Here is a 93,575-nt window from a genome sequence, read left to right on the forward strand (position 1 = left end):
GGCCTCGGCGGCGAGGCAAAACAGTTCGATACTGCCCAATTGCAAGTCATCAAAGTGGCGTTTCATAAGGGAGGGCACCGAGTCTCAACAGACATTTCATCCCGGTGTTTACTACATGAAACGGCGCCGCCGGTATACACCGACGGCGCCGTTTTCTTATTGCAGGGACAACAGGGAATCAATGCCCCGCGCTCTGACCGCCATCGACGTGCAGAATCTCACCGGTGACGAAATTCGCGCTGTCCAGATAGAGGATCGCCTGCACGATGTCGTCAATCTCACCCATATGGCCAACCGGGTGCAGGCTGCCGAGCGCTGCGTGAGTCTCCACGCCATGCATTGGCGTCTTGATGATGCCCGGCGACACGGCGTTGACCCGAATGCCGCGCTTGGCGTACTCGATGGCCAGCGATTTGGTTGCCGCGTTGATGCCGCCCTTGGTCAGCGAGGCCAGCACCGAAGGTACGCCGTCGATGGCATGATCCACCAGGCTGGTGGTCACGCTGACGATGTGGCCGCTGCTGTGCTTCTCCATCTCGGTAATCGCCAGTTGCGAGATGTGGAAGAAGCCGCTCATGTTGGTGGCCACAACCTGGGCGTAATCTGCCTGGCTGTACTCGGTGAATGGCTTCGCGACAAAGATCCCCGCGTTGTTGACCAGCGTGTCGATCCGCCCGAAGCGGGCGACGGCTTCGCGAATGACGCGCTCGGCAGTCGCAGGATCAGCGATGTCGCCAGCCACGGTCAGAATGTCCGGGTCGGTAGAAGGCTGGATTGACCGGGAGGTCGCGACCACCTGATAGCCGCGCTCACGAAAGCCTTTGACCAGACCTGCGCCAATACCTTGAGAGGCGCCGGTAACCACTACCACTTTGTTGGACGTGCTCATGATGAATCCTCATGTAATCGAAATGAATTGAGTGAACGGATTTTCAACGGTCAGACGTGAGCGCCAACCTGCGCCGCCTGACGTAATGCTTGCTGGTAATCAGCGACCGATTGCGATCCGGACAGGATGTGTCGGTCATTGATAACCATCGCCGGTACCGACTGGATGCCGCGCTGCTGATAGAACGCTTCGAGTTCGCGGACTTCACGACTGAACTCTGCAGAGGCCAGTACGGCTTCTGCACGCTCACTGTCGAGCCCCGCGTCCTTGGCCAGATTCACCAGCGTCTGGCGGTCATCCGGGTTTTTTCCATCGGTGAAGTAAGCCCGCAACAAGAGCTTTTTCAGTGCGCGCTGGCGCCCTTGTGTCGAGGCCCAAAACAGCAAGCGATGGGCATCGAACGTGTTGTAAAAATGACTGCGCTTTTCCAGGTCGAAGTGAAAGCCAATCTCCTCACCGCGTTGAATGATCATCGCGTTGCGCTGCGCCACTTGCTCAGCGCTGCGACCGTACTTGCGCATCATGTGCTCGATAGCGTGTTCGCCAGCCGCCGGCATCTCCGGATTAAGTTCGAACGGCTTGTAGGTCAGTTCAACCTCGACTTCACCCGCCAGACTTTCGATCGCTTGCTCAAGTGCGGTAACGCCGAGCGCGCACCATGGGCAGACGACATCCGAGACAACATCGATTTTCACCACGCGACTCATGATGAGGCGTCCGACAACTGTTTGCGGTACTCCGTGGTCGTCATGCCGGCGTAACCCCAGTTATCCGTGTCGACTTCCTCGATGACGATGTGCGTCAGTTTGGGATCCTTGTGGAGCACCCGTTCCATCGTTTCCGTGATCTCCTTGATCACCTGGGCTTTCTGCTCCCGAGTGACGCCGTCACGGGTGATGCGTACGCTGATGAAAGGCATTTGAGTATCTCCAGTGGTCAGCCTGTCGGATTGATGGGCTGCTGTTGGAGAGAACTTTAGGAAGTTGCAGGAGGTTGATAAATGGGGTTTCAGGTACATCATTTGTGATGTGGTGTATCAAATGTCCAGAGCACAGGACCGGCTTTTGGATCCTGCCCGGCGATAAATCGACGAACTTGGAAGTGCGCAAGAAGTTGCGCACTTTTCGATGTTTATTTCATTGACCGGCCCGTTCTTGCCCAGTGGGTTGAAGACAATCTGCAAGCTCGATGATGTTCTTGTTCACCCCAGAATTTACGGCGACCAAGGAGCCTTGCAAACGTCAAGGTGGATGCAGAGGTCGCATCGTGTAACCTTGGCGCCGGGATAGAGAGGGATATCATTTATGGAACAAGGAGCGGTGTCACCCCTTATGGACGACAAGCAATCACCTGTGCTGATCCAGGTTTACATGGCCGATGATGGTGGCGCTGTCCGTGAGGAACTGCTCGCGCGTCAGATTGATCAGCACACCTACGAATTACTCTCTTCACCTGGCCTGGCGCAAAACCTGGCGAGGGGGGATATCGTCTCGATCAAGGATAGAAATGCACCTGCCGAGGTGCTGAAGCGAGGCGGTAATTTCTGTATTCAAATCTACGCCGATTACATTTCCCCGGACGCGATCACTGCGCTTGAAGATGATGTTGTCCGCGAGTTGGATGGAACACTGGATGGCGTCTGCGAGGGAAGTTTGTCGCTGGCTGTTCCTGCGAAAAATGGCATGGAGAGAATCAACGGTTTTTTTGACAGGTTCCGTGAGCAAACCGGGATTCAGTGGTATTACGCCAACATCTATAAAAACCTCGACGACGATAGTGACGAGACGCTGTTGTACTGGTGGCTGTTGCCGACCCCTGCACAAGCTTATGTGAAGGCTGAGTCGTTTGTTGACGCTATTGATCGGCGTGATACTGCAACGCTCAAGCGGGATTTCGCAATATCGAACGCTTTGGCGGATGAAATCTACGCGTCAATCGATGAGTATTTTGGTCCGGGCACAACAGTATCCATAGCCCCTGAAGAGACAGCCTTCGATACAAGCGGGCGAGACCGACCTTTCATCGATGCTTATGAAACCAATAGCAAGACGTTAGGCATGGAATGCATCCTTTGGGCTAATGGCGCTCCCGGCGAGGCGATTCTCCATCTTGAGATTTCACAACGAGAGGGGGAGTTAGTGGTGTATTACAAATACATCGGGTCTTGATCCAAACCACCATCTCAAGCTGAAATTACAGGTGATCTCGCCGATTTGCTTGGAGCGGTGTTTGCAGGGCAATCAACCAGAATTTCGAGGTCATGATGTTCTGGACGTATTCTGACCAGGTTGATTGGGGGCTTTAATGAGTTATTACGTGCTTTCGCAATTGGAGGACGTTGGCTGTCCCGTCGGGATTTTGCATGGCGACCTTTTTGACAAATTTTATCCAGACACAAAAGATGTGAAATTCGGTTTTTTTCCATGGTATGCAGAAAGGGCAAAGGCCGGCCCGCGCACGCCTTTTCCGCAGGGGATGGTTCTTATTTCCAGGGATGAATACTACGATTTTGATATCAGAAGTATTTCGCGTTTTTTCTACGTGGTCAGTGATGCGTTTCTGGCGGTCTGTCGCAAGACGAACGTCAATATTATCGACAGCGTCAGGATTGAAGTGCTGTCAGAGGCTGGGAAGCGTATTTCAGAAAAAAATTATAATGCCGTGTTGTTTGATGAGCTGGACGTTCGAACGAACTGCGATCCGGCATCAACATTTGTCGAAGAAAACGGCCGGCCGATCAGGTTCAAAAAGCTGGTACTTCCAACTGAGTGGACTCTGGACCTGTTCAAGTACCGCAGACTGATTTCCGGTAGCGATAGTCTGGTCTGTTTTCAGGCGTTCAAGGAGTTGGCAGAAAGCTTTAAAGGTATTGGGTTTACCCCATTGGACGAGGTTCTATGGTCTGGGATAAGGCGAATTTAAGAAGGTTTCTGGTGACATCCTTTTAATAGTCAGGTCAGGATGGATACGGGGCGATATGGAATACTACGTGCTCTCTCAAAAGGAAGAGTCTGACTGCCCGCGTGGCTTATTGAACGCGAATTTATACGATAAGTTCTATCCCGATACGGAAGGCGTGGAATTTGGCTTCTTTCCTTGGTATGCGGAGAAAATAAACTACACATTTCATACCCCGTATCCGGAAGGAATGGTGCTGATATCGAAGGACCGGTTCTATGATTTCGATATCCGCAATGTTTCGCGTTTTTATATAGTCAGTGACGATTTTTTGTCAGTTTGCGCGGAGCTTGATGTCGCAATCGCGGATCGCGTGGCAATCGATGTGGTATCAACCAAGGGAGAGCCTGTATCCGTCAAAGCCTACAATGCGGTCCTTTTTGAAGAGCTTGATGCTCGCTCTGATACAGGGTTGGGCTCGACATTTGTTGAAGAAGACGGGTTGATTTTCAGATTCAAAAAGTTAGTGTTGCCTGAGGTGTTCAAGCATGACTTGTTCAAGTTCAAAGGAATGATTTCCGGTAGTAATACGTTGATTTGTTCCAACGCTTTCAAAGCACGGGCGGCAGGGCTTAAAGGCATTGAGTTTATACCGTTGGAAAGCGTGCTCTGGTCGGCTGTCAAGCCAATTTGAAATAGGGACCTAATGATGCAAAAAGCTGATTGTGCAACTCCGGACGAATCGCACCAGCAGGTGTGTACCAGGTATGGGCTGACGCCACACCCTCCCGAGGAGGTGGTTGCCATTGCATTGAATACTCTCCACAAGTCGCCGATTTACGGATCGAGAGTCCAATTGCCTGAGGGTGGCACGGTCAGTTGGTTCATTCACTGCGGTGAGCACTCGCCAGCCAGCGGCTTCTATCAAACGCTGCACACCAGCCATTTGGTCGATGAATTACCGCAAGTGCTGAAGTATCTTTTTCTGCCCGCAGGTTCCAGGTTCATTATCGACAGAGAAGGTTACGAAGACGTTTGGATGGTGGGAGTGGAATCCTCTTCGGACTGAAATGTCGAGCGTCTTGACGCCAGTGAAAGCTTCCCTTTGAGCACGGATATGACTGATATTTTTCACAAGATTATTTTCAAGTTAACGCCTGACGAAGATGATTACCCTCCCTTTTCGGTTGAATCGGTATGGGGCATCTACCGAGGGAAGGACGTTTACGAAATAGACAACACACCTTATTACGTTCATGGCGTCAGTAAAGGTGATCGTGTGCAAGTACAACTGGATGGCGAGGAGCGGATAGCTGCCCGTGTGGTGAGTCAAGGCGGGCGCTCGACAATCAGGGTTTTCGCGAGTGATCCGGGCGAGAAAGCAAAGATAATCACCCGGTTGCAAGAATATGGTGCGTTCTGTTTATCAACTCGCGGTCTATCGTTGTTTGCTGTGGATATTCCCGCAAGCTGTGATTTTTCCATGATCGACAGTTATCTGTCGTCGATTGCTGATGGCGAAAATATCGCCTATGAAGACGCGTGTCTGCAGCACTACCCGATAGAGCCATCTCGCGTACTGGAGTGCTCGTCGTTGGCTTCCATACCCTGCCTGTTACATTGAACATAAGGATGTAAATGGAGAAGGTATTTTTCAAGTTATTGGTCGAAGATGACTATCCACCGGTTTCAAGCGAGAGCCTGTGGGCTGAGAGATTGGACTCGGGCTCATTTATCGTGAAGAACATTCCTTTTTACACACGGGAAGTTTGTCTTGATGACGAGATTTCGGTAAGCCCCGTGGTGAACGCTGAGTACCATTTTGAGAAAGTCATAAAAAATACCGGCAACAGTACCCTTCGTATCATTTTTTTCGAGGCGGGTGAGCCATGGATTTCCAGTGTTTTGGAAGATCTGGTTGCTAGAGGCTGCGCATGGGAAGGTATGAGCAAAAAGTTCTTCTCCATCAACGTTCCTGCCGACGTTTCCCTTGACGATGTGCTGAGTGTATTGGCCGAGAAAGAAGCAAAGGGATGGCTGGATTATGAGTCTGGAATGCTTCGCCAATAAAAACTCCTTTTGAGCCTTATCAACGATGAAGAAATTCAACACGTTCACCGTACACGGAACCGCCGTTGGCAGTGAGAACAGCATCCGCCTTGATGAAATTTCGATCCTTGCTGACCCCGAAACCATCAGGGCGCTTGGCGCTTTTCTAATCCGCGCCGCCGATGAGATGGCAGTTGAGGGCGTGGAGCATGTACATCTTCAAGACCTCGTAGAGAACTTCAGTCATGAAGACCACGTAGACGTGATTGTCCTTAACGGCGATCTCATAAAAAGCGCCTAGGTCCAGACGTTGCAGTGAGTAAGGTATGCGCGTCGATGACGTTTTTATTTCCACCATTGAATGCGACTTTCAGAATAGTGACCGCTTCGCCACGCTGGCGGCAAAAATGGTCACGCATACTTTTGAATATTTCAGTCTGCAAGCCATGAAGGGTGCTCAGAAACAGGGAAGAGCCCGAGTGCATTGAATCGCTTGATATCGACCTTGGCACGAACGCTCTGAGCAGTGCCTGCCTCTATCCGGCACAAGCCAACATTTCGGCGATCCATTGAACTTGCCGGGCAACGTCTTGCACCTTTGCCTCGGGCAAAGCCTGCTGCGCCCGGGCGAACTGGGCCAGTGTCTTCTGCTTTTCATGCAGCCGGCGTTGCCACTTGGTCAGGAATTGCGGACTGCGCACCTGCATTTGCAGCGGGCCGAAGTACAGTTCTTGATCGGTGTAGACCACTGACTCTGCACGTTCAGCGACGATGATTTCGTAGTCGAAACGGTTTTCATGCAACAGTTCCTCGTGGAGGATGCGGTAGCCATTGTCCATCAGCCATTGGCGCAGTGGCTGCTCACCGCCGTTGGGTTGCAGAATCAGACGTTCTTCGCCGCTCAAACGCGATTTGCCGCCGTCGAGAATGTCGCGGATCGTCTCGCCGCCCATGCCGCAGATACTGATGGCGGTGATCCTGTCACCAGGCTCGATCGCCGCCAGACCATTGGCCAGACGCACGGTGATGCGTTGCTGCAGATCGTTGTCGCGCACCGTGCGTTGGGCCGAATGAAAGGGCGTCAACGCCACCTCACCGGCCACGGCCGCTGCAATCACCCCGCGACGCATCAGCGCCACCGGCAGATAGCCGTGATCCGAGCCGATATCGGCCAGCCTTGCGCCGGTCGGCACATGCGCTGCCACGCGCTCCAGGCGCATGGACAAAGTCTGTTCGTTCAACGGCAACCCCTGTTCATTACAAGTTTGCGGCAGCAATGACCGCAAAAGGGGTGCGACTTTGTCGAGCAACGCGGTGCCTGTCAAATTCCGGCGACAGGGATCACGGCGCGAACCTTCAGTCGGCGAGCGTCGCGTTGTCGATCACGAAGCGATATTTCACGTCGCCCTTGAGCATGCGCTCGTAGGATTCGTTGATCTGATCAGCACGGATCAGTTCGATGTCGGAGACGATGCCGTGTTCGGCACAGAAATCCAGCATCTCCTGGGTTTCCGGGATCCCGCCGATCATCGAGCCGGCAATGGTGCGGCGTTTCATGATCAGGTTGAACACGTTCGGCGAGGGATGCGGCGAGGCGGGCGCCCCCACCAGTGTCAACGCACCATCGCGCTTGAGCAGCACCAGAAACGCATCGAGATCGTGTGGCGCTGCGACGGTGTTGAGAATGAAGTCAAAACTCTTGGCATGCGCCGCCATCTCTTCGACATTGTGTGACACGACGACCTCATCGGCACCCAGTTGTCTGGCCGCATCGCGTTTCGATTCGGAAGTGGTGAACGCCACGACATGCGCGCCCATGGCATGGGCCAGTTTGATGCCCATGTGGCCGAGGCCACCGATGCCGACCACGCCGACTTTCTTGCCCGGCCCGGCATGCCACTGACGCAGCGGAGAGTAAGTGGTGATTCCGGCGCACAACAGTGGCGCGACGGCTGCCAGTTGCGCCTCGGGATGCCGAATGCGCAGCACGTAGCGTTCATGCACGACAATGTTTTGCGAGTAGCCACCGAGCGTCCAGCCGGGTGCGTCTGGCGTCGGGAAGTTGTAGGTGCCGATCATGCCGTCGCAGTAGTTTTCCAGTCCGGTTTCGCAGTCATCGCAGTGTTTGCAGCTGTCGACGATGCAGCCGACGCCGACCAGATCACCGACTTTGAAATCCGCGACATGCGCGCCAACGGCTGAGACGCGCCCGACAATTTCATGGCCCGGCACGCAGGGGAATTGTGTGCCGGCCCATTCCGCACGCACCTGATGCAAGTCTGAATGGCAGATGCCACAGAAGGCGATATCGATTTGCACGTCATGGGCGGCCGGCGCGCGGCGCTTGATCTGCATCGGCTCAAGGGGTTTGTCGCCAGCGTGGGCACCGTAGGCTTGTACGAGCATGGGAGCGTCCTCAATGGGGTTATCGAACGCACATCTTTGCCTTTTTGCCCGGCATTGAAATAGTGCATTCCTGTGCAATGCTTGCCTGATCCTGCAAGGCCTTGTGACGTTGTGCAGACAGACGATCGAAGTGTTTGCAGGTAATCTGCCGGTTCGCTGACTAAAACAAAAACAGGAGCCATTGATGCAACCGATCCGTCTCGGTCTGGTGGGCTACGGCAAGATTGCCCAGGATCAACATGTCCCGGCGATTCTCGCCAATCCCGCATTCCAGTTGCTGTCTGTCGCCACGCAAGGCAAGCCCTGCGCCGGTGTCGAGAATTTCCCGTCGCTGAGCGAATTGCTCGCAAACGGCCCGCAGGTCGACGCGATCGCCTTCTGCACGCCGCCGCAAGGACGATTTGCGTTGGTGCAGGAAGCGCTGGCCGCCGGCAAACACGTGCTGGTGGAAAAACCGCCCTGTGCGACGTTGGGTGAGGCAATGGCACTGGTCAGTCTGGCCGAGCAGCACGGCGTCAGTGCATTGTTCGCCTGGCACTCGCGCTATGCGCCCGGCATTGCCGCCGCCCGCGACTGGCTCGCCACCCGCACCCTGCAAAGTGTGCACATCGACTGGAAGGAAGACGTGCGCAAGTGGCATCCCGGCCAGACCTGGATCTGGCAACCGGGCGGTCTGGGCGTTTTCGATCCGGGCATCAACGCCTTGTCGATCGTCACGCACCTGCTGGCGCTGCCGTTGTTTGTCGAGTCCGCCGAACTGCGCGTACCCGAAAACTGCCAGTCACCGATTGCCGCTTCGATCAAAATGTCTGACGCACGCCACCTCGACGTGCGCGCCGAATTCGACTTCGACCATGGTCATGACGAACTCTGGAGCATCGAAATTCGCTGCGCCGAAGGTGTGTTGCGACTGGATAACGGCGGGGCGCTATTGAGCATCGACGGTGCGCGCCAGACAGTTTCGGAAGAGGGCGAGTACGCGGCGGTGTATCGGCATTTTCAGCAGTTGATTGGCGACAAGGCCAGTGATCTGGATCTGCAGCCGTTGCGATTGGTGGCGGACAGTTTCTTTGTCGGGAGTCGGGTGTTGGTGGAGGCGTTTTACGACGCCATTTGAGATCTGACGCCGTCTCATTGTGGTTGTCCCCTTAGCCAAAGTTCAGCAAAAACCTGTGGGAGCTGGCTTGCCAGCGATGGCGGTGGGTCATTCAACAACGATGTTGGCTGGCCCGACGCTTTCGCGGGCAAGCCCGCTCCCACAGTGATTGTGGCTGTACCCTTCGCCCAAGTTCACCGCGAGAACCTGTGGGAGCTGGCTTGCCAGCGATGGCGGAGGGTCATTCAACAACGATGTTGTCTGGCCAGACGCTTTCGCGAGCAGGCTCGCTCCCACGATTTTGCTTAGAAACGGTCAAGCGCGTAAGGCTCGATTGCCGGCAAATCCCCCATTCGTTTTTCTACCGTCGGCAACACCATCCGCGCAACCATCTCCGCCGTCACCGCCGCCTGCGTCAGCCCCAGATGCTGATGCCCAAACGCAAGCAATACCTTGCCCCCGCACGCTTGATCAATCACCGGCAACGAATCCGGTAGCGATGGCCGAAACCCCATCCACGGCGTCGCCGCCTCAGCGCTCAGATCCTTGCGGAACAATCCCTGAGTCAACCGATGCAACTGCCACGCGCGTTCCATGCTCGGTGGCCGTTCCAGCCCGGCGAACTCGACCGTACCCGCCAGGCGCAAGCCTTCAGACATCGGCGTCATGATGAACTTGCGCTCCAGCGAGGTGACCGGGAAGGGCAGGCGGTTATGTTCCTGCGGCAACATCAAGTGATAACCGCGCTCGGTGTCCAACGGGACTTTCTTGCCGGTGAGTGCGGTGGTGAGTTTTGCCGAGTGCGCTCCGCAGGCGATCAAGACGCGGCTCGCGGTCAAACCACCGGTTCCGGTGATCAGCGAAACACCGTGCTCGCGCACATAACCGCCCTGAACCTGTTGCCTCACAAAACTCACGCCGCTGGCCTTGGCTGCTTCGACCAACTCGCAGACCACGCGATATGGATCGAGAAAATGGCCGGTGCGCGGAAAGAACAAACCGCCCTGAATCTGATCGCTAAATTGCGCTGCGGATTCCCGTACCGCGCCAGCCGGCCAGAAATCGACCGGCACTTGCTGCTGGCGCAAGCGAACCTGGAGCGCATCGATGGCCTGCCGCGATTCCGGGCGCTCGAAGATCAGCAACGATCCATCGACCTTGAGCAGGTCAGGACGTTGAATATCCCCCAGCAAACGATGCCAGGCATCCAGACTGCTTTCATTCAGCGCCCGCAAACCCGCCACGGTTTTCTGAAAGGGCTCCGCCCGCAGGTTCAGCAACAGCCGCGTAAACCAGGGCAGGGCGCGGGGCATGTATCTCCAGTCCAGGCGCAGCGGGCCCATCGGGTCCATCAGCATTGCCGGCAAGCGCTTGAGGATCGACAGGTCGGCAATCGGAAACACCTGCTCGGTCGCCAGATGCCCGGCGTTGCCGAACGATGCGCCGTGCCCCGGTTCCTGCTGATCGATGACCACCACACGCTGGCCTTGGCGGGCAAGACGCAGTGCGCAGGCGACGCCGATGATGCCGGCGCCGACCACGGCGATGTCGTGCGAGACGTTATTCGGGCTGGTCATGCGCTTCCCTTTGCCCATCGAGCAGGCGACGCAATTGCAGGGGATTGGCCTGTTTCAGTGCCGAGGGCAACAAGCTGTCGGGGAAATCCTGATAGCACACCGGACGCAAGAATCGGTGGATCGCTGCTGTGCCAACAGATGTCGACCGCGCGTCGGATGTGGCCGGGAACGGCCCGCCATGTACCATCGCATCAGACACTTCGACACCGGTGGGCCAACCGTTGACCAGCAACCGACCGGCCTTGCGCTCCAGCGCTGGCAGCAGCGCGCGGGCCTGCTCGAGGTCTTCGTCGTCCAGGTGCAATGTGGCAGTCAGTTGGCCTTCCAGATGTTCGATCACTTGACGCATCTCCTCGTCATCGCTGCATTGCACAATCAACGACGCCGCGCCAAAAACTTCGGCCTGGAGGTTCTGATCGGCGAGAAAATCGCTGGCTTGGGTGACGAACAGGTGGGCCTGGCACTGATTGGGTTGCGTGCTCATCTGACCCACAGCCGAAATTTGCGCATGGGGGTTCTCGGCCAAGGCATTCACGCCAGCCTCATAGGCATTGAAGATGCCCGGCGTCAGCATCGTCTGCGCGGGGCTTTGTTGGAGCCGTTCGGCAGCGGCGGCGACAAATTTGTCCAGCGCGGGCCCCTTATGCGCAATCACCAGACCAGGATTGGTACAGAACTGCCCGGCACCCACAGTCAGTGAAGTGACGAAGCCCTGCGCCAATGCTTGCACGCGATTGCGTAATGCCGCGGGAAACAGCAACACCGGATTGATCGAACTCATTTCCGCATACACCGGAATCGGCTCGGGCCTTGCCTGTGCCGCTTGGCACAGCGCCAGACCACCGCTGCGAGAACCGGTAAAACCCACGGCTTTGATGCGTGGATCGGTGACCAGCGCGATACCCACTTCGCGGCCGGAACCGTACAACAACGAAAACACCCCCTCCGGCAGACCGCAGGCTTGCACCGCTCGCGCCACTGCGCGGCCGACCAGTTCACTGGTGCCGGGATGCGCGCCATGGGCCTTGACGATCACCGGGCACCCGGCCGCCAGCGCCGACGCCGTGTCGCCACCCGCCACCGAGAACGCCAAGGGGAAATTGCTCGCGCCAAACACCGCCACCGGCCCCAACGGCACTTGGCGTTGACGCAGGTCCGAGCGCGGCATCCGCTGCCGCTGCAGTTGCGCTGTATCAACGCGCACATCCAGCCATTCACCGGCCCGTATTGTGCGGGCAAACAGTCGCAGTTGCTGACACGTGCGGCCACGTTCGCCAACCAAACGGGCGCTCGGCAGGCCGGTTTCGGCCATGGCACGGTCAATCAGCTCATCGCCAAGGGCTTCGATTTCCACGGCAATGCGTTGCAGAAATTCAGATCGGGCATCCAGCGTCGTTTCGCGATAGCGGTCCAGCGCTGCCCAGGCCAGCGCGCAGGCCCGCTCGACATGTTCGGCCGAACCGCCGGCATAGGCCGGCTCCAGCGTCATCCCCGTGGCCGGGTTGATCCCCCGAACGGCTTCGCGATTGCCTGCAACAGTGTGCTGTCCGATCAGCATGTGGCCCGTCAGAGTCATGGTTTATTCCTGATGAGAAAAGATTGCCCGCCGCTACAGTCGGCGGGCACGAAAACGCAGCGAGGGATCAGGCGAAGTTCTGCTCCGCCGACCAGTTCTCGTACCAGTGACGGAACAGCGCGTACTGGTTCTCTGCATAGCGGCGTTGTGAGTCGCTCAACGCATCGGTTTCGTTGAAATGCAGGGTGTATTCCTTGTCACCGTTGAGCACCATCAGGTGCTTGTAATACAGCACCAGATCGCAGCCTTCGTCGAACGAGGACAGCACCGCCAGCGCCGATTCCAGTTCCCGCGCCTGACGCCGTGCCTTGGCATCGCCCTTGGCCGCTTGCTTGCTCAGGGCGACCAGTTGCAACACTTCGCGAGGCAGGGCGTTACCGATCCCGGTGATCGCACCGGTGGCGTTGCAGTTGACGAAGCCGTGCACCACTTGCGTGTCGACGCCGACCATCAGGGTTACGTCGTCATCCTTGGAGGTGATGTTTTCGGCGGCGTAACGCAGGTCGGCGCCGCCACCAAACTCCTTGAAGCCGATCAGGTTCGGGTACTCGCGGCGCAGCTCGAAAAACAGATCGGCGCGGGTGGCGAAGCCGTAGTAAGGGCTGTTGTAGATCACCGCCGGCAACTCGGGCGCGGCCTGCAGAATCGCGGCGAAGTGGGCTTTTTGCGCGACGGCCGAAGCACCACGGGACAGCACGCGGGGAATAACCATCAAACCCTGCGCGCCGACTTTCGCCGCGTGGGCCGCATGGGAAACCGCTTCGCGGGTGTTCACCGCACCGGTCCCGACAATCGTCGCAATCCCCGCCGCCACCAGCCGCGCCACGCCTTCCTGACGCTCGGCTTCGGTGAGCAACGGCCAGTCGCCCATGGACCCGCAATACACCACGGCGCTCATGCCGATATCGATCAGCTCGCGCCCCTTGGCCACCAGCGCGTCGAAGTCCGGTTTGCGCTGGGCGGTGCACGGGGTCATCAGGGCTGGCATGCAGCCGGTGAAGATGTTGTCGCTCATTGTTTTAACTCCTTGGCACATCGTTCAAATAAGGGTGGAAAGTCGGCGCGGCAGCTCAGATGCCCCACGCGAACGGATCTGTTTCATCGATCAGCAATGTGCTGTCGGCGGTCATGAAGGCGCGGCCGGTGATGTAGGGGCGGATGCGTTCGCCCTCCCATTCGAAGCGGCCTTCGAACTGGCTGCCGGTGATGCTTGCCTGTACCCAGCGCGCGCCGGGCTGCAGCTTGTCGTCGGCCGCGAGGCAGGCGAGTTTGGCGCTGGTGCCGGTGCCACACGGCGAGCGGTCGTAGGCTTTGCCGGGGCACATGACGAAGTTGCGGCTGTCGGCGCTGCTGTCGCCAGCGAAGAGTTCAATGTGGTCGATGACCGCACCGTCCTCGCCGTAAATGCCTTGATCTTCGAGGGCCTTGAGCATCGCCCAGGTGTACGCCGTGAGGTGCTCGACGTTGTCCATCGTCAGGGTCTGGCCATGCTCGGACACAAGGAAAAACCAGTTGCCGCCATAAGCGATATCGCCGAACACCCGGCCGAATCCCGGCACATCCACCGGTACCTGTTTGCGGTAGCGATAAGACGCCACGTTGCCCAGCGTCACGGTGCTGTCTTCATGCAGCGTCGCGCTGACCGGGCCGACCGGTGTGTCGATCTTGTGCACGCCTGGGGCGATCTGGCCCAAGTGCTGTAACGAATTGATCAGGCCGATGGTGCCGTGGCCGCACATGCCGAGGTAACCGGCGTTGTTGAAGAAAATCACCCCGCACGTGGCGTCAGCCGACACCGGTTCGCAGTACAGCGCGCCGACCAGCACGTCGTTGCCGCGTGGTTCCAGCAGGCAGGCGCGGCGCCATGCATCATGCTGATCGCGCAGGGCATCGCGCTTTTCAGCCATGGTGCTGCCGGGCAGATCGGGAAAACCCTTCATCACCAGACGTGTGGGTTCGCCGCCGGTGTGGGAATCGATGACGTGTACTCGTTTCATGGACGTCTCTCGTTTGAAGATTTCAGTAAGCGCCGGCAGGGCGCGCGTTCACGGTGGAGGCGGGGGCGGCGACTTCGCTTTCTTCATCGTCATCCTCAAGGCGCAGCAGATGTGCCGGTACGCCGGTCGCGGCGCCCCAGTAATAGATGCCCGTCGCACAAGCAGCGACGACGAGGGTGTCGAACGGGTGGGCGAGGATGCCGAGGCCGCCGAAGGTGCCGAGTTTCGACAGCACGATCGTCACCGCGTAGAAGGCGATCAGCCAGGCCGAGGAGCGCACTTGGCGAGCCAGATTCAGGTGCGCAGTCGGCACAAAACGACCGCACAGCAGGTAGACGACAAACATCAGGATTTGCAGGCCGAGCAGCCACGACACGGTGCTCCAGCCCGACCAGTAGACGATCAGTGCAGCGATGATGAACGACACCGGTCCGAGCACGCCCATGCACTTGACCCGGAACGGCCGCGGCATGTCCGGCGCATTACGGCGCAACGCAGCCACCGACACTGGCGCCACGGCGTAGCTCAACACCAGTGCGGCGGAAACCACGTTGATCAACGCTTCCCACGACGGGAAGGGCAGGGTCCAGAACACCGACAGCGCAAACGTCAGCCACAGCGCCGGACGCGGGATGCCGGACTTCTCATCGATGTGGGTGAACACCTTGAAGAATGTGCCGGTCTGCGCCCAGCCGTAGATCACCCGAGGCGTGGCGTTCATGTAGATGTTGCCGCAGCCGCTTGGTGAGATCACCGCGTCGGCGACCACCAGATACGCCAACCAACCCACACCGAGCGCCAGTGCGATGTCGCGATACGGCAGGGCAAATTCCTTGCTCACACCGGCCCAGCCGTTGGCGAGCATTTCGGTCGGGATGCCACCGAGAAAAGCCATTTGCAGCAGCACATAAATCAGGGTCGAGAGCAGCACCGAGAGGATCAGCGCGATGGGAATCGTGCGCTGTGGATTCTTCACTTCGCTGGCCACCGAGATGATCGGCGTCAGGCCCAGATACGCGAAGATGATCCCGCCCGCCGAGACCGCCATCTCCACACCCGACAAGCCGAACGGCGCGAAGCCCTGGACGTGGAAGTTTTCCGGTTTGAAGAACGTGAACAGCACACCGATCACCAGCAACGGCACGATGAACTTGAAAATGCTCACCAGATTATTGGCTTTGGCGAAGGTCTTCACGCTGCGGTAGTTGAGCACGAAGAACAGGCAGAGCAGGCCGAACTGCACCAGCCAGCCGAGCAGTGTCGGATCACCGGTGCCGGTCTTGGTCAGCCCGGGAAACCACGCCGCGGCGTATTGGCGCGAGGCAACCACTTCGATCGCCACCAGACTGGAAAACGCGATCAGGGTGATGAAGCCCATCAGGTAACCGAGCAACGGCCCGTGGGAGTAAACCGGGTAGCGCACCACGCCGCCGGCACGTGGCAGCGCGGCGCCCAGTTCGCAGTAGACGATGCCCAGTAGCAACACGGCGAAACCGCCCAGCAACCAGGAAAATATCCCCGCCGGCCCGGCGATGGCGGACACGTGACTGGCCGCGAACAACCAGCCGGAGCCGAAGATCGCCCCGAGCCCGATAAACGTGAGATCGATCAGTGAAAGCTGTTTTTTGAACTTGCCTTGGCCTGACATGGCATCGCCTTCTTGTGAGTTATTGGATAGGCAGTTGTGTCACTGGGACGGCCAGACTTTGAACTCATCGGCAGCGTGGCGATTGATGTTTTGCGGCGGGATCAATGACGAATTCAGCACAATTGCGCTGACGGATTGCGGCGCTCGACAGGGTCGTGGTGTTGCTGCAATCTGCACGCAAACGGCGCATGGGCTATCCACGAACAGGGGAGAGAATCCTTGATGCACAACGCGTTTTCGATTCTTTGCCAGGGTGGCGACGGCAACCGTCCGCAGACCCTCGAAGAGCTGGTGGCCAGCGCTGCGCTGCTGTTGCCGATGCTCGATGTGATCCCCAACGCGGTGATTTTCATCAAGGATGTGCAGGCCCGGTATGTCCTGGCCAACCGCACACTGGTGCAGCGTTGCGGCTTGAAAGACTTGCGCCCGCTGCTCGGCAAAACCAGCGCGCAGGTGTTCCCGGCGCAACTGGGGCCGGGCTACACCGAGCAGGATCGCAAAGTGCTGGAGGAGGGGTTTGTGCTGGAGGATCAGCTCGAACTGCATCTTTATGGCAGTCGCGAACCCGGTTGGTGCCTGACCCACAAACAACCGCTGTACAACCGCGACGGGCAGATCATCGGTTTGGCTGGTATCTCCGTGGATGTGCAGTCAGCCAGCGAAACCCATCCGGCCTTCCAGCGACTGGCGGCGGTCGACGAACACATTCGCAACCATTTCAACCGCCGCGTCACGCTGGGCGAACTGACGCGCATCGCGGGTATTTCCGTCGCGCAACTGGAGCGCTACTGCAAACGGGTGTTCCACCTGACGCCCCGGCAAATGATCCAGAAAGTCCGCCTGGAACATGCCCATCGGCTACTGCACACAGACCTGCCGATCACCGACGTTGCGCTGCAATGCGGCTACACCGACCACAGCGCCTTCACCCGCCAGTTCAAGGCCTCGACCGGGTTTACACCTCGGCAGTATCGTCAGGCTACATCCCTGTAGGAACTGCTGGAGGCTGCGGTCTTTTGATCTTGATCTCCAAAATCAAAAGATCGCAGCCTTCGGCAGTTCCTACACCGGCATCTGCATTAAATACACAACTGAATATGCCCTCCTGGCACATCTAAACGAGCTCCGGTGGAAGCCAGCAACACGGGGATGTGTGATCGAGCCTTGCGATTTCATGCTTCACATCCATCATGGGTCGCCTGTCACCGGGAGACTCAATGCTCTATCTAATCGAGGGCTCTGCCTTGTACAAAAATGGGAAGTTTTCTTTCTCCGTCAATATAGACTTCAAGATAAATTTCTCCAGGAGAGACTCTTCTGAACACACCTGCCGGAACATGAAGCCAAACGTTTCCTGGAGTCGCGCTACCTGTCCACGAGCCGGTCGAATTACTCCCGGGACCGGATCGGAAACTCGTAGGGCCAAGGTGATAACCCATGTTATTACTATTAATGCCAATTGTTGCGGGCGTGTTCAAGCCGTTGGTAAACCACATTATTCCGGCACCGTAGATGGTGCGCCAATTTTCCCCGGTATACACGACGTATACCTGCGAGGACGGTTTGTTGCCATAGAGAGCCTTGGCGGTAAAGCTGTGAGCGCCCATGGACAGACCTGTGAGTGGAAATGTCCAGACGCCGGTCGATGGATTGGCGGTGGCTTCTCCCTTCTTGGTCGTGCCGTCGAGGATTTCGACTTTCTGGCCTTTGGCGGCAGCACCCGTCAGGGTTACAGCTGTCTCGATTGTCGTACCATTTTTGGGGATTTCTTTGCCGCTTGGGTTGCCCTTGATCGACGTCAGTGTCGGTGCAGTGGCGGCGGTAACGGTCAGCGTTCTGGCGGCGGATTCCGCACCCGCGCCATACAAAGCCTTGGCTTTGAAACTGTGCGCGGCCACGTTCAAGCCAGTGACGGCCAAGGTCCAGGCACCGGTCGATGCATTGGCGGTGACTTGGCCCTTGAATGTTTCGCCGTCGAACACGTTGATTTTCTGACCCTTGGCGGCGGCGCCGCTCAGGGTCACGGCCGTTTCGATGGTCAAACCGGCGTTGGGGATTTCAACCCCGCTCGGGCTGCCCTTGACCGAGGTCAGTGTCGGTGCAGTGGCGGCGGTAACGGTCAGCGTTCTGGCGGCGGATTCCGCACCCGCGCCATACAAAGCCTTGGCTTTGAAACTGTGCGCGGCCACGTTCAAGCCAGTGACGGCCAAGGTCCAGGCACCGGTCGATGCATTGGCGGTGACTTGGCCCTTGAATGTTTCGCCGTCGAACACGTTGATTTTCTGACCCTTGGCGGCGGCGCCGCTCAGGGTCACGGCCGTTTCGATGGTCAAACCGGCGTTGGGGATTTCAACCCCGCTCGGGCTGCCCTTGACCGACGTCAGCGTGGGGGCAGTGGCGGCGGTAACGGTCAGTGACCTGACGGCCGATTCCGCACCCGCGCCATACAAGGCTTTGGCTTTGAAACTGTGCGCTGCAACGTTCAGGCCGGTGACGGTCAAGGTCCAGATGCCGGATGTTGCATTGGCAGTGGCTTGACCCTTGGTGGTCGAGCCATCGAAGATTTCGACTTTCTGACCTTTTGCTGCGACCCCGCTCAGGGTCACGGCCGTTTCGATGGTCAAGCCGCCGTTAGGAATTTCAACCCCGCTCGGGCTGCCCTTGACCGACGTCAGCGTGGGGGCAGTGGCGGCGGTAACGGTCAGTGTCCTGACGGCCGATTCCGCACCCGCGCCATACAAGGCTTTGGCTTTGAAACTGTGCGCTGCAACGTTCAGGCCGGTGACGGTCAAGGTCCAGATGCCGGATGTTGCATCGGCAGTGGCTTGACCCTTGGGGGTCGAGCCATCGAAGATTTCGACTTTCTGACCTTTTGCTGCGACCCCGCTCAGGGTCACGGCCGTTTCAATGGTCGAGCCGCCGTTGGGAATTTCAATCCCGCTTGGACTGCCTTTGACCGACGTCAGTGTCGGTGCAGTGGCGGCGGTAACGGTCAGTGTCCTGACGGCCGATTCCGCACCCGCGCCATACAAGGCCTTGGCTTTGAAACTGTGCGCCGCAACGTTCAGGCCGGTGACGGTCAAGGTCCAGATGCCGGATGTTGCATTGGCAGTGGCTTGACCCTTGGTGGTCGAGCCATCGAAGATTTCGACTTTCTGACCTTTTGCTGCGACCCCGCTCAGGGTCACGGCCGTTTCAATGGTCGAGCCGCCGTTGGGAATTTCAATCCCGCTTGGACTGCCTTTGACCGACGTCAGCGTGGGGGCAGTGGCGGCGGTAACGGTCAGTGTCCTGACGGCCGATTCCGCACCCGCGCCATACAAGGCCTTGGCTTTGAAACTGTGCGCTGCAACGTTCAGGCCGGTGACGGTCAAGGTCCAGATGCCGGATGTTGCATCGGCAGTGGCTTGACCCTTGGTGGTCGAGCCATCGAAGATTTCGACTTTCTGACCTTTTGCTGCGACCCCGCTCAGGGTCACGGCCGTTTCAATGGTCAAGCCGCCATTGGGAATTTCAATCCCGCTTGGACTGCCTTTGACCGACGTCAGCGTGGGGGCAGTGGCGGCGGTAACGGTCAGTGTCCTGACGGCCGATTCCGCACCCGCGCCATACAAGGCCTTGGCTTTGAAACTGTGCGCTGCAACGTTCAGGCCGGTGACGGTCAAGGTCCAGATGCCGGATGTTGCATCGGCAGTGGCTTGACCCTTGGTGGTCGAGCCATCGAAGATTTCGACTTTCTGACCTTTGGCGGCGACGCCGCTCAGGGTCACGGCGGTTTCGATGGTCAAGCCGCCATTGGGAATTTCAATCCCGCTTGGACTGCCTTTGACCGACGTCAGTGTCGGTGCAGTGGCGGCGGTAACGGTCAGTGTCCTGACGTCGGACTCCACGCCTGAACCGTACAGTGCCTTGGCGGTGAAACTGTGCAACGCAACGCTCAGACCTGTAACCGGTAAAGTCCAGACGCCCGTCGTCAAGTCTGCCGTCGGCTCGCCCAGCGGCGTGTCGTTGTCCAGCACCCGGACTTTCAGACCCTTGCTCGCAGTGCCTGTCAGCGTCACGCGGGTCTCCACCGTGACGCCTTTATCGGGAATTTCTTCGCCTTTGGAGTCGGTGACCGAAGTGATCGTCGGGCTCACCACTTCGCCGATCAGCAAATCAAGCGTCGCTGAATACTCATATTTCTGTGTGGCTGCTCGCCAAAGCGCATAGCGAACTTTCACATAGCCCCCGATGTTGCCCGTGACGAACTGCGCGTCCACCCTGAACCGCACCGGCTTACCTTCAGTGACTGTCGTGATGGGCAACCAGTCGCTGGTGCTGCCCAGCGGATCGGGCGCACGCCAGTAGTAGGTCAGGATGTCTTTCCTGAGGGTCCTGGCCTGGTCGATCAAGACATGCACGCTGTCCAGGACACCGGACGGATCGAGTACGTCCGGTGGGTCAGCCTCCTCGACTTTCGGCACCGGCAGTGTGGCGTGCAGGTGGGCCACGTTGACCAGCAGCCGCTCTGACTCGATGACGCCGTAGAGCGCGACCTTATCGTTGGACACCCGGTATGAAAGGTCGAGACGGCCCTGATCCAGCACCCGGATGTGCTCATTGGTTACATAAAGCGTCACCAGTCCCTGCCTGGCTTCGTTGTCGCTGACAGTATGTTGCGCTTCGTGCCGATAAGATTGGCCGCCGGCGCGTGTCCCTGCCCATATCAGATTGATCAGGTCGCCATTGGCGATGTCCGGGTAGCGAACATCCACGGTGGCCTGGGCCTCGTCCGGCTCAAGCGTGTCGCCAAACAGTTCGCGAATGATCGGCTCGGGCAGCATCGAAACGTCACCGATCACCTCGGCAAAGGCGCGTTTTGATGACAGGGGAGGGGCGCCATTTTTTTTCGTCAGCACATACGAAGCATCGCCCAACCCCATGGCAATGGCTCTGATCTGCGCATAAGGCACCTTAAACTCCAGAATGCTTGGAATGCTGACAACCGGTTTGGACTCGGTATGAACCAAAGGCTTGCCGTTCAGGGGCGTGCCAATCCAGGACATCGTCACGGTGTCACCAAGCTCGAAGTCCGCGGACTCGAGCTTGACCTGGACGGTGATGTCCAGTTTGTTCAGATCCTTGATGGTGATGACGCCGTTGATCGCCTCTTTGATGATGGGCATTCCCAGACGCCAGGCACCGGCTTCTACCCGCACACGGGCGCTTTGTGAATGGCGGACGGTCCAGTTCCACACCTCGTCATGAATGTCGTAGCGCAACACCAGCGCGTCGTTGTCGCCACCGGCCAGAATCGCGGCCTGATCGGCAATGATCACGATTGGCGTCTTGTGATCCACCTCGTCCTGCGTCACGGTGTGGGGCGCAAGAGCGGTGCTGCCCCATTTCACCAGCACCGTGTCGCGCACTGCCATGTCCGGGTAGAAAGGCACGGTCACGGGCACGCCTTTTTTGGCCCACTCGGCATCAATGCCCTGTTGCACGACCTCTGGGGGCAGAGTGACCGGAAACAGTTTGCCATGGCCGTCAGGATCATTCGGGTGATCATCTCGCCCGCCGGGACGGGTGAGCTTGACCAGCAAACGCTGTGATACAGCAGGGTCATCCGGCGCGGTGCCACCGAAACGGGTCAACTGGTAATGACACTCCTCAGCCCAGCCCGGTCGGGCGATCGCTACAGGCAGGTAAAAGAACAGCGGAAAGTCGACTTCATCGGCCTCTACTTCTTTGGTGAAAACAGATTGTTTGTCCCAGTAGATAACGTGTTTATCTCCCTCGTGCATGCCTATGTACGCAGGGATCACACACAGTATGCCGGCATCGCTGTCTTCGACCACTTTGAGATTGATACCGCCATCACCGTCCTGGATGGGATCCACCATCCCCGGAATAACAAGCGGGCGCAGCGCCAGTGTTGCGTTATCGAAATCAATATCGGGGAATAGAAAGGGGCTTTTGGAAGACATCTCGGAACTCCTGTTGTGCGCGATGCCAACAACTGCAGGCATGAAAGGGTTCGTTTGATTGGGCGCTAATAGAGGCGGATTGGCTACTGTCAGATCTGACAGGTGCGCGGGGTTTTCCGATGAACGGTATTAGTCATCAATTGAGGCCAGTATGGCGTGCGAGCGATGTCGGGGATTTATTGGTTGAAGGTAATCAACGGACAGTCGTCAAGTCGCTTTCCTGCGGATGAAGGAGAACGCGAGCAATTGGGAATCTGTACGAGTCAAAACCTATGGCGAATGAGTGGAGGCGGGTGTAAAGAGCAGGGTGGTCAACTGTAACTCTTGGAGAATGGCCACAAATTCTTGTGGGATTGGACTTGTTCACGAAGGCGATATATCAATCAACATTGAAGTTTCCTGACACGTTGCTTTCGCGAGAAACCCGCCCGCAGTTCGACCGTATTCCTTTGCTAAAATTTAGAATAAGTCGTTAGGCTTGGACATCTTTCCGGCATATACCAAAAATTAAAAAGTGGGCTTGCATTGGGTCCGATATGAAATTAGCTATCTCTATGGGTGTATTCAATAGTCTGTTTAATGAGCTGATTTTGAAAAAGCATCCCGACAAAACTCCTATCGTTCATATTAAACGGAGTTTCACGTTCCTGGGAAAGTGTTACCCCCGTCCAATAGCCTCTCATGTTAATTGCTGTTCAGCGAAGGAACGCCAGTTTAAGTAAGCAATCCCCATCCGCCGCCTTTCGCGGGACGACGAGTGGGGGTGGAATAAAGTTTTTTCGTACAACCGCGTTAGGTGCTACTTTCCTAAAACCGGGAGCAAAGCAATGCCATGGAAATTATTGGCCTCATCTAGCCCGCTTTCAACGACCCATTGGTTGGTTTGTGGGAAATTATAGAGTCCATTTGTTTCGCGGTTCCCTGCCGATGACGCGACATACTCGCCCCACCACCAGAGTCGTTCGTACTCGGAGGATGAGCGTACGTATTTAATGTTTAACAAGTCGATGTGTGAGGAGAAGTCGCGGACGGGTATAGGTATACCTCCCACTGTTTGAGTCCATGCTAGATATTTGGGGTAGGTTAAGTACTTATTTTCGGATGATATGTATCGGCGTACGTTGCGAGTCGTGACGTCGAACTGCTTGGTTTGGCCGACAGCGTCTTGTACGGTGATGGTGGCTGTGCCATTGCTTTCACTTCTGACGGTGCCGTCCGAATCAACTGAGGCAATGAGCGGCTTGGAAGATACATAGGTGTAAGGTCGGACCCCGCCTTGCGCGCCACGGTTGGATGAGGTTCCGGCGGGGTCGTTACCAGAGAGTGCCCAGTTCAGGCCGAGCCTGCGATCGAGATATTGAACCCGTCGAGGGTAAGCGGTGACGTGTCCACGGTGAGTGGGGTGGTTACGGTCAATGTCCGGGCGGCGGAACTCTCCCCTAGAGCGTACAGCGCCTTGGCGGTAAAGCTGTGCTCCGTCAGGCTCAGGCCGGTCACCTCAAGTTCCCATCTGCCATTACTGGCACCCACCTCCGCGATGCCTTTGGGTGTCGTGCCATCAAAGATCTCGACTTTCAGACGCGGTGTGCCGCCGCCGGTCAATTTGACGGTGGTATCGGGCGTGGTGCCTTTATCGGGGATCTCCACGCCTTTGGAGTCTTTCACCGAGGTGATGCTTGGTTTGATGGCATTGGAAAGTGTGACGACTCTGCCTAGCGATACCTGCCCCGTACCGTACAGCGCCTTGGCAGTGAGCGTGCGAGTACCAATGGCGGTCAGTGTGATTTCGCAGGTCCAGATGCCAGCGTCATTGGCGGTGTATTTACCTTTTGAAGCCCCATTGTCGAACACCTCGACTTCCTGAAGCGGTGCTGCGGTGCCGGTCAGTTTGATCTTGGGATCGACCGTGCCGCCGTAATTCGGAATGTCTTCATCCTTGGAGTCTTGCACCGTGCTGATCACCGGTTTCACATCCTGCACGGTTTTGACGTTGTAAACGCGCGACGGGAAGGTCACTGCTTTGGCTTCATCGGGGCTGCCGTCGAAAGTGACCTTGAACTCGATTTTCAGTGTCGAGTTGTCCTTGAGACCGCGCAACTCGGCCACCGGTGTCGCCGGGTAAGGCCCTACAATCACGCCATCACCGCGTAACGTTTCCCCCTCATAAGTCGTCTTTTTGTACTCCGATCCATCGGCTTTGGTGCCGCTGTAGCGCAGCCAGATTTTCTGATTCGCAGCAATCAAAGGCCAGGCAGCCACGCGGGTGGACGCATTGTTGGCCAGGGTGATCACATCGAGATCATCATTGGACGCGCCATCGATGGTTGCCTTGGGCAGTTGGGCATGTTCATGCGGGATCGTCAGCACCGTCAGCGGCAAAACCTTCGAAGGCACCGGCGCACCACCACGCGTCACGGTGTAACTCACCGTCACCGCTTTGCCCAGGTTGAAGGCTACAACCGATTTTTTCAGCTCGATCGATTGTGGCCCCAGCGTGGTCACGGTTTTTTTCGCGGAGGTGTCCGAGCCGTTCGGTGGCGTGCCGGTCCAGGTGATGATGATGTCATCACCGATGGCCATACCGGTGTATTCGACGATGGCGGTCAGGCTGTCCTTGGCTGCCAATGGATTGAGGCTGGTGCTGCCATTGGCCTCCTTGATCTGCGGCTCTTTCAAGTCCAGCGCCACGCCGACTCTGAAATCCTGCGGATTGGAATAACTCGTTCCACCCGCCGCACGCTTGATGAAATACGACGCCGATACGGTGCCGCCTTCGTTGTCCTTGATCACCTTGGCGTCGATGGTGAACGCAACCGGTTTGCCGGCGGTGAACGAGCTCAGGATGAGCGAGTCGATGGTCTTGCCGGTTTTTGAACCGAACCACTCGTAAACCACTTCGTCATCCTTGACGGTATTCAGGTACACCACGGTGAGGGTGGTGCCTTGGGTGTCGGCGGGCAGCACGCCGTCGACTACGCCGGCCACTTTCGGCTCCGGCAGTTCCAGCCGCGGTTCGCCGATTTGCAGGATGGCGGCGTGGATCGATTCGCGGATGGCGTGGGTGGCGTTGACCCGGTTCATCGTGCCCAGTACACCGTCCTTGATGATCAACTGGTAGTACAGCTCAAGCCTGCCGCCGTTGATCGGGGCCAAGTGCTTTTTGTCGACGATGATCCGAAGCGGTTCCTTTTTGGCGATATCGCCGTTGGTGATTGGGCGCAAATCCAGGTCGGGCAGGTACGGGGTCAGTTCGGGGCGGGTGCCGAGCCAGAACAGCTTGATTGACTGGCCGGCGGCGAAGGAGTTGTCGAACGGGATGTCGATCAGCACTTGCGGCAGCGCTGGGTCGAGAGCTCCCGACACAGCGTCTAGCGCCACGGGGGCCAGGAGCCGTTGCACCTCGCCGATGGCACTGATGAACTGGGTCTTGGCGCGCAGGTCGGCAGTACCGTCGGCCTTTTCCAGGCGATAGGACAGGGCGATCTGCGACTTGGCCAACTGGCGCAGCACGGCGTTGGGGATTTTCGTTTCATGGGTGCTCGGCACGCTGATCAGCGCCGTGCCCCTGATCTGCACATCGATGGGCGCGCCTTCGACCGGGGTGCCCTTGATCCGCAGGACCGGCGTGTCGCCGACCTTGAACGAAGCACCGTCCACCCAGACTTGCGCGGTGCCATCGGCGTCGCCCAGTTTGTCGACGTCGAGCACGTTGCTCTGCGCTTCTTTGAGTATGGGTGCCACCAGCAGGGTGGCGTCGATCGCCACCACCACCCGTTGCTCGGTGCTCCAGTCCTCGGAGCGGTTGTCGACCACGTCGTAGACCTCGAAGGCCACGGCCAGACCCTTGACGCCCGAGTCTCCGGCTTCACGGATGGTGGCCTCCTTGATGTGCACAATGACCGGTGTCTTGCCGTCCGCCTGATCCTGGGTCAGCGGAGTGCTGAGCACGAAGACGCCGCCCCAGCTCACCTGAATCACATCGCCAGCGGCGGCATTTTGATAAGGGACCGAGCCAGCGGCGCCGATGGTGATCGGCACGCCGGCGGCGACATTCTCCTTGTCGATGCCGTCTTTGATGATTTTTGGGGGCAGGGTCATGAGCAGTTTTGAATGGCCCGGCTGGTCATTGTCATCGTGGCCGCCGGGGCGGGTGAGTTTGACCCGCACGTTCATCACTTCCGATGGTTCGGGCGTCTGGTTCAGGCGGGTCACGGAGTAGGAAACCGGGAACGTACCGTCGGTGATGCGGGCCGGGGGCACAAACATCTGCAACTGGGTATTTTTTTCGTTTTCGTCGATGGTTTCCTGCAGCACCTGTTGCCCGGCGCCCCAATAAATCACCAACTTGTCACCAACGCCCATATTGGTCCACGGCCCGGCCCGGCATAACAGGCCCTGCCGGGGGAAATTGTCCCGAGCCGCCGCGAGGTTGATGCCCCAGACTTTGGGTGAATCGGACACCGGCCCGGTGCGACCGGGGATGTCGAGTTCATTGAAAATCAGGGTGCTGTTTTCGGGCAGATCGTTGGCGGACATGGGCGCGAACTCCGGTTGGGAAGGTGACGGAGTGATTGAACGCGGGATTTAGGAAAAGCGCACCTGTCAGATCTGACAGGTGCGGGCCGTTTTCCGACCAACGGTAGCAGGGTGAGCGCCGCTCATACCGGCTAGACTCAGTACGTCACAACCCTCTTGCTTTGACCGGAGAACTGCGATGGTCGGAACACGACCAGGCCGACGCTCGCTATGGCTCCTGCCTACCCTGATCGCCATCAGCCTGACGCTGACCTCTGGCTGTTCAAACCGCAAACACTATCCACCCTCGGGCGTCGGCGACAGTTGCTACGCCAAAGCGCTGCCGACGGTCGGGGAGGGTGGTCTCGCCTGGGGTTCCAGCTTGAACATGGCCCGGCAAAAATCCATGGCCAACTGCATGCGGTATGCCGGACGCTCCGGAGGTACGCCGGGTACGTGTCAGGTGGTGTTGGCCAAGTGCAAATGACTGGGGACGAGCAATGTGGTTTTCCAGAGCGGCTTGAGTTGGTTGGGGAGTCGCCGATACAGGGTTACGGCAGAAACGGGTCAGTCAGGCCCGGGTGCATGAGCCATCAGGAAGAGCCCCATTGAATCTGCAGCATGAAATAGAGCGAATTTTTTCAGGCAAGGCCTTTGCGCGACCGTTGTTTTATTCCGTTGCGCAGGGATTGCGTTTCGAACTCGCTGAATCGGGCGGGATGATTGAAAGGTTTCTAATGGCCCTGCGCAAGGCAGAGGCCGTCTGTGGCGATGTGTTCACCGGTCACTCCGAACTCGTTGTCTGTTTGCGCACTCACTCCGGGAGCAACCGGTTCGCCCATCGGCCTTCGTTGCAAACGCTACGAACACTGGGCATTGACATACCTGCAACGCGCTCGCTTTGGGATGAGCCGATTGATTCAGAGGATTGGTTCGACGAAAACCAGCCCGAGTATTGGCTCAACATCGCTTTCACGGTGCCTGCGGCCCAACTGCAGACTTTTCTCTGGTGTGCATTGGCCAGAGATTTTGGCGCGATTGAGCCCACACTGCACTGCGCCGTGTACCTCTTCAATCTGACAGATCGCGTCATGGTTTTCCCGTACGACGATCGAGGGATGGATGTTGTCGGGCCCAACAAGGCGCTGCTAAGTGATCTTTATCACCGGCACAATGCCTGGCTGCTGGATTACGACCGGGCTGCAATGGATAGCGCATTTGCGGGCGCTGCTATCGTTTCGGGTAATCAAATGTCATGACCGTTAAGACCATGCAAGCCTGTCCTCGCTGTAAATCCGCCGAACAGGTGAGGCCTAAAGCCATTCTGATCGGTGCAGCCAGCCCCGCAAAACGTTTCAACGGTGAGGAGAAAGCAGGCTATCAACGCCTCGATCAACTCGCCGTCGATGAGTGCAAGCCCGAGCGCCTGAAAGCCCCGCCCCTTGAGCAACTGGTCGAGGGTTTTTACTGCGACCTGTGTGGGCACGGCTTTGTCGCCAGTGAGTGGCTAAAAGCCGAAGGCAATAGGCGCTCGCGGTAACAAGCCGGGTGACGGCGAGCGAGCGTCACCCGTCTTGTCACCGAATCAAGCAATACCCAACGCCTTGAGAATCACCAGTGATTTCTCGGCAAACACGTGAGCACGCGCAGTGAACTCAGCGATGTTTTCTTCGGCGGTCATCAGCGGCTTGCCATCTTTGACGAGGACTTCGCCTTGTTCGCCGACGATCGCCCACGCCAGTTGCGCCCATTCAGCCGGGTGCGTTTGACCTTGCTTGATCGAAATGAGGAAAAGTTGCTCGAAGCGGCTGACGGTGACGCCGCCACCGGTGACCGGGCTGGCCAGCACCTGGATCTTGTCGCTCAACAACGAGCGCGAACAGAGCAGCAAGTTGAGGTCGTTGCATCGCGCCCGCACCTGGTTTTCCGCCGCCACGCTTTGGCACGGTGCCACGGCACTCATACCGATCAACACGTTGAGGGCCTGTAATACGTCGTCATAAGGCAGCGCGGATGCCGCAGCAGCCAACTGGCGCAAGGTTTTCGGTGCGTAGTCGTTGGCTGCCAGCGCCAGCAGTACCGGGCCGTAGATTTCGCTCTGCAGCGAGGCTTCGCCCGCAGGGCCGCGGACATGTTGAGGGACGCTTTCTGCGGCTTGCAGCAAGATGAAACGAGTGTTGAACAAGCCTTGGCGCTGTTCGGCAGCGGACAGCCGGGTAGCGCCGCGTACGTAGAGATCACGACGGAAACTCTGATTGACGAAATAGTCACGCGCCTGCTCACGCATGATCGGATGCTCGATCCCTTCCAGGAAGTCCATGCCATCGGCCCTGAGGTTGAGCGGGTCGACCGAGTCCAGCGGCACGGCGGTGGTGACATAGTCGAGTTTGGCCGGGGCCATGGCATCGACGACGTCGGTGAAATACATGCAGTCCCAGCTGCGATTGAAATACTCATGGGCGATGTACTGACGATTCTGCCCTTTGATGCTCTGCAGTTTTGCGTCGAGGTTCGGCACGCTGCTGGCGTAGTTGGGGTTGGCGGCCAGCAGTGCTTCGGAAAATTGCAGGGCGGCATCGATGCGTTGATCGGGGCCTGCAGAAGCAGACTTGGAAAAGCGGTCGTGCAGGCTGAACAGATTGCGCAGCGGCGCCGCAGGCGACCAGCCGGGGAAGCAGTTGTAGCTGACGTACAGCATCCCGCCCGGTTTGAGATGACGCCGGGCAAACTCGACGATCAGTTTCTGGTTGTCGCGACTCACCCAGGTCCAGATGCCATGCAGGCTGATGCTGTCGAATTGCGGCAGATCATCGCGGGCGAGCAGTTGCTCGAAACTGTCGTCATACAGTCGCGCGTCGCTGCTCCAGTCGCTGGCGAGGGTGCTGGCGTGGGCGGCCTGTGAGGGTGTGAAATCGGTGCCGACCCATGAACCCGGGTTGGCTGCGGCATGGATATTGATCGAAACGCCTTGGCCAAAGCCCAACTCGCAGTGATAGGCCTGCGTGGATTCCAGAGTGGCAAAGCCGCGCAACAACAAGCAGTAGCGCTGGAAGACAGGATTGATTTCCCGGCTGTAGCTGTAAGTGTAGCCTTCGTCGGTGAAATACCCTTCGTTCCAGGCGTCGCTCATGCTTTCGTATCCTTTTGTTTCGAGGCTGAAAAGTTGCTCTTATAAGGGGTAGCGGTGACGTGCCACAAGGACAATATGCCGGTGAGTATGTCTTTTCGTTTCAGGTTTTCTGCCGCACACGTCTGAAGATCTTGAAAGTGTGCGATCACAGCCCGCCAAACTCAGGTTCAATTGCCCGTTTTGCCACTCGAGCGTGCAGCAAGCTTGATACCGCGCCGCCTGCACCCCTCACCCTAGCCCTCTCCCGAGGGAGAGGGGACTGACCGGGTTGGTATAGCGAAGTGCACCAAGCTGCAACATCGCGTCGACCGCGGTTTCGCAAGCGATGAAGATCAGCTCCTTTTCCCCCTCGGCCCCTTGGGAGAGAGGGGACTGATCGAGTTGACCTTGCGAGCTACGCCGACCTGAACAGTCGAGTAGAGCCTGATTTTTGAAACCAATAGAGATCGGCTCCCTTTCCCCTCGCCCCCTTGGGGGAGAGGGCTGGGGTGAGGGGGCAGCGATCTACCTGACACTCCACAAGGCTGACAAACACCAAAAAACCAAAAGAAATCCGACCTAAGCTAATGCAAAAAAGATATTTGTCCGGCGTTTTATATATCGTTTAGTTTTGATTCATCAACGAATCAGAGCATCAAACCGATAGACCCCCGATTGCCATGACGGCGCACGCTGAATCGATCAAAGGCTCTTCTGGTTTGGTTCACACGGGAGTGAATCATGCCGCATACCCTCGACATCACCGCATTACCGACGCTCGACCTTTCACAGTTCGAAGGCACAGCACAACAGCGTTATGAGTTTCTGGAAAACCTGCGCCACGCCGCTCGCGACGTCGGTTTTTTTTACCTGACCGGCCACGGCATCGACAGCGGCTTGCTCAAGCAAGTGCAGGACCACGCCCGGCAATTCTTCGCCTTGCCCGACAGTGAAAAAACCGCCGTCGGCATGATCAACTCTGCGCATTTTCGTGGTTACAACCGCGCCGCTTCCGAAATCACCCGGGGCAAGCCAGATCAGCGCGAACAGTTCGATATCGGCGCCGAACGCGAAGCCTTGCCGTTGCAACCCGACAGCCCGTTCTGGGCGCGCCTTCAAGGCCCGAATCAATGGCCAGAGTCACTGCCCGAACTGAAACCGTTGCTGCTCGATTGGCAGCAAGCCATGACGCGCATGTCCCTGCGCCTGTTGCAAGCCTTCGCCCAGGCCCTGTCGCTGCGCTCGGATGCGTTTGATCAGCTGTACGGCGACAAACCCAATGAACACATCAAACTGATGCGCTATCCCGGTCAGCCGGTCGATGCGAGCAATCAGGGCGTCGGCGCGCACAAGGATTCGGGTTTCCTCAGCTTCCTGTTGCAAGACGAACAGGCGGGTCTGCAAGTGGAGATCGAAGAAGGGCGCTGGATCGATGCGCTGCCTCGCGAAAATACCTTGGTGGTGAACATCGGCGAACTGCTGGAACTGGCCACCAACGGCTATCTGCGTGCCACGGTGCACCGGGTGGTTTCGCCGCCGCCGGGCAGCGAGCGCCTGTCCATCGCCTTTTTCCTCGGTGCGCAACTTGACGCCACCGTGCCGCTGTATCCCTTGCCGACCGCGTTGTTGCGCGAGGCACGCGGGCCGGCCAGTGACCCGCTCAATCCTCTATTTCGCGATGTCGGCTGGAACTACCTCAAGGGGCGTTTGCGCTCGCATCCCGATGTCGCGCAGCGCTTTTATGCCGATGCACTGCTGCCGCAAGCGCCGGTTCGCAAAACCGCCTGAATCATCATTCGCTCAAGGACACAAAACATGTTGAAAAAAGCAGGTTTGACCCTGGCCGTCCTCGGCGCGCTGGTGACCTCGTTCGGCGCTCAGGCGCTTGAACCATTGCGTGTCGCCGCCGACCCGGTGCCCCACGCGCAGATTCTGGCCTACGTGCAAAAAATCGATCCGCAGCTGAACCTGAAAGTCATCGAAATCCCCAACGGCGTGAACTCCAACGAGCTGCTGGTGCATGGCGATGTCGATGCCAATTACTTCCAGCATCTGCCGTACCTGAAATCCCAGGAGCAGGCCCTCGGCGAGAAACTCGCAGTAGCCGCCACCGTGCATATCGAGCCGTTGGGCATTTACTCGCACCGGCACAAAAGCTTCGCCGACGTGCCGGCAAAAGGCACCGTCGCCGTGCCCAACAACGTTACCAATCTGAGTCGAGCGCTGTACCTGTTGCAGGACAACGGCCTGATCAAACTCAAGCCCGGATTCAACGACCCTGCAACCGCTCAAGCGACGCCCAAGGACATCGCCGAAAACCCCAAACAGCTGAAGATCCTTGAAATCGAATCGCCACAGATTCCGCGTTCGCTGGACGATGTCGATCTGGCGGTGATCAACGGCAACTACGCGCTCGACGCCGGTCTGGTGCCGGCCAAGGATGCGCTGGGCCTGGAGAAGGCCGAGCACAACCCTTACGCCAACATTCTGGTGACCACACCGAAATTGCAAAACGATCCACGCATCGCGCAACTGGCCAAGGATCTGACCTCGCCGCAAGTGGCCAAATACATCACCGATAACTTCGCCGGTTCGGTGATCCCGGTGGCGGCCGGCAAGCCATGATCGTCGTCGAGCAGTTGAGCAAGACTTACCCGTCGGCATCGGCACCTGCGCTGGATCAGGTGTCGCTGAGCATTCCCGACGGTGCGGTCTACGGTATTCTCGGGCGCAGCGGCGCGGGTAAATCGACGCTGCTGCGCTGCCTCAATCTGCTCGAACGCCCGGACAACGGGCGCATTCTGCTGGACGGTGTCGATCTGACGACGCTGTCCGACCGCGACCTGCGCCAGCAACGCCAGCGCATCGGCATGATTTTCCAAGGCTTCAACCTGCTGCACTCGCGTAATGTCTTCGACAACATCGCCGTGCCGCTGGAGATCGCCAAGGTCGCCAAACCGCAACGTCATGAACGAGTTGGTGAATTGCTCGATCTGGTCGGTTTGAGCGACAAGGCCGAGGCGTTTCCATCGCAATTGTCTGGCGGCCAAAAACAGCGTGTCGGCATCGCCCGCGCGCTGGCGGCGCGGCCGGCTTATCTACTGTCGGACGAAGCCACCAGCGCCCTCGATCCGGAAACCACCGCATCGATTCTTGAACTGTTGCGCGACATCAACCGGCAACTGGGCCTGACCATCGTGTTGATCACCCACGAGCTGGACGTGGTCAAGTCGATCTGCGATCACGCCGCATTCATGGCCAACGGGCGTCTGGTCGAGTCCGGACCAGTGCCACGACTGCTCGCCGACCCACACTCGCATCTCGGCAGTTCGCTGCGTCCGACCTGCGGACTGCCGCTGGGCCATGACGCGCCCGGGCTGAGTTTTCTCAGGCAATACGGCGTACGGGCGGCGCACTCATGAACCGCTCAATCAATTGGGATGAAATCCTGCAACTGGTGCTCAACGCCACTGGCGAAACCCTGTACATGGTCCTCCTCGCCGGGTTGCTCACACTGCTGATCGGGCTGCCGTTGGGGGTGTTGCTGTTCATCAGTCGGCGCACCGGTCTGCTGCCAATGTCGCGCTTCAATGCGGCGTTGAGTGGCCTGGTCAATCTCGGGCGCTCACTGCCGTTCGTGGTGATGCTGATTGCTTTGATTCCGCTGACCCGGCTGGTGGTCGGCACAACGCTGGGCAGCACCGCCGCTGTGGTGCCGATCACCATTGGCGCCTTTCCGTTCTTCGCCCGCATCGTCGAAAACGCCCTGGACGAAGTCGACAAAGGCCGCATCGAAGCGATCCTCGCCATGGGCGGCGATATTCGTCATGTGATTTGCAAAGTGCTGTTGCCCGAAGCGCTGCCGGCGTTGCTGGCGGGGATCACCCTGACGCTGGTGATGCTCATCGGTTTTTCCTCGATGGCGGGGGTGATTGGTGGCGGCGGGCTCGGCGATCTGGCGATCCGCTACGGCTATCAACGGTTCAACAATGAAGTGATGGTCGCCACCGTGGTGGTGCTGGTTATTCTCGTTCAAGGCGTGCAAAGCCTGGGCGATCGACTGGTGCGTGCGCTGGCACATCGACGTTAAGGACATTTATGAGTGCGCCTGTTTCTGTGGCGTCCACGCCGCTGATTCGTGTACGTGAAGTAAGCAAGCTATTCGGATCAAACCGCGCGCTGGACCGGGTCAGCCTGGAGATTCATCCCGCCGAAGTGGTGGCGTTGCTCGGGGCCAATGGCGCGGGCAAATCGACGTTGGTGAAGATTCTTGCCGGTAGTCAGACCGCCGACGGCGGCGAGATTCTGGTAGAGGGGCAGCCGCGGCATTTCAACTCGCCGCTGTCGGCGCGCAGGGACGGGATTGTCGCCGTGCATCAGCAGATCAACGAAGGCATTGCGCCGGGTTTGAGCGTGGCCGAGAACTTGCTGCTCGATGAACTGTGCCGGCCCGACGCGAATTTCTGGCTCAACCGCAAACGCCTGCTCGAGCGTGCGGCGAGCATTGCCGCCGGGCTCGGATTGACGTTGCCGCTGGAGCAACCGATCGAGCATCTGGGCCAGGCCGAACGGCAATTGGTGGTGCTGGCCCGGGCGTTCGCCTTGCAGCCGCGTTTGCTGATTCTCGATGAGCCGACGGCGGCGCTGTCCGATGCGGAAGCGCAGCGCTTGTTCGGTTTGATCGACACCTTGCGCAGCCGTGGCGTGGCGATTCTGTACATCTCGCATCGGTTGTCGGATCTGCAGCGGATGGCGGATCGCGCCATCGTCCTGCGCGACGGGCGACTGGCCGGGGAATTCACCGCGCAGCAATTGCCCGAAGCAGTGCAAGCCATGCTCGGGCAGGCGCTGGCCGCCCATGTCTATACCCCGCGAGTGGCGGGGCGCGTGGTGCTGGAATTGAACGCGATAAAAATTCTACCGAGCTCGCAAGTCTTCGACCTGACCCTGCACGAAAACGAAGTGGTGGTGCTGACCGGTTTGCTCGGCGCCGGCAAAAGCGAGATCGCCGAGGTGCTGTTCGGGCTGCGTAAAGCGTTGGCCGGCAGCGCGCAACTCGACGGGGTTGACTGGCTGCCGGGCTCACCCGGTGAGGCGATTCGCAGTGGGGTTTTCTTCGCCGCCGAGGATCGCGCCAGTCAATCGCTGGTACCGGATTTTTCCCTGCGTCGCACGCTGACCTTGCCGTTTCTCGAACGCTTCACTCGAGGCGGCTTTATCCGCAATCGCGCTGAAGCGGCGGCGGTCGAGGCGCAAGTGGCGGCGCTGGGGATCAAGACCGTCGGTATCGATGTGCCGATGACCGCGTTGTCTGGCGGCAATCAGCAGAAAGTCGTGCTCGGCCGCTGGCTGCTCGGGGACGGGCGGGTGCTGATCCTCGATGAGCCGTTCCAAGGTGTCGACGTGCGCGCCCGCCGCGAGATCGGCCAACTGCTACGCGACAGCGCCAAGGGCCGCGCGACACTGGTGATCTGCGCAGATGTCGATGAAGCCCTGGAAATCGCCGACCGGATTTTGCTGGTGCGCGATCACGCGGTGGTCGCCGAATACCCGCGTGCCGCTCTCGAGCGCGCCACGCTGGTCGCCGCGCTGGCCGGCAGCGATGATGATTTTTCTTCCCTTCAAGCCACGCCAAGGAGCAGAGCGAGTGCCTGATTCGAGTTCACTGATAGCGACCGTACCGGCACCTGCCGAGCGCCTGCTGCAAGCATTGATTCGCTATGGCCTGTTGTGGCTGCTGGCGCTGATCGTGGTGTTTTTCAGTTTTGCCGAGCCGGCGTTTCTGCGCGTCGGCAACCTGTTCAGCATTTTGCAATCGGTGTCGATTGTGGCGCTGCTCGCGCTGGGCGTGACCCTGACCATGGCCGTCGGCGGCCTCGATCTGTCCATCGGCGCGGTGGCGGCGATGAGCCTGATGATCGCCAGTTACGTGATGGTCGTGCTCGGCTGGGGCGCAGTGCCGGCGGTGTTGATCAGTCTGGCGGGCGGCGCGCTGGTCGGCCTGCTCAACGGCTGGCTGATCGTCAAGCTGCGGGTGCCGGACATTCTGGCGACGCTGGGCAGCATGTTTCTGGTGATCGGTGTGCAACTGATTCCAACGGGCGGGCGTTCGATTGCGGTGGGCATGACCTTGCCCAATGGCGTTGAAACCGAAGGCACTTTCAGTGCGGCTTTTCTGGCGCTGGGCCGTGGGCGGCTGTGGGACGTGGTGCCGGTTCCGGTGCTGATCACAGCGCTGGTGGCGCTGGCGGTCTGGTTGTTTCTGGAGCGCACGCGCATTGGCCGTTTGTTCTATGCCATTGGTGGCAACGAGCAGGCCGCGCGTCTGGCCGGGGCGCCGGTGCAGCGTTTCAAACTGCTGGCCTACGTGCTCTCGGCATTGCTGGCCTCGCTGGGTGGATTGCTGCTCGCGGCGCGGCTGGGGCGCGGCGATGTCAGCTCGGGCAACGGTCTGGTGCTCGATGCGCTCGGCGCGGCGCTGATCGGTTTTGCCGTCCTCGGCGCGAAGAAACCCAACGCCTTCGGCACCCTGGTCGGCGCGCTGCTGGTGGCTTCGTTGCTCAACGGTCTGACCATGCTCAACGCGCCGTATTACGCGCAGGATTTCGTCAAGGGACTGGTGCTGGTACTGGCCCTGATGTTCACGTTTGGCCTCGCGCATCGGGCGCGTTGAGCCGCTTTCAGTCAAGGAAGTTGTATGCACGGTTCAATCAAACAGTTCGCCCGTCACTGCCTCGCTGGCGCCGTGTTCTCGGCACTGGCGCTCAACGCGCAGGCCAAGGCCTTGCCCGGCGCACCGGCACCGTTCGACAAGGGCCAGGTGCAGATCGCGTTGGTCGGTTATCTGTTTTCCGGGGATTTCCCCGAGGCGTATCTGCGCGGTGTGGAGCAACAGACTGAAGCGCTTGGCGCCAATCTGCGCGTATTCGATGCGCGGCAGCAGGCGGCGAGTCAGGGCGAGATGATCGATCAGGCGATTGATCTGGGTGTTGACGGGATCATCGTGCAGCTTGGTCTGGCGGAAACGCTCAAGGCGCCGATTGACCGGGCCATCGCCAAGGGCATCAAGGTTGTCGCGTTCGATGTCGATCTGAATTCGCCGCAGGTGACTCAGGTCGAGCAGGATCACCATGCGCTGGCGCGTTTGGCATTGGATCAAGCGGTGAAGGATAACGGCACGAAGTTCGATGCCGGGTACGTGTACATCAGCGGCTTTACGCCGATGGAGCGGCGCGACGAGATCTGGAGTCAGGTGAAAAAAGCCAATCCGGGGATCGTCGAGAAGGCGCGTTTCGGCACGTTGAATCCACCGATTGCCAACTCGGTGGCGGATCAGGCCAGTGCGGTGCTGCGGGCGAATCCGGGGATCAGCGTGATATTTGCGCCGTTCGACGAGTTCGCCAAAGGCGCGAAAATCGCCGTCGACGAGGCGGGGCTGGCGAGCAAGGTGAAGATCTACAGCGCCGATATTTCCACCGCCGATATCCAGATCATGAAAGAGCCGGACAGCGCCTGGGCGGCGACGGCAGCGGTCAATCCGCAAGTGGCCGGGGCGATCAGTGTGCGCAGTCTGGCGATGTTGATTGCCGGGGAGAATCCGGGGCACCAGGTGCTGGTGCCGCCGACGCTGATCACCCGCCAGCAACTGCTCGATCTGGACGTGAAAAACGTACGCGACCTGGCGCAGAAGCTCCCGGCGTTTGGCGATACCGCGAATGTGGCGCGGACGGATTGGATACCCGTTCCGAACTGAAACCTCAAATACAACAATCAACCCTGTGGGAGCTGGCTTGCCAGCGATTGAGGCCCGTTCAATCAATATCTTGGTGACTGACACACCACCATCGCTGGCAAGCCAGCTCCCACAGGTTGAGGTTTCAAGTCATGAGGTTGGGGTGAACATGCACAACAAAGCTTCGCGATTACGCAAAAGCCGCTCTCCGAAAGCAGATCCTGCATTCGGCGGGCGGTTGCCTGCGGGTCAGGTGCTGACCGAGCGTTTCCCGATCCTGCACGAAGGCGACGTGCCGGAATATGATCTGGCGAACTGGTCACTGCGCTTGTTCGGCGTGCTCGAAAATCCAGTCGAACTGCGATACACCGACCTGCAAGCGCTGCCGCAACGCCAACTGCAATGCGACATCCACTGCGTCACGCGCTGGTCGAAATTCGATACGCAGTGGAGCGGGGTGCACCTGCAGGATCTGTTGCAAGCTTTCGATATCCAGCCGCAAACGAATTTCGTTATGGCCCACGCCGATCACGATTACCAGACCAACCTGCGGCTTGATGACTTGCTGCATCCGTACACCCTGCTGGCGACTCACTACGCAGGCCAACCGTTGACCGCGCAACATGGCTGGCCACTGCGTCTGGTGGTAGCGGGGCGGTACTTCTGGAAGAGCGCGAAATGGCTGCGCGGGCTGGAATTTATCGAGCAGGAGCAACCGGGGTTCTGGGAGCGCAACGGCTTTCACTTACATGCTGATCCGTTTGCCGAACAGCGCTTCAGTGCCGAAGCGTTGGACATTGCCGAAGATGCCTGGCTGGAAAAAGACTTCGACTAAGACACTTACCCTGTGGGAGCTGGCTTGCCAGCGATGAGGCCCGTGCAGTCACTATTTGTGTTGCCTGACACACCGCCATCGCTGGCAAGCCAGCTCCCACAGGGGCTGTGTTTACAGGTTTGTTAGTTGTTTGTTAGTTGCTTGAAGTGTTGGCTCAGCAACACTTGTGCTGAACTAAGAACACTCCTTTATAGCGATCTAACCTAAGTGTTATTGGTTCTTTTGCGAAAGTCTTCCCCTCGTCTAGCATCGGGCTTCAAGGGGAAAACATTCACTCTGGGGATACTGCGCCTTACCGATACTTAACGTTTCAACAGCCTTCGCTGCCTTCCTGATTTCTAAAACTACAGCAGACATTGCCGTGCATTGATTGCCGACTTTCTTTTGTCGGTGACGGCCGGGTATTAACTGCGATTCAAGGAGCTGTTATATGCATTACCGTTCCCGTTCATTACTGGCCGCCGCTGTTGTCAGTGTAATCTGGCAACTGCCTGCACGGGCCGAAGACACGTCCACCAGCGCTGAAAGCGAATCCCGCCTCGGCACCGTTTTGGTCACGGGCACACGCGGCACCTCTCGTACCGTGCTCGACTCGCCGGTTCCCGTGGATGTGTTGACCGCCGAAGACCTGAAAACCGCCGGCGCCGCTGACGGTGAATTGGGCGCGGCGTTGCAGACATTGCTGCCGTCCTTCAGCCTGCCGCGCCAGTCCAACTCCGGCGGCGCCGACCATATTCGCGCCGCACAACTGCGCGGCATGAGCCCGGATCAGGTGCTGGTGCTGGTCAATGGCAAGCGTCGCCATACCTCGGCAGTGGTCAACGATTCGTCGAAAATCGGTCGCGGCACCGCGCCGGTGGATTTCAACTCGATCCCCATCAGCGCGATCAAACGTATCGAAGTGCTGCGTGACGGCGCTGGTGCGCAATACGGCTCCGACGCCATCGCCGGGGTGATCAACATCATCCTCGACGACGCCCCCGAGGGCGGCGAAGTGTCCACCAGTTACGGCGCTTATCACACCCATCAGGACGCCATCGACAAGACCACCACCGACGGCCAGAACAGTGTGACCACCGCCAAAATCGGTACGCGTCTCGGCGAGGAGGGCGGCTTCATCCGGGGCGGTACCGAGTACAAGGATCGCAACCCGACCAACCGCGCAGGCTTCGACGGTTTCGCCGATACACCGGGCCAGCGCAACTACGTGATGGGTGACGGCCTCGCCCGCGACGTCAATCTCTGGTTCAACAGCGAACTGCCGTTGGCCGGCGGCAAGGCCTACAGCTTCGGCACTTACAACCAGCGCCACACCACGGGTGCGGAGTTCTATCGCTACCCGTACGAACAACCGCAGTTCTACCCCAACGGTTATTTGCCGCAGTCATTGGGCGACAACAAGGACGTCTCCGCCACCGCCGGTTTCAAAGGCATGATCGGCGACGACTGGGACTTCGACAGCAGCGTCACCCATGGCCGCAACCGCTTCGAATCGTCAACCCGGCGCACCCTCAACGTCAGTCTTGGCGAAGATTCGCCGACGCAATTCGATACCGGCGATTACGAGTTGCGCCAGACCACCAGCAACCTCGATTTCAGCCGCGAATTGCGCCTCGGCGGCCGTTCGTTTGTCCTCGCCGTCGGCGGCGAATACCGCTACGAAAACTACCTGACCTACGCCGGTGACGAAGCCTCTTACATCGGCTCCGGAGCCGACGGCGCCAACGGCCTGCGCCCGAGCGAAGAGTCGGATCTGGACCGCAACGTGTTCGGCAGCTACGCCGAATTGTCCGGCGATCTCACGGATAACTTCTTCGTCGACGCGGCCACTCGCTGGGAGCATTACGATGATGCCGGCAGCAAGCTCACCGGCAAACTCAGCGGCCGCTACAAACTCACCGAGCAATGGGCATTGCGCGGCGCGGTGTCGAACAACTTCCGCGCACCGTCGCTGGCGCAGAGCGGTTTCCAGACCACCACCAGCAACTTCGGCGAGGGCGGCACGCTCACCGACATTCGTGTGCTCTCGGTCAACGACCCGATCGCTCGCGCCCTCGGCGCCGAAAAGCTTGATCCGGAAACCTCGAAAAATTTCAGCCTCGGCCTGACCTTCCAGTTGAACGAGCGCTTCGACGCGTCGCTGGATGTGTTTCGCATCGACGTCAAGGACCGCATCACTCTTTCGCAACGCATTGGCAGCGACGCCCTGGAAACCTTCATCAACGACAACTACGGCGTGGCTGGCGTGCACGACGTCAACTTCTTCACCAACGCCGCCGACACCAGCACCCACGGCGCCGAACTGGTGCTCAATTACCATCAGCCGTTCTACGAGGGGCAACTGGGCCTGACCACCGCGTACACCTACAACCACACCAAAGTCACCAGCACCAAAGGCACGCCTTCGCAGCTGACTGCACTGGGGATCGGCAACGACGCACTGGTCGGCGTCGAGGAGACCAACACCCTGACCGACGCCGCACCGAAGGACCGCTTCATCTTTTCCGCGAACTGGGCGAGTGAACACTGGGGCCTGCTCGGACGCTTGACCCGCCAAGGCGAGACCACCCGAGTGTTCGATTTCGGCGACTCGCAACCGGAGCAAACCTACGGCGCGGTCTGGCAGCTGGATGCCGAGGTGACTTACAAATTCACGCCGAAGTTCAACATCGCCGTGGGTGGTAACAACCTCACCGACAACTATCCGGAACGCTCCGGTTCGGCGATCAACTATGGCGGTAACCTGCCATACGACGTGCTCTCGCCGATCGGCACCAACGGCGCTTACTACTACGCCCGCGCCACTTATGGCTTCTGAGTCGGGGCAGGGGCCGGGTCGGCATCTGCCGGTGTTTCAGGCGCTGTTGATCACGCTGGGTATGGTGATCACCACCGACATCCTGAAAACCGCGCCGACCGTGGCACTCAACGTCGGGCCTGAGCACTTCTACCTGGTTTGGGTGCTCGGCGGTGTGGCGTCGATGATCGGTGCGCTGTGTTTTGCCGAGATGGCCACGGCGTTTCCGCATCCGGGTGGCGACTATCATTTTCTGCGCACGGCTTACGGCGAGCGCATGGGATTTCTGTTTGCCTGGTCGCGGTTTTCGGTGATGCACACCGGGTGGATTGCGTTGTCGGCGTTCATGTTTGCCGATTACGTCAACGCCGTGGTGCCGCTCGGGCAGTACGGCTCGGGGCTGTTTGCCGGCGCGGTGATTGCTGCGTTGGTGTTGCTCAATCTCACCGGCAAACACATTGGCTTCCTTACCCAGACATTGCTTGTGGGACTGTTAGCGTTGGGTTTTTTGAGCATTGCCAGTGCGGGTGTTTTTCTCGCCTGGCAAGGTATCGAACCACCCGCACCAAGTGTGTCGGCAGTAGCGGAAAACACCGGTATGGCCGGTTTTTCGGCGGCGATGATTTTTGTTTTCCTGGCGTTCGGTGGCTGGAGTGACGCCGCGACATTGTCGGCAGAAGTGCGTGACGGTCGGCGCGGCATTTTCATCGCCATGCTGGGCGCATTGACCGTGTTGATGGTGATTTATCTGGCGCTCAATTGGGCGTTCATCCAGGGCTTGGGATTCGCCGGACTGGCGGCCAGCAATGCGCCGGCGGTTGAACTGTTGAACCGCGCATTCGGTGCGCCCGGGGTGATGCTGATTCTGCTGATGGTCGGCATCGCCGCAATCGCGACCATCAATTCGACCCTGCTGGTCGGCGCCCGCACCACTTACGCCGCTGCTCGCGATGTGCCGCAGTTGCGCAGCTTCGGAAGCTGGGATGATCGCCACGGCGTACCGCGTAAAGCGCTGCTTGCGGAAGGTGCTGTGGCGTTGCTGTTGGTGCTGTTTGGCAGCTTTACCCAGAGCGGGTTCAACACCATGGTCGAGTACCTGACGCCGGTGTACTGGTTGTTTTTGAGCTTGAGCAGTGTGGCGCTGATCATTCTGCGCCGGCGGTTTCCTCAGGTGCCACGGCCGGTGAAAGTGCCGCTGTATCCACTGTTGCCGCTGCTGTTTTTCGGCTTGTGTCTGTACATGCTGTATTCGAGCGTGACGGTGGTGGGCTGGGGAGCTTTTTTGGGGATTGGGGTGTTGCTGATTGGCGCAGTGTTTTTAGCCGTGTTGAGCCGCCTGACGCCATCCCCTTACCCTGATCCTCTCCCAGAGGAAAAGGGGGCCAACCGCAGAGTCTTGCGGGATACATCAACCTGAAAAACGGGTCGATTATGGATTCAGCGAAAAGCGCTCAAGTCGCTGTACTTCTCAAATATCCCCCAATCAGTCCCCTCTCCCTGCGGGAGAGGGCTAGGGTGAGGGGCTCTTAAAAAACGGCGCTTAAAAAGACACCGCCGCCAGCTGCGAAAGCCGCAACACAGAAAGATCCCCGGTAATTCGCTTATACGCCAGGCGAATCGCCTCAATACTCCCCTCATTCTTCGCACTGTTTTCATGCAACACCACAATCACCTTGGTGCTCAGCCGCTCAGGCTCTTTCGCCCCGTGATCCTTCCACTGCCCATACGCATCGAACACCGTGAATCCGTCGGGAAACCTCGGCGTCACTTCCTTATCCAGAAACTCGCGCCAGCGCGCCGGGCTGACCGCACCGTCCTTGCCATCCAGCGAGCCCACCGAAAAGTACAACTCGGTCCGCGTCCATTGCGCCTGCGCCGGGCGCGTCGCGTCCCCCTGCAAGGTCGAGCTGGCAGGATCTTTGGTATGCACGGAAACCAGAGGAGGGCTGGCACACCCTGCGACTGCCATAAACAGTGTCGCCAGTAAAAGACGTTTAGGCATGGAACTTCCTTATTGTTGACAGTAGTCGGCAATTATAAGACGGCAGGTTAATAGCGATAAAAGATTAAAAAGTCGCGTGGGACGCTATTAATGGAATATGCGACGCGTTGAAATTAATACGAAGTGGTTAGATCAATAATTTCTTTCGGTTATTTAAATAGTGCTGCTTCGAATATCCATAGCTTGTAAAGCGAAGCGCGTGCATTTGATATTTCTGTTATCACGCCTACTCTGCTGTTCCAGCGCCTCAAGACGCATGGAACGCTGCGCTTGAGCCGTTTGAACAGCCGTTTTTGCTGTTTGATGGGCATCTTGTTCAGGAATCGTCAGTCCTTAGAATCGGCCCCCATCAACTTCTCATCCAGTTCTTAAATCCTCAGGGAGCTTCACCATGATGAACGCCATGCAGATGCAAATGCCGATGAACGCCAACATGCCAATGATGCCGATGATGGGCATGCCGATGATGATGGCGACCATGACCTGCGAAATGATGGACGACGGCATGATGTGCAAAATGATGCCGGCCGCTGGCATGGACATGGCCATGTTCAAGAACAGCGGCGAAATGATGCAGATGATGATGAACTGCGGCATGCCGATGATGATGCACTGCGGCAACATGACCATGATGTGCATGTCCCAGGCGGCCATGGCCATGCCGATGATGAACATGATGATGCCAATGCCGATGATGGGCATGCCGATGCCATCGATGAAGTGCGTGATGGAATGCACCATGATGGCCGACTGCATGATGTGCAAGATCATGCCGATGGCGGGCATGAACATGGACATGATGAAGAACTGCTGCACCCTGATGATGAAAATGATGAACGACTGCAGCATGCCAATGATGATGAGCTGCAACGGCATGCCGATGATGTGCTGCACCTGCTGATCCCGGGCAGCACAAAAAAAGCCCCCGAGGCCTCAAGGCCTGGGGGCTTTTGCATTCCATAGACCACTGCAAACCTCTGTGGGAGCTGGCTTGCCAGCGATAGCGGTGGATCAGTCGATTTAAATGCTGGATGTGCCGACGTCATCGCTGGCAAGCCAGCTCCCACAGGGGATTGTGTTAAAGCAAAGAGAGGTAAGGATCAGTCGAGGCGTTCGGGGTAGGTGACGACCAGGTAGGCGACGGCTTCGCTGTCGGCCGGGTTGCGGTAGCGGTGGGGCTGGTCGGCGTAGAACAGGATCGAGTCGCCAGTCGAGAGCAGGTAGCGCTCGTCGTTGACGCTGATCTCCAGCACGCCTTGAGCCACCACCAGGTTTTCCTGCACACCCGGGCCGTGGCCCTCGGATTGGTCTTCACCCAGCGGGCTCAGGCGCAATTCGTAAAACTCGGACTGACGCGCCACGTCGAACGGAAACAAGGCCCGACTGACAAACGCACCGCTGGCACTGACCAGCCGTTTGCTCTGGCTCGCCGACAACACTGCCACACCTTCAAACGCTCGGTGCTCGAGAAACGCGGCCACCGACACCTTCAAACCCTTGGCGATTTTGCACAGCACCTTGATTGAGGGCACGCTGCGCCCGGACTCGATCTGCGCCAACATCGCCCGGCTCACACCGCACTGGCGCGCCAGACCATCCAGCGACAAATGACGCTTGCTGCGCAGACGCTGCAGATTCTGTGCGACCCGTTCGCAGATCGGGTCTTCTTCCAGTGATTCGAGGTTGTTCAGGTCCAGCACAGGCTCATCCGCGCTCGCCAGAAAGCGCGAGGGGTCACGGGCGTTCACGCTTGGCGCGGCTCGTTGGAATGCGCACCCTGCACCCACTGAAACGCCTGATAACCGGCATTGCGCGCATACATTTCCCACATCGCCCGCGCAAGCTTCTGGGCCTGGCGGCGTTTACGGTAAGCGGCGAAGTCGATCAGGTTGGCAGTTGGATTCATGGCGCACTTCACTGTGATCAATGACGGGATGAAAGTGAGCGTACGCCAATATTTTTATAACGATAAATACTGATTTTGTATTTGTTAATTCGTTTTGGTTCTTTGTGAAGGCAGCCCGTCAGGCCCCCTCATGCTGCTTGCGATAAGCCCCCGGTTGCACGCCCACCGACTTGGCAAATGCCCGGGTAAACGCCGCAATCGATTGATAGCCGACCGCAGCACACACCTGCTCGACCGTGTGATTGGCTCGCAATAACTGGCAAGCGTGGCGCATGCGCAGGGCCAGCAACACTTGCCCCGGCGACTGCCCGGCCAGTTCATTGAAGCGTTTGAAGAACGCCGAGCGCGAAATGCCGATGCACGCCGCCATGCTTTCCAGCGACCACGGCAACTGCGGCTGCTCGATCAGTTGATCGAGCAGCGGTGCGAATTGCGGGTTACGCGCCAGTGCGACCAATCCGCCGAGGTGCTGGTTGTCAGCCATCTGCTGGCGCAGGACATAAAGAAACAGCAGATGGCTCAAGCGTTCAAGCAGCGTCGAGGAGGGCACCGGCAAGCGTTCGCATTCCTCCAGAATCAATTCGAACAAGGCTCGGGCCGCGCTGGAGGAAGGATCCCCGGCGCGCAGAATGATCCAGTCCGGCAAACCCTCAATGATCAGCGACGACAACCCGGACTTGAAATGAAAGAAGCCGCAGACCAGGCCCACACCATCCTCGGCCGCACGATCCAGCGCGGTCATCGCCATGCGCGGCAGCGTCTGCGCCAGCCGCGAGTCTTCAGCGCTGGACAGGCGATAATCGAGATCGCGCAACAGGAACACTGCATCCCCGGCATTCAGCCGCAGCGCCGGTTCATGCCCGTCGATATGCAACCAGCAATGCCCCTGCACGACCAGATGAAAGCTGGCCCGCGCCAGGCCATGAGTGCTGGCATGCCAGCCACCGCAATAGCGGCCGACGTGAAACAGACTCGCTTCGAGTTCAAGGCTTTCTAATAACCAATCAACCAGTGGGCTGGACGAAATCATCTAATGGAAACACTCAGGAGCAAGTAATCGCTACTTTTGAATATGGATCGGAATTTTTATAACCAACAGACTGGCCGGACACTCATCAGCAGGAGTCCTCACCATGTCCCGCGTCACTTTACATACCCTGCAAAGCGCACCCGAAGCAGCCCGGCCATTCCTCGAAAACGCGCAGAAGAACTCTGGATTCATCCCCAATCTGCTGGCGGTGCTGGCCAACGCCCCGGCCGCGCTGGAGACGTACGTTACGGTATCGGCGCTCAATGGCAAAGCCGAACTCAGTCTCGCCGAGCGCGAAGTGGTGCAACTGATTGCTGCGACCCATCACGGTTGCGATTTCTGTGTCGCAGGTCATACCGCCGTCGCGCTGAATAAGGCAAAACTGCCGGCGGAAGTGGTCAGTGCACTGCGCGAGAAAGCCACCGTGCCGGTGGAAAAACTCGAAACCCTGGCGGCGTTTGCCCGCGAGGTCATTGCGACTCGCGGCAAGGTCAGCGACCAGACCTATATCGCTTTCAAGGCTGCGGGTTACACCGAAGGCAACGCGCTGGAAGTGATTCTTGGCGTGAGTCTGGCGACCCTGTGCAACTTCGCCAACGTGTTCGCCAATACGCCGCTCAACCCTGAGCTGGCGGCGTATCGGGCGTAATCGGCCCATCGATTCAGGCAGCGTCGTCTATGGTTGAGGCTGCTGCGTAAAAGGAGAAACGACATGCTCAATCCGGCATTGATGCAATGGCTGGACAACAACGCCCAGGCATTGGATGCAGGCGACGGTGACCCGCAACACGTGCTCACGCAACTGGCGCAGGCCGAGGTATTGCGCGTCGGTATCAGCCCCGAGTTGGGGGGCAGTGGCGGCCATGTGGCCGACGCCGTGGAAGTGCTGGCCGCCGTTGCCAGTCATTCGCTGGCGGCTGCGTTTGTGTTCTGGGGCCAGCGCGCCTTTATCGAGTACCTGCTGCAAAGTCCTAATGCCACGTTGAGAGAAAAACTCCTGCCGTCGCTGCTCAGCGGTGAACTGGCCGGTGCCACGGGTTTGTCCAACGCGATGAAATTCCTCTCCGGCATCGAAGCGCTGCAAGTGCGCGCCGCCACCGAGTCTGACGGCTGGACATTGCACGGGCGCCTGCACTGGGTGACCAATCTGCGCAAAAGCGGTTTTGTCGTGGCCGCCGCCATCGAGCACGGGGAGGGCGGTTCGCCGTTCGTGCTGGCGATCCCCGATGGTGCGGCCGGCGTGCAACGTTCTGCCGATCTGCAACTGATGGGCCTGCAATCAAGCAACACCGCCGCGATCGAATTTTCCCGAGTGGCGGTCGCTCGTGAATGGCTGCTGCATGACGATGCGCGCAAGTTTCTGCCGGCGGTGCGGCCAGCCTTTCTCGGTTTGCAATGCGGTATGGCCATCGGTCTGGCGCGACGTGCGCTGGCGGAAGTCGAAGGGCATTTGCAGGACGGCCGCTCGATCTTGCTGGAACCGTTGCAGGAGCAACGCGAGCAGTTGGCGCACAGCGTCGATGAGCTGAAAAAAGGCCTGCACGACGGGCGTTTCCTGACGCAACCGGCAGCCTTGTTCCAGATCCGTATCGCCCTGGCCGAAGCCGCCGCCCATGCCGTGCAACTGGAATTGCAGGCCAGCGGTGGCAAGGCCTATCTCACCGAACACGGCAGTGGTTTTGCCCGGCGCTGGCGCGAGTCGGCATTCGTGCCGATTGTCACGCCGAGTCTGGTGCAATTGCGCGCCGAACTGCAGCGACAAAAACGGGAAGCGGCGGCATGAGTGCGCCGCTGCTGCACGCGCAAGGCATCAGCCTCGGCTACCCACGGGAGCAGGGCTGGCACACCGTGCTGGAACACTTCGACCTGCAATTGCAGCCCGGTGAAGTGGTGACCATTCTCGGCCCGAGCGGCGTCGGCAAATCCAGCCTGTTGCGCGTACTGGCCGGTTTGCAACAACCGCAGCAGGGCCGCGTGAGCCTGCTCGGCGAACCCTTGACCGGTGCGCATCCGCGCGTTGCGGTGGCGTTCCAGGACCCGAGCCTGTTGCCGTGGCTGACGCTGGAAAAGAACGTCGCGTTCGGCCTCGACTTCGCCCGCCAACCGCACTTGAGCGCGGAGCAACGCAAGGCGCGCATCGATCATGCGATTGCCGCCGTCGGCCTCGAACACGCTCGTCAGCAACATCCCGCGCAACTCTCCGGCGGCATGGCCCAGCGCACCGCGCTGGCCCGTTGTCTGGCGCGTCAGCCGCAAGTGCTGTTGCTCGACGAACCCTTCGGTGCGCTCGACGAAATCACCCGTGCCGACATGCAACAACTGCTGCTGCAATTGATCGCTGACCATCAAACCGCTGCAGTGTTGATCACCCACGACATCGACGAAGCCCTGCTGCTCTCCGAGCGGATTCTGCTACTGGGTGACAGCCCGGCGCACATCCTCGGCGAGTGGCGCATCGACCTGCCTCAGCCCCGCGCCGAGCTGGTTGACGAACTGGGCGCGCTGCGCATCGACATCCTCAAAACCCTTCGGCGGGCGAGCCGCAATCCTCACACCCATCCTTTGCCCGCAACGTCGGAGATTGACCATGTGCCTGGACGACTTCACTCACACACGTCGTGACTTCCTCAAACTCAGCGCGCTGCTGACCGCTGGCGGCGCGTTGCCGCTGCTCAACAGCCTGAACGCTCGCGCCGCGTCCGAGCCAAATGCCCCGGTGCGCATCGGTTATTTGCCGATCACCGACGCCACGCCGTTACTGGTCGCGCACAACAATGGTCTGTTCGAGGCCGAGGGCATTCAGGCCGAGCGCCCGGTGCTCCTGCGCAGTTGGGCACAGGTGATCGAGGCGTTCATTTCCGGGCAGGTCAACGTGATTCACTTGCTGTCGCCGATGACCGTGTGGGCGCGTTACGGAAGCAAAGTCCCGGCCAAGGTTGTCGCCTGGAACCACGTCGGCGGTTCCGGCCTGACCGTGGCGCCGGGCATCACCGAGGTCAAGCAATTGGGCGGGCAATCGGTGGCGATTCCGTTCTGGTATTCGATTCATAACGTGGTGGTGCAGCAGCTGTTTCGCGACAACGGACTCGTGCCGGTGAGCAAGTCCGCCAATGCTGCGCTGGCGCCAAACGAAGTCAATCTGCTGGTGTTGCCACCGTCGGACATGCCGCCCGCGCTGGCGACCAAACGCATTGCCGGTTACATCGTCGCCGAGCCCTTCAACGCCTTGGCCGAAGACCTCAAGGTCGGCCGCGTGCAACGCTTTACCGGCGACGTCTGGCGCAACCACGCCTGCTGCGTGGTGTTCATGCACGAGCAGGATCTGAACAACCGCCCCGAGTGGTCGCAAAAAGTCGTCAACGCCATCGTCAAGGCGCAGGTGTGGACCCGCGACAACCGCGCCGAGGCCGCCAAACTGCTGTCCAAGGACGGCAGCAACCGCTACACGCCGCACGCGCAACCGGTGCTTGACCGGGTGCTGTCGCCCGCCGTCAGCGACCGCGAACAATACCTGGCCAGCGGCGCGATCCAGCACAGCCATTGGGACGAGCAGCGCATCGACTTTCAGCCGTATCCGTTCCCCAGCTACACCGAAGAACTGGTCAAACGCCTCAAGGACACCCTGATCGAAGGCGACAAGGGCTTCCTCGCCAACCTCGAACCGCAGCACACCGCGCGCGATCTGGTCGACGACCGCTTCGTGCGCAATGCCATTGCCGCTGTCGGCGGCATGCAGACCTTCGGCCTGCCGGACAGCTTTGAACGCAGCGAGGAGTTTGGCCTCTGATGCGCACGCAAACCTCATCGACACTCCACGGTGTTTTGGGCGTGGCCGGGCTGTTGTGCCTGTTGCTGCTGTGGTGGCTGGGCGTACACGTGTTCGGCGGCAGCGACAGTCTGGCGCAGCGCTTTTCGCCCGAAGCAACGCTCGCAAGCCTCGGCGAACTGCTGCTGCGTCCGGAGCTGTACGAGCACGTGCTGGTCAGTCTGAAACGGATTCTGGTCGGCCTGCTACTGGCGTTGCTGATCGGCGTGCCGTTGGGCCTGATGATCGGCAGTTACCGCCATCTGGAAGCAGCGACCACGCCAGCGTTTCAGTTTCTGCGGATGATTTCGCCGCTGTCGTGGATGCCGGTGGTGGTGATGCTGATGGGCGTCGGTGATCAGCCGATCTACTTTCTGCTGACCTTCGCCGCGGTGTGGCCGATCCTGCTTAACACCGTCGCCGGCGTGCGCCAACTCGATCCGCGCTGGCTGCAATTGAGCCGCAGCCTCAGCGCCACGCGCTGGGAAACGCTGCGCAAAGTGATTCTGCCCGGTGTGCTCGGCCATGTGCTGACCGGCGTGCGGCTGTCTATCGGCATCCTGTGGATCGTCCTGGTGCCGTGCGAAATGCTCGGGGTCAGCGCGGGGCTGGGCTATTTCATTCTCGATACGCGTGATCGCCTGGCGTACTCGGAGTTGATGGCGATGGTGCTGCTGATCGGTGTGCTGGGTTTTGCCCTTGATGCGTTAGCGCGCTGGCTGCATCGGCGCTGGGCGCCGGCCTGAGGTCAGTGGAAGGCGTTGAGCAGGAAATCGCGCACGTATAACAGGCTCGGGCTCTTGATCACGCTTTTGCGCCACACCAGATACAGCGCGTTGACCGGCGCTTCGTTGGGCAACGTCGGCGATATCAGCCGACCGTCAGCGATGGCGTCGGCGCACTGGTAATCCGGCAGGACACTCCAGCCGTGACCGCCGAGCAGCAGGTCCTTGATGATCCGCAGATCGGGGATGGTCAACGCGGCTTGCAGTTGCGGCGCGACCTGAAACATTGTCGTCCACAACGGCCGTACTAGCGCCAGATCCTCGTCAAAAGCAATCAGCGGCACTTGCTTGAGTTGCTCTGCGGTCGGCTGTTGCCCGAGGCGTTCCAGCAGACTCGGCGCGTACACCAGCAACATGCGTTCGGTGAGCAGATGCGCGTAGCCATGGGAGTGTTCGTCGGGCATGGACGCGGTGATCGCGAAGTCGATTTGCTTCGAATCGAGCATTTCATAAATGCGTTTTTTAGCGCCCGTGTGAAAGCGCAGGGTGAAGCCTTCGTTCATCAACGGCGCGAGGCGAGCGGCGACTTGCGCGTGGATGAAGTCCGAAGGGCCGACCAGGTGCACTGTGCCGCCCTTCATCAGGCCCGGGCGCAGCGAGGCAATCTTGCTTTCCAGTCCGTCGAGAAACGGCGCCACCGAGCGCGCCAGTTCATCCCCGGCTTCAGTCGGCTCGACACCACGTGGCAAGCGCTGGAACAGCGGTTTGCCGACCAGCGCTTCCACCGCTTGGATGTGCATTGATGCTGCCGGTTGGGTGATGCCCAGGTGTTCCGCTGCCCTGGAAAACGACTTGGCGCGGTAGGCTTCGAGGAAGGTTCGCAAGTGGGTGAGGTGGCTCATGGTGCTTTGGCGCCCAAAGGATGACGGTTGCTTTTACCACTGTGCCTGCCGGAACGGAACGCCATTACGGCGTTCCGCCTATCGAAGGCCTACAGGTTCTCAGCCGCCCGATAGTTTGATGTGGCCGACATCTGACTCAGCACCAGCAACAGGCCCAGCGCCGAAACCGCTGCACCGGTGAGCCCGACGAAGCTCAGACCAATCTGACTGATCGTGACGGCGCCCAGTACTGAGCCCAGCGCGATCCCGGAATTGAATCCGGCAATGTTCAACCCCGCCGCGACCCCATGAGCATGTGGCGCATGACGCTCGGCAACGCCGATCAAGCGCGCCTGTAACGCCGGCACCGCAGCGAAGCTGAACATACCCAGCAGGGCGACCAGCACACCCATCATCAACGCTGAACCTGAGAACGCCCACATGCCCGCCGTCACCAGCACGATGCCGACGATCAACGCAGCACTGGCGCGGTCGACACCCCAGGCATCCGTCAATTTACCGCCCAACACATTGCCGATTGCCGCCATCACGCCGTACAACAACATGAACACGCCGACCGTGGCGGCGGTGGTGCCAGTGACCTCGGTGAGCACCGGGGCGATGTAGGTGTAGGCCACAAAGGAGCCGGCATAACCCAGCACCGTCACCAGTGCGCCGGCCAACAACTTGCCGTTGAACAACGCCTTGAGACTGTGCAACGCCGAGCCGCTGTCGGCAGCCGTCGGCAACGGATCACGCATGCCGAAGAGCAAACCGAAGAAGCCAATCGCACCGAACACCGCAATCGCCGCCAACACCAGACGCCACGACATCACACCGCCGAGATAGGTGCTGATCGGCACACCAATCGCCATGGCCAAGGTAAAACCACCGAACACCACCGCAACCGCACTGCCGGCCCGACCGGGACCGGCCAACCGCGCCGCCGTACTCGAAGCCACGGCCAGAAACAAGCCATGGCCCATGCCAGCGATAAACCGTGCGACCAGCATCAGCGTCAACGTCGTCGAAAACGCCGCCGCCAAGCTACCGACGCTGAACACCAGCGCGGTGGCGAGCATCACGTTCTTGCGTGACCAACGGGCGGTCAATGCACTGAACAGCGGCGCGGACAGCGTGGCGCCCAAGGCATATGCGGTGATGGTCGCACCGGTGGCTTCGACGTCGACGCCAAGGCTGCGGGCCATGACGTCCGTCAGACCGATCGGCACGAATTCGGCCAGACCCAGGGCGAAAGCGCTAAGGGTGAAGATGTAAATGACAAAGGGCATGTGGGCCTCTCTCGGAAGGGGAAGATGGCGAGAGGCTAGAGAGGGTAGAGGTATAAATGAAATCAGCGATTTATCTATCAGGTATAAAATAAAATATGAGTAGTTCGTTGTAAGGCCAAACGGGAGAAGCATTGATCTCCCGTATGTGTCAGATATATAAAAGGCTTAAGCGTGAGGTAACTTGCCGTAGTAAAGATAAATGGCGGTCAGCGTGGTATTTTTTGCGCCAAAAATATTCTTGTAACTTAGCTCCACGCCTAAACCGATAATCTGCACTTCAACGTGATCGATATTCGGAAGGCCAGTTTTCTGTCTGAATTCTTTTTTTATCGTGTCAGACTGATTTGGTGATATTCCCGCACCAATAAACCTGTATCCCGAAGGCACCCTGTGAATCGACACGCTCTCTATTTCTGTCGCCGATGCGACAGCGATTTGAGTTGTCCGATTTCTAGCGATCGACAGATTTTTTATTAAAGATTTTGGAAAAGCCTTACTCGGATAAAAGGACAAAGGTCTGGAGTTTTTTTCGTTTGGCCTGACCACGTCAAGCATCCGTACTTTGACATTTTCCGCAGGCAAACCACTCGAGTTGAAGAGCGATAGCGTCAGAAACTCCTCTTGGTCTCCCGCCCAGTGAATCAGACCGGCATCCGATAGTGTGACCTCGGTTGGGTTGGACGCCTCGATAAATCTTTCGATTTTCCTAAGAGAATCGGCAACGCTTTTGCTTGAGCTAAGCCCCGGGCAATTATTCTGAGTTGGAACGGGGGGCGCCTCACCAGTTTGAGAGTTGAATACCAAGTTACAGTCACCACTAACATATTGATAATTCAAAGTGGGCCGTTGTTCTGTACCTGAAGCAGCGGAGGATAGAATTAAGGTAAGTAGAGAGAGCAGTGTCAGCTTTTTCACTTGCTTTTTTCCGATCCGTTAGTGATTACGTTATGTGAGCCCCGTGCAATTTGAATGTTAATTGAGGGTGGTGCCTCGGGTTGCACTGCTTGGGGTTGGGTTTTTACGGGAGTTGAAACAGGTGCCGGCGTCGGGTTTGGACTATTTAGTCCTTTTGAAAGTGCAAGTATCAGCGCTGAAACAAAGCCGAGACCATACAGCACGGTAGCGGCCAATATGATTTTTTTGTCGACGCCCGTCCACTTGAGCACACCAAGCAAAACCGCTCCGCCGACCGCCACTATGAATGCGACGAGCGTAAGCGGGTCGTAAAGGTAAGGTGCCCATCCATCAATATTTTTCATTTCCATGCTTTCCTTATTCAAGCCAGAGGTGCTAACGACTGGAATAGAGGAAACTTTAATTTTTGAGGGTAGGGGGGGCTATGTCGTTGATGCGGGCTTCGCCAACTCAATCCCCGCCGCCCCCAGCCGTTTGAGAATCTCGAACAACAAATCACTCTTGGTCACCCCGACAATCCTCGGGCTGCCCACATACCCCGTGATGGTCAGCGTAATGCCCTCCGGCGACAACTTGCTGAAACGCACGAACGCCGCCGGTTTGTCGAGGATGCTTTCGTTCTCCCGGTAAGTGCTCAGCAGCAGTTCCTTGACTTGCTCGGGATCGATATCCAGCGGAAACATCAGCTCCAGCGACGCCACACCCTGAGCACTGCCACCCAGGGTAACGTTGCGCAGGTTCTGCGAGATCAGTTGCGAATTGGGCACGATTACAATCGAACGGTCGCTCAACTGAATCTCCGTGGCGCGCACATTGATCCGGCGAATATCGCCCTCAACGCCACTGATGCTGATCAGATCCCCGACCTTCACCGGGCGCTCGGTCAGCAGAATCAGACCCGAAACAAAGTTCTTCACGATCTCCTGCAAACCGAAGCCGATACCCACCGACAGCGCACTGACGATCCACGCCAGATTGGTCCACTGCACCCCCAGCGACGACAGTGTCAGCAGGATCACCAGCGCATAACCGATATTGGAAAACAGCGTGCTCAACGACGCGCACATGCCCGGGTCCATATCGGTCTTGGGCAGGAACTCGTTGTCCAGCCAACGGCTCAAGGCACGGATCAGGTAGATGCCGATCAACAGCGCCAAAACCGCGTTGAGCAAATGCCCGGGCACGATGTTCAACTTGCGCAATCCAGCACCACCGAGGATCGCCATGATGTTGTGGAACAACTGCCCCAGCGTCGTGCCGATGCCGCCAACAAACAGCGCGATGACTGCTAGCAGTAACAGCCCGGCGCGGCTGACCCCGGAGAGCAGAATCGAAATCTGATCCAGCCGTCGATCGCCAATGCCCAGCAACTGCTTGAGCGCCTTGCCGCTTGAATGCTTGGGCGAAAACACGTACTCGCAGCCGTCCTTGATGACCTGGATCAGCAAGTAAAAACCCGACAGCACGATATAAGCCCACACCACTTCATAGGTGATGAACCGCGCCAGCGACACGTAACCGGTGAGCAGGGCTGCGGCCGAGACAAACATCGCCAGACTGACAGCGGTGTAGATCACCCCGGCAAAGGTGTTGCCCGTCGCCTGCGGATCATTGGCGGCAAGCAAGCCTTTGCGCACTTTGCTCACGCGCAGCAGCATCGTCACGACGATGACCATCACCACCATCGCAATCACGCCACGTCCGGCAATCACGATCTGGCTGCTCATGCCGGTGGCGTTGCTGACCTGCACCAACGTCACCAGCACCAGCAAGGTGCCGGAAAGAATGCGCGGGTAGGGCTTCAACGCCAGCGCCACAGGATCGGCAATCGCTGGCAGCCGCCACGACGGATGCCTGGTCGACAACAGCGCGCGGCTCAGCCCGGTGATCAGCACGCAGGCATAGACAACCTTGGCAAACTCCTCGGAAAACGTCTCCAGCACCGGCGGCAAAGGCGCGTGCCGGGTGCAGGCGTAAAACAGGATCTGCAGGGCAATTCCCGTGGTGACGATGGTCGCCAGCGCCGAAGCAAACGCCAACGCACTGCGCCGCACACGCCCCTCCGGCATGCGATGAATACACAACCACGTCAGGCCCCGATCAGCCAGCCTGCGCCCGACTGTCCAGATCAGCAGTGCCAGCAACACCAGCACCGTCGTGTAAAACCGCTGCCCCGGCGCCCACACCGTGGCCCACGTATCGCCCACCTGGCCGACAAAAAAGCGCAAACGCTGCCGATCGTCATCACGAGGATTGACCAGCGGCGACCAGAAGTGCGGACTCAACACGCTGTCCGTGCCCAGCGTCAGCTCACTCTCCAGCAACGTGCGCCGGATCCCCGCAATCTGCGTAATCAGATCCGCCGCACTCTGCTTCAGCGCCGCCAGATTCTTCAGCGTCGCATCCACCTTGTTCTTCTGCTCCGCCAGCGACGCCCGCTGCGCGATGATATCCGCCTGCTCCGACGCCACCCCCGTATCCGGCGCCGCGCCCAACACCCCCAACTGCACCGCCAGCTGCGCCTGCTGCGGCAACAACGACGCCGACAACCGATCGACATCCAGAATAAACGCCTGCACCCGATCCTGCGGCCCTTCGAGCTGGTTGTAATTGTTCGCCGACGAAATCTGCTGCTTCAGCCCATCGAGCCGCTGTTGCAGGGCCTGCAAGTCACTTTGATTGATCACCGGCAACGGCGCGGCTGCGGTCTCGGAAGGCGCGGGCAGATCCGCCGCCCACGGTGAAGAGCCGCCCGAAACGAGCAGGATGAGTGCGATAAAAAACAGCGAGTTCAATGTGTTGCGCATGGAAAGGACGGACCCGAATTGATCACACAGTCTATGAGGGTAGGTGATCAGGGCACGGTTCGAGGAAAAGTTTCAGGGGTGCAGGTGGATCAGCTCGGGTTGCAAGGCGTCTGGAGTGACGTCGAGCAAGGCCAGCGTGACCGGGAGTTTGAAACGACGGCGACCGGCGCTGCCGGGGTTGAGGTACAGGCGATTGCCGCGCCATTCGATCAAAGGCTTGTGGGAGTGGCCGGTGATGATGAGTTTGATGGTGGGGTCGAGGTCGGTGGGGACGTCGGCGATGTCGTGGGTGAGGAGGGTTTGCCAGCCGTTGAGGTTGAAGGTGAGGTGGTCGGGGAGGGCGGCGGCCCAGGGGAGGTTGATGTCGTTGTTGCCGCGTACGGCGTGGAGTGGGGCGATTTCGGCTAGTTGGTCGAGGATTTCTGCGCTGCCGATGTCGCCGGCGTGGATGATGAGGTCGACGCCTTGGAGGAAGGTAAGGGCTTCGGGGCGGAGGAGGCCGTGGGTGTCGGAGATGATGGCGGTTTTCATGAGGGGGAGATTAGCAGGGAATGGGGCTGCTTTCGGCCAGAAGCAGACGCCTATGAACGAAAGTGCTTAACTAATAACCAAGAACACACTGCTGATAAATTTCACTTGTGTTACCACCCTATAGTTAGGTGCTCAGTTAATGCGTATCCAGGATCATAAACTAGCGTGGCGCTGGATCGACCCAGCGTATGCGGTGTTGCCAGAGGAAATCCTCGTGCAGATGCAGGTAGTGCTGCCTGAGGAGGCGAGGGAGCTGCACAATCGAGCGCTAAAGTTTTTGGGCAATCACAGCTTGAGCATCGAGTTACGTCCTGAAATATCCAACGCAGAAGAGGCCGCGTCGGAGGTTTGCTCCAATTGGCTGAAACAACTCCAGCCACATCTAGAGCAGCCGGTATCACTTTCTTGGGATGCAGAGACAGCCTTGCGCACAACATGGGAGGTGTTCATATCTTTCTGGCCGGAGTTCTGCTATCCGTCCTCGGATGATCTAGTTGTATTTCCAGAATCAGAGGCGTGGGTGCTCTTATACCATCATGACCGAGAGTTTCACTTTGGTAGACGATCGGGCAAAGCTTAGCAAGCCGCTGCAACTCGGCGCTTATCCTTGCGACAACTTTAGACACATGGATGTCCGCTTTTGGCCGATAGCTGCCGTCCACAAATGACTGCTTTCGGCCATAGGCAGTATGACGGGACTCCAGTAGAGCGGTCTGTAGGGCACGGACGAAATCGCTAGGGTGCGGCGTCGTCTTGGCATCGCCCACGCCGTCGCCACGGGTGAACAATCAGGCTTGAAAATCGCAGCGTTCGATCTGGCCACCTGCGGTGTCGTGAACGTCCGTAAAAGGGCGGATTTCCAAAAGTCGAGAAAGCGAAGTCAGCCAGACGGCAACAATGTGATCCTGTTTTTTTTGTTGGATCTGAGCCTGTTTTTACCGGGGCAACGCTCTATAGAGTGTGTATCCGACGCACAAGTGGACAGTGATCGGCCCGCCACTGTTTCTGGCTCTCTGAAGACCGGACGAATCGAGAGTCTTCAGGAATTACCATGAATCCTCGTCCAAGCTTTCAGAGCAAGACCTTCCCCCAATCGCAACGTGACATTCTCGGCATGATTGCGACCGATCAGCATCTGGGCGATGTACTCTGCGCCATCTGCCAGATGCTCGACACACAGACTCCCGAAACCTACTGCTCTATCCTGTTGGCGGATGCCGAGGGCAAACACTTGCTCAACGGCGCGGCACCCGGCCTGCCGATCGAGTACAGCGAGGCGATAGATGGCATGGCCATTGGTCCGCAGGAAGGGACCTGCGGCACCGCAGCTTTCCGGCGCGAGCTTGTAGTCACCGAAGACATCGCCCTGGACCCGAACTGGGAACGTTTCCGCAGCCTGGCGCTGGGGCATGACCTGCGTTCCTGCTGGTCAGTCCCTTTGCTCTCCCATGAAGGAACGGTGTTGGGGACATTTGCCCTGTACCAAAAGAGTATCCATGCGCCGGACGAGGTGCAGATTCAACAGCTGGTGTTTGCCGCGCAACTGGCAGTCATTGCGATCCGTCATGAGCGTGACGGTCGGCGATTGGAGGAGAGCGAACAACGTTTTCGTTCATTGTTCACCTATAACCCCAACCCGGTGTTCGCCCTCGATCTGGCCGGCAACGTCCAGAGCGTCAATCCTGCGGGCCTGAAGCTGAAACCGCAGACGGCCGTCAATTTCATTGGTCATCATTTTTCCCATCTTGTACTCGATGAGGATCTGCAACGGGTCAGTCAGCATTTTTGCGCAGCCCGTGCCGGATCGCCTCAGCGCTTCGAGGCACAGCTTCGCGACGAAAGTGAGCAACTGTTGACCATGGATATCTCCAACCTGCCCATCATGGTCAACGGAGAGATTGTGGGAGTATTTGGCATTGCCCGGGACATCAGCGCACAGAAAAATTTCGAACGCGAATTGAGCTTCAATGCCAGCCATGACCGGCTGACCGGTTTGCTTAACCGTGTTTCGCTTGAAGAGCGACTTGTTCGGGATTGCCACATCAGTCGTCGGCGTAATCGGCGTCTGGCGGTAATGTGCATTGATCTGGATGGATTCAAATCCATCAACGATTCGATCGGGCATTACTTCGGCGATCAGGTGCTGATCGAAGTGTCGCAACGCATGACCCAGCAAGTTCGTCCCGGTGACACCATCGTGCGCATGGGCGGTGACGAATTCATTGTGCTGCTGCCGGACCTGCTGCGTGACGAGGACGCAGTGCCAGTCGCCGAGCGCTTGATGGCCAGCATTGCCAGACCCTACTGCATCCAGGGCATTGACCTGCATGTGAGTGCAAGTGTCGGCATCACCCTGAGCGATGGTCACATTGAGCAGCCGATGCAACTGATCCAGCAGGCTGACATGGCGATGTACAAAGCCAAGCAGCAAGGGCGCAACAACTTTCAGTGGTACACCAGCGAGCTCAATCAACGTGTTTGCGAGCACGCGAGCCTGCGCAATGACTTGCAAAAGGCTATCGAAACTCAATCCTTCCAGCTGCATTATCAACCGCAGATAGACGCACGCACGGGGCAGGTGGTCGGGATCGAAGCCTTGCTGCGCTGGGAGCATCCGGTAAAAGGATTTATCTCACCAGCGGTGTTTGTAACAGTGGCTGAAGACAGTGGTCAGATCATCCCGCTGAGCCTTTGGGTACTCGATACGGCCTGCGCGCAGTTGCGTCAACTGGGCGAGCAGGGCATCACAGGCATCTCGATGGCCGTGAATATTTCGCCGATGCATTTCCAGCGTGGGCAGTTCGTCGAGTGTATACAGGCAGTGCTGAACAGGTACGAACTTAGCGCCGGGCAGTTGGAACTGGAGATTACCGAGTCGCTTCTGTTGCATAACGTTGAGCAGGCGATCGACACGTTGCACCAGCTCAAGGCTCTAGGTGTACGCATTGCGCTCGATGATTTCGGCACCGGTTATTCCAGCCTCAGCTACCTCAAGCGCTTACCCATCGACAAAATCAAGATTGACCGTTCTTTCATCCGGGATATCGCTACCGACCATCACGATGCCGCGATCACCCAAGGCATTATTTCCATGGCCCATCACCTCAGCCTGACGGTGGTCGCCGAAGGTGTGGAAACCAAGTCTCAAGTGGATTTTCTCAAGGGCGGTCGCTGCGATGTTTTTCAGGGGTATTACTTTGCTAAACCGATGCCCTATGCTGACCTCGAAGCTTTCCTAAGCCTTCGCGCGTCCCGGTCCCTGACGCCCGATCTTGTCTGTTCCGAAGTTTGAAAAGGCGAATCTTCAGATTCGAACGAGTCCGGTTGCCCTGAACCACACTTCAGTTGCCACTTCGGTCCTGGAGCGTTCCTGTTGAGCGCTTCAGATCTTTTGCCGGGTCTAGAAGCGTTTGGGAAACTGAGCGCTTTAGACCCAAGCTCTGCTCAACACGCCTGGCCGTGGACGCATTAAGCGCGTGACTGTTGTTGGCACTGGAGGGTACCGAAAATTCGTTCAGTTACTACGGTAAGCGTCATCAACGACTATAGTCATTGGTGAGCCAGAGCGAATCCGACCATTCCCCTGCCAACCTGGCCTAATCCAATTCCGCGATTACACGGCGGATCTTCTTGTGTTCCTTGATGCGGAACGTAAACGTTTCGCTGCCGAAATTACTCAGGCTCAGGCTGAGATCGAGGCAGTGTTGTCTTTTTTTTTCCCCTTGATGGTGGATGGAGTTATCCCGCCGGGCACGTCGTATCCCACTGAGCACATCCCAACCACCCATCTATCAAGGTTCAAGCAATGAATACTTCAGAGTTAGATGATGCACAAAAAACCAATGGCGACCTGGTTCAGGGTCCGCTGCCGGCCGGCACTGTCGCGCCCGACTTCACTCTTCACGCAACCCCTGATCAACAGTTGTCGCTGCGTGAGCTAAAGGGAAATCCCGTGATACTGGCGTTTTATCCCGCTGACTGGACTTCGGTGTGTGGTGACCAACTGACCTTGTACAACCAGTTGTTACCCACCTTCAGAGAATATGGTGCGGTGCTATTGGGTATCTCGGTTGACAGCGCCTGGTGTCATCAGGCCTTTGCCAAAGATCGAAATTTCCACTTCAGCCTGCTGGCCGATTTCGAGCCCAAAGGGGCGGTGGCACGACAGTATGGAGCGTACGAGTCCCAGCTCGGAGTTTGTAAGAGGGCACTGTTCGTGATTGACAAGGAGGGGGTGGTCGCCTGGAGCTACGTCTCACCAATGGCAATCAACCCTGGGGCGGACGGCATTCTGGATGCGCTGGATGCTCTGGTGAATTCGCCACAAAGCACGCCAACCAAAAATTAACAGGTGATTACATGGCCACTCTCAAAGTCCCGGTAAGTGCCAACGACCATCGCCAGGGAAGTGCGCATGCCAAGGTCACCTTGGTGGAATTTGGCGACTATGAATGTCCCTATTGCGGTGAAGCTTATTGGATGGTCAAGAATCTGCAACAGCATTTTCGCGATGACTTGCTGTTTGTGTTCCGTAACTTCCCTCTGACCACCGCTCACCCCCATGCATTGGGTGCAGCGGTCACCGCTGAGTATGCCGGGAGTCGAGGATTCTTCTGGGAGGCCCACGACGAATTGTACGAAAATCAGGATCGATTGGGCCTGCCGCTGTATCGCGCCATCGTTCTCAAACACGGCCTTCCCAGGGAGGAATTCGATCTTGCAATGCAAGAGGATACTTACATTCCCAAAATACAAGCCGATTTCAATGGCGGTGTACGCAGCGGCGTGAATGGCACCCCAGCGTTTTACATTGACGGGCTTCGCTATGACGGAGTTCCAGAGTTCATCGGGATGAGTCAGATGATTGAGCTTTTGTTAGTGCGTGGACGAAATCGCTAGAGAGCCAAATCGGCTTGGCATCACCCACATCGGAGCCGAGGAAAAACCAACGTTAGCTTCCTTTTACATTAAAGAGGTGGACACGGAGCCGGCAACTAATGAAATCTTTGAAGTATTATGAAGAAAATCGACACGCCACATGGTTGGAGTTGTTTTTTGACCTGACTTTCGTTGTTACGATAGGCCAGGTTACGCACACTCTCGGACATGTTCATGACGGCCACTTTGAACATAAGCAATTATGGACATTCTTACTGCTTTTTGTACCGTTGTGGTGGATCTGGTCCAGTCACACGATTTACTCCAACAGGTTCGATACAGACAGTAATCTTCACCGTTTGGCAACATTGTTCATAATGCTCCTGCTCATTGTGCTATCGGCACGGATTGGGGAAGACCTGGAAGTGAACTACCCGCTTATTATTGCCTGCTATTTTGGTATACGAGCGATCATCAGTGTTATGTACATTTCATCCATTAGTAAACTCGATTCTCGCGGCGAACTTTCCTCAAGGCTTGGTTTCGCCCTATTAGTTAGCGCAGTTATTAGTCTTTCATCCGTTATTTTTGACCCGCCCTTGCGTTACCTTGTTGCTTATATTGGGATTGTTCTTGATATTCTGTTTCCTGTATTTTTCTGGACTAAACTAAAGCCGTTGCCAGCACACACGGAACATTTGGTTGAGCGCATAGGCCTACTCACCCTAATCTTATTGGGGGAGTCAATTATTAGCCTTTCCGGAGGCCTGTCTAACATTCAATGGGGTTATTATAATGTGATGGCGGCCATCACCGGATTTATCATGATTTGCAGTATCTGGTGGATCTATTTTGATAGTTTTTACTTACTGAACAAACATCAAAGCAGTATGAGTGGGCACGCCTTAATCTACTCGCACCTTTTTCTTTTTATGGGGCTGGCACTTCTGGCAAATTTGATCAGGCATGCGATCCTGAACGACATTGCGATGCGCGATTTCCAGATTATGTCGATCACCGGCATGGTCTTGTTTTTCCTGGGGAAGCAATATGGCTATTTCATAGCTGTGAGTCGAATAAGGAAATACATACTGCAAAACACCTTGATCGTGTTTTCTTTAGGTGGGTTAGTTATATTTCTACCACGTGTCGAGTACATATTGGTCGGCTTGACAGTCACCATGATTTGTTATGTTCTCCTGAATTTCAGATATCGTTGAGTCTTGATTATCAGGCCACAGCTCGGGAAAAGTGATCACGCGGCTGGTCTGCGGTTTGCGCGCTGCCTACTACGTCATTCTCAGTGTCCGAGCGACATGCGACGCTACCCTTGGTCTCTTTGGGTTTGTAATCCTGGTGTCGTCGACCATAGTTAATAGTCGGATGCCCCTTTTAGCTATTGCGACCAGATAGCACCAGCCGCATCGTTACAACAGGAGCCACGTCATGGTCAAAGTAGCGTTGTTCGTTCGTCTGGAAGCAAAACCTGGGAAAGAGAAAGAGGTGGAGCGCTTTCTCTTGAGCGGCCTTCCTTTAGTGGAGGAGGAGCCAGCCACTACAGCCTGGTTTGGAATCCGCTTGGGGCCGTCTACCTTTGGCATCTTTGACGCATTCCCGGATGAAGCGGGCCGGCAGGCTCATCTTTCGGGCAAGGTCGCGGCGGCGCTTATGGCAAACGCTGCCGAGCTGTTTGCCGAACCGCCATCAATCGAGAAGGTTGACGTCCTTGCGGCCAAGGTACCCGGCTAAGCAAACCCAATAGGAAGCTCCAGTCAGTACTGGGAGGCCCACGATGTATTTTGTGAAAATCAGGATAGCCTGGGCCTGCTGCTGTTCCGGGCGGTGATCAATCAAAACACCTGTATTGAAGATAAATGTCATGGCTAAAGTGCCGTGTCCAGGATTCATGCCATGCTCGCGCGCTCGGTATAAGTGAAAGGATACGCGCGCAAATCGTGTCCATGGACGGCGTGGAAGCCGCACAGAATCTGCAAGGCAATGTGCTCATCACGGGTTTAGGCTGGGTAGGGTAGATTGCTTGCCGGGCACCGGTCGCTCATGGCGCGAAGATCTCCATCATTGATATAGAACCGTAGGTCATCCGCGCCGTGACACCTAATGGTTTCGTCAAGTGAGCATTCGTCGGCGTAGCAGTGACCGATGTTCAATGAGCTGCCTGACGCGGCTGCACTCCGAACTGCGCAACGATGTGCGTACCCAATTCCTCAATAACTTCCACCGCAGGGCGCTTGCCGTATTTGAGATTGAGAATGACGTGGTCCACGCCGATTTCCTCAAGCGACTCCAGCAAAAATCGTAGATGGTAACGTCCAAGTCTGAACCCCAAATGGATACGTGTGGGTGGCGTTGACGGATTTTCATCGAGATCGATGTACAGCGACTGAGTAAAGGGCTTATACACAGAACCACATTGTTTCGTGACCTCCAGTCGCCAATCTTCCACGACCAGCCGCTGCATGTTCGGAATGCGTGGATAGTTGATCCATCCGTTGCTCTCACGCGCGATCCAATCCAGTGACTGGCGACTGTTGCCGGTCACGAGCATTGGAATGAATTGGGTGGTAGGTTTCGGAATCAGGTCTGCGCCTTGCATTTCACCAGTGCTCCAGTGGATGGGCTCAAAACTGGTGCTGTGGGCACGGCGAATCACTTCGTAGTGTTCTCGAAAGATTTCTCCACGCCTTTCGGGATCGACGCCAAACGCCGAAAACTCCACTGGCCGATCTCCCGAAGCAACCCCCAGAATCAAGCGACCAGTGCTCAACTGATCGACGCTGGCTGACGCCTTGGCCGTGTGCAGGGGATGGTGCAGCGGGATGGCGATGGAGGCGGTGCCAAGTGCAATCTCCGAGGTATGGGCGGCCATATAACCCAGGTAAACCCAGGGGTCGAAGACTTGGCCGACATCCCCGAAGCCAGGGTCGCGAAGCGGCACGTCGCGAAACCAGAGCGCGCAGAAGCCCAGCGCCTCGGCTTGTTTAGCCAGTGTGACCTGGTTGAGCATGCTCGGAGTGTCCCCGTCGAACGCCTCCATGGGAAAGAATAATCCAAGGCTCAAATGCCCCTGAGTGAAGGTTCGGCTGAACCCTCGATGCTGCTGGTAAGGAATCGTGCTCGGCCGATACATACGGATTGACCTCATGACAGAACGTGAACAGCGCCCCCGTTTCCAGAGGTGCTGCGGCATCGGTCGCTTTTGAACGGCAGGTGGGGGGACTGGGTCTGGCTTTTACCCGTTGCGCCGTACTGCTGGTCGTGTGGACCGGACTCAGGGGGCAGTTGCTGGCGATAGGCGCGGGTTGGTCCGGGTGGGTGTTAAGCGGACGGTCAAAGGAAGTCAGATCTCTCGGCTCTATACCACCAGATGGGCAAGGCGTTCGAGGAATCATTCTATAAGCGTAGGCGGTTTTGCAGCTCTCCGCCATATTCTTACAATCGAGCCGCTGACGGGCGAAAGTCGCGTATCGAAGGCAGTTATCGGTCGTTTCCTGCCATTCTAGAACGGCCGCTATTGGCCGAAAGCAGTCACTTACAAGGCTCACTAGGCGTGGCGTTGTTCTGTGGCGACGGATAAACCAGTCGCCACAGAATGACCGCAACTACCCAGCTACATCAACCTTGTCCAAAGCCCGATTCACCGCCAACTCTCCAAGCATCACCACCTGCGCAATGCCCAGCAAAGTCTTGCGTATCGGCCCATCCACAAGCCCGGCGACATCACCCAGCATGACACTCGCCGGGGCCAACGATTCGCAGGCGTTTGCCAGCAACGACTCTGCATCGGCCTCCGGATCAACCAGAAACATTGTGCTGGGTTTATACGGCGCAGCCATGATCGCGGCCGCAGGCTTGAGGTAATGGTCGAGGGCGCGTTCTGCCGCGTCGTGGAATTTCTTGGAATCGGGTGATTCGTAAGGGGAGGCCGGGTCGGTTTCTGGTGGGTTCGGCGTTGGTTTGAACATAGATGAAACTCCATATGTGGTTAAAGGAGCCATCCACTCTCGCTACCAAACGAGGGGTGGCGGCCATACGAAGGTTGGTAGACCGGCCCACATGGAAAAACCGGCGCGCCCGAAGACGCCCTGCGCATGGCCACCATCAAGCGGATGCCAGAAAGCATCTGCGATACGTGACGCGATACGCCATGTGGAAGACGGGCTACCAAACCCGATCACTGCTTTTCAGTGACCGATGAACGATAGGGCTCACCCTCCAGGCGCACAAGCCGGCGGATTCTGGCGTAGTCGTAGGCAACGACGCAAGATGTTGTAGCCTTCTGGGCGTAACGCGGCGTGTCATTTAAACGTTCCCCGGAATCCCTTAAACAAGCACTGAATATCGCTGCCAAAAGCACACTGTTAAAGTGCATTCCCGCCGCCAAGGTCGGTGCATGGGGTGAACGGTTTTCCGGAGTCGGGTGATGGGGTTTTCTGCAACGATGTGGGAGTGGTTTGGCCAGGATGAGTACGGCCGGGTCTTTGCTGTGTGCGAGGGGCTTCTGGCTCTACATTTCCTTGCCATGACGCCGGAAGAGCAGCGAGGGGCGATTCCGTACTGCCCGGCCTGTGAGACATGGTCGGAAGTGATGCTGCCGCTGGAAAGAACGCTGACAGCGTGCGCCAGTGCGTTGCCGATGGACATCAGAACACGACTGCAAAGTCTGTGGGAGCAATGTAATGGTCTGACGGAAGCGGCTTTTCACTGTGATGACTGGTTCATGTTTGATCATGCGCAATGGCAGCCGCTGAGAGTCGCGGCTGAAGAGTTGAAGCAACTGATGGAGTGGCAGGACATCGAGCCGTTTCGGGAGGAGTTGCTGGAGGATTGCCGCAATGCCATTCGCGGCATCAAGCGTCCAGTGATCGAGTAAGCCTCAGCAGAAAGAGGCGCACGGATGGTGACGTGCTTGAACTGTGCATTCCTCATGGGAATGCACCACATAAAATCAATGCATTTTTCTTATCCCACCCCTCGGCGTACCTTGCTGCAAAGCCAAGGAGAATCGCCCATTGAACGCATCCGCCCCCACACCTGCCGATAAATTCGACGCCTCCCGCGCCAACGAATACGCCAGACAAAGCCGCATCGCCCTGACCGGATACGACGCCTGCCACGATCTCGCGGCGTGCATGTTGGCCGCCCAACTCGGCCACTCGCCCTCGGCAAACGTGTTGGTGGTCGGCGCTGGCGGTACAGCTCAGGAAATCGTTGCGATGGCGTCGCTGGAGCCGGACTGGCACTTCACGTCGATCGATCCTTCCGAGCCGATGCTGGACGCCGCGACGCAGCAGTTGCAGGCCCATGGTTTGCGACATAGAACGACGGTGCGGCTTGGGCTGGTCGACGACTTGCCGGCGGATGAGGTGTTCGACGCGGCTACATTGATCGGTGTGCTGCATCATCTGAATGGCGATGAGCCCAAACGAGCCATTTTGCGGTCCATTCAGGCTCGTCTCAAACCCGGCGCTCCGTTGATCGTTGCGGGCAATCATTACGCTTACGCCAGCCAACCGTTGTTGCTGGCGGCGTGGGGGCAGCGCTGGCGGCAGCAGGGTGCCAGTGCGGAGGAGGTGAGTGCCAAGCTTGGCAAGATTCTGCAAGGTGCGGATCCGCCGCATTCCGAAGCGGCAGTTCAAGCGCTGTTGCATGAAGCGGGGTTTGGCGAGGCGACCCGGTTTTTCAGCAGTCTGTTCTGGGGAGCGTGGCTGACGTGTAAAAGGGACTGAGCGGATGGTGTATCCTCTGCGCCGCACTCCCGGGACAGGATTCTCCCGGGACGAACAAGGATGATTGATGAGTGAATATGGAAGTGTGCCTGTTCCCGCTATACCCAAGCCTTCACAAAATGAAAGAAGTCACGCCGGTGAAACTACCGAATTGCGTGCTGTTTTCGCTGGCCGGAGTTTTTAAGTCGTCATGATGCGTTTCATGAAATCGACAGCCCATATTCTGCTCTGCACGATTCAATACCTGGCCTCGGTTTTGATTAAGTTGGTGTTGGGTATCGCCGCAATACTGGCTTTGATTGTAGTTGCTCTCTACGCAACGGCTGATTCAACGGATCCCGAAATGGTGCCCCGGCTGGATACTCTGGTCACTGCATTTAACGGATATGGAATTTCTTATTATCAGGACCAGGACTGGTGTGAGAGTGTACGTGTCGAGTCGGCGGAGTATGCCAACTCGACCGCCTCGACTTGTGGAGTCGGCGACGAGAAAACGCCGTTTGATGAATCAGGCACGGCGCTGTTTGCCAAAGCCAGGGAGGCGGCGAAAAAAGCAAAAATAGCCCCTATAAGACTCAGCGTTGAGTCCGCGCAAGGCCGTGTGTCGTTCGCGCAAATCGATCTTTCGTGCTTTCTCTGTTACGCGTCTTATGTCTATTCACCACTCGCGAAATACCAGCCTGACGAGGCAGAAAAAGCCATTGTCACCGAGATGGGTGGGGGGTGGTATTACGTGTCGACAGGCATTTGATTTAAATGCTCGATGAGCGCTTCTTTGAATTTTTATACGTTTAGCCATTCAGGTCCCGAAAATGAGAAATATGAAACTGTCAGTTGGTGTGCGGAACTTTCTGCTATGGATTTTTATGCTGTTGTTTATAGTCGCTACCAACACGTTGATCTATCTTTCGTCGCTTCTGGATTTCAGTGATGGTTCGCAGCTTATATTTGTCTTCAGTATTTATCTGCTTGTCTACGTGGTGTTTCTGATTTTATTAGTGTGGGCGTGGCAGTCTTTGCACAGACTACTGGCGCTTAAACCACTGCCGGGGCAGAAGATCCTCGTCACTTACGAGGTGACTTTTGACGAGTACGAAAAGCTCAAAAATTACTTGGCAGAGATCAGAGCCTGAAAGCAGTGCTTGAGTGAGCGAGTACGCTGTGTCAGCTAATAAACGCTGGTCGACGGCAAGGAGGAAAGTGGTTACGGATACTCAATCAGCTTTAATCGAACCGATCATAAAAGGAGCTTCCGTTCATGCCCGCGCCACGCAATCGACTCGTCCAGGCAGCGGCGAAATCCGTTCTCGCCCAACTCGTTGATCACATCATCCCAGGCTCTACAGAAGCCTCTATCGCGAAGTTCGCCGCCGACCGACTGGCGCACGCGGGGTACCCGCAAACCTGGTACTACGATTGCCCGGCCTTCGTACTTTTGGGGTCGCGTAGCCTGCTTTCAGTGTCCGGCCGCGATTATCAGCCCAGTGAAGAAAAGGTCGGCTTATATAACCTGATAACCGTCGATCTCAGCCCGCGATCAGGCGATATCTGGGGTGATTGTGCTCGTTCGTTTTACGTTGAAGATGGAGTGTGTCGAACGATGCCGGTGGGTGAGGAGTTCACTGGCGGATACGCGGTGCAACAGCGCTTGCATGCGCACATGCTGCAATTTGTTCGTCCTGAAACCACGTTTAACGACTTGTATGAGTGGGCTAATGAGGCTGTTCTCGATATCGGTTGCGAGAATCTGGACTTCCTTGGCAACGTCGGTCACAGCATCTGCGAGCGACGGGAGCAAAGGCTCTACATTGAATCGGGTAATCACCGGCAACTGGGTGAGGTGTCCTGTTTCACGTTCGAACCGCATGTCCGTTTGCACGGCGGTCAGTGGGGTTACAAGCATGAAAACATCTACTACTTCGACGAGGACGGTGCGCCCTGTGAACTGTAGGGCAGATACCTGAATCAGCTCTCGGACGAAACCACCGACTCCGAACTAGCCTCGGCTTCCAGTTTCGCGCGCTCGGCCTTACTGATGTATTTAGGCTTTTTCGGGGCCAGTTTTGCGTTGGCCTTTTTGGCCTTTTCCTTGAACAGCTGCTGCAGTTTTTTCTGGCGATTCATGTTTTTTCACTCGATTTGTCAGTGCTGTAGGGCAGTGGTGCAAGCCAATGGCCTAGGTGTTGAGGTAGGGCGTCACGGTGTCTTCGAGGATGCGCATCAGCTCGGGATCCATGTAGCGATAATCGTCCGGAATATCCAGCGTGTGGATCGGCTTGTACTCAAGTAACCGGGCGTATTCGGCCTGCAAGCGATTCAGGTGTTTGCGTTCCATGACAAAGATGACATCGGCCCAGCGGATATCCGCCGGGCCGACCGGTTTGCGTGCATTGGGGCTGGTGCCGGCCGAGCGGGCGTCGAAGCCGGGGCGGCGGCGCCAGATGGCTTCCGCCGTGGGGCTGCGCCACTGGTTGCGGCTGCAGATGAACAGGAGATTGGTCACTCTTGATCCAACAATTGGCGCGTGGTGCGGATGGGATAGGGCATGCCGAGCTGGCGCGCCCTGACCAGCTTGTCAGAACGGGTGTATATCAACTTCCAGTTCTTTTCCGGCTTGAACTTCAGCGGATCGGCCGCTTTGCCATTGCCGCATTTACGGGCCTGTTTACGTCGCCAGGCGCGGGTTCTTTGCATGATTGTTTCCTCGTGAGTACCGGGTTCAGCAGCCGCGGTAATACGAGTTGCGGGTATGTTAAGCGTGAATCGGGGCCGTGACTAGTTGCTGAGTTCTTCGCGTTTGGCATGCGCAGCAAAAACACCGCCATTCCCTCACATCGAAATAAAGTCCCGAACAGCCTTGATTGTCGGCGCCGGCGCTTCCTCCATCAACCAATGCCCCGCACCCGGAATCACCACTTCAGTGACCTTGTCCGCGGCGTTGCGCATGACGATCGCTTCGTTGTTGCCGAAGGATTTCTCACCGCCCACGGCCAGCACCGGCATGGTCAGGCGCTTTTGCAGTACGGGTTCGTTGTCGGTCGCGTCCTGGCGAATGCTGCGGAACTGCGCGAACGCCGCGTGCATGGCGCCGGGGCGCGCATAAAGTTTGGCGTAATGCTGGCGGGTGTCTTCGTCGATTTTCGCCGGGGTGCCGGCGAATTCATTCCAGAAACGGTCGAGGTAGATGCGCTCGCGTCCGGCCACCAGACGCTCCATGTCAGCGCCGCCGAAGTCGAAGTGCCAGAGCATCGGCGAGCGCACGATGTCGTTCCACGGCGTGATCCCCGGGACCGGCGCGTCCATGACCACCAGACGCTCGGTCCGCTCTGGATAGCGGGCGGCATAGGCGAAGGCGACCATGGTGCCGATGTCGTGGCCGATGACCACCGAGTGCTCGATTTTCAGGGCGCTCAAGACCGCGCGAATGTCACCGGCCTGAGTCTTCTTGTCGTAGCCAGTTTCAGGGATCGACGACAAACCCATGCCACGCAGGTCGGGTACCACCACCGTATGATCACGCGCCAGATCCGCTGCCAGCGGTGCCCACATGTCGCCGGTATCGCCGAAGCCATGCAACAGCACCACGGCCGGGCCTTTGCCACCGACGCGCACGTGCATTGTCGCGCCGTCGACGGGGATCTCTTGAACCCGGAACACCGCAGGAAATGGAGTGATGTCAGCATGGGCCGCAAAGCTCAGGGCGAGCAGGCTCAGGGCGGTCAACAGAGAGCGAGTCATGTCGGTGTCTCCAATCAGACGAGCGCAGGAAGTAAGCGCGCTCGATCAGCGTAGTCGAATTGGAGAGCTAGCCTTGATGATTGCCCGGGCAGTCTGACGGTGTGGTGCCGATCTGGATCATGCCGACGTACACGGTGCTTGAAGGGCCATAACCCCAGATTAGTGGTCCGCCATAAGCCACCAGATCATAGATTTCGCTCTCCCCGAGCAACTGGCCATTGCGATTGTCGTACAAACGAAAAAACGCCGGGCTCTCCCAACTGACGAACCACGTCCGATCCTGCGGATCGTCCGGGTGGAACTGAGGATGAAAGGAATTGAACAACAGCCAATGGGGTCTGAACTGCTGGACACGCACGCAGCCGTCGGGGCTGATATCCGCGGCCCCGTCCGGCTTGGCGAGCGCTCTTTCCCACCAGTCTGAGGCCGTCCATAGCCCGGCGTAGAACAGCAATAAACCGAAGACGATCAGGGCGAGTCGTTTTTGCCTGCTCATGCCAGACGCATCCCCATTTCGACTGCGCGATGCTCGAAGCCGAACTCCGCATACATACGCGCCGCGCGTTCATTGAACGGCCACACCGTCAGGCGCAAGTCCTGAGCGTCATGCTCGATGCCCCAATCCTTGACCCTTTGCATCAGCGCCCGACCAATGCCTTTGCCGGAAAACCGCTCCGCCACGCACACCGAGCCGATGCGCAGGACATTTTGCGGTTGCATCAGTGGCCCGGCGCTTGCCGAAAGATTGGCGGTAATGAAGGCCGCCGGCTGATCACCGACGTGAGCGATGAAGGCGACCTGATTCGGCTTCTCGAACACCCCCGACCAATGCGGCAGGTCGCGGGAAAAGTCTGCAGTGGGCGCGGCGTAGATATCGGGACGGGCGGCGTGGTGCACAGCGTTTAGCAACTGACCCAACTCGCAAAAGGTCAGAGCGTCTTCGGCGGTGGCGAGCCGGTAAGTGATGGTGTCATCCATGATGGATATTTTCCTTGAGAGTGTTGAGTGGCCGCAGTGAGAACTGGGCAATGGCGTGCCTTCAGATTGAGCTGACCTGCCGCTCACCCAGACGCTCCACCAGCCTGATGAGGTAACCATCGGGGTCCTGAACAATAAACTCGCGCTGGCCGACCTCGACGTTGTCCGCCCGGTACCACGTATCTTTGCATGCCCGGAAAAGTGCAAAGCCTGCCTGCTCCAGTCTGTGGATGACAGGGGCGACCGCTTCAACGTCAATTTGCAGATTGATGCCCCGGCCAAAGGGTTTGCTCAGCGCTGCGGTCAGCCATTGACCGGCGTGCGGATCGACTTGCTCAAGCATGACTTGAGCGCCGTTCAGGTCCAGATAGGCGAAGCCGTCTTCGGGGCGTTGGTAAGCGATGCTGAAACCCAGACAAGCGACCCAGAAAGCCAGGCTTTCCTCCAGGTGAGTCACCATGAGCTCTGGCACCAGCCTGTTGCGATGAAACATGAGATGACGTCCTTTTCGAGTCGTGCAGTCCACTGGCAGCCTCTTTAAATCGAACATCACAGAGGGTGACAGTTCAGAAGGCCCATTCGCCACACTTTACTCGAGATGAGTATCAGGCAGGGCGCAGATTCCGCTCGCGGCTGGGGGCTGGGTTGCTTTTCTGACGGAATCTGTACATTGAATTCTCCCCTGTGCAGCCAATAATCGGGCACTCAATCCGCTGGGAGTCGAGTGCCATGTGGAAGCATTCGGCAGTGCCTTCGAGAAGGTCTCTCAGCCACGGACAAACCTTTCAGGACGACGCACATGAGCAGCCATACCCGCACCAAACGACTGACCGTTCCACAACTGGTGGCGATGAAAGGTCAACAGAAAATCGTCTCGCTGACGGCGTATTCCAGTGCCATCGCCAGGCTGATCGACCCGATTGTCGATTTCATTCTGATTGGCGACTCGACGGCAATGGTCGGCTATGGCCGGCCCTCGACACTGAGCATGCAGCTCGAAGAAATCATCGGCCACACCCGGGCGGTGGTCGATAGCACGCAACTGGCTTGCGTCGTCGCCGATATGCCGTTTGGCAGCTATCAGGAATCCCATGAACAGGCTTTTCGCAATTGCGCCCAGGTGCTGGCGCGTACCGGGTGTGACGCGGTCAAGCTGGAGGTGAACACGGCGCTGGCGCCAACCGTCGAGTTTCTTGTGGCGCGCGGTATACCGGTCATGGCGCACGTCGGGCTGATGCCGCAGTTCGTCAATGTCATGGGCGGCTTCAAGGCGCAGGGGCTGACTGCTGAAACCGGCGCGGTGATTGCCGGGGATGCCCGGGCGAGTCTTCAGGCGGGCGCGTTCAGCCTGGTGCTTGAGGGCGTTGCCGAAGGCGTGGCGCGGCAGATTACTGCAGATTCAAAAATGCCCACCATCGGCATTGGCGCTTCGCCGGCGTGCGACGGCCAGGTGCTGGTCACCGAAGACGTGTTGGGCCTCGGCGGTGCGCACGTACCGCGCTTCGTCAAACAGTACGCCGATGTGGGCGCGGTGATTCGTGAGGCCTGCGAGCGCTTTGCCGATGAGGTGCGTCAGGGGCAATTCCCTGAAGCGCGGCATTGCTATGGACTCTGAACGGGGCTAGCGGGCTTCGTCGAACGCCTGAGCCAGTTGCTTCAAAGCCTGAGCTATATCCTTGTGCCATTCGAGGGTGTAGCTCAGACGCAGGTGATGTTTCCAGGCGCCTTGCTGACTGAACACTTCCCCGGGGACGATGACGATGCGTTGCGTCAGCAAGCGCTCAAAGACTCGTCGCATGTCCACCGGGTGTGTGGCTTTGAGCCAGAAGCTCGCGCCGCCCTGCGGGACCACTACCTGCCATCGACCTTTGCCATGCTCCTCCAGCAACGCTTTCATGCGCTGCATGCGCTCCTGCAACAGCGCGCGCAGTGTGATTAGGTGCTGGTCGATGCGTCTGGAGTTGAACAGGCGGGCGATTGCTTTCTGCCGGGTCGGCGAAAGGCGAAAGCCTCGCTCGATAAACAGCCGATGAAATTGCAGCCCCTGCTGGCGACAGAGCACGTAACCGTAAGGGGCTTCTGCGCCAATGATCTTGTCGAAGGTCGAGAACACCAACAGTTTCTCCGGGTCGGCAAAATCGCGGTAGCGAGCAGGTTCCGGTTCGAAGCAGAGTTCACCGTAGGTATCGTTTTCGAACAGCCAGATATCCCGCTCTGCCAACCAGCGGCAGATTTGCTGTTTGTCCTGCGCCGGCATCAGGTTGCCTTGGGGCACGTTCACGGTCGACGACAGCACCGCCAGGCGGATGGGCTCATCGTTGAGCAGCGCATTGAACGCTGGCAAGTCAAAGCGTCCTTCCTCGTTCAAGGGCATTTCGATCACGCGAATCTGCGCCGCTTGCAACTGGCGCAGAATCGCCCAAGAGCACGGCGATTCCACCACTGCCAGCGTGCCTTGCAGGTTCAGCGCCTGCAGCGACAGCGCCATCACACTCTGCAGATCGGCGCCGATGTAGACATGTTCGGCCTGCCAGTAATTCTCCGCGGAACGGGTATAGCGCTCGGCCAACGTGGCGCGCAGTTCCGATTCACCCAACGGCTGATAGTGCGGCGCCGGATCGCCCGGGTATTGCCGGGTCAGTTCGCGCTCCATCATCAACAATGGATTCTGCAGTGACGCCAGCATCGCCGGCGCGTCGCTGCACAGTGCGAGCATGCCCGGTTGCCGTGCGTTGAAGAACGCGCTGTCCAGCAGGTTGGTCGAGCGGTCATTCGGTAGCGGGGCGGGCGTCGATCGGGTGAAATAACCGAGCTTGGGTCGGGCGTAGATTCGCCCTTCGTCTTCGAGCAACGAGTAGGCGTATTTGGTGGTCGACACCGACACGCTCAGGCGCTGGGCGAGTTGGCGCAGGGAAGGGAGCTTCTGTTCCCCCTCGACGCTCGTGGTCTCGATCAAACCGACCAGGTAACGGTAAACCGCTTGATAGGCGAAAGTGACGTCTTTACGGCTATCCATACTCACTCGCTGCCATTTTTATCGTGCGCTGAGGTCTGTGCGCGATCCACAAGGTATGCCGGCTGTGAGTCATGCAGTGTCTGCGCGGTGTCGAGAACCTGTTTGATCAACCGCCATTCTTCGCCCGTCAGTATTTTCCTGCCGAAATCCTGGAACACGCCACCCGGATCGATGTGCAACGAGAAGAGCCCGATGATCTGCTCGTCGATCTCCTCGAAAATCAATTCCATAAAAGCCTCGTTCGCTGTCGCGGTCAGATAGGTCATTCCTTCAACGACCGCGCTGCCGGACCACGAGATTCGCTCCCACGCCCATGTATTGCCGAGTAGATCCCATGGGTTTGAGTGCGCCGGGAGTGCTTGCAGCACCGACAGAAAACGTTCGCAGGAAAGCACATCAAGCTCATATTCGCGCTTGCCAGAGTGGGCGCGGCGCGAGGCTTCTGTTGTTGAGGCGGGGGCTTGAGCTGCGCCGACCACGTTGGCCTTCAAGAGATAGCTTTGAGCAATTTCCGAAGGCTGTTCATTCCAGCCGTTCAAGTCGGAAACGGGCGGGCACCAGACTAGATGGATGGTTTCGCCGTCGGCTGGAAGGTCGTTGTTATCAAAGAACGCGAAGGTTCTTGCGCCAACGCTTGGCAATATTTCATCGAGGCGAAGCGTGGCGGCGCCGTAGTCGATGCCGCGATGCTGAGACCAGAACATCGGCCAGTAGATTTTCATCGGTAAACGCTCCGAACAGGCAGTTCTGGTTTCACTTCAGATGTGTGAGGCTTCAGCGGTTTGAGCTTGAGTCGACAGGCCGGCCAGAAACGCCGAAATCTGCTGCGAGCCTCGCAGGTGAACGACCGGAATTTGCGCGCCGATGGCCAAGCGATTAGCGTCAATGCTCGGGCGATTGACCCGATCAAAGTGCCAGACGAACTTCAGAAAACCCAGAAATGCTTTATCCAGCCGCTCAGTGCAGCCGGCTGGCAGGTCTGCGCGTGGCCGGTTCAACACGCTGCGCAGAATGACCCGGCCCAAACAGGCAAGGCGCGGCGTATCGAGCCAGATAATCAGATCCGCACGGGGCAGCCGCAGATCGAAGGTGCGCCGAGAGTAATTGCCCTCACAGACCCAGGCGTCACCGGCAATGGCGTGTCGTACCCGCTCGCGGAACATCTGGTTATCCGGCTCGATCCAGCCGGGCTCCCAGAACAGCGGATCGAGATGCACCACGGGCAGACCCAGACGTCGGCCAATGTCCCGGGCGATGGTCGATTTTCCACTGCCCGAGTTGCCCAGAATAACGATGCGCTGCATGTGCAAATCCTTTGCGAAAAAAGCCGCCAAGTCTAAATCAAGTGCGGCCTGGATTTACAGGAATCGCGCGGGACGACACGGGGCGAGGGCGGCCGATGATTGGCCGTCGATGATTTCCTCGCTGGCGAGTCGGCCGACGATTGCGGCCAGTGTGACGCCGGGGTGGATTGAGCACACGTAGGCGCCAGTGACATTGGGCAGGAAGCCGACGATGGGCAGGCTATCGGCAGTGACGGGTTTGAGGCCGATGCAGGCGGACTCTGGCTCGATGGACATGATCCCGTGAAGTTCGCTCTGAATGGCTTTGGCGGTTCGCAGTGCGATCGCTTGCGGAGAATTTTGCGGCGTGTCGTCGAGGTAATCCTCCGCAGCCAGCAAGGTGTCATCCGCACCTCGCCGAACTTCCATTTGTGGGTTGGAAATGATGCCGCGCACGACATCGGCCTGGGTCTTGTAGCGAATGAGGATGACCGGGGCGGCCGCAATGGGCAGGGATGCGTTGAGCAGGGCGGTCAGATGGGGAGTGCCGATGCCTGCTGCGATGACGACGAAGTCGCTGGCGATAATGCCTGTGGTGGTTTCAACGCCGGTTACCTGAGTGCCGCTGAGGGTGAACCCGAGCACTCGGGTCTGTGTGAGTAACCGGGCGCCAAAGGACTGGGCGCCAGCAATCAAGGCATGGGTCGCGGGTGCCGGTTCGAGTGCGCCTTCTTCGGCGGCGAAACGGGCTTGCTGCGGGGGATGCTTGAGGTTCGGCTCACGGGCGAGAATCTCGGCGCGTGGCAGCAGGGTTACAGACGCTTGCGCGATGTCATCAATGCTCGCGCCGTAGGACAGCGCGCCGGTCCAGCGTATTTTCAGCGCGGGCAGTTCGGTTTCGAGTCGGCGGTATTCGTTGATCGCCGCACCGCGCAGTTGTGCGATAGGATCGGGCCCGGCATAAGTGGCGTTGATCCAGCCGAATGATCGTCCCGTGGCGCCGCACTCGATGTCTTCGGCCTCGATCAGCGTGACGTCGGCACCTTTGCCCGCCAGGTGATACGCCAGTGACGCGCCGACGATGCCTGCACCAATGACCACGATGCGCTTGCCTGCTCCATGTTCCATATCCACCTCCCTGTTGTTGACCGGGTGACGGTACTACAGGTCGGCGCGGGCTGGTTCGCGAATGTAGCTTGGCATTCAGAATTGATTGCGGCTGACCTGCCGCCTTCGGGAGCAAGCCCCCTCCCACAAGTGATCTTCAGTGGTGGTTGGATTGATGCAACAAAAAAGCCCGACATTTCTGCCGGGCTCGGGGTGCGATCAAATACTTACGCGGCCATGTTGCCGGCCGCCATGTCCTTCTTGTAACTGGCTTTCATCGCTTCCATTTCGGCGCCGAGTTCGTCGAGTCTGGCTTTGCCGAGGAGTTTTTTCGCCTGCGGGAACATTTCCGTCTCTTCCTCTTCGATATGGTGCTCCAGCAGCTCCTTGACCACTTTCACTCTACCTGCGAATTCGGGCGTGCCGGGGTCGGTCATTTTCAGATCCGGCAGGACCAGCGAGTCCACGGTGCGGTGCTCTTCCTTGGCTTCGTAGTACATGATGTCCTGCTCTTTGCTGCCGGCTTCCTTGAATGCCGGGTAGAGGATTTCTTCTTCGAGGCGGGTGTGGATCGAGATTTCCATTTCCAGCTTGGCCAACAGTTCCGTGCGTTTTTTTATCGCCCGGTCGGTGGATTCGCTGAGTTGCGACAAGATGCCTTTCACTTTTTCATGGTCGGCTTTGAGAAGGTCGATGGCGTTCATGGGGGGGCCTCTGCTTTCACGGATTGAACACAGGCCGTTGTGCCACGGCGCTGTGGAGTCCCTGAAGCTGTCGCATTTGCTATGCCAACTCGCGTCGAAACCGCCAACCGCGCTGGCGCAAGGGTTTGCGCGAGGCCGGGGCAAAAGGCCTTCGTGCAGCCTGCATGAACAGCCCCCGGCCGGCATTGCAGATCACCGCTTGGGATGAATTTGCGCGAGCGCGTTGATGTCCAACTCACAACAGGCGATATGCCTACGAGGACGACGCGATGCGCAAAAAACCGCAAACCGGACGCCGCCATGGATACCGTTGAATCCGCGCTGATGGCGGCGCGCAGCCAGTTCGCGATCACCATCAGTTTTCATATCGTGCTGGCGGCGTTGAGCATCGGCCTGGCGAATTTCCTGATGGTCCTTGAAGCGCTTTGGCTGAAGAGCGGGCGCAAGATCTATCTGGACATCTATCGCTACTGGCTCAAGGTGTTTGCCCTCAATGTGGCGGTGGGCGTCGCTTCAGGGCTGATTCTGGAATATCAGTTCGGGCTGAACTGGTCGCGGCTGGCGGTGCGGGCGGGGGATGTGCTCGGGCCTTTGATGTTTTACGAAGTGCTCGCGGCGTTTTTTCTTGAGGCCGGTTTCCTCGGGATCATGCTGTTCGGCATGAAAAAGGTCGGCCCGCGTCTGCATTTTTTTGCCACGTGTTCGGTGGCAGTGGGCTCGTTGATCAGCGCGTTCTGGATCCTTTCGGCCAATTCGTGGATGCAAACGCCCGTGGGCTATGCGCTTGCCGCCGACGGCCGATTCATCGCCGAAGACTGGTGGGCGATCATCTTCAATCCGTCGTTTCCCTATCGTCTGCTGCACATGACCCTGGCCGCGCTGCTCGGCACCGCCACCCTGGTGGCTGGCGCCAGTGCGTGGCAACTGTTGAAGGCGTCAGGCAATCCGCGGGCGCGCCTGCAATTTTCCATGGCGCTGTGGACGATTGTCGTGCTGATGCCGGTGCAGATCGTGGTCGGCGATCTGCACGGGCAAAACACTTTGCAGGTCCAGCCGCAAAAAGTTGCGGCCATCGAAGGTTCCTGGACTCGCCCGGCCGAAGGGGCGGGCGAGCCCTTGCGTGTGTTTGCCTGGCCGGACATGAGCGAGCGCCGCAATCACTGGGAGGTGGCGATCCCGCGCATCGGTTCTCTATACCTGACGCACGACTTGAGCGGCAGCATCGCCGCGCTGGACGAGTTCCCGCCGCAGGACATTCCGCCGGTGGCGCCGGTGTTTTTCGCCTTTCGGCTGATGGTCGGGCTGGGCCTGTTGATGCTGGGGCAGGGCGTGGTCAGTCTGCTGATGCGTCGACGACACAGACTCTACGTCGCCCGCTGGTGGTTGTGGAGCAGCGTGCTGCTGGCGCCGGCAGGTTTCGTGGCGATGCTCAGCGGCTGGGTGGTCACCGAGGTTGGCCGACAGCCGTTCACCGTCTACGGTCTGTTACGCACGGCGGACAGTTTGTCGCCAGTATCCCGCGCACAGGTGCTGACATCGACCTGGCTGATCTTGCTGTTTTATCTGCTGATCTTCGGCATCGGGCTGTGGGTGCTGTTGCGCGTTCTGCGCGAACCACCCCACGAAGACGAACCCGGACCGCAGCCGACCCTGGCCGATGAAACGGGGCACTCCCGATGATCTACACCGACTGGATCACGCTGCTGTGTGCCGCCGCCCTGGCGTTTTCGGTGATGAATTATGTGCTGCTAGACGGCACCGACCTCGGTGTGGGCATGTTGATGGGGCTGACCCGATCCAGCCATGATCGCCGCGCCATGGCCGTGACGATTCTGCCGATCTGGGACGCCAACGAAACGTGGCTGGTGCTGGGTGGCGGCGGGCTGCTGGCGCTGTTTCCGTTGGCGTATGCGGTGTTGCTGCCGGCGTTGTATTTGCCTTTTATTCTGATGTTCCTGGCGTTGATTCTGCGCGCGGTGGCCCTTGAGTTTCGCGACTACGCGCCGAGCGAAAAGACCAAGCGCATGGTCGATGGCGTGTTGCTGGTCGGTTCGCTGGCCACCGGTGCCATTCAGGGGGTAGTACTGGGGACGTTGGTGCAGGGTGTGCCGCACGCGAATGGTCAGTACAGCGGCAATGGCGCTGAATGGCTGACGCCGTTTCCGTTGTTTTGTGGTCTGGTGCTGGTGTCGGGCTACGCGTGGCTGGGGGCGAGTTGGCTGTACTGGCGCACCGTGGATGACCTGCAAAAACGCTGCGCACGCCAGGCGAAAGTGCTGGCGCTGGTCACCGTGGGATTGTTGCTGGTGCTGGTGCTCTGGACGGCGCTGCTGCAGGGGCAGTATTGGCAACGACTGACCGACGCTCGTGTGTGGCTGCCGTCGACAGCGCTGCTGATCGCATTGCTCGCATTCTTCTTGTTGGGGTTTCGCAGCCGCTTCAACGCCTTGCCGTTGTTCGCGGCGTTGGCTGTGTTCATCCTCGCATTTACCTTGATGCTGACGGCGTTGTTTCCCTTGATCGTGCCGCCGGATCTGACCTTGCAAGCCGCCACGTCCAGCCCGAAAAGTCAGGTGTTCATGCTGATCGGTTTCGCCGTGCTGATTCCGCTGACGCTGGTCTACAACACCTATGGCTTCAAAGTCTTCAGCGGCAAGGTGCGGATTGGCGAATGACGCCACTTATCCGAATAAGCCCAAACGTTATGAACTCGCATCGGCGTTTGTCCTTCCGAAAATGAAGCAGCCATCCTTTCATTCGAACGTACGAGGACACCCCCATGCGAGCAATGACTTACCACGGCGCCCATGATGTCAGAGTCGAAACCGTGCCGGACCCGATCATCGAGGCGCCCGACGACATCATCCTGCGGGTCACGGCCACGGCCATTTGCGGCTCGGATCTGCACCTGTATCGCGGCAAGATTCCCACGGTCGAGCATGGCGATATCTTCGGCCATGAGTTCATGGGCATCGTTGAGGAAACCGGCTCGGCGGTGACGGCGGTGCAACGTGGCGATCGCGTGGTGATTCCTTTTGTGATTGCCTGCGGCGATTGCTTCTTCTGCCAACTGCAACAGTACGCTGCTTGCGAAACGACCAACTCGGGCCCGGGCGGGGCGCTGAACAAGAAGGTCATCCCGCCGCCGGCTGCACTGTTCGGTTATAGCCGCTTGTATGGCGGCATTCCCGGTGGCCAGGCAGAGCTGGTGAGGGTGCCAAAGGCCAATACCGGGCCGTTCAAAGTGCCGGGGACGTTGTCGGACGAGAAAGTGTTGTTCCTCTCCGACATCCTGCCGACCGCGTGGCAAGCCGTGACCAACACCGGTATCGGCCAGGGTTCAAGCATCGCGATCTACGGCGCGGGGCCTGTCGGCTTGCTTAGCGCTGCCTGCGCGCGAATGCTCGGTGCCGAACGCATCTTCATGGTCGATCATCACGCCTATCGGCTGGAGTATGCGCAGCGCACCTACGGCGTGATCCCGATCAACTTCGATGACGACGATGATCCGGCCGACACCATCATTCGCCAGACGCCCGGCAGTCGTGGTGTCGATGCGGTGATCGACGCAGTGGGCTTCGAAGCCAAGGGCAGTACCACGGAAACCATCATGGCCACGCTGAAAATCGAGGGCGGTAGCGGCAAGGCGTTGCGCCAATGCATTGCGGCGGTGCGCCGGGGCGGGGTGGTGAGTGTGCCCGGCGTGTATTCCGGACCGATCCACGGTTTCCTGTTTGGCGATGCATTCGATAAAGGCCTGACGTTCAAGATGGGCCAGACCCACGTGCAGCGCTTCCTGCCCGAACTGCTCGGCCATATCGAGACCGGGCGCTTGCAGCCAGAGGCGATCATCACCCACCGGATGTCTCTGGAACAGGCCGCCGAGGGCTACAAGATCTTCGACAAGAAAGAGCAAAACTGCCGCAAGGTGATCCTCACGCCGGGCGGCAGTGATGTGCCGTTGGCGGAGACGATTGAGACACCCGCTTTAGTGCCAGCAACTTGATCGGTTGATAGAGCAGAAAGTGGAGTGCCCCATGCACTCCACTTTCAGTCGTTCAGTCTGCGGTCGAGTCGACATTGATCTCGTCGTTTTCCCCGAGGGAGCTGTAATGCGCACGCAGTTTGCGCAGTTCCCGGGTGCCCATTTTGTCCAGACACAGCGTTGCATTCTGTGCGTCGGTGGTGGCCCGGATCAGCTCATCGATTTTCAGGTGCAAGATATCGTTGTCGCGGTTTTGTGTGTTCTGGATCAGGAACACCATCAGGAACGTGATGATCGTGGTCGACGTGTTGATGATCAGTTGCCAGGTGTCGTTGTAGTGAAAGTACGGGCCAGTCAGTGCCCAGATGATGATCAGGACGATCGCGGCGACAAAGGTTTTCGAGCTGCCGGCCCAATTGGACAGGGCCTGACAGAAAGACGCAAATTTCATGAATGGACGAGCTCTTGAGGAAGGTAGGGCATAGACCCCGGCAAACCTTTGAAATTCTTTTTTACAATTGCGGAGTGCTCAATGAGTAAAACGATCACCGCGCAGGACCTGCATATCCACTTCGGCCACGGCGATGAGACGCCGCTGTTCAAATGGTTGATCGCCAGTTTTCTGATGGGCAAACGCATTCAGGCCGACATTGCGGCACAGGCCTATCGAGTGATCGTGGAAAAACGGCAGCGTGATACGCCGCGCAAGTTAGCCAATTGCAGCCATCGGGAACTGGTGGCAATGCTCGGCGAGGCACATTACGTGCGTTACGACGAAACCACAGCAACGCGCCTGCTGGCGTTGGCTCACAAGCTCAATGATGAATACGTGGGGAAGGTCGGCAATATCATTGCCGCAAGTGCCGATCGCCAGGCGTTCGAGCAACGCCTGGCGGAATTTGACGGGATCGGCCCGAAGACCGTCGAGATTTTCATGCGTGAAGCCGGCGCGCTGCTGTTCCCTTAACGACCCGGATGCGACGCCGTATTCTGGCTGATGTGTTTAGGCCCGGCGATTGCCCAGGCGATCAGTCCGAACAGCGGCACAAACACGATCAGCACAATCCATACCCCCTTGTTACTCGATTTGCCCTCGCTTTTACGCACCCGATTGATGGCCCACAGTTCAATAAGCAGAAGAACTGCCGCCAGTACGATCCACACGGTTTCGATTTGCATTGGCTACCTCCTGATGGTCTTTGTTAGGTGGCGTGTGGTGCGGCGGGTTCATTTAATTTTCGTTGAGTGCCTTGAGTTGCCGGGCCAGATGCAGGGCGACCGCACCGCTGTTGGCCGTCGGCTGTCAATGGGTGAATGGAATGTCGATCATGCGGTTCTTGCGCACGGCACGCAGGCGCGATAACACCGGGTCGTTGAGCGTTTGATCTCATGGCATTGGCTTGCCGGCGCCGGGCCCGATATCCTTCACGCTCCGTGTGCGGATGTGCGCAATCGGGAAAAACAGCAGCCGGTCAGTAGGGAAGTGGAAATGTCGTTCAGGGTGATGGTGGTCGGTGGCTACGGTAATTTCGGCAGCATTGTTTGCCGGCATCTGGCGGTCATGCCGGGTGTGGAGCTGGTGCTCTCCGGGCGCAATCCGGACAAGTTGCAAGGCAAGCTCGATGAGCTGAACAGCCAGTCGGGGGCTGCCGCCGAAGGTTGGTGCGGCGATGCCATGGGCCCCGAGTTCAGCGCCGCGCTGCGTTTGCTGAATATCCACCTGGTGGTGCATACCGGTGGCCCGTTTCAAGGGCAATCCTATGCGGTTGCCGAGAGTTGCATTGCCGCCTCGGTGAATTACTGCGACCTGGCTGACTGCCGAACCTTCGTCAACGGTGTGGGCCTGCTCAATGAACGCGCGAAAGCGGCAGGTGTGGCGATTCTCAGTGGCTGCAGTTCGGTGCCAACGCTGTCTTCGGCGATCATTGATCAGCAGCGTCATCGCTTCTCCCGTATCGACGTCATCGAGCACGGCATTTCCTCCTCGGCGAAGATGCCGGGGCTGTCGACCATCGAAGGCGTGCTGGCCTACGCCGGCAAACCGATCCGGCAATTGAAGAATGGCCAGGTGCAGGAAGTGTCGGGCTGGCTGGACCTGACCTTGCGCAAGATGCCGCAACTGGGCACCCGGTTGCTGGCGAACGTCGACGTGCCGGACATGGATATCTTTGCCGGTCGTTATGGCGCACACACCCTCAGTTTCAAGGCTGGCGCCGGACTGAAGCTCGGCGGTATTGCCAATGGTCTGCTGGCGCAGGCATTGAAAGTCGGGCTGGTGCGCGACCATGCCGTCTGGGCGGCACGCCTGCATCGACTGGGCACCCTGTTCGAACGCTTCGGCGATGGCAAGAGTGCGATGTACATCGATGTTCAGGGCGTGGGCGTTGACGGCAAACCGCTGTCGATGACCGCGCAACTCACCGCCCTGAATGACAGGGGGCCGGAAATCCCAAGCTGCGCCGCTGTGGCGCTGGCGGCAAAAATGGCTCAGGGCTACGTGCCGTCACCCGGTGCCCGGCCATGTGTAGGGGAAATCAGCGTCGACGAATACCTTGCGGCGATCAACGATCCGGCCAACCTGAGCCTGTCCGTGCAATTTTCTGACGGGCAGCGCTGAACAGACACTATCTGGCTGCTGACCTCGCTGGTCAGCTGTCGGAGTCAGCGGCAGACGGCGCCGCCATTTTCAGAAAACGCTGTTCGTGGTCAGGATTGGGCAGCACACAGGTATCGTATTTGCCGAACAGTCGATAACGATTCAGCGCAATGCGGTCATAGCCCCAGTCGCGCAGCACGCGTGGGAAGATGCGCAGCAGTCGCAAAGGCTGCCAGTGGCCGGGCAACTGCTTGATGACTTCGAAAAAGGCATCCGAGCGTTCCCAGTAGTGCTGGTCACGAATCACCGCCATGGTGTCGAACTGATCCAGCGGCAAACCCGCCCACGCCAGCAGCGCCTGACCCTCGGGCGACTGCACCGCCGCCAGGCGCACACGCCGCTGATGATCATGCCGAATCAGGAACCGCGCCCAGCCATTGCACAGTTTGCACACACCGTCGAACAGCACCACCGTTTCGCCAGGCTTGAGCAGCGGCGCGGGGGTAGGGCGGGGTTGCGCGGTTGGCATGGTGGAAGTCCATTGGGTTGGGGTGAATGGATCATAACCGTGGGGATGATTGGCGTCTGCTTCCAGGAATACCCGGCTTATCTGCGGACAACGCAGAGCGTTTATGTGTCGATACGACTGGGTGTTTTGGAGGCTACCGGGTAGTGGCTTCTGAAGGCATTTCTGCTGGTCCTGGCACACAAGCGCCGCCGTTTATTGAACAGCGGCGTTTGTTTTGAGTCATTGCCTGAGCGGGTACCCGGCACCGAGTTTGACCAGGAGTAACGCCATCACTTTTACGGTGAAACTGCGGCTACTGTTTCGCGGAAAGCACCGCCATTGATACTTTCAAAGAAAGAGGCTACCCAGCGTTGTGATGCCGGCTCCCACTCGAGCAAGTTGTATGAAACAGGTGAGCCCTCAGCCCCTAGCGAACTGCCACAGCCGATCGCCGTCAAACGAGCGCTGTGTGAGTCGCGCTTAACCTCGCGCTCAACGTACCGCGCTTTATGTTTGTGGCCATGGAGAATGGTTTTTACATTCCAGTCCATGCACCAATGGTGCAGATCCTCAGCGTTAGTCAGCACAAGGAATGCTTCATCTCCGAAACCAAACGCCTTGAGTGCTTTCTGAACCAGAGTCTCGGCCTGCACTTCAAACGAAAACGGATGGTGATGAACCAAAGCAATGGGCAGATATTCTTTCAATTCCGGCCGCGAGGCTGTCAACGTGCGGTACTCGCCTCCCAACTGTCGAAATTGGGATTTGGTAATTCGACCCCGTGCGAAGGATCCTTTTTCTGAGGAGTTAAAGCAGATGAATATCATCTTGCATTGATCATCAACGACGATTTTCTGTGACCCGATCATCGCCACATGTTTGTAGTTTTCGCCGAAAACACCAATCATTCGTTGATCATGGTTTCCGGGGATTACGATGGGTTCGCGGCCCCCGGAAAGCCTCGTGATGTTTTGTTTGAAGTTTCCAAATAGCGTTGCATAGTTTTTATTTGGCGTATCAAACAAGTCACCAGTGATAACCACTCGGTCCACACGTTGGACGATTTCACTTAGCTCGGAATCAAGGATCGCCTGATTCTCTATCGCTTCTTCCGTACCAAAATGGAGGTCACTCAAGTGAAGTATGCGACGGTAGTTCCGCCCTCGCGGTGTAGACCATTCTCGAAGAGTATTATCAAAGTCTGAGGGCGTCCCAGGTCGCCGTGATCTTGCTCCGTACCGTGCGTCCCTTAGTGCATGAAGGATTTCGTCTAGATCTTCCAGTTTTACAAATGCGCTCGCGCCTGATTGTGTCCAAAACAAGAATCCCGGCCAGTCGGGTGCCGCGTGGAGCGCTTTGGAAAAGGCAGGCAGAGGATCAAGCACCTCGAAATTGCGCTCGGATATGTTGCTCTCTGGAATGAGCACGAGTAGTTGTCCACGCATCTGCTCACTTGCCAGTTCCCGCGCTGCAATCTTAAGCGCGGGGCCTGAGCCTACCGCCAACGCATAAAGCGGGAAGGAAGAGAATTCTTCTCTAAGGCCCTCTAGCACCCGCCCCAACGTCGACGGAGGAACGATGGTTTGTTCACGAACCGACGCGGGACTTTCGTGCAATCTCCTTGCTGCCTCACGTGCGACATTCGCGATGTCATCTAGCCAGAATGCGTTACCGCGCTCCGAGATCAAGTAGCGATTGACCTGGTACGAGAGGGCTTCAAGAAACTCGTTGAGGTGCTGCCTGACCACTCGGGGCGGCGAGTCCGCGCGTGACGTGATGTACGTCATGATATTCGCGTGTTCGAGTTTGAAAATCGCTCCCATTGCTTTCTCCTTGGCGTCGTTCGGGTGCCGCTGTGCTTGGGTTATGGTGGCTTGAGTCAAGTTAAGGTAAGGCGCTTTTCCCTGCGTCAGATCGCTATTGCAGGGGCGTTATGGCGATCCCCTATTACTGGACAAAGGCAAAATAAATAATTGAAAAAACACTGATTACGCCGCCTGATATCGGCGTCGAAACGATTTCTTCTACGAGATGATCGTTTTTGTCTGCGATCACTGAAGTACTGCCTTGTGGTTTCAGGACGCCTGGCTATCTGGGGGCGACAGCAGTATCGAATTACGCTCGGCCGATTGCGCGTGCCGTGGTTTTTTTACTCATGCATAAGTTCCTTTTGTGCTGAGTCTCGTATCGGAATCGCGATATAGAGCGAGGGTGAAAAGAGGTGTGCTCTAACCACACCCGCTAGTTGAAGCAGCGTGATCATAGACTGCTTTTGGCCGTAAGTCGCCAGTAGCCAATAGAGCTAATCGCCCCGTTAGGTGGAGTCCATTAGCTGGAATTCAGCCACGCCGGCTGCTCCACCCGTTTCCGGTCGACAGATCAACACTGATATTGCGGTTTTGCGGAATCATTGACTGCATCAATAACAACCATTAACGCAATCAGGTTCTCATATCAGCACCTCGGCGTAAGATCGGCTCCATTCCCAACCACTGCACATCGGAGCACATCAACATGAAACGCCAAACACTCCTCGGCATTGCCTTCTCACTCTTCGCCCTGAACGCGGTTGCCGCAGCCACCCAGACTGATCCGCTGTTCAGCGACGCGGTTGCCGCAGCCACCCAGACTGATCCGCTGTTCAGCGACGCGGTCGCTGCAGCCACCCAGACCGACCCACTGTTCAGTGATGCCGTCGCTGCCGATGGTTCGGATCGCCTCAAAGGTAATCTGGTTGCCGAAGGTGGTGCAGACCGTCTGCTCGAACGCCGTGCCGCGTGAATGCAGGGTTTGACCGCAGTACTCGACAAGAGCCCGGCCTTATCAGCCGGGCTTTTTTTTGCTTCGAACATCTGGAAACAACCTGTTGATTGCCAATCCGCGAGTCGCCTGTTTGCATGCCCGTCCACATAAGCACGCAGGTCAAGGAGACGGTCAGTGAAAACCATGGTGGTTGGTGCAAGCAAAGGGTTGGGCAAAGCCTTTATCGATGGACTGGGTGAGCAGGGCGATACGTTGATTGGTGTTTCGCGTAGCCGTCCCGAAACGCTGCCCTCCAGGCCCGGGATCGAGGTGCGGTGGGTAGAGGCCGATCTGGCTGAACCCATGAAAGCTGTGTCGGTGATTGAGCGAGCGGTTGCCGAAGGCGGGCTGGATACGCTGATCTACAACCTGGGCATCTGGGAGGACTTGGCTTTCGACCCCGCGTACGACTTCCTGGCTGATCACGACGATCAGGTGCAGGCGATCGTCAACTGCAACATTACGTCGACCATTGTGTTGATAAAACGCTTGCTGCCGGTGCTGCTGAAAAGCGCAAACCCAAGAATCATTCTGACCGGCTCGACTTCTGGCTTGGCGCAAAGTGGACGACCCGAAGTCACTTTCGGCGCTTCCAAGTTCGCACTACGGGGCATGGCCGATGCATTACGCGAAGGCTATAGGCAGCAACGCCTGGGCGTGACCTGTCTGAACCTCGGCTACCTGAATGCCGACGATCCCCTCAGCACGCCCAGAGTGCTTGCCGAACAGCACGGCGAGGGCAACGCCATTCCCGTACACGACGTCGTGCAGGTGGTGCGGATGATCTTGAGTCTGTTCTCGGCAAGCTTCGTCAAGGACCTGACCTTGCCGGCGATATTTGATGAGCGCTTCTGAGAGCAGGGTTTAGCCGCGCGGTTATGTTGGCCGGCGTCTCACCGATTGTCGGCAGCGACCTAATCAAGGACTTGAACGAGTGATCGACGCTGGCGCTTCGACCTGCGCCGAAATCCACTCACGGCTGTAAGCCAGCACGCTTTCAGCGATGGCTGTCGGAAAGTGGATGAAGCCGTGTGGGGAGGAGGGCAACAGATACACCTCGACGGGTGCTGAATTCATCCAGCGCTCGGCGATATCGAGGGTGTCGTCACGCAACGGATCCAGCTCACCGGCAAACATCAGGGCCGGCGGAAAGCCGCTGAAATCGCCGTACAGCGGGGACAGCGGCGGTTGGCGGCGCTGCTCGTCATTCAAGTCCGGCGTGAGCTTGCGCAGTGCTTCAACCATTCCCGGTCCGTCCAGCAGCAGGGTTTCTGGCGGTGCTTCGCGCACGCTCGGCGTTCCGGTCATATCGTAAACGCCGTAATAGAGCAGTGCGCCGTTCACCCGTTGCAGCAACCCGGGCGAGTTTTTCAGCGCCAATAGCGTCGCCGCCGCCAGGTGAGCGCCGGCCGATTCACCGACGACAATCACCGGCAGGTCGGCAAATTCCTTCTCGCTGAGTAGCCAGCGGGCGGCTGCCACGCAGTCATCCATCACCCCTTCGATGGGCGTCGATACCGCCAGACGGTAGTCCACCGAGACGACCGCCACGTTGCACGTATTGACGATGGCGATGTTGAAGTTGTCATTCATCTGCGCATTGCCGATCACCCAGCCGCCGCCGTGGAAATCCAGCACCACGCCTTTGGCTCGACCCTTTGGCCGAATGATCCGCACGGCCGCGCCACTGTGGTCAATACTCTTTCGCTCAGCCAGGAGGCCATGCTTGCGCAACTTGCCTTCGCCGCCAACCTGACTGACACGCAGCAACGCCTGAATCAGGCGTGGCACGACGCGATTGCGGATTTTAAAGTGCGGCAACCAGGCGAGTTTCTTGTTGAAATCGCGCACTTGCGCCAACTCGCGCTCGCCTTCGGGCCATGGTGCTTTACGGGGGGAGTGGGGCATCAGCGATTCTTGACCAGAATGGAAAAATTCAAGGCTGCGGCAACACACAGCCACGCCAGATACGGGAACAAAATCAGGCCAGTGATCAAATCAAGCTGCACAGCCATCACCACCATTGCCGCGACCACCAGCCAGAGCAGCGTCAGGATCACCATCCCGGCAACAATGTGATGCGCGCCAAAGAACACCGGCGTCCACAAGGTATTCAGCGCAATCTGCGCGGCCCATAAAGCCAGCACCGTCTGGCTCCCGGGGATCAGGCTTAAGCGATAGCCGGCCCAGGCCAGCAACAGATAGATCACCGTCCAGGCCACCGGAAACGCCCAGTTCGGTGGGGTAAAGCCGGGTTTGGCCAGCGATTCGTACCACTGGCCCGGTTTGAACATGATGCCCGTGCTCGCGGCAGCCGCGCAGGCCAGAAGGAAAATGAAAAAGGTCATTGCCAGTCCTTAGCTGTGGTCAGCTTAACGGGGGTGTAAACAAAGGACGCCCCGTGGCGCGAAAAGTTTGCATTGAACAATGACATTTATTGAAGCATCTGCTGTTCGTGATGAGGTTGAACCAAGAGCTGACTGGTCAGTCAGGATAGTCAGTACCTCTTCTTTCCAACGCGGATGAAACCATGCACACCTATCTTCTGAAATACCAGTTCAACGGCGAGCCTCGTGAACATTCACTCGAACTCAAACAGCCACGACTCGCCGATCACGAGGCCGCGATGCATCTTCTGGAATTGCATTATGGCGATGCGGAAAACAGTCTGCTCATGCCCACGGCAGATTCCACGCCGCCAGAGATCCTTGCGCAAGCCGAGAATCGAGGCATCACGCAGATTCGGGTCGAAGGCTAACACCTGTCCCTGAGGGAGTGGGTTTGCTCGCGAAGGGGCCGTTTCAGCCAGGACTAATTCACGCTGAAACGCTACCTTCGCAAGCAAAGTCAGGGTAAGACAGTGGACTCCGGCTCATCCCCTATGCAGTCGGGTGCATTTGGGCCGATGTCGATCATGGCGGCGGAGACCCGGGGCAACTCTCTGAAACCCCAGCTCAAAGGCCCGCCATCAGCCACCAGATCGTAAATTTCACTTTCACCCAGCAGTTGCCCGTTGCGCTGATCGTACAGACGAAAAAACGCCGGTATCTCCCACCGGGGAAACCAGGCAAGCGGCACCGTTTCGTCCGGATGGGGGCGGGGGTGAAAAATGCCGGGCAGTACCCAGAAGGGTTTGAAATCCTGAACCCGGTAGCAACCGTTGGGACTGATGCGCGCTGCGCCTGAAGGCGTTGCCAGGGCTTTTTCCCACCATTGGGAAGCAGCCCACAAAGCGGCCCATGAACCAACGCAGAAGAAAAGCGCCGCAAGGATTTGTCGGGAAGGTTTGGTCATGCTCGCGGACCTTTCACGGACCTGCCGTTCAGACACGCCGATGTGCCGCGTGTGGCAGCCTGCACATTTTCAATCCGGTGCATGGTGACATCCTGTCGCAAAAGGTCGGCAATTGTGCCGGTTCTGGAAATCCAGTCAAACAGCTGTTCCCCGTCACCCAAGTCCCCCATGTGGGAAATCTATAAAAAAGTATCGATATGGCCGAAACACGCGTGCCATGGACCAATCGCGCAGCCATTTCGATCCAGAGTCAATCTGTCATATTCGGTATCACTTCATTGCAGATAGTAGCCAGCCCAATGCTTATTCCATGAGGCTGCACTGTGTTCCAACGTCTACTGTGTTCGCTGTCCGTTCTGAGTCTGTCCATCGCCGCTGCCCATGCCGCCGAGCCTGTTGCTCTCGATACGCCGCGCCTGACAAGCATCGACAACTTCCGTGATATCGCCGGCCTCACCACGGCCTACTCCACGGCCCATGACGGTACGATGCGCAGTGGCGTGTTCTACCGTTCGAATGCGCTGACGCCGTCGACGGCGGATCTGGCGACGCTCAACAGCCTTGGCATCAAAGCCGTTTACGACCTGCGCACCCCCAGCGAAATCGCCGCAACACCGGACACGATGCTCAGCGGTGCGACCTACGAAAACATCGACATCATCGGCAGCACCACCTCCGGCTCGAACATCACCAACATCTCATTCAACAGCGCCGCCGACGCGATCGCCATGATGGAGCAGACCAACCGCGCGTTCGTCAGCGACGCGGGGATGCGCGGTCAGTTCGCCAAACTGTTCAATGAGCTGGCCAGTGTCGACGCTGCTCAACTGTTCCACTGCACTGCCGGCAAGGACCGCACGGGCTGGACTGCGGCGGTGTTGCAGAGCATCGCCGGGCTCGACAACGCGACGATCATGGCCAACTACCTGGCGACCAACGATTACACTGCCGCCCGCGTCGCCGCGACCCTCAAAGCCATGCCGCCAGGCATGGCCGCCATTTACGCGCCGCTGCTCGGTGTGGAGGCCAGCTACTTGCAGGCCGGTCTCGATGAAGTCAGCGCGCAATACGGCAGCATGGACAACTACCTCAAGCAAGGTCTGGGGCTGTCGCAGGAAACGATCTATGTGCTGCGCGGCAAACTGGTCGAGTACAACAGTCTGCCGGGGCAGGCGGGACTGGTTGGCAATGCGGCCGCGGGTGCCGAGTTGTTGCGACAGTTGCAGAACACCAATCTGTCCGGCACCTACAGTGCCTACAACTATTATCTGCAGTCGGCCATCGACGCCGGCACTCTCGGTGGTGTCGAGTCCACGGTCGGTGGCCAGGTTCACGCCGATGCGGCCAGCTACCTGCTGCGCCAGAACGCGCTGATCGAACAGGCTGCCGCCCCGTTCGCCAGCGGCACCGATCTGCGAGTCGGCCAATATCGTTTGTGGACGACCGCGCTCGCCGGGTATTTGGGCACCGACGGTTCCGCGCACGCTGACAGCAGCAACGAACACAGCCAGGGCCTGATGGTCGGCATCACCCAGCGTTTCAGCGAACAACTCAGCGCCCGTGGTGGCTTCGGTTATAGCAAAGGCTCGGTGGGAGGGGCGGGTGGCGAAGCGGATACTGATTTCACCTTCTTCAACATTGGCGCCCGTTATGGCTTCGCCAGTCTGGAGCGCGGCTTCTATATAGATGCCAACGCCAGTGCCGGTTACACCGACTACGACAGCAAACGTGACCTCGGCGGTGGTCTCGGTTCAGCCAAGGGCAGCACTCACGGCAATCTGACGGGGGCGACTTTGGCATTGGGCTATCGCGTACCAGTGAGCGGCATGACGCTGGAGCCGAGTCTCGGGGTGCGCGTCAGCCATCTCGATCTTGCCGGCTTCAAGGAGAAGGGCAGCGAGCTTTCTCTGGATGTCGATGACAACACGCAAACCCGTCGCAGCGCTGTGGCC

Annotated in this window: 94 protein-coding genes and 3 pseudogenes (2 of these 97 running past the window's edge); 50 read left to right on the forward strand and 47 right to left on the reverse strand. The window is 58.2% G+C overall.

Going from position 1 to position 93,575, the window contains the following annotated elements; genetic code table 11:
* The 4 genes from ACVVH8_RS12645 to ACVVH8_RS12660 all read right to left on the reverse strand — a co-directional run.
* On the reverse strand, window positions 1-66 hold the 5' portion of the coding sequence (locus ACVVH8_RS12645; protein WP_315446590.1) for a LysR family transcriptional regulator. The gene continues 858 nt to the left of window position 1, outside the view; only the first 66 of its 924 coding nucleotides appear in the window; its start codon is at window positions 64-66; the stop codon falls past the left edge of the window.
* A gap of 112 nt (window positions 67-178) precedes the next feature.
* Window positions 179-889 (reverse strand): SDR family NAD(P)-dependent oxidoreductase, encoded by a 711-nt coding sequence (locus ACVVH8_RS12650; protein ID WP_103303552.1) that lies wholly within the window; start codon window positions 887-889, stop codon window positions 179-181.
* Window positions 890-939: 50 nt separating this feature from the next.
* Entirely contained in the window at window positions 940-1,596 is a 657-nt protein-coding gene (locus ACVVH8_RS12655) for a DsbA family oxidoreductase (RefSeq protein WP_475230495.1), read from the reverse strand.
* Entirely contained in the window at window positions 1,593-1,808 is a 216-nt protein-coding gene (locus tag ACVVH8_RS12660; protein WP_103303554.1) for a tautomerase family protein, read from the reverse strand. The genes ACVVH8_RS12655 and ACVVH8_RS12660 overlap by 4 nt, the downstream gene beginning before the upstream one ends.
* Before the next feature lie 412 nt (window positions 1,809-2,220).
* On the opposite strand from ACVVH8_RS12660, the pseudogene ACVVH8_RS12665 reads away from it, so the two are divergent.
* The 8 genes and pseudogenes from ACVVH8_RS12665 to ACVVH8_RS12700 form a co-directional block, all read left to right on the forward strand.
* Window positions 2,221-2,694, forward strand: a pseudogene (locus ACVVH8_RS12665) (DUF4265 domain-containing protein); the annotation flags it as partial.
* A gap of 499 nt (window positions 2,695-3,193) precedes the next feature.
* Entirely contained in the window at window positions 3,194-3,811 is a 618-nt protein-coding gene (locus ACVVH8_RS12670) for a hypothetical protein (RefSeq protein WP_475230498.1), read from the forward strand.
* Window positions 3,812-3,866: 55 nt separating this feature from the next.
* Window positions 3,867-4,481 (forward strand): Imm43 family immunity protein, encoded by a 615-nt coding sequence (locus tag ACVVH8_RS12675; protein ID WP_475230501.1) that lies wholly within the window; start codon window positions 3,867-3,869, stop codon window positions 4,479-4,481.
* Between the two features lie 15 nt (window positions 4,482-4,496).
* Complete coding sequence (locus tag ACVVH8_RS12680; protein WP_475230504.1) at window positions 4,497-4,856, forward strand: immunity protein Imm33 domain-containing protein; 360 nt, start codon at window positions 4,497-4,499, stop codon at window positions 4,854-4,856.
* Window positions 4,857-4,904: 48 nt separating this feature from the next.
* Complete coding sequence (locus ACVVH8_RS12685) at window positions 4,905-5,411, forward strand: DUF4265 domain-containing protein (protein WP_475230507.1); 507 nt, start codon at window positions 4,905-4,907, stop codon at window positions 5,409-5,411.
* A 14-nt stretch (window positions 5,412-5,425) separates the two neighbouring features.
* Entirely contained in the window at window positions 5,426-5,857 is a 432-nt protein-coding gene (locus ACVVH8_RS12690) for a DUF4265 domain-containing protein (protein WP_475230509.1), read from the forward strand.
* Window positions 5,858-5,882: 25 nt separating this feature from the next.
* The gene (locus ACVVH8_RS12695; protein ID WP_103303562.1) at window positions 5,883-6,137 is read left to right on the forward strand and encodes an Imm32 family immunity protein; all 255 of its coding nucleotides are present in this window, start codon (window positions 5,883-5,885) and stop codon (window positions 6,135-6,137) included.
* Between the two features lie 25 nt (window positions 6,138-6,162).
* Window positions 6,163-6,324 carry a hypothetical protein gene (locus ACVVH8_RS12700; RefSeq protein ID WP_475230512.1) on the forward strand — a complete coding sequence of 54 codons (162 nt, stop codon included), beginning with the start codon at window positions 6,163-6,165 and terminating at the stop codon, window positions 6,322-6,324.
* A gap of 48 nt (window positions 6,325-6,372) precedes the next feature.
* Here ACVVH8_RS12700 and ACVVH8_RS12705 read toward each other — a convergent pair whose 3' ends face one another.
* Entirely contained in the window at window positions 6,373-7,077 is a 705-nt protein-coding gene (locus tag ACVVH8_RS12705; RefSeq protein ID WP_475230515.1) for a tRNA (adenine(22)-N(1))-methyltransferase, read from the reverse strand.
* 115 nt (window positions 7,078-7,192) lie between these two features.
* Entirely contained in the window at window positions 7,193-8,242 is a 1,050-nt protein-coding gene (locus tag ACVVH8_RS12710; RefSeq protein ID WP_475230517.1) for an NAD(P)-dependent alcohol dehydrogenase, read from the reverse strand.
* A 184-nt stretch (window positions 8,243-8,426) separates the two neighbouring features.
* On the opposite strand from ACVVH8_RS12710, the gene ACVVH8_RS12715 reads away from it, so the two are divergent.
* Entirely contained in the window at window positions 8,427-9,359 is a 933-nt protein-coding gene (locus ACVVH8_RS12715; RefSeq protein ID WP_475230520.1) for a Gfo/Idh/MocA family protein, read from the forward strand.
* A 183-nt stretch (window positions 9,360-9,542) separates the two neighbouring features.
* On the opposite strand, the pseudogene ACVVH8_RS12720 reads toward ACVVH8_RS12715, so the two are convergent.
* The 6 genes and pseudogenes from ACVVH8_RS12720 to ACVVH8_RS12745 form a co-directional block, all read right to left on the reverse strand.
* Window positions 9,543-9,638: pseudogene (locus ACVVH8_RS12720) on the reverse strand (metal ABC transporter ATP-binding protein); the annotation flags it as partial.
* A 5-nt stretch (window positions 9,639-9,643) separates the two neighbouring features.
* Window positions 9,644-10,915 (reverse strand): NAD(P)/FAD-dependent oxidoreductase, encoded by a 1,272-nt coding sequence (locus ACVVH8_RS12725; protein WP_475230523.1) that lies wholly within the window; start codon window positions 10,913-10,915, stop codon window positions 9,644-9,646.
* Window positions 10,899-12,491, reverse strand: a complete 1,593-nt coding sequence (locus ACVVH8_RS12730; RefSeq protein WP_475230526.1) for an aldehyde dehydrogenase (NADP(+)) — start codon at window positions 12,489-12,491, stop codon at window positions 10,899-10,901. Before ACVVH8_RS12730 ends, ACVVH8_RS12725 begins: the two co-directional genes overlap by 17 nt.
* 67 nt (window positions 12,492-12,558) lie before the next feature.
* Window positions 12,559-13,506: a dihydrodipicolinate synthase family protein gene (locus tag ACVVH8_RS12735; protein WP_475230529.1), complete on the reverse strand. Its 948-nt coding sequence runs from the start codon at window positions 13,504-13,506 to the stop codon at window positions 12,559-12,561.
* Window positions 13,507-13,561: 55 nt separating this feature from the next.
* Complete coding sequence (locus ACVVH8_RS12740) at window positions 13,562-14,488, reverse strand: 4-hydroxyproline epimerase (protein WP_475230532.1); 927 nt, start codon at window positions 14,486-14,488, stop codon at window positions 13,562-13,564.
* 22 nt (window positions 14,489-14,510) lie between these two features.
* Window positions 14,511-16,136 carry an APC family permease gene (locus tag ACVVH8_RS12745; protein ID WP_103303569.1) on the reverse strand — a complete coding sequence of 542 codons (1,626 nt, stop codon included), beginning with the start codon at window positions 16,134-16,136 and terminating at the stop codon, window positions 14,511-14,513.
* 222 nt (window positions 16,137-16,358) lie between these two features.
* On the opposite strand from ACVVH8_RS12745, the gene ACVVH8_RS12750 reads away from it, so the two are divergent.
* The gene (locus tag ACVVH8_RS12750; protein ID WP_213028445.1) at window positions 16,359-17,129 is read left to right on the forward strand and encodes an AraC family transcriptional regulator; all 771 of its coding nucleotides are present in this window, start codon (window positions 16,359-16,361) and stop codon (window positions 17,127-17,129) included.
* A 233-nt stretch (window positions 17,130-17,362) separates the two neighbouring features.
* On the opposite strand, the gene ACVVH8_RS12755 is transcribed toward ACVVH8_RS12750, so the two are convergent.
* The gene (locus ACVVH8_RS12755) at window positions 17,363-22,105 is read right to left on the reverse strand and encodes a beta strand repeat-containing protein (protein WP_475230535.1); all 4,743 of its coding nucleotides are present in this window, start codon (window positions 22,103-22,105) and stop codon (window positions 17,363-17,365) included.
* A 1,332-nt stretch (window positions 22,106-23,437) separates the two neighbouring features.
* Window positions 23,438-26,641, reverse strand: a complete 3,204-nt coding sequence (locus ACVVH8_RS12760) for a hypothetical protein (protein WP_475230538.1) — start codon at window positions 26,639-26,641, stop codon at window positions 23,438-23,440.
* 178 nt (window positions 26,642-26,819) lie between these two features.
* On the opposite strand from ACVVH8_RS12760, the gene ACVVH8_RS12765 reads away from it, so the two are divergent.
* The 3 genes from ACVVH8_RS12765 (at window position 26,820) to ACVVH8_RS12775 (ending at window position 28,160) form a co-directional block, all read left to right on the forward strand.
* Window positions 26,820-27,107 carry a hypothetical protein gene (locus ACVVH8_RS12765; RefSeq protein WP_475230541.1) on the forward strand — a complete coding sequence of 96 codons (288 nt, stop codon included), beginning with the start codon at window positions 26,820-26,822 and terminating at the stop codon, window positions 27,105-27,107.
* 121 nt (window positions 27,108-27,228) lie between these two features.
* Complete coding sequence (locus ACVVH8_RS12770) at window positions 27,229-27,879, forward strand: DUF3885 domain-containing protein (RefSeq protein WP_475230542.1); 651 nt, start codon at window positions 27,229-27,231, stop codon at window positions 27,877-27,879.
* On the forward strand, window positions 27,876-28,160 hold the full coding sequence (locus ACVVH8_RS12775) for a hypothetical protein (protein WP_475230544.1): 285 nt from the start codon (window positions 27,876-27,878) through the stop codon (window positions 28,158-28,160). The genes ACVVH8_RS12770 and ACVVH8_RS12775 overlap by 4 nt, the downstream gene beginning before the upstream one ends.
* Window positions 28,161-28,205: 45 nt before the next feature.
* On the opposite strand, the gene ACVVH8_RS12780 is transcribed toward ACVVH8_RS12775, so the two are convergent.
* Window positions 28,206-29,750 (reverse strand): methyltransferase regulatory domain-containing protein, encoded by a 1,545-nt coding sequence (locus ACVVH8_RS12780; RefSeq protein ID WP_475230547.1) that lies wholly within the window; start codon window positions 29,748-29,750, stop codon window positions 28,206-28,208.
* A gap of 720 nt (window positions 29,751-30,470) precedes the next feature.
* On the opposite strand from ACVVH8_RS12780, the gene ACVVH8_RS12785 reads away from it, so the two are divergent.
* From ACVVH8_RS12785 to ACVVH8_RS12830, 10 genes are all read left to right on the forward strand, one after another.
* A complete protein-coding gene (locus ACVVH8_RS12785) occupies window positions 30,471-31,517 on the forward strand; it encodes an isopenicillin N synthase family dioxygenase (protein ID WP_475230550.1) in 1,047 nt (348 codons plus the stop codon).
* A gap of 27 nt (window positions 31,518-31,544) precedes the next feature.
* Entirely contained in the window at window positions 31,545-32,354 is an 810-nt protein-coding gene (locus tag ACVVH8_RS12790) for a MetQ/NlpA family ABC transporter substrate-binding protein (RefSeq protein WP_475230553.1), read from the forward strand.
* Window positions 32,351-33,151, forward strand: a complete 801-nt coding sequence (locus ACVVH8_RS12795) for a methionine ABC transporter ATP-binding protein (protein ID WP_475230556.1) — start codon at window positions 32,351-32,353, stop codon at window positions 33,149-33,151. The genes ACVVH8_RS12790 and ACVVH8_RS12795 overlap by 4 nt, the downstream gene beginning before the upstream one ends.
* Window positions 33,148-33,819: a methionine ABC transporter permease gene (locus tag ACVVH8_RS12800; RefSeq protein WP_475230559.1), complete on the forward strand. Its 672-nt coding sequence runs from the start codon at window positions 33,148-33,150 to the stop codon at window positions 33,817-33,819. Before ACVVH8_RS12795 ends, ACVVH8_RS12800 begins: the two co-directional genes overlap by 4 nt.
* An 8-nt stretch (window positions 33,820-33,827) precedes the next feature.
* Window positions 33,828-35,384, forward strand: coding sequence for a sugar ABC transporter ATP-binding protein (locus ACVVH8_RS12805; protein ID WP_475230562.1), 1,557 nt, complete (start codon window positions 33,828-33,830; stop codon window positions 35,382-35,384).
* On the forward strand, window positions 35,377-36,402 hold the full coding sequence (locus tag ACVVH8_RS12810; RefSeq protein ID WP_475230564.1) for an ABC transporter permease: 1,026 nt from the start codon (window positions 35,377-35,379) through the stop codon (window positions 36,400-36,402). The genes ACVVH8_RS12805 and ACVVH8_RS12810 overlap by 8 nt, the downstream gene beginning before the upstream one ends.
* A 24-nt stretch (window positions 36,403-36,426) precedes the next feature.
* Window positions 36,427-37,482 (forward strand): substrate-binding domain-containing protein, encoded by a 1,056-nt coding sequence (locus tag ACVVH8_RS12815; RefSeq protein ID WP_475230567.1) that lies wholly within the window; start codon window positions 36,427-36,429, stop codon window positions 37,480-37,482.
* Between the two features lie 148 nt (window positions 37,483-37,630).
* Complete coding sequence (locus tag ACVVH8_RS12820; RefSeq protein WP_475230570.1) at window positions 37,631-38,296, forward strand: sulfite oxidase-like oxidoreductase; 666 nt, start codon at window positions 37,631-37,633, stop codon at window positions 38,294-38,296.
* A 430-nt stretch (window positions 38,297-38,726) separates the two neighbouring features.
* Entirely contained in the window at window positions 38,727-41,114 is a 2,388-nt protein-coding gene (locus tag ACVVH8_RS12825; RefSeq protein WP_475230573.1) for a TonB-dependent receptor plug domain-containing protein, read from the forward strand.
* Window positions 41,104-42,510 carry an APC family permease gene (locus ACVVH8_RS12830; RefSeq protein WP_475230576.1) on the forward strand — a complete coding sequence of 469 codons (1,407 nt, stop codon included), beginning with the start codon at window positions 41,104-41,106 and terminating at the stop codon, window positions 42,508-42,510. The genes ACVVH8_RS12825 and ACVVH8_RS12830 overlap by 11 nt, the downstream gene beginning before the upstream one ends.
* A 123-nt stretch (window positions 42,511-42,633) precedes the next feature.
* Here ACVVH8_RS12830 and ACVVH8_RS12835 read toward each other — a convergent pair whose 3' ends face one another.
* Window positions 42,634-43,095, reverse strand: coding sequence for a DUF3574 domain-containing protein (locus ACVVH8_RS12835; protein WP_475230579.1), 462 nt, complete (start codon window positions 43,093-43,095; stop codon window positions 42,634-42,636).
* 391 nt (window positions 43,096-43,486) lie between these two features.
* Between ACVVH8_RS12835 and ACVVH8_RS12840 the strand changes: the two genes are divergently transcribed.
* The gene (locus tag ACVVH8_RS12840; RefSeq protein ID WP_475230582.1) at window positions 43,487-43,996 is read left to right on the forward strand and encodes a hypothetical protein; all 510 of its coding nucleotides are present in this window, start codon (window positions 43,487-43,489) and stop codon (window positions 43,994-43,996) included.
* A gap of 199 nt (window positions 43,997-44,195) precedes the next feature.
* On the opposite strand, the gene ACVVH8_RS12845 is transcribed toward ACVVH8_RS12840, so the two are convergent.
* The 3 genes from ACVVH8_RS12845 to ACVVH8_RS12855 form a co-directional block, all read right to left on the reverse strand.
* Window positions 44,196-44,786 carry a helix-turn-helix domain-containing protein gene (locus ACVVH8_RS12845; RefSeq protein WP_213028778.1) on the reverse strand — a complete coding sequence of 197 codons (591 nt, stop codon included), beginning with the start codon at window positions 44,784-44,786 and terminating at the stop codon, window positions 44,196-44,198.
* 53 nt (window positions 44,787-44,839) lie between these two features.
* On the reverse strand, window positions 44,840-45,001 hold the full coding sequence (locus ACVVH8_RS12850) for a hypothetical protein (RefSeq protein WP_475230585.1): 162 nt from the start codon (window positions 44,999-45,001) through the stop codon (window positions 44,840-44,842).
* Between the two features lie 118 nt (window positions 45,002-45,119).
* Window positions 45,120-46,031, reverse strand: a complete 912-nt coding sequence (locus ACVVH8_RS12855; protein WP_475230588.1) for an AraC family transcriptional regulator — start codon at window positions 46,029-46,031, stop codon at window positions 45,120-45,122.
* 103 nt (window positions 46,032-46,134) lie between these two features.
* Here ACVVH8_RS12855 and ACVVH8_RS12860 point away from each other — a divergent pair, with 103 nt between their 5' ends.
* The 5 genes from ACVVH8_RS12860 to ACVVH8_RS12880 all read left to right on the forward strand — a co-directional run bounded on the left by ACVVH8_RS12860 (window position 46,135) and on the right by ACVVH8_RS12880 (window position 50,582).
* Window positions 46,135-46,680, forward strand: coding sequence for a carboxymuconolactone decarboxylase family protein (locus ACVVH8_RS12860; RefSeq protein WP_475230591.1), 546 nt, complete (start codon window positions 46,135-46,137; stop codon window positions 46,678-46,680).
* A 63-nt stretch (window positions 46,681-46,743) separates the two neighbouring features.
* Complete coding sequence (locus ACVVH8_RS12865) at window positions 46,744-47,814, forward strand: acyl-CoA dehydrogenase family protein (RefSeq protein ID WP_475230594.1); 1,071 nt, start codon at window positions 46,744-46,746, stop codon at window positions 47,812-47,814.
* Window positions 47,811-48,653 carry an ABC transporter ATP-binding protein gene (locus ACVVH8_RS12870; protein WP_475230597.1) on the forward strand — a complete coding sequence of 281 codons (843 nt, stop codon included), beginning with the start codon at window positions 47,811-47,813 and terminating at the stop codon, window positions 48,651-48,653. The genes ACVVH8_RS12865 and ACVVH8_RS12870 overlap by 4 nt, the downstream gene beginning before the upstream one ends.
* Complete coding sequence (locus ACVVH8_RS12875) at window positions 48,619-49,818, forward strand: ABC transporter substrate-binding protein (protein ID WP_475230600.1); 1,200 nt, start codon at window positions 48,619-48,621, stop codon at window positions 49,816-49,818. Before ACVVH8_RS12870 ends, ACVVH8_RS12875 begins: the two co-directional genes overlap by 35 nt.
* Window positions 49,818-50,582: an ABC transporter permease gene (locus tag ACVVH8_RS12880; protein ID WP_401297262.1), complete on the forward strand. Its 765-nt coding sequence runs from the start codon at window positions 49,818-49,820 to the stop codon at window positions 50,580-50,582. The genes ACVVH8_RS12875 and ACVVH8_RS12880 overlap by 1 nt, the downstream gene beginning before the upstream one ends.
* Window positions 50,583-50,584: 2 nt before the next feature.
* On the opposite strand, the gene ACVVH8_RS12885 is transcribed toward ACVVH8_RS12880, so the two are convergent.
* The 6 genes from ACVVH8_RS12885 to ACVVH8_RS12910 all read right to left on the reverse strand — a co-directional run bounded on the left by ACVVH8_RS12885 (window position 50,585) and on the right by ACVVH8_RS12910 (window position 56,987).
* The gene (locus ACVVH8_RS12885) at window positions 50,585-51,463 is read right to left on the reverse strand and encodes a LysR family transcriptional regulator (RefSeq protein WP_401297260.1); all 879 of its coding nucleotides are present in this window, start codon (window positions 51,461-51,463) and stop codon (window positions 50,585-50,587) included.
* A gap of 89 nt (window positions 51,464-51,552) precedes the next feature.
* The gene (locus tag ACVVH8_RS12890) at window positions 51,553-52,734 is read right to left on the reverse strand and encodes an MFS transporter (RefSeq protein ID WP_475230602.1); all 1,182 of its coding nucleotides are present in this window, start codon (window positions 52,732-52,734) and stop codon (window positions 51,553-51,555) included.
* 165 nt (window positions 52,735-52,899) lie between these two features.
* Window positions 52,900-53,649, reverse strand: a complete 750-nt coding sequence (locus ACVVH8_RS12895; RefSeq protein ID WP_475230605.1) for a hypothetical protein — start codon at window positions 53,647-53,649, stop codon at window positions 52,900-52,902.
* Window positions 53,646-53,993 carry a hypothetical protein gene (locus ACVVH8_RS12900; protein ID WP_315448727.1) on the reverse strand — a complete coding sequence of 116 codons (348 nt, stop codon included), beginning with the start codon at window positions 53,991-53,993 and terminating at the stop codon, window positions 53,646-53,648. The genes ACVVH8_RS12895 and ACVVH8_RS12900 overlap by 4 nt, the downstream gene beginning before the upstream one ends.
* A gap of 78 nt (window positions 53,994-54,071) precedes the next feature.
* Window positions 54,072-56,456, reverse strand: coding sequence for a DUF3772 domain-containing protein (locus tag ACVVH8_RS12905; protein WP_475230608.1), 2,385 nt, complete (start codon window positions 56,454-56,456; stop codon window positions 54,072-54,074).
* A gap of 72 nt (window positions 56,457-56,528) precedes the next feature.
* Complete coding sequence (locus ACVVH8_RS12910; RefSeq protein ID WP_475230611.1) at window positions 56,529-56,987, reverse strand: metallophosphoesterase family protein; 459 nt, start codon at window positions 56,985-56,987, stop codon at window positions 56,529-56,531.
* A gap of 740 nt (window positions 56,988-57,727) precedes the next feature.
* Between ACVVH8_RS12910 and ACVVH8_RS12915 the strand changes: the two genes are divergently transcribed.
* The 6 genes from ACVVH8_RS12915 (at window position 57,728) to ACVVH8_RS12940 (ending at window position 63,614) form a co-directional block, all read left to right on the forward strand.
* Window positions 57,728-58,042 carry a hypothetical protein gene (locus ACVVH8_RS12915; protein ID WP_146041290.1) on the forward strand — a complete coding sequence of 105 codons (315 nt, stop codon included), beginning with the start codon at window positions 57,728-57,730 and terminating at the stop codon, window positions 58,040-58,042.
* Window positions 58,039-60,279, forward strand: coding sequence for a putative bifunctional diguanylate cyclase/phosphodiesterase (locus ACVVH8_RS12920; protein WP_475230614.1), 2,241 nt, complete (start codon window positions 58,039-58,041; stop codon window positions 60,277-60,279). Before ACVVH8_RS12915 ends, ACVVH8_RS12920 begins: the two co-directional genes overlap by 4 nt.
* A gap of 513 nt (window positions 60,280-60,792) precedes the next feature.
* Entirely contained in the window at window positions 60,793-61,335 is a 543-nt protein-coding gene (locus ACVVH8_RS12925) for a redoxin domain-containing protein (RefSeq protein WP_078047885.1), read from the forward strand.
* 11 nt (window positions 61,336-61,346) lie between these two features.
* A complete protein-coding gene (locus tag ACVVH8_RS12930) occupies window positions 61,347-61,886 on the forward strand; it encodes a DsbA family protein (protein WP_475230617.1) in 540 nt (179 codons plus the stop codon).
* A gap of 98 nt (window positions 61,887-61,984) precedes the next feature.
* Complete coding sequence (locus ACVVH8_RS12935) at window positions 61,985-63,085, forward strand: low temperature requirement protein A (RefSeq protein ID WP_103307113.1); 1,101 nt, start codon at window positions 61,985-61,987, stop codon at window positions 63,083-63,085.
* 226 nt (window positions 63,086-63,311) lie between these two features.
* Window positions 63,312-63,614: a putative quinol monooxygenase gene (locus ACVVH8_RS12940; protein ID WP_071495702.1), complete on the forward strand. Its 303-nt coding sequence runs from the start codon at window positions 63,312-63,314 to the stop codon at window positions 63,612-63,614.
* Window positions 63,615-64,029: 415 nt separating this feature from the next.
* On the opposite strand, the gene ACVVH8_RS12945 is transcribed toward ACVVH8_RS12940, so the two are convergent.
* Together ACVVH8_RS12945 and ACVVH8_RS12950 are read right to left on the reverse strand one after the other, a co-directional pair.
* Complete coding sequence (locus ACVVH8_RS12945) at window positions 64,030-65,013, reverse strand: LLM class oxidoreductase (protein WP_043862986.1); 984 nt, start codon at window positions 65,011-65,013, stop codon at window positions 64,030-64,032.
* A gap of 472 nt (window positions 65,014-65,485) precedes the next feature.
* Window positions 65,486-65,848: a DUF6124 family protein gene (locus ACVVH8_RS12950; protein WP_475230620.1), complete on the reverse strand. Its 363-nt coding sequence runs from the start codon at window positions 65,846-65,848 to the stop codon at window positions 65,486-65,488.
* A gap of 458 nt (window positions 65,849-66,306) precedes the next feature.
* On the opposite strand from ACVVH8_RS12950, the gene ACVVH8_RS12955 reads away from it, so the two are divergent.
* From ACVVH8_RS12955 to ACVVH8_RS12975, 5 genes are all read left to right on the forward strand, one after another.
* Window positions 66,307-66,756 carry a hypothetical protein gene (locus tag ACVVH8_RS12955; protein ID WP_475230622.1) on the forward strand — a complete coding sequence of 150 codons (450 nt, stop codon included), beginning with the start codon at window positions 66,307-66,309 and terminating at the stop codon, window positions 66,754-66,756.
* A gap of 139 nt (window positions 66,757-66,895) precedes the next feature.
* A complete protein-coding gene (locus ACVVH8_RS12960; protein ID WP_475230624.1) occupies window positions 66,896-67,612 on the forward strand; it encodes an SAM-dependent methyltransferase in 717 nt (238 codons plus the stop codon).
* A gap of 202 nt (window positions 67,613-67,814) precedes the next feature.
* Window positions 67,815-68,363, forward strand: a complete 549-nt coding sequence (locus tag ACVVH8_RS12965; RefSeq protein ID WP_475230627.1) for a hypothetical protein — start codon at window positions 67,815-67,817, stop codon at window positions 68,361-68,363.
* 70 nt (window positions 68,364-68,433) lie between these two features.
* Window positions 68,434-68,745: a hypothetical protein gene (locus ACVVH8_RS12970; RefSeq protein WP_401297238.1), complete on the forward strand. Its 312-nt coding sequence runs from the start codon at window positions 68,434-68,436 to the stop codon at window positions 68,743-68,745.
* Window positions 68,746-68,870: 125 nt separating this feature from the next.
* Window positions 68,871-69,563, forward strand: a complete 693-nt coding sequence (locus tag ACVVH8_RS12975) for a M24 family metallopeptidase (protein ID WP_475230630.1) — start codon at window positions 68,871-68,873, stop codon at window positions 69,561-69,563.
* Between the two features lie 14 nt (window positions 69,564-69,577).
* On the opposite strand, the gene ACVVH8_RS12980 is transcribed toward ACVVH8_RS12975, so the two are convergent.
* From ACVVH8_RS12980 to ACVVH8_RS13010, 7 genes are all read right to left on the reverse strand, one after another.
* On the reverse strand, window positions 69,578-69,736 hold the full coding sequence (locus ACVVH8_RS12980; RefSeq protein WP_103307122.1) for a DUF2986 domain-containing protein: 159 nt from the start codon (window positions 69,734-69,736) through the stop codon (window positions 69,578-69,580).
* A gap of 52 nt (window positions 69,737-69,788) precedes the next feature.
* Window positions 69,789-70,115 (reverse strand): low molecular weight protein tyrosine phosphatase family protein, encoded by a 327-nt coding sequence (locus ACVVH8_RS12985; RefSeq protein ID WP_475230633.1) that lies wholly within the window; start codon window positions 70,113-70,115, stop codon window positions 69,789-69,791.
* Window positions 70,112-70,306, reverse strand: a complete 195-nt coding sequence (locus ACVVH8_RS12990) for a hypothetical protein (protein ID WP_103307124.1) — start codon at window positions 70,304-70,306, stop codon at window positions 70,112-70,114. Before ACVVH8_RS12990 ends, ACVVH8_RS12985 begins: the two co-directional genes overlap by 4 nt.
* 135 nt (window positions 70,307-70,441) lie before the next feature.
* Entirely contained in the window at window positions 70,442-71,350 is a 909-nt protein-coding gene (locus tag ACVVH8_RS12995) for an alpha/beta fold hydrolase (protein WP_315448711.1), read from the reverse strand.
* Window positions 71,351-71,417: 67 nt separating this feature from the next.
* Window positions 71,418-71,846, reverse strand: a complete 429-nt coding sequence (locus tag ACVVH8_RS13000; RefSeq protein ID WP_401297233.1) for a hypothetical protein — start codon at window positions 71,844-71,846, stop codon at window positions 71,418-71,420.
* On the reverse strand, window positions 71,843-72,328 hold the full coding sequence (locus ACVVH8_RS13005) for a GNAT family N-acetyltransferase (RefSeq protein ID WP_475230636.1): 486 nt from the start codon (window positions 72,326-72,328) through the stop codon (window positions 71,843-71,845). Before ACVVH8_RS13005 ends, ACVVH8_RS13000 begins: the two co-directional genes overlap by 4 nt.
* 61 nt (window positions 72,329-72,389) lie before the next feature.
* Window positions 72,390-72,821 (reverse strand): bleomycin resistance protein, encoded by a 432-nt coding sequence (locus ACVVH8_RS13010; RefSeq protein WP_103307130.1) that lies wholly within the window; start codon window positions 72,819-72,821, stop codon window positions 72,390-72,392.
* Window positions 72,822-73,127: 306 nt separating this feature from the next.
* Here ACVVH8_RS13010 and panB point away from each other — a divergent pair, with 306 nt between their 5' ends.
* On the forward strand, window positions 73,128-73,943 hold the full coding sequence (gene panB, locus ACVVH8_RS13015) for a 3-methyl-2-oxobutanoate hydroxymethyltransferase (protein WP_475230639.1): 816 nt from the start codon (window positions 73,128-73,130) through the stop codon (window positions 73,941-73,943).
* A gap of 6 nt (window positions 73,944-73,949) precedes the next feature.
* On the opposite strand, the gene ACVVH8_RS13020 is transcribed toward panB, so the two are convergent.
* The 5 genes from ACVVH8_RS13020 to ACVVH8_RS13040 all read right to left on the reverse strand — a co-directional run bounded on the left by ACVVH8_RS13020 (window position 73,950) and on the right by ACVVH8_RS13040 (window position 78,438).
* Window positions 73,950-75,344, reverse strand: a complete 1,395-nt coding sequence (locus ACVVH8_RS13020; RefSeq protein ID WP_475230642.1) for an aminotransferase-like domain-containing protein — start codon at window positions 75,342-75,344, stop codon at window positions 73,950-73,952.
* Window positions 75,345-75,346: 2 nt separating this feature from the next.
* The gene (locus ACVVH8_RS13025; RefSeq protein WP_475230645.1) at window positions 75,347-76,066 is read right to left on the reverse strand and encodes a hypothetical protein; all 720 of its coding nucleotides are present in this window, start codon (window positions 76,064-76,066) and stop codon (window positions 75,347-75,349) included.
* Window positions 76,067-76,102: 36 nt separating this feature from the next.
* On the reverse strand, window positions 76,103-76,648 hold the full coding sequence (locus ACVVH8_RS13030; protein ID WP_475230648.1) for a P-loop NTPase family protein: 546 nt from the start codon (window positions 76,646-76,648) through the stop codon (window positions 76,103-76,105).
* 54 nt (window positions 76,649-76,702) lie between these two features.
* On the reverse strand, window positions 76,703-77,755 hold the full coding sequence (locus ACVVH8_RS13035; RefSeq protein WP_475230650.1) for an NAD(P)/FAD-dependent oxidoreductase: 1,053 nt from the start codon (window positions 77,753-77,755) through the stop codon (window positions 76,703-76,705).
* A gap of 206 nt (window positions 77,756-77,961) precedes the next feature.
* Window positions 77,962-78,438 carry a hemerythrin domain-containing protein gene (locus ACVVH8_RS13040; RefSeq protein ID WP_103307138.1) on the reverse strand — a complete coding sequence of 159 codons (477 nt, stop codon included), beginning with the start codon at window positions 78,436-78,438 and terminating at the stop codon, window positions 77,962-77,964.
* A gap of 300 nt (window positions 78,439-78,738) precedes the next feature.
* On the opposite strand from ACVVH8_RS13040, the gene ACVVH8_RS13045 reads away from it, so the two are divergent.
* The 3 genes from ACVVH8_RS13045 to ACVVH8_RS13055 all read left to right on the forward strand — a co-directional run bounded on the left by ACVVH8_RS13045 (window position 78,739) and on the right by ACVVH8_RS13055 (window position 82,444).
* Window positions 78,739-80,118, forward strand: coding sequence for a cytochrome ubiquinol oxidase subunit I (locus tag ACVVH8_RS13045; protein ID WP_475230653.1), 1,380 nt, complete (start codon window positions 78,739-78,741; stop codon window positions 80,116-80,118).
* On the forward strand, window positions 80,115-81,113 hold the full coding sequence (cydB, locus tag ACVVH8_RS13050; protein ID WP_475230656.1) for a cytochrome d ubiquinol oxidase subunit II: 999 nt from the start codon (window positions 80,115-80,117) through the stop codon (window positions 81,111-81,113). The genes ACVVH8_RS13045 and cydB overlap by 4 nt, the downstream gene beginning before the upstream one ends.
* 104 nt (window positions 81,114-81,217) lie before the next feature.
* Window positions 81,218-82,444 (forward strand): zinc-dependent alcohol dehydrogenase, encoded by a 1,227-nt coding sequence (locus ACVVH8_RS13055; RefSeq protein WP_213028491.1) that lies wholly within the window; start codon window positions 81,218-81,220, stop codon window positions 82,442-82,444.
* Between the two features lie 52 nt (window positions 82,445-82,496).
* Here ACVVH8_RS13055 and ACVVH8_RS13060 read toward each other — a convergent pair whose 3' ends face one another.
* Window positions 82,497-82,874: a low affinity iron permease family protein gene (locus tag ACVVH8_RS13060; RefSeq protein ID WP_103307143.1), complete on the reverse strand. Its 378-nt coding sequence runs from the start codon at window positions 82,872-82,874 to the stop codon at window positions 82,497-82,499.
* An 81-nt stretch (window positions 82,875-82,955) separates the two neighbouring features.
* Between ACVVH8_RS13060 and ACVVH8_RS13065 the strand changes: the two genes are divergently transcribed.
* Complete coding sequence (locus tag ACVVH8_RS13065) at window positions 82,956-83,390, forward strand: HhH-GDP family DNA glycosylase (RefSeq protein WP_475230659.1); 435 nt, start codon at window positions 82,956-82,958, stop codon at window positions 83,388-83,390.
* On the opposite strand, the gene ACVVH8_RS13070 is transcribed toward ACVVH8_RS13065, so the two are convergent.
* Both ACVVH8_RS13070 and ACVVH8_RS13075 read right to left on the reverse strand, forming a co-directional pair.
* On the reverse strand, window positions 83,387-83,602 hold the full coding sequence (locus ACVVH8_RS13070; RefSeq protein ID WP_103307146.1) for a PLD nuclease N-terminal domain-containing protein: 216 nt from the start codon (window positions 83,600-83,602) through the stop codon (window positions 83,387-83,389). The two genes, ACVVH8_RS13065 and ACVVH8_RS13070, sit on opposite strands and share 4 nt — an antisense overlap.
* A 52-nt stretch (window positions 83,603-83,654) precedes the next feature.
* Window positions 83,655-83,795, reverse strand: a pseudogene (locus ACVVH8_RS13075) (ABC transporter substrate-binding protein); the annotation flags it as partial.
* A gap of 117 nt (window positions 83,796-83,912) precedes the next feature.
* On the opposite strand from ACVVH8_RS13075, the gene ACVVH8_RS13080 reads away from it, so the two are divergent.
* Window positions 83,913-85,040, forward strand: a complete 1,128-nt coding sequence (locus ACVVH8_RS13080) for a saccharopine dehydrogenase family protein (RefSeq protein ID WP_475230662.1) — start codon at window positions 83,913-83,915, stop codon at window positions 85,038-85,040.
* A 31-nt stretch (window positions 85,041-85,071) separates the two neighbouring features.
* On the opposite strand, the gene ACVVH8_RS13085 is transcribed toward ACVVH8_RS13080, so the two are convergent.
* Together ACVVH8_RS13085 and ACVVH8_RS13090 are read right to left on the reverse strand one after the other, a co-directional pair.
* A complete protein-coding gene (locus ACVVH8_RS13085) occupies window positions 85,072-85,548 on the reverse strand; it encodes a thiol-disulfide oxidoreductase DCC family protein (protein WP_475230665.1) in 477 nt (158 codons plus the stop codon).
* A 275-nt stretch (window positions 85,549-85,823) separates the two neighbouring features.
* Window positions 85,824-87,350 (reverse strand): metallophosphoesterase family protein, encoded by a 1,527-nt coding sequence (locus tag ACVVH8_RS13090; protein ID WP_213028497.1) that lies wholly within the window; start codon window positions 87,348-87,350, stop codon window positions 85,824-85,826.
* A gap of 691 nt (window positions 87,351-88,041) precedes the next feature.
* Between ACVVH8_RS13090 and ACVVH8_RS13095 the strand changes: the two genes are divergently transcribed.
* Both ACVVH8_RS13095 and ACVVH8_RS13100 read left to right on the forward strand, forming a co-directional pair.
* Complete coding sequence (locus tag ACVVH8_RS13095; protein WP_401297207.1) at window positions 88,042-88,308, forward strand: hypothetical protein; 267 nt, start codon at window positions 88,042-88,044, stop codon at window positions 88,306-88,308.
* Window positions 88,309-88,464: 156 nt separating this feature from the next.
* Entirely contained in the window at window positions 88,465-89,184 is a 720-nt protein-coding gene (locus ACVVH8_RS13100) for an SDR family NAD(P)-dependent oxidoreductase (RefSeq protein WP_475230668.1), read from the forward strand.
* A gap of 63 nt (window positions 89,185-89,247) precedes the next feature.
* On the opposite strand, the gene ACVVH8_RS13105 is transcribed toward ACVVH8_RS13100, so the two are convergent.
* Both ACVVH8_RS13105 and tspO read right to left on the reverse strand, forming a co-directional pair.
* Complete coding sequence (locus tag ACVVH8_RS13105; protein WP_475230671.1) at window positions 89,248-90,237, reverse strand: alpha/beta hydrolase fold domain-containing protein; 990 nt, start codon at window positions 90,235-90,237, stop codon at window positions 89,248-89,250.
* Window positions 90,237-90,677: a tryptophan-rich sensory protein TspO gene (gene tspO, locus ACVVH8_RS13110; protein ID WP_475230674.1), complete on the reverse strand. Its 441-nt coding sequence runs from the start codon at window positions 90,675-90,677 to the stop codon at window positions 90,237-90,239. The genes ACVVH8_RS13105 and tspO overlap by 1 nt, the downstream gene beginning before the upstream one ends.
* Window positions 90,678-90,859: 182 nt before the next feature.
* On the opposite strand from tspO, the gene ACVVH8_RS13115 reads away from it, so the two are divergent.
* The gene (locus ACVVH8_RS13115; RefSeq protein ID WP_103307369.1) at window positions 90,860-91,087 is read left to right on the forward strand and encodes a hypothetical protein; all 228 of its coding nucleotides are present in this window, start codon (window positions 90,860-90,862) and stop codon (window positions 91,085-91,087) included.
* A gap of 89 nt (window positions 91,088-91,176) precedes the next feature.
* Here ACVVH8_RS13115 and ACVVH8_RS13120 read toward each other — a convergent pair whose 3' ends face one another.
* Window positions 91,177-91,623 (reverse strand): hypothetical protein, encoded by a 447-nt coding sequence (locus tag ACVVH8_RS13120; protein ID WP_315448681.1) that lies wholly within the window; start codon window positions 91,621-91,623, stop codon window positions 91,177-91,179.
* A 323-nt stretch (window positions 91,624-91,946) separates the two neighbouring features.
* Between ACVVH8_RS13120 and ACVVH8_RS13125 the strand changes: the two genes are divergently transcribed.
* Window positions 91,947-93,575, forward strand: the 5' portion of a protein-coding gene (locus ACVVH8_RS13125) for a tyrosine-protein phosphatase (RefSeq protein ID WP_475230677.1). Its footprint extends 291 nt past the window's final position; only the first 1,629 of its 1,920 coding nucleotides appear in the window; it begins with the start codon at window positions 91,947-91,949; its stop codon lies off the right edge, out of view.

This window comes from Pseudomonas trutticola BRTCR10 (assembly GCF_056155105.1).

Bases quoted from the DNA above. Each gene is read 5' to 3' on its own strand.
- ACVVH8_RS13060 (WP_103307143.1), bottom strand. From the start codon at position 82,874: ATGAAATTTGCGTCTTTCTGTCAGGCCCTGTCCAATTGGGCCGGCAGC.
- ACVVH8_RS12925 (WP_078047885.1), top strand. From the start codon at position 60,793: ATGAATACTTCAGAGTTAGATGATGCACAAAAAACCAATGGCGACCTG.
- ACVVH8_RS12730 (WP_475230526.1), bottom strand. From the start codon at position 12,491: ATGACTCTGACGGGCCACATGCTGATCGGACAGCACACTGTTGCAGGC.
- ACVVH8_RS12745 (WP_103303569.1), bottom strand. From the start codon at position 16,136: ATGTCAGGCCAAGGCAAGTTCAAAAAACAGCTTTCACTGATCGATCTC.
- ACVVH8_RS12890 (WP_475230602.1), bottom strand. From the start codon at position 52,734: ATGCCCTTTGTCATTTACATCTTCACCCTTAGCGCTTTCGCCCTGGGT.
- ACVVH8_RS12780 (WP_475230547.1), bottom strand. From the start codon at position 29,750: ATGAGCGACGCCTGGAACGAAGGGTATTTCACCGACGAAGGCTACACT.
- ACVVH8_RS12695 (WP_103303562.1), top strand. From the start codon at position 5,883: ATGAAGAAATTCAACACGTTCACCGTACACGGAACCGCCGTTGGCAGT.
- ACVVH8_RS12820 (WP_475230570.1), top strand. From the start codon at position 37,631: ATGCACAACAAAGCTTCGCGATTACGCAAAAGCCGCTCTCCGAAAGCA.
- ACVVH8_RS12660 (WP_103303554.1), bottom strand. From the start codon at position 1,808: ATGCCTTTCATCAGCGTACGCATCACCCGTGACGGCGTCACTCGGGAG.
- ACVVH8_RS12785 (WP_475230550.1), top strand. From the start codon at position 30,471: ATGCCGCATACCCTCGACATCACCGCATTACCGACGCTCGACCTTTCA.
- ACVVH8_RS13115 (WP_103307369.1), top strand. From the start codon at position 90,860: ATGCACACCTATCTTCTGAAATACCAGTTCAACGGCGAGCCTCGTGAA.
- ACVVH8_RS12825 (WP_475230573.1), top strand. From the start codon at position 38,727: ATGCATTACCGTTCCCGTTCATTACTGGCCGCCGCTGTTGTCAGTGTA.
- ACVVH8_RS12715 (WP_475230520.1), top strand. From the start codon at position 8,427: ATGCAACCGATCCGTCTCGGTCTGGTGGGCTACGGCAAGATTGCCCAG.
- ACVVH8_RS12725 (WP_475230523.1), bottom strand. From the start codon at position 10,915: ATGACCAGCCCGAATAACGTCTCGCACGACATCGCCGTGGTCGGCGCC.
- ACVVH8_RS12740 (WP_475230532.1), bottom strand. From the start codon at position 14,488: ATGAAACGAGTACACGTCATCGATTCCCACACCGGCGGCGAACCCACA.
- ACVVH8_RS12680 (WP_475230504.1), top strand. From the start codon at position 4,497: ATGCAAAAAGCTGATTGTGCAACTCCGGACGAATCGCACCAGCAGGTG.
- ACVVH8_RS12805 (WP_475230562.1), top strand. From the start codon at position 33,828: ATGAGTGCGCCTGTTTCTGTGGCGTCCACGCCGCTGATTCGTGTACGT.
- ACVVH8_RS12710 (WP_475230517.1), bottom strand. From the start codon at position 8,242: ATGCTCGTACAAGCCTACGGTGCCCACGCTGGCGACAAACCCCTTGAG.
- ACVVH8_RS12870 (WP_475230597.1), top strand. From the start codon at position 47,811: ATGAGTGCGCCGCTGCTGCACGCGCAAGGCATCAGCCTCGGCTACCCA.
- ACVVH8_RS13030 (WP_475230648.1), bottom strand. From the start codon at position 76,648: ATGCAGCGCATCGTTATTCTGGGCAACTCGGGCAGTGGAAAATCGACC.
- ACVVH8_RS12760 (WP_475230538.1), bottom strand. From the start codon at position 26,641: ATGTCCGCCAACGATCTGCCCGAAAACAGCACCCTGATTTTCAATGAA.
- ACVVH8_RS12755 (WP_475230535.1), bottom strand. From the start codon at position 22,105: ATGTCTTCCAAAAGCCCCTTTCTATTCCCCGATATTGATTTCGATAAC.
- ACVVH8_RS13105 (WP_475230671.1), bottom strand. From the start codon at position 90,237: ATGCCCCACTCCCCCCGTAAAGCACCATGGCCCGAAGGCGAGCGCGAG.
- ACVVH8_RS12965 (WP_475230627.1), top strand. From the start codon at position 67,815: ATGAAATCGACAGCCCATATTCTGCTCTGCACGATTCAATACCTGGCC.
- ACVVH8_RS12750 (WP_213028445.1), top strand. From the start codon at position 16,359: ATGCACAACGCGTTTTCGATTCTTTGCCAGGGTGGCGACGGCAACCGT.
- ACVVH8_RS12685 (WP_475230507.1), top strand. From the start codon at position 4,905: ATGACTGATATTTTTCACAAGATTATTTTCAAGTTAACGCCTGACGAA.
- ACVVH8_RS13020 (WP_475230642.1), bottom strand. From the start codon at position 75,344: ATGGATAGCCGTAAAGACGTCACTTTCGCCTATCAAGCGGTTTACCGT.
- ACVVH8_RS12900 (WP_315448727.1), bottom strand. From the start codon at position 53,993: ATGAAAAATATTGATGGATGGGCACCTTACCTTTACGACCCGCTTACG.
- ACVVH8_RS12995 (WP_315448711.1), bottom strand. From the start codon at position 71,350: ATGACTCGCTCTCTGTTGACCGCCCTGAGCCTGCTCGCCCTGAGCTTT.
- ACVVH8_RS12990 (WP_103307124.1), bottom strand. From the start codon at position 70,306: ATGCAAAGAACCCGCGCCTGGCGACGTAAACAGGCCCGTAAATGCGGC.
- ACVVH8_RS12860 (WP_475230591.1), top strand. From the start codon at position 46,135: ATGTCCCGCGTCACTTTACATACCCTGCAAAGCGCACCCGAAGCAGCC.
- ACVVH8_RS12830 (WP_475230576.1), top strand. From the start codon at position 41,104: ATGGCTTCTGAGTCGGGGCAGGGGCCGGGTCGGCATCTGCCGGTGTTT.
- ACVVH8_RS13010 (WP_103307130.1), bottom strand. From the start codon at position 72,821: ATGTTTCATCGCAACAGGCTGGTGCCAGAGCTCATGGTGACTCACCTG.
- ACVVH8_RS13035 (WP_475230650.1), bottom strand. From the start codon at position 77,755: ATGGAACATGGAGCAGGCAAGCGCATCGTGGTCATTGGTGCAGGCATC.
- ACVVH8_RS12800 (WP_475230559.1), top strand. From the start codon at position 33,148: ATGAACCGCTCAATCAATTGGGATGAAATCCTGCAACTGGTGCTCAAC.
- ACVVH8_RS12690 (WP_475230509.1), top strand. From the start codon at position 5,426: ATGGAGAAGGTATTTTTCAAGTTATTGGTCGAAGATGACTATCCACCG.
- ACVVH8_RS12875 (WP_475230600.1), top strand. From the start codon at position 48,619: ATGTGCCTGGACGACTTCACTCACACACGTCGTGACTTCCTCAAACTC.
- ACVVH8_RS12930 (WP_475230617.1), top strand. From the start codon at position 61,347: ATGGCCACTCTCAAAGTCCCGGTAAGTGCCAACGACCATCGCCAGGGA.
- ACVVH8_RS13005 (WP_475230636.1), bottom strand. From the start codon at position 72,328: ATGGATGACACCATCACTTACCGGCTCGCCACCGCCGAAGACGCTCTG.
- ACVVH8_RS12880 (WP_401297262.1), top strand. From the start codon at position 49,818: ATGCGCACGCAAACCTCATCGACACTCCACGGTGTTTTGGGCGTGGCC.
- ACVVH8_RS12950 (WP_475230620.1), bottom strand. From the start codon at position 65,848: ATGTTCAAACCAACGCCGAACCCACCAGAAACCGACCCGGCCTCCCCT.
- ACVVH8_RS12835 (WP_475230579.1), bottom strand. From the start codon at position 43,095: ATGCCTAAACGTCTTTTACTGGCGACACTGTTTATGGCAGTCGCAGGG.
- ACVVH8_RS13025 (WP_475230645.1), bottom strand. From the start codon at position 76,066: ATGAAAATCTACTGGCCGATGTTCTGGTCTCAGCATCGCGGCATCGAC.
- ACVVH8_RS13055 (WP_213028491.1), top strand. From the start codon at position 81,218: ATGCGAGCAATGACTTACCACGGCGCCCATGATGTCAGAGTCGAAACC.
- ACVVH8_RS12975 (WP_475230630.1), top strand. From the start codon at position 68,871: ATGCCCGCGCCACGCAATCGACTCGTCCAGGCAGCGGCGAAATCCGTT.
- ACVVH8_RS12700 (WP_475230512.1), top strand. From the start codon at position 6,163: ATGCGCGTCGATGACGTTTTTATTTCCACCATTGAATGCGACTTTCAG.
- tspO (WP_475230674.1), bottom strand. From the start codon at position 90,677: ATGACCTTTTTCATTTTCCTTCTGGCCTGCGCGGCTGCCGCGAGCACG.
- ACVVH8_RS12955 (WP_475230622.1), top strand. From the start codon at position 66,307: ATGGGGTTTTCTGCAACGATGTGGGAGTGGTTTGGCCAGGATGAGTAC.
- ACVVH8_RS13080 (WP_475230662.1), top strand. From the start codon at position 83,913: ATGTCGTTCAGGGTGATGGTGGTCGGTGGCTACGGTAATTTCGGCAGC.
- ACVVH8_RS12795 (WP_475230556.1), top strand. From the start codon at position 32,351: ATGATCGTCGTCGAGCAGTTGAGCAAGACTTACCCGTCGGCATCGGCA.
- ACVVH8_RS12935 (WP_103307113.1), top strand. From the start codon at position 61,985: ATGAAATCTTTGAAGTATTATGAAGAAAATCGACACGCCACATGGTTG.
- ACVVH8_RS12980 (WP_103307122.1), bottom strand. From the start codon at position 69,736: ATGAATCGCCAGAAAAAACTGCAGCAGCTGTTCAAGGAAAAGGCCAAA.
- ACVVH8_RS12855 (WP_475230588.1), bottom strand. From the start codon at position 46,031: ATGATTTCGTCCAGCCCACTGGTTGATTGGTTATTAGAAAGCCTTGAA.
- ACVVH8_RS12655 (WP_475230495.1), bottom strand. From the start codon at position 1,596: ATGAGTCGCGTGGTGAAAATCGATGTTGTCTCGGATGTCGTCTGCCCA.
- ACVVH8_RS12865 (WP_475230594.1), top strand. From the start codon at position 46,744: ATGCTCAATCCGGCATTGATGCAATGGCTGGACAACAACGCCCAGGCA.
- ACVVH8_RS12765 (WP_475230541.1), top strand. From the start codon at position 26,820: ATGGTCGGAACACGACCAGGCCGACGCTCGCTATGGCTCCTGCCTACC.
- ACVVH8_RS12885 (WP_401297260.1), bottom strand. From the start codon at position 51,463: ATGAGCCACCTCACCCACTTGCGAACCTTCCTCGAAGCCTACCGCGCC.
- ACVVH8_RS12945 (WP_043862986.1), bottom strand. From the start codon at position 65,013: ATGTATCGGCCGAGCACGATTCCTTACCAGCAGCATCGAGGGTTCAGC.
- ACVVH8_RS13040 (WP_103307138.1), bottom strand. From the start codon at position 78,438: ATGAACGCCATCGACCTTCTCAAAGCCGACCATGAAAAAGTGAAAGGC.
- ACVVH8_RS12650 (WP_103303552.1), bottom strand. From the start codon at position 889: ATGAGCACGTCCAACAAAGTGGTAGTGGTTACCGGCGCCTCTCAAGGT.
- ACVVH8_RS13090 (WP_213028497.1), bottom strand. From the start codon at position 87,350: ATGGGAGCGATTTTCAAACTCGAACACGCGAATATCATGACGTACATC.
- ACVVH8_RS13085 (WP_475230665.1), bottom strand. From the start codon at position 85,548: ATGCCAACCGCGCAACCCCGCCCTACCCCCGCGCCGCTGCTCAAGCCT.
- ACVVH8_RS12940 (WP_071495702.1), top strand. From the start codon at position 63,312: ATGGTCAAAGTAGCGTTGTTCGTTCGTCTGGAAGCAAAACCTGGGAAA.
- ACVVH8_RS12920 (WP_475230614.1), top strand. From the start codon at position 58,039: ATGAATCCTCGTCCAAGCTTTCAGAGCAAGACCTTCCCCCAATCGCAA.
- cydB (WP_475230656.1), top strand. From the start codon at position 80,115: ATGATCTACACCGACTGGATCACGCTGCTGTGTGCCGCCGCCCTGGCG.
- ACVVH8_RS12815 (WP_475230567.1), top strand. From the start codon at position 36,427: ATGCACGGTTCAATCAAACAGTTCGCCCGTCACTGCCTCGCTGGCGCC.
- ACVVH8_RS13095 (WP_401297207.1), top strand. From the start codon at position 88,042: ATGAAACGCCAAACACTCCTCGGCATTGCCTTCTCACTCTTCGCCCTG.
- ACVVH8_RS12670 (WP_475230498.1), top strand. From the start codon at position 3,194: ATGAGTTATTACGTGCTTTCGCAATTGGAGGACGTTGGCTGTCCCGTC.
- ACVVH8_RS13065 (WP_475230659.1), top strand. From the start codon at position 82,956: ATGAGTAAAACGATCACCGCGCAGGACCTGCATATCCACTTCGGCCAC.
- ACVVH8_RS13070 (WP_103307146.1), bottom strand. From the start codon at position 83,602: ATGCAAATCGAAACCGTGTGGATCGTACTGGCGGCAGTTCTTCTGCTT.
- ACVVH8_RS12905 (WP_475230608.1), bottom strand. From the start codon at position 56,456: ATGCGCAACACATTGAACTCGCTGTTTTTTATCGCACTCATCCTGCTC.
- ACVVH8_RS12850 (WP_475230585.1), bottom strand. From the start codon at position 45,001: ATGAATCCAACTGCCAACCTGATCGACTTCGCCGCTTACCGTAAACGC.
- ACVVH8_RS12735 (WP_475230529.1), bottom strand. From the start codon at position 13,506: ATGAGCGACAACATCTTCACCGGCTGCATGCCAGCCCTGATGACCCCG.
- ACVVH8_RS12840 (WP_475230582.1), top strand. From the start codon at position 43,487: ATGATGAACGCCATGCAGATGCAAATGCCGATGAACGCCAACATGCCA.
- ACVVH8_RS12910 (WP_475230611.1), bottom strand. From the start codon at position 56,987: ATGAAAACCGCCATCATCTCCGACACCCACGGCCTCCTCCGCCCCGAA.
- ACVVH8_RS12970 (WP_401297238.1), top strand. From the start codon at position 68,434: ATGAAACTGTCAGTTGGTGTGCGGAACTTTCTGCTATGGATTTTTATG.
- ACVVH8_RS13045 (WP_475230653.1), top strand. From the start codon at position 78,739: ATGGATACCGTTGAATCCGCGCTGATGGCGGCGCGCAGCCAGTTCGCG.
- ACVVH8_RS12675 (WP_475230501.1), top strand. From the start codon at position 3,867: ATGGAATACTACGTGCTCTCTCAAAAGGAAGAGTCTGACTGCCCGCGT.
- ACVVH8_RS13120 (WP_315448681.1), bottom strand. From the start codon at position 91,623: ATGACCAAACCTTCCCGACAAATCCTTGCGGCGCTTTTCTTCTGCGTT.
- panB (WP_475230639.1), top strand. From the start codon at position 73,128: ATGAGCAGCCATACCCGCACCAAACGACTGACCGTTCCACAACTGGTG.
- ACVVH8_RS12790 (WP_475230553.1), top strand. From the start codon at position 31,545: ATGTTGAAAAAAGCAGGTTTGACCCTGGCCGTCCTCGGCGCGCTGGTG.
- ACVVH8_RS13000 (WP_401297233.1), bottom strand. From the start codon at position 71,846: ATGAGCAGGCAAAAACGACTCGCCCTGATCGTCTTCGGTTTATTGCTG.
- ACVVH8_RS12775 (WP_475230544.1), top strand. From the start codon at position 27,876: ATGACCGTTAAGACCATGCAAGCCTGTCCTCGCTGTAAATCCGCCGAA.